The sequence below is a fragment of the Poseidonocella sp. HB161398 genome (genome assembly GCF_005870025.1).
Lineage (GTDB): Bacteria > Pseudomonadota > Alphaproteobacteria > Rhodobacterales > Rhodobacteraceae > Mangrovicoccus.
On the sequence record NZ_VATA01000026.1, the window covers coordinates 1 to 90,588 of the forward strand.

The 90,588-nt window shown below is 70.9% G+C and carries 77 protein-coding genes, 1 rRNA gene and 1 pseudogene; 36 read left to right on the forward strand and 43 right to left on the reverse strand.

Annotated features, from left to right (window positions below):
• From FGX59_RS19550 to FGX59_RS19565, 4 genes are all read right to left on the reverse strand, one after another.
• Window positions 1-66, reverse strand: a 16S ribosomal RNA gene (locus FGX59_RS19550); the annotation flags it as partial.
• Window positions 67-1,416: 1,350 nt separating this feature from the next.
• Window positions 1,417-2,373: a polysaccharide deacetylase family protein gene (locus tag FGX59_RS19555; RefSeq protein WP_240722587.1), complete on the reverse strand. Its 957-nt coding sequence runs from the start codon at window positions 2,371-2,373 to the stop codon at window positions 1,417-1,419.
• Window positions 2,370-3,503 (reverse strand): FAD-dependent monooxygenase, encoded by a 1,134-nt coding sequence (locus FGX59_RS19560; protein WP_138468815.1) that lies wholly within the window; start codon window positions 3,501-3,503, stop codon window positions 2,370-2,372. Before FGX59_RS19560 ends, FGX59_RS19555 begins: the two co-directional genes overlap by 4 nt.
• Before the next feature lie 96 nt (window positions 3,504-3,599).
• On the reverse strand, window positions 3,600-4,181 hold the full coding sequence (locus FGX59_RS19565; protein WP_138468816.1) for a MarR family winged helix-turn-helix transcriptional regulator: 582 nt from the start codon (window positions 4,179-4,181) through the stop codon (window positions 3,600-3,602).
• 289 nt (window positions 4,182-4,470) lie between these two features.
• Between FGX59_RS19565 and FGX59_RS19570 the strand changes: the two genes are divergently transcribed.
• The 3 genes from FGX59_RS19570 to FGX59_RS19580 are packed head-to-tail and all read left to right on the forward strand — an operon-like array spanning window position 4,471 to window position 6,992.
• A complete protein-coding gene (locus FGX59_RS19570) occupies window positions 4,471-5,436 on the forward strand; it encodes an ABC transporter substrate-binding protein (protein WP_206078391.1) in 966 nt (321 codons plus the stop codon).
• Between the two features lie 11 nt (window positions 5,437-5,447).
• Window positions 5,448-6,230 carry an ABC transporter ATP-binding protein gene (locus tag FGX59_RS19575; RefSeq protein WP_206078392.1) on the forward strand — a complete coding sequence of 261 codons (783 nt, stop codon included), beginning with the start codon at window positions 5,448-5,450 and terminating at the stop codon, window positions 6,228-6,230.
• Between the two features lie 3 nt (window positions 6,231-6,233).
• Window positions 6,234-6,992, forward strand: coding sequence for an ABC transporter permease (locus tag FGX59_RS19580; protein ID WP_138468817.1), 759 nt, complete (start codon window positions 6,234-6,236; stop codon window positions 6,990-6,992).
• 13 nt (window positions 6,993-7,005) lie between these two features.
• Here FGX59_RS19580 and FGX59_RS19585 read toward each other — a convergent pair whose 3' ends face one another.
• The 11 genes from FGX59_RS19585 to FGX59_RS19635 all read right to left on the reverse strand — a co-directional run bounded on the left by FGX59_RS19585 (window position 7,006) and on the right by FGX59_RS19635 (window position 20,114).
• Window positions 7,006-8,022 (reverse strand): Gfo/Idh/MocA family protein, encoded by a 1,017-nt coding sequence (locus FGX59_RS19585; RefSeq protein WP_138468818.1) that lies wholly within the window; start codon window positions 8,020-8,022, stop codon window positions 7,006-7,008.
• Between the two features lie 111 nt (window positions 8,023-8,133).
• Window positions 8,134-9,069: a helix-turn-helix domain-containing protein gene (locus FGX59_RS19590; RefSeq protein WP_138468819.1), complete on the reverse strand. Its 936-nt coding sequence runs from the start codon at window positions 9,067-9,069 to the stop codon at window positions 8,134-8,136.
• A gap of 186 nt (window positions 9,070-9,255) precedes the next feature.
• Complete coding sequence (locus FGX59_RS19595) at window positions 9,256-10,218, reverse strand: D-2-hydroxyacid dehydrogenase family protein (RefSeq protein ID WP_138468820.1); 963 nt, start codon at window positions 10,216-10,218, stop codon at window positions 9,256-9,258.
• A 7-nt stretch (window positions 10,219-10,225) separates the two neighbouring features.
• Window positions 10,226-11,272: a branched-chain amino acid ABC transporter permease gene (locus FGX59_RS19600; protein WP_138468821.1), complete on the reverse strand. Its 1,047-nt coding sequence runs from the start codon at window positions 11,270-11,272 to the stop codon at window positions 10,226-10,228.
• A 2-nt stretch (window positions 11,273-11,274) separates the two neighbouring features.
• Window positions 11,275-12,195 carry a branched-chain amino acid ABC transporter permease gene (locus FGX59_RS19605; protein ID WP_138468822.1) on the reverse strand — a complete coding sequence of 307 codons (921 nt, stop codon included), beginning with the start codon at window positions 12,193-12,195 and terminating at the stop codon, window positions 11,275-11,277.
• A gap of 1 nt (window position 12,196) precedes the next feature.
• Window positions 12,197-12,931: an ABC transporter ATP-binding protein gene (locus FGX59_RS19610; RefSeq protein WP_138468823.1), complete on the reverse strand. Its 735-nt coding sequence runs from the start codon at window positions 12,929-12,931 to the stop codon at window positions 12,197-12,199.
• The gene (locus tag FGX59_RS19615) at window positions 12,928-13,692 is read right to left on the reverse strand and encodes an ABC transporter ATP-binding protein (RefSeq protein ID WP_138468824.1); all 765 of its coding nucleotides are present in this window, start codon (window positions 13,690-13,692) and stop codon (window positions 12,928-12,930) included. The genes FGX59_RS19610 and FGX59_RS19615 overlap by 4 nt, the downstream gene beginning before the upstream one ends.
• A gap of 72 nt (window positions 13,693-13,764) precedes the next feature.
• Complete coding sequence (locus FGX59_RS19620; RefSeq protein WP_171060734.1) at window positions 13,765-14,961, reverse strand: ABC transporter substrate-binding protein; 1,197 nt, start codon at window positions 14,959-14,961, stop codon at window positions 13,765-13,767.
• A gap of 142 nt (window positions 14,962-15,103) precedes the next feature.
• Window positions 15,104-16,882 (reverse strand): hydantoinase B/oxoprolinase family protein, encoded by a 1,779-nt coding sequence (locus tag FGX59_RS19625; protein ID WP_138468826.1) that lies wholly within the window; start codon window positions 16,880-16,882, stop codon window positions 15,104-15,106.
• Entirely contained in the window at window positions 16,875-18,953 is a 2,079-nt protein-coding gene (locus FGX59_RS19630; RefSeq protein ID WP_138468827.1) for a hydantoinase/oxoprolinase family protein, read from the reverse strand. The genes FGX59_RS19625 and FGX59_RS19630 overlap by 8 nt, the downstream gene beginning before the upstream one ends.
• Window positions 18,954-19,070: 117 nt before the next feature.
• The gene (locus FGX59_RS19635; RefSeq protein ID WP_138468828.1) at window positions 19,071-20,114 is read right to left on the reverse strand and encodes a hypothetical protein; all 1,044 of its coding nucleotides are present in this window, start codon (window positions 20,112-20,114) and stop codon (window positions 19,071-19,073) included.
• Window positions 20,115-20,400: 286 nt separating this feature from the next.
• On the opposite strand from FGX59_RS19635, the gene FGX59_RS19640 reads away from it, so the two are divergent.
• Window positions 20,401-21,696, forward strand: a complete 1,296-nt coding sequence (locus FGX59_RS19640) for an MFS transporter (protein ID WP_138468829.1) — start codon at window positions 20,401-20,403, stop codon at window positions 21,694-21,696.
• A gap of 83 nt (window positions 21,697-21,779) precedes the next feature.
• Window positions 21,780-22,322 (forward strand): RNA polymerase sigma factor, encoded by a 543-nt coding sequence (locus FGX59_RS19645; protein WP_138468830.1) that lies wholly within the window; start codon window positions 21,780-21,782, stop codon window positions 22,320-22,322.
• Window positions 22,323-22,325: 3 nt separating this feature from the next.
• On the opposite strand, the gene FGX59_RS19650 is transcribed toward FGX59_RS19645, so the two are convergent.
• Window positions 22,326-22,901 carry a hypothetical protein gene (locus FGX59_RS19650; RefSeq protein WP_138468831.1) on the reverse strand — a complete coding sequence of 192 codons (576 nt, stop codon included), beginning with the start codon at window positions 22,899-22,901 and terminating at the stop codon, window positions 22,326-22,328.
• A 220-nt stretch (window positions 22,902-23,121) separates the two neighbouring features.
• Between FGX59_RS19650 and FGX59_RS19655 the strand changes: the two genes are divergently transcribed.
• Complete coding sequence (locus FGX59_RS19655) at window positions 23,122-24,306, forward strand: S8 family serine peptidase (RefSeq protein ID WP_240722589.1); 1,185 nt, start codon at window positions 23,122-23,124, stop codon at window positions 24,304-24,306.
• Here FGX59_RS19655 and FGX59_RS19660 read toward each other — a convergent pair.
• The 5 genes from FGX59_RS19660 to FGX59_RS19680 form a co-directional block, all read right to left on the reverse strand.
• Complete coding sequence (locus FGX59_RS19660) at window positions 24,303-27,365, reverse strand: molybdopterin dinucleotide binding domain-containing protein (RefSeq protein ID WP_138468832.1); 3,063 nt, start codon at window positions 27,363-27,365, stop codon at window positions 24,303-24,305. The two genes, FGX59_RS19655 and FGX59_RS19660, sit on opposite strands and share 4 nt — an antisense overlap.
• A gap of 12 nt (window positions 27,366-27,377) precedes the next feature.
• On the reverse strand, window positions 27,378-28,481 hold the full coding sequence (nrfD, locus tag FGX59_RS19665) for an NrfD/PsrC family molybdoenzyme membrane anchor subunit (protein ID WP_138468833.1): 1,104 nt from the start codon (window positions 28,479-28,481) through the stop codon (window positions 27,378-27,380).
• A gap of 1 nt (window position 28,482) precedes the next feature.
• Entirely contained in the window at window positions 28,483-29,217 is a 735-nt protein-coding gene (gene dsrO, locus FGX59_RS19670) for a sulfate reduction electron transfer complex DsrMKJOP subunit DsrO (protein WP_138468834.1), read from the reverse strand.
• A gap of 99 nt (window positions 29,218-29,316) precedes the next feature.
• Window positions 29,317-29,949 (reverse strand): response regulator transcription factor, encoded by a 633-nt coding sequence (locus FGX59_RS19675; protein ID WP_138468835.1) that lies wholly within the window; start codon window positions 29,947-29,949, stop codon window positions 29,317-29,319.
• A complete protein-coding gene (locus FGX59_RS19680) occupies window positions 29,939-31,741 on the reverse strand; it encodes a PhnD/SsuA/transferrin family substrate-binding protein (protein ID WP_171060735.1) in 1,803 nt (600 codons plus the stop codon). The genes FGX59_RS19675 and FGX59_RS19680 overlap by 11 nt, the downstream gene beginning before the upstream one ends.
• A gap of 265 nt (window positions 31,742-32,006) precedes the next feature.
• On the opposite strand from FGX59_RS19680, the gene FGX59_RS19685 reads away from it, so the two are divergent.
• Both FGX59_RS19685 and FGX59_RS19690 read left to right on the forward strand, forming a co-directional pair.
• Entirely contained in the window at window positions 32,007-33,209 is a 1,203-nt protein-coding gene (locus FGX59_RS19685; protein ID WP_138468837.1) for an aminopeptidase P family protein, read from the forward strand.
• Window positions 33,210-33,309: 100 nt separating this feature from the next.
• Window positions 33,310-34,194, forward strand: a complete 885-nt coding sequence (locus tag FGX59_RS19690; RefSeq protein WP_138468838.1) for an alpha/beta fold hydrolase — start codon at window positions 33,310-33,312, stop codon at window positions 34,192-34,194.
• Here FGX59_RS19690 and FGX59_RS19695 read toward each other — a convergent pair.
• From FGX59_RS19695 to FGX59_RS19725, 7 genes are all read right to left on the reverse strand, one after another.
• Window positions 34,179-34,874 carry an ATP-binding cassette domain-containing protein gene (locus FGX59_RS19695; protein ID WP_138468839.1) on the reverse strand — a complete coding sequence of 232 codons (696 nt, stop codon included), beginning with the start codon at window positions 34,872-34,874 and terminating at the stop codon, window positions 34,179-34,181. The two genes, FGX59_RS19690 and FGX59_RS19695, sit on opposite strands and share 16 nt — an antisense overlap.
• The gene (gene urtD / locus FGX59_RS19700) at window positions 34,874-35,620 is read right to left on the reverse strand and encodes an urea ABC transporter ATP-binding protein UrtD (RefSeq protein WP_138468840.1); all 747 of its coding nucleotides are present in this window, start codon (window positions 35,618-35,620) and stop codon (window positions 34,874-34,876) included. Before urtD ends, FGX59_RS19695 begins: the two co-directional genes overlap by 1 nt.
• Window positions 35,617-36,744, reverse strand: coding sequence for an urea ABC transporter permease subunit UrtC (gene urtC, locus FGX59_RS19705; protein WP_138468841.1), 1,128 nt, complete (start codon window positions 36,742-36,744; stop codon window positions 35,617-35,619). Before urtC ends, urtD begins: the two co-directional genes overlap by 4 nt.
• Window position 36,745: 1 nt before the next feature.
• Window positions 36,746-37,639, reverse strand: coding sequence for an urea ABC transporter permease subunit UrtB (urtB, locus tag FGX59_RS19710; RefSeq protein ID WP_138468842.1), 894 nt, complete (start codon window positions 37,637-37,639; stop codon window positions 36,746-36,748).
• A 63-nt stretch (window positions 37,640-37,702) separates the two neighbouring features.
• On the reverse strand, window positions 37,703-38,950 hold the full coding sequence (locus FGX59_RS19715) for a transporter substrate-binding domain-containing protein (RefSeq protein WP_138468843.1): 1,248 nt from the start codon (window positions 38,948-38,950) through the stop codon (window positions 37,703-37,705).
• A gap of 275 nt (window positions 38,951-39,225) precedes the next feature.
• Window positions 39,226-39,843 carry an ANTAR domain-containing response regulator gene (locus FGX59_RS19720; protein WP_138468844.1) on the reverse strand — a complete coding sequence of 206 codons (618 nt, stop codon included), beginning with the start codon at window positions 39,841-39,843 and terminating at the stop codon, window positions 39,226-39,228.
• A gap of 13 nt (window positions 39,844-39,856) precedes the next feature.
• Window positions 39,857-41,011, reverse strand: coding sequence for a transporter substrate-binding domain-containing protein (locus FGX59_RS19725; RefSeq protein WP_138468845.1), 1,155 nt, complete (start codon window positions 41,009-41,011; stop codon window positions 39,857-39,859).
• A 446-nt stretch (window positions 41,012-41,457) separates the two neighbouring features.
• On the opposite strand from FGX59_RS19725, the gene FGX59_RS19730 reads away from it, so the two are divergent.
• On the forward strand, window positions 41,458-43,008 hold the full coding sequence (locus tag FGX59_RS19730) for an amidase (protein ID WP_138468846.1): 1,551 nt from the start codon (window positions 41,458-41,460) through the stop codon (window positions 43,006-43,008).
• Window positions 43,009-43,051: 43 nt separating this feature from the next.
• Here FGX59_RS19730 and FGX59_RS19735 read toward each other — a convergent pair whose 3' ends face one another.
• Window positions 43,052-43,258 (reverse strand): hypothetical protein, encoded by a 207-nt coding sequence (locus FGX59_RS19735; protein WP_138468847.1) that lies wholly within the window; start codon window positions 43,256-43,258, stop codon window positions 43,052-43,054.
• Window positions 43,259-43,552: 294 nt separating this feature from the next.
• Here FGX59_RS19735 and FGX59_RS19740 point away from each other — a divergent pair, with 294 nt between their 5' ends.
• Window positions 43,553-46,285 carry a cation-translocating P-type ATPase gene (locus FGX59_RS19740; protein ID WP_138468848.1) on the forward strand — a complete coding sequence of 911 codons (2,733 nt, stop codon included), beginning with the start codon at window positions 43,553-43,555 and terminating at the stop codon, window positions 46,283-46,285.
• Between the two features lie 88 nt (window positions 46,286-46,373).
• Here FGX59_RS19740 and FGX59_RS19745 read toward each other — a convergent pair whose 3' ends face one another.
• Both FGX59_RS19745 and FGX59_RS19750 read right to left on the reverse strand, forming a co-directional pair.
• A complete protein-coding gene (locus tag FGX59_RS19745; protein WP_138468849.1) occupies window positions 46,374-47,786 on the reverse strand; it encodes a nucleobase:cation symporter-2 family protein in 1,413 nt (470 codons plus the stop codon).
• Between the two features lie 122 nt (window positions 47,787-47,908).
• Window positions 47,909-48,817, reverse strand: coding sequence for a LysR family transcriptional regulator (locus tag FGX59_RS19750; RefSeq protein ID WP_138468850.1), 909 nt, complete (start codon window positions 48,815-48,817; stop codon window positions 47,909-47,911).
• Window positions 48,818-48,991: 174 nt separating this feature from the next.
• On the opposite strand from FGX59_RS19750, the gene atzF reads away from it, so the two are divergent.
• Window positions 48,992-50,386 carry an allophanate hydrolase gene (atzF, locus tag FGX59_RS19755; protein ID WP_138468851.1) on the forward strand — a complete coding sequence of 465 codons (1,395 nt, stop codon included), beginning with the start codon at window positions 48,992-48,994 and terminating at the stop codon, window positions 50,384-50,386.
• A gap of 9 nt (window positions 50,387-50,395) precedes the next feature.
• Here atzF and FGX59_RS19760 read toward each other — a convergent pair whose 3' ends face one another.
• Both FGX59_RS19760 and FGX59_RS19765 read right to left on the reverse strand, forming a co-directional pair.
• Entirely contained in the window at window positions 50,396-51,235 is an 840-nt protein-coding gene (locus FGX59_RS19760) for an EamA family transporter (RefSeq protein WP_138468852.1), read from the reverse strand.
• Between the two features lie 3 nt (window positions 51,236-51,238).
• Window positions 51,239-51,433, reverse strand: a complete 195-nt coding sequence (locus FGX59_RS19765; RefSeq protein WP_138468853.1) for a DUF1127 domain-containing protein — start codon at window positions 51,431-51,433, stop codon at window positions 51,239-51,241.
• A gap of 71 nt (window positions 51,434-51,504) precedes the next feature.
• On the opposite strand from FGX59_RS19765, the gene FGX59_RS19770 reads away from it, so the two are divergent.
• The 8 genes from FGX59_RS19770 (at window position 51,505) to FGX59_RS19805 (ending at window position 58,067) form a co-directional block, all read left to right on the forward strand.
• Window positions 51,505-52,404 carry a LysR substrate-binding domain-containing protein gene (locus tag FGX59_RS19770; RefSeq protein ID WP_138468854.1) on the forward strand — a complete coding sequence of 300 codons (900 nt, stop codon included), beginning with the start codon at window positions 51,505-51,507 and terminating at the stop codon, window positions 52,402-52,404.
• A 68-nt stretch (window positions 52,405-52,472) separates the two neighbouring features.
• Window positions 52,473-52,919 (forward strand): GNAT family N-acetyltransferase, encoded by a 447-nt coding sequence (locus FGX59_RS19775; RefSeq protein WP_171060736.1) that lies wholly within the window; start codon window positions 52,473-52,475, stop codon window positions 52,917-52,919.
• A 91-nt stretch (window positions 52,920-53,010) separates the two neighbouring features.
• Window positions 53,011-53,643, forward strand: coding sequence for an alpha/beta family hydrolase (locus FGX59_RS19780; protein ID WP_138468856.1), 633 nt, complete (start codon window positions 53,011-53,013; stop codon window positions 53,641-53,643).
• 84 nt (window positions 53,644-53,727) lie between these two features.
• Window positions 53,728-55,101, forward strand: a complete 1,374-nt coding sequence (locus tag FGX59_RS19785) for a hypothetical protein (protein ID WP_240722591.1) — start codon at window positions 53,728-53,730, stop codon at window positions 55,099-55,101.
• Window positions 55,098-55,886 carry a hypothetical protein gene (locus tag FGX59_RS19790; RefSeq protein ID WP_138468857.1) on the forward strand — a complete coding sequence of 263 codons (789 nt, stop codon included), beginning with the start codon at window positions 55,098-55,100 and terminating at the stop codon, window positions 55,884-55,886. Before FGX59_RS19785 ends, FGX59_RS19790 begins: the two co-directional genes overlap by 4 nt.
• A 42-nt stretch (window positions 55,887-55,928) precedes the next feature.
• Window positions 55,929-56,129 carry a hypothetical protein gene (locus FGX59_RS19795; protein WP_138468858.1) on the forward strand — a complete coding sequence of 67 codons (201 nt, stop codon included), beginning with the start codon at window positions 55,929-55,931 and terminating at the stop codon, window positions 56,127-56,129.
• Window positions 56,130-56,404: 275 nt separating this feature from the next.
• Window positions 56,405-57,136: an HAD family hydrolase gene (locus FGX59_RS19800; protein WP_138468859.1), complete on the forward strand. Its 732-nt coding sequence runs from the start codon at window positions 56,405-56,407 to the stop codon at window positions 57,134-57,136.
• A gap of 4 nt (window positions 57,137-57,140) precedes the next feature.
• Window positions 57,141-58,067 (forward strand): aminotransferase class IV, encoded by a 927-nt coding sequence (locus FGX59_RS19805; protein ID WP_138468860.1) that lies wholly within the window; start codon window positions 57,141-57,143, stop codon window positions 58,065-58,067.
• 40 nt (window positions 58,068-58,107) lie between these two features.
• Here the strand turns inward: FGX59_RS19805 and FGX59_RS39335 are convergent, their stop codons facing one another.
• The 3 genes from FGX59_RS39335 to FGX59_RS19820 form a co-directional block, all read right to left on the reverse strand.
• On the reverse strand, window positions 58,108-58,911 hold the full coding sequence (locus FGX59_RS39335) for an autotransporter domain-containing protein (protein ID WP_255471611.1): 804 nt from the start codon (window positions 58,909-58,911) through the stop codon (window positions 58,108-58,110).
• Complete coding sequence (locus FGX59_RS37655) at window positions 58,808-65,902, reverse strand: hypothetical protein (protein ID WP_171060737.1); 7,095 nt, start codon at window positions 65,900-65,902, stop codon at window positions 58,808-58,810. The genes FGX59_RS39335 and FGX59_RS37655 overlap by 104 nt, the downstream gene beginning before the upstream one ends.
• A gap of 199 nt (window positions 65,903-66,101) precedes the next feature.
• Window positions 66,102-66,902: a helix-turn-helix transcriptional regulator gene (locus tag FGX59_RS19820; RefSeq protein ID WP_240722593.1), complete on the reverse strand. Its 801-nt coding sequence runs from the start codon at window positions 66,900-66,902 to the stop codon at window positions 66,102-66,104.
• A gap of 167 nt (window positions 66,903-67,069) precedes the next feature.
• On the opposite strand from FGX59_RS19820, the gene FGX59_RS19825 reads away from it, so the two are divergent.
• Genes FGX59_RS19825 through FGX59_RS19845 form a run of 5 tightly spaced genes read left to right on the forward strand, consistent with a single transcriptional unit; the run spans window position 67,070 to window position 71,819 of the window.
• A complete protein-coding gene (locus FGX59_RS19825) occupies window positions 67,070-68,182 on the forward strand; it encodes an ABC transporter ATP-binding protein (RefSeq protein WP_138468888.1) in 1,113 nt (370 codons plus the stop codon).
• 34 nt (window positions 68,183-68,216) lie between these two features.
• A complete protein-coding gene (locus FGX59_RS19830; protein WP_138468862.1) occupies window positions 68,217-69,359 on the forward strand; it encodes a PotD/PotF family extracellular solute-binding protein in 1,143 nt (380 codons plus the stop codon).
• Window positions 69,360-69,378: 19 nt separating this feature from the next.
• Window positions 69,379-70,230, forward strand: coding sequence for an ABC transporter permease (locus FGX59_RS19835; protein WP_240722595.1), 852 nt, complete (start codon window positions 69,379-69,381; stop codon window positions 70,228-70,230).
• Between the two features lie 7 nt (window positions 70,231-70,237).
• A complete protein-coding gene (locus FGX59_RS19840; RefSeq protein WP_138468864.1) occupies window positions 70,238-71,044 on the forward strand; it encodes an ABC transporter permease in 807 nt (268 codons plus the stop codon).
• Window positions 71,045-71,066: 22 nt separating this feature from the next.
• Window positions 71,067-71,819 carry an SDR family NAD(P)-dependent oxidoreductase gene (locus FGX59_RS19845; RefSeq protein ID WP_138468865.1) on the forward strand — a complete coding sequence of 251 codons (753 nt, stop codon included), beginning with the start codon at window positions 71,067-71,069 and terminating at the stop codon, window positions 71,817-71,819.
• On the opposite strand, the gene FGX59_RS19850 is transcribed toward FGX59_RS19845, so the two are convergent.
• The 5 genes from FGX59_RS19850 to FGX59_RS19890 all read right to left on the reverse strand — a co-directional run bounded on the left by FGX59_RS19850 (window position 71,820) and on the right by FGX59_RS19890 (window position 76,726).
• A complete protein-coding gene (locus tag FGX59_RS19850; protein ID WP_171060738.1) occupies window positions 71,820-72,827 on the reverse strand; it encodes an alginate lyase family protein in 1,008 nt (335 codons plus the stop codon). It lies immediately after the preceding gene.
• Window positions 72,811-74,574 (reverse strand): caspase family protein, encoded by a 1,764-nt coding sequence (locus FGX59_RS37660; RefSeq protein ID WP_171060739.1) that lies wholly within the window; start codon window positions 74,572-74,574, stop codon window positions 72,811-72,813. Before FGX59_RS37660 ends, FGX59_RS19850 begins: the two co-directional genes overlap by 17 nt.
• A gap of 523 nt (window positions 74,575-75,097) precedes the next feature.
• The gene (locus FGX59_RS19880; protein WP_206078394.1) at window positions 75,098-76,054 is read right to left on the reverse strand and encodes a radical SAM protein; all 957 of its coding nucleotides are present in this window, start codon (window positions 76,052-76,054) and stop codon (window positions 75,098-75,100) included.
• 28 nt (window positions 76,055-76,082) lie between these two features.
• On the reverse strand, window positions 76,083-76,265 hold the full coding sequence (locus FGX59_RS19885) for a hypothetical protein (protein ID WP_138468868.1): 183 nt from the start codon (window positions 76,263-76,265) through the stop codon (window positions 76,083-76,085).
• Window positions 76,262-76,726 carry a hypothetical protein gene (locus tag FGX59_RS19890; RefSeq protein WP_138468869.1) on the reverse strand — a complete coding sequence of 155 codons (465 nt, stop codon included), beginning with the start codon at window positions 76,724-76,726 and terminating at the stop codon, window positions 76,262-76,264. The genes FGX59_RS19885 and FGX59_RS19890 overlap by 4 nt, the downstream gene beginning before the upstream one ends.
• Window positions 76,727-76,785: 59 nt before the next feature.
• Between FGX59_RS19890 and FGX59_RS19895 the strand changes: the two genes are divergently transcribed.
• From FGX59_RS19895 to FGX59_RS19905, 3 genes are all read left to right on the forward strand, one after another.
• Complete coding sequence (locus FGX59_RS19895) at window positions 76,786-78,981, forward strand: glycosyltransferase (RefSeq protein WP_138468870.1); 2,196 nt, start codon at window positions 76,786-76,788, stop codon at window positions 78,979-78,981.
• 66 nt (window positions 78,982-79,047) lie between these two features.
• Window positions 79,048-79,845 (forward strand): hypothetical protein, encoded by a 798-nt coding sequence (locus FGX59_RS19900; protein ID WP_138468871.1) that lies wholly within the window; start codon window positions 79,048-79,050, stop codon window positions 79,843-79,845.
• A complete protein-coding gene (locus FGX59_RS19905) occupies window positions 79,845-80,027 on the forward strand; it encodes a hypothetical protein (RefSeq protein WP_138468872.1) in 183 nt (60 codons plus the stop codon). Before FGX59_RS19900 ends, FGX59_RS19905 begins: the two co-directional genes overlap by 1 nt.
• Window positions 80,028-80,099: 72 nt before the next feature.
• On the opposite strand, the gene FGX59_RS19910 is transcribed toward FGX59_RS19905, so the two are convergent.
• Window positions 80,100-80,771: a hypothetical protein gene (locus FGX59_RS19910; protein ID WP_138468873.1), complete on the reverse strand. Its 672-nt coding sequence runs from the start codon at window positions 80,769-80,771 to the stop codon at window positions 80,100-80,102.
• A gap of 292 nt (window positions 80,772-81,063) precedes the next feature.
• On the opposite strand from FGX59_RS19910, the gene FGX59_RS19915 reads away from it, so the two are divergent.
• The 9 genes from FGX59_RS19915 (at window position 81,064) to FGX59_RS19955 (ending at window position 89,720) form a co-directional block, all read left to right on the forward strand.
• Window positions 81,064-81,984 carry a hypothetical protein gene (locus FGX59_RS19915; RefSeq protein ID WP_138468874.1) on the forward strand — a complete coding sequence of 307 codons (921 nt, stop codon included), beginning with the start codon at window positions 81,064-81,066 and terminating at the stop codon, window positions 81,982-81,984.
• A gap of 93 nt (window positions 81,985-82,077) precedes the next feature.
• On the forward strand, window positions 82,078-83,517 hold the full coding sequence (locus FGX59_RS19920; RefSeq protein WP_206078395.1) for a hypothetical protein: 1,440 nt from the start codon (window positions 82,078-82,080) through the stop codon (window positions 83,515-83,517).
• A 9-nt stretch (window positions 83,518-83,526) separates the two neighbouring features.
• Window positions 83,527-85,413, forward strand: coding sequence for a hypothetical protein (locus tag FGX59_RS19925; protein ID WP_138468875.1), 1,887 nt, complete (start codon window positions 83,527-83,529; stop codon window positions 85,411-85,413).
• 3 nt (window positions 85,414-85,416) lie between these two features.
• Window positions 85,417-86,091: a hypothetical protein gene (locus tag FGX59_RS19930; RefSeq protein WP_138468876.1), complete on the forward strand. Its 675-nt coding sequence runs from the start codon at window positions 85,417-85,419 to the stop codon at window positions 86,089-86,091.
• A 46-nt stretch (window positions 86,092-86,137) separates the two neighbouring features.
• Window positions 86,138-87,235 (forward strand): hypothetical protein, encoded by a 1,098-nt coding sequence (locus FGX59_RS19935; protein WP_138468877.1) that lies wholly within the window; start codon window positions 86,138-86,140, stop codon window positions 87,233-87,235.
• A gap of 30 nt (window positions 87,236-87,265) precedes the next feature.
• Window positions 87,266-88,054, forward strand: coding sequence for a hypothetical protein (locus tag FGX59_RS19940; protein ID WP_138468878.1), 789 nt, complete (start codon window positions 87,266-87,268; stop codon window positions 88,052-88,054).
• Window positions 88,055-88,191: 137 nt separating this feature from the next.
• Window positions 88,192-88,425, forward strand: coding sequence for a hypothetical protein (locus FGX59_RS19945; protein WP_138468879.1), 234 nt, complete (start codon window positions 88,192-88,194; stop codon window positions 88,423-88,425).
• Window positions 88,422-89,273, forward strand: coding sequence for a serine protease (locus FGX59_RS19950; protein WP_138468880.1), 852 nt, complete (start codon window positions 88,422-88,424; stop codon window positions 89,271-89,273). Before FGX59_RS19945 ends, FGX59_RS19950 begins: the two co-directional genes overlap by 4 nt.
• Before the next feature lie 15 nt (window positions 89,274-89,288).
• Window positions 89,289-89,720 (forward strand): response regulator transcription factor, encoded by a 432-nt coding sequence (locus tag FGX59_RS19955; protein ID WP_138468881.1) that lies wholly within the window; start codon window positions 89,289-89,291, stop codon window positions 89,718-89,720.
• A 43-nt stretch (window positions 89,721-89,763) separates the two neighbouring features.
• On the opposite strand, the pseudogene FGX59_RS38800 reads toward FGX59_RS19955, so the two are convergent.
• Window positions 89,764-90,588: pseudogene (locus FGX59_RS38800) on the reverse strand (hypothetical protein); the annotation flags it as partial.

The window sequence follows — 90,588 nt, forward strand, 5'->3', positions numbered from 1 at the left end:
CTCGACTTGCATGTGTTAGGCCTGCCGCCAGCGTTCGTTCTGAGCCAGGATCAAACTCTCAAGTTGAAACGCATTGCTGCGTATCCTTGACGTTAGAACCTCTGCACATCATCTCTTCCCGCCCGGCTAAGGACCGGGAAAAGATGCATTCTCTGTTTCGTGCTTCAGGTACCCGAAGGTACGAGAAACCGCAAAACAGTGAAGCTGACACTCATATCATCGGCCGAAGCCTAATGAGCCGATATGCATCGGTCCGTCGGTCGAATGACCGGAACCGCCCGCATATCTCTTCAGATACTCGATTGTCAAAAAGCGCGGGCCGAAACCCGGGGCCGAAACCCCATTTACCAAGACACCGGAGGCAAAAACCGGCAGGAGGCGTCAATCTTCCGACGCGACCCGCTCGCCAATCACCCTGATCTCTCCGCCGTCCGGCCCGCCTCAGCGGCCCGTCCAGCGCCCCGGAGCGTCGCCGCCCCGTCGGTGAAGGGCCTTCTAGAGAAACCTCCCGACACCCGCAACTCGATTCTCGCTCGAAACCCGAAAAAATTGCCCTGACCAAACGGAAAGTCCAGAAATCGGGCAGAGCAGTCAGAGAACCACTACATGTAGAGACACCCCAACTCCGGCACCGACAGGACCAGATCCACCACCGCGCCGAGGCGCCGGATCCCAGCCCGTCACCCCCCGTCCCCGCCGCGCTCCCCGCGCCCAGCCCGCCAAACCCAGCCCGCGCACCCGGAAGGCTGCAGAAGCTCACGCCGTTCAGCAGCAGGTTCCGGAACCTTGCGTCGGAACGCTCGCAGCAGTCCTGCCTCGGGACAACCGCCCGCGTTCCGTCATCCCGAGGCAGCTCTAAGCGCCCCCCATCTCGATATCGGCGGTCGGAGCGCCGACGGCGGCGATCCGCTGCCTGGCAGATGTGGCTGCGATTCCCGGACCGTCGCCCATCGGGCTCGGACCGTTGGCGCCGCAATGGCTCCATCGCGCTCAAGCGCCTTCAGCCGCTTGGCCCCTCGCCGGAGTTCAGGACGCCACTCGACCCTTGCCCTCGGATCAATGGCGGACATTGCTTCGCTCCCTGCACCGCCGGCGCGACGTGAATTGCCCGAGGGGATCGTCGCGAACCGCATCCGCTACAGACCGGCAGCGCGATACCTTCACATCCACTTGCCGGAGCCTCGCGACGATCCCCTCGGGCTAGCGCCCTCCGCCGGGAGAGTGATCCCCCCGGATCACCCGCTCGTCCGGCGCCGATCTGCGCCGCATTCTGTCCTCCGCCTGGCCCGAGAGCCTCCTTCAGGCTGGACCACTTTTCAGGGAGCGATCCTACCGGACCGCAGCCATGGCTTTCCGCCAGAACCTCGCCAAGCCGGGCCGGACCCGGTGCCGCGACCGGGTTGGACCCCGCTCGCGTCAGGCGGCAGGATCCGGCGGGAAGGTGGCCGCCCAATGGCGATGGATGTCCGCTCCGGTGCAGAACCAGACATCGCCGAAGGACGCCATATGGGCGATCAGCCGCTTCAGCCCGGCCGCCCGGCCCGGCCGCCCGATCAGCCGGTCATGCAGACCGATCGACAGCAGCTTCGGATGCCCGGCCAGACCTTCCTCCCGCATCAGGTCGAACGCGTCGCGGTGGTACTCGAAATACTGGCCCGCCGTGGCAAAGCCGTTATTCGCGTCGAAGCGGTTGTCATTCGCCTCGAAGGAATACGGGATCACCAGATGCGGCCGGCCCGTCCCGGGGTCGACCCACCACGGCAGCTCGTCCGCCAGCGAGTCGCGGTCATAGAGCAGCCCCTCCGCCTCGCAGACCAGTCGCCGCGTGTTCTGCCCCGGCCGCCCGGTCATCCAGCCCGACGGCGCCCGCCCGGTGGCCGCGGCAATGGCGGAGATGGCGGCGGCGACATGGGCGCGCTCCTCCGCTTCGGGCAGATGCGCGTAGTCGATCCAGCGGTAATGGTGGCTGACGATCTCGTGCCCCTCGGCGGCGAAACGCCGGAAGAGGTCGGGATAGAGCTCGGCCGCACGGCCCACCGCCAGCACCGAGATCGGGATCCCGGCCGCGCGGAACAGCTCCAGGAGGCGCCAGGCGCCGCGGCGCGGGCCGTATTCGAAGACCGACTCGACCAGCGGCGCGCGCACCCCCGGCCGCGCGGCCTCGCCGATATCGTTCAGCATCGGCTCGGAGCCCGCATCGCCATTGGCCAGGCTGTTCTCTGCCCCGCCCTCGACATTGAGGTTGAAATTCACCGCGATCCGCGCCCCGCCGGGCCAGAGCGGATCGGGCGTCTCGGGCCCGTAGCCGAGGAAGTCGCGGGCCGTCATCGGCTCGGGGCGGATGCTGCGGGGCGTGGCGTAGCGCGCGCTCATGCCGCCACTCCCAGCTCCGCGCTGCCCGCGTCATAGCCGAAGAACCAGTCGGTCTCGGTCGGGCCGCACATCCAGCTGTTCTCGACCGAGACCCGCTGCACCTCGGCGACCCGCGGGATCCGCTCGGCCATGTAGAGCGCGAAGCCCGCCGCGTGATCGCCCTCGCAGGCGGCCAGCGCCCGGTCGAGGATCACCGCATCCTCGATCGCCATCGCGCCGCCCGCCGCCATGAAGGGGCGCACCGGATGGCAGGCATCGCCGATCAGGCAGATCCGCCCCTCCGCCCAGCGGTCGTCGCGCGGCCGGTCGCAGATCGGCCAGACCGTCGCCTCGCGCGCGGCATCAAGCACGCGCATCAGGTCGGGATGGCCGCCCTCGAAGGCGGCGCGCATCTCGGCGGCGTCGAGCGGGCGGGACGTTTCCTCGTAGCCCCAGCCCTCGCCCGGCACGGCGGACATGGTATAGACCTCGTCGCGGCGGCCGGTCATGTAATAGGCGAGGATATGGCGGTCGGGCGCCCACCATTTGGTGCAGTCGCGCACCGGCCCGCCGGGAATGTCCGCGGTTTTCAGGATGGTCCGATGCGCCATCTTGCCGGTGAAGCGCGGTTCGGCCGCGCCCTGCAGGATCTCGCGCAGCTTCGAATTGATGCCGTCGGCGCCGATCACGATATCGGCCCGCGCCCGCCCGCCATCGCCGAAGCGCAGCGTCACGCCATGGGCGTCCTCCTCGACCCCGTCGAGCCTGCGCCCGAGCTGCAGCCGACCCGCCGACAGGGCCGAGAGCAGGATGTCATGCAGGTCGGCGCGGTGGATGTTCACGTAGGGCGCGCCATGGAGCGCCGGGGTCCCGGCGCCGAAGGGCATCTCGACCATGGTCTCGCCGCTCTGCCAGTCGCGGCTGAGGAAGGCGTCGGGCTCGATCCCGCGGGCGCAGAGCGGCGCGGCGAGGCCGAGCCGGCCCAGAAGCCGGGTGACATTTGGGCTCAGGATGATGCCCGCGCCGAGGCGGGCGAAGGCCGGGGCCTGTTCATAGAGGGTGACCTCGTGGCCGGAACGGGAGAGGGCGGCGGCGGCGGTCAGTCCGCCCAGACCCGCCCCCACGACCGCGACCTGCAGGGGCTGTGCCATGCGCTGCGCCTCGCTGGAGCTTTCATTGCAAAGGGAACCGGCGCCAGGCGCCAATTGTTCGATATCGAATGAAATGACCGCGGCGGCGCCTGCTTGTCAACCGGAGCCCTCGGCACCCGCTGCCTCGGCGGCTTCCGCCTCGATCTCCGCCAGCCGGCCGGAGACCTGGCGCAGCGCCTCGACCAGCGCCCGGGTTTCGGCCTCGCCGAGGCCTTCCAGGCTCTGGCGCTGCACCTCGAAGACCAGCGGGATGGCGCGGTCGACCACGCTCAACCCCTCCAGCGTGAGCTGCACCGCATGGGTGCGCCGGTCCGAAGGCTCGGGCATGCGCGCAACTAGGCGCTTTTCCTCCAATGTGTTGATACGGCTTGTCAAACCGCTTCCGCTCAGCAGCAGGGAGCGGGCGATCTGCTTGGGCGTCAGCGCATAGGGCGGCCCGGCGCGGCGCAGCGCGGTCAGCACGTCGTAGGAGGGCCGGGTCAGCCCCAGCGGCGCCAGCGCGCGGTTGATGAGCTGCGTCCCTTCCAGCTGCACCCGACCGAGCAGCCCGTAGACCCAGACCGGGCCGGGATCGATATCCGGCCGCTCCTGCTGCCACTGGGCGTGAATGGCGGCCACGGCCTCGGCGCTGGTGGGGCGCGACTCGCGCCGGGTTTTGCGCTTATCCGAAGAAGACATGGGGTTTTCCTGCAATTTCCCGGCTGTTTTCCCCGGGCTCTTCCCCTCCGGTAGACCAGAAGCCCGCGGGTATTTCGAGCGAAAATGTTCATTTCCAGCACATGTTCCGGCAAGTTGCCCCGATTTCTGCGGAAATTTTCAGCGACGGCACCAGGCATCGGCGCGACCGTCCCGGAACACGGCTTGTCCTGCCATTTTATTCGATATCGAACGATCAGGCCGGGCCGAGACCCGCCAGCCATGTCAATCCGGCCCCGTCCCGCGGGCGGGCCGCGCAGAGGGAAGACCCATGCTCAAGACCGCGATGCGTTCCGTGGCAGCTGCCGCGATGCTTCTGGCGGGCGGGATCGCCGCCGAGGCGAAGAACGTCACCTTCACCACCGATTTCGGCTTCAACGGCCGCCACGCCTTCTTCTATGTCGCGCTCGACAAGGGCTACTACGCCGAGGAAGGGCTCGATGTCGAAATCCTCCGCGGCCAGGGCTCGGCCGACGCGATCCGCAAGGTCGCGGCGGGCACGGCGCAGATCGGCTTCGCCGATGCCGGCGCGCTGGTCCTGGCGCGGGGCAATGACGGGCTGCCGGTCAAGCTCGTCTCGATCGTCTATGCCAGCTCGCCGCATGCGATCTACGCGATCGAGGGCAGCGGCATCGACAGCGCCGCCGATCTGGAGGGCCGCAAGGTCGCCGACACCGCCTTCTCGGCCATCCCGCTGCTCTTTCCGGCCTATGCCAAGGCCGCCGGGATCGACCCGGAGGCGGTGGAATGGATCACCGCCGAGGGCGCCGCGCTGCCCTCGCTTCTGGCCCAGGGCCGGGTCGACGCGGTCGGGCAGTTCACCGTCGGCGCGCCGCTCCTCGCCAAGGCCGTGGCGCCGAAGGCACTGGTGGAGCTGGGCTATGCCGATGCCGGGCTCGACTACTACGGCAACGGGCTGATCGCCACGGAAGAGACGATCGGCAGCGATCCCGAGCTGGTGAAGGCCTTCGTGCGCGCCACCTATCGCGGCCTGGCCGATGCCATCGCCGATCCGCAGGAGGCCGGAGAGATCATCCACAAGTACCAGAAGCAGATCGATCCCGAAATCGGCGCCGCCGAGACGGAGAAGGTCGGCGCGCTGGTCGCAGAAGGCGCAGCGCCGGGCCGGATCGATCCGGACATGATCGCGGGCACCATCGCCGTCGTCGAGGGCGCCTACGAGCTGAAGGCCCCGGTCGCGCCCCAGGACCTCTACGCGCCGGGCTTCGCCGAGTGATCGGGAAGGGCGTGCAGACGGACGGGGCATCTCCGGTCCTGTCGATGGCCGGGCTGGGCAAGACCTACGGCCAGGGCCGGGGCGCGGTCGAGGCGCTCGGCGCCATCGACCTGGAGATCCGCCGGGGCGAGTTCGTCTCGGTGGTCGGCCCCTCGGGCTGCGGCAAGTCCACCCTGCTGAAGCTGGCCGGCGGGCTCGAGGCGCCGAGCCGCGGCACCATCGCGCGCGAGGGACGGCCGCTTGACGGGCCCACCCGCCAAACCGGGATCATCTTCCAGGAACATGTGCTCTTCCCCTGGCTGAGCATCCTCGAGAATGTCACCATGCCCGCCGAGGTGGCCGGGCATCCCGCGGGCCCGGCCCGCGCCCGCGCGCTGGAGCTTCTCGCCATGGCCGGGCTCGCCGATTTCGCCGGGCACCGGCCCGCGCAGCTCTCGGGGGGCATGAAGCAGCGGGCCGCCTTCTGCCGTGCGCTGATCGCCGATCCGGGCCTCCTGCTGATGGACGAGCCCTTCGGCGCGCTCGACGCGCTGACCCGCGAGGAGCTGTCTCTGGACCTGTCGCGGATGTGGCAGGATCTGGGGCGCACGGCGCTTCTGATCACCCATGACATCGAGGAGGCGATCCTGCTCGGCGACCGCGTGCTGGTGATGTCGCCGCGCCCGGGCCGCATCCTCGCCGACATCCCCGTCCCGCTGCCGCGCCCGCGCAGCGTCGAGACCGCCGCCCTGCCGGAATTCCACGCGCTCAAGCAGCAGATCCGGTCCATCATCTTCAGCCAGCGGAGCATCTGAGCCATGACCGACACCCCGGCGCGCTGGCGCGCGCGGCTGGAGCCGCTGGCGATCTTCGCCGCGCTCTTCCTGCTGTGGGAACTGGCGGTGCGCTGGTTCGCCCTGCCCTCCTGGCTGCTGCCCGCCCCCTCCGAGATCCTCGCCACCGCCCGCGACTGGGCGCCCGAGCTGGCCGCCAACGCGCTGGTGACGCTGCGCGAGACGGTGACGGGCTTCGCCCTGGCGGTGGCGATCTCGGTGCCGCTTGCCGTGCTGATCGCCTTCACCCGGGTGCTGCGGCGCGTGCTCTACCCGATCCTGCTGGGGCTGCAATCGGTGCCCAAGGTCGCGCTGGCGCCACTGGTGACGCTCTGGCTCGGCGTCGGCGAGGCGCCCAAGGTGGTGATCGTGGTGCTGGTCTGCTTCTTCCCGGTGCTCGTCAACATGATCGCCGGGCTCGAGGCGGCGCCGCGCAACATGGTCGATCTGATGCGCTCGGTCGAGGCCTCGCGCTGGCAGGTCTTCCGCCGCCTCCGCCTGCCCTTCGCGCTGCCGCATATCTTCACTGGCTGCAAGGTGGCGGTGACCTTCGCGGTGATCGGCTCGGTCATCGCCGAATTCGTCGCCGCGCAGTCGGGGCTGGGCTACCTGATCCTGATGTCGACCTCGCAGTCGCTGACGCCGCTGGCCTTCGCCGCGATCCTGCTGCTGACGCTGATGAGCGTGCTGCTCTTCTACCTGATCGAATGGGCCGAGCGCCGGGCGGTCACCTGGCACATGTGACCGCCCGCGCGGATTATCCGACGGCGGCGCGGCAGCCGCTTGCCGCAGCGGCGAAGATCGCGTCGGTCACCGCGAGCGTGGCAATGGCGTCCTCCGGCGGATAGGGCATCTCCGTCCCGCTCCGCAGCGCCTCCGCGAAGGCCTGCACCATCAGCCGGTACTGGCTCGGCGCGTCCACCCGGATCTCCCGCCGCGCGGTCGTGCAGCCGTCGGTCAGGATGATCAGCGGCTCGTCCAGGACGTCGCCCCAGCCCGGCAGGAAGCCGCGGGGCACCTCGATTGTCCCTGAGCTGCCGACCAGCCGGTAGGAGCTGATCCCCCCGGCCCGGTGCGAAGCGCTGACCATGCCCAGGCGCCCGTCGCCGAAGTCGAGGATCGCTGCCGTCGTCACGTCGGTCCCGTGGACCGGGTCGATCTCCTGGCTGGCCAGGACCGAGACCGGCTCGCTGCCGAACATCATCCGGCAGAGATTGACCGGATAGCAGCCGGCGTCGAGCAGCACCCCGCCGCCGAGGCTCTTCTGCTGCGCGATATGGGTCTGGCCGGTGCGGTCGGTGGAGATATGCGCCTCTACGAGCCGCAGCGCGCCGATCGCGCCCCCGGCCACGAGCTCCCGCACCCGCGCATGGAGCGGGTGGAAGCGGTACATGAAGGCCTCCATCAGCGGCACGCCGCGGCTGCGGAACCCCTCGACGATCCGCCGCGCCGAGGCGGCACCGGTCGAGAGCGGCTTCTCGCAGAGGACCGGGATGCCGCGCGCCGCAGCCTTCAGCGCCCAGTCCTCGTGGAGCGCGTTGGGCAGCGGAATGTAGAGCGCGTCGATCTCGCCGCTCGCCACCAGCGCCGCGTAATCCGGGAAGACCCTGCCGATGCCATGGGCCGCGGCCACCTCCCGTCCGCGGGCGGGGTCGCGCGAGGCCAGGGCCGTCACCCGGCAGCCCGGGGTCGCGTTGATTGCCGGGATCACCTGGGCGCGGGCGATGCCCGAGCTGCCCAGCACGCCCCATCTCAGTCCGGTTTGCGGTTCCATGACCTGCCTCCTGCCGCTGTCCCCGACAGGGAGACGGCAGGCGGCGGCGCGGTCAACGGCGCGGGCGGGACCTGGCGCGCAGGGTCATCGGATCGGGCGCTCCGGAGCGGATCAGCGCAGCAGCAGGCGGCTCGGCGGGATGCCGTATTCCTTCTTGAAGGCGCGGGTGAAATGCGAGCTGTCCTTGAAGCCGAACATGAAGGCGGCCTCCGTCACCTGGCGCACGCTGCCCTCGGACATGGCGCGGTAGGCGGCGGCCAGGCGCTGCTGCCAGACCCAGCGCATCGCGGTGGTGCCCTCGGCGGCGAAGAGCCGGTTGAGCGTGCGCGGCGAGATGCCCTCTGCGCGGGCGATGCTCTCGACGCTCAGCGAACAGTCCTCGAGCTGGCCCTTCAGCCTGCGCTTGATCCGGCCCAGCAGCTGCTCCTGCCCCGGGCTGGCGCGCATGTCCTCGCCGAAGACGTCCTTCACGGCGAGGCAGAGCACGTCGAGGATCGGCGCCTCGGCCTCGCGGCAGCGCTGCGGATCGGGCAGCGTCTCGAGGCTGGAGGCGCTTTTCAGCAGGCTCGCGGCTAGCTGCGCCAGCGGGCGGCGGCCGTCGAGATGCAGCGCGAACTGCCGGTCGGCGCGCGGCAGCCGGGCGATGACCTGCGGCCGCGGGATGCGCAGCGACACGGTATGGGACCGGCGCGGGAAGCGGATCGCATAGGGCTGGCCGGTATCGTAGACCACCATGTCCCCGGCGGCGAAGCCGAAGCTGCCGCCATTGTGCTCGAAGACGCCGCCCTCGCCCAGGTTCAGCACGCAGAGGAAGTCGTCGCGGCCGCAGCTCTTCATCTCGCGCGGGCCGCGGCGGTAGGCGACCGGCGAGAAGGCGGTGTCCGAAAGCTGAAGCCCGCCCCAGTCGTCGATCTTCATCCGCCCCTCGAAATCCGGCGCGACCGCGCCCTCGGGGGAGACGGCGACATGGTGGCGGCTGACCATCGCCTGCCAGTAGTCGAGCCGCTCGGCCGTGGCGAGATCCCGGGTCTGGAAAACGATGCTCATCTGCGGTCCCCTTCGGACTGGTCTTGGGCGCTGCACCTTGCAGGGCCGGAGCGCGGGGGCCGGGACCGGGCGGGCCGCAAACGCGAAGGACGCCGCCAGCGGGCGACGTCCGGACCCGGCAATCCGCCGGGCCGCGCCCCTGCAGGAGCGCAGTATCGGGCCATCCGCTGTCCCTGCGGAAGCCGATCAGGCCGCGGGCGCGGGCAAAACCGTCCGGATCGGCACACCGTCCAGCCAGGCGGCAATGCTTTCGGCCATCTGCCCGTAAAATAGCCGGTACGTGTCTTCGGTGACGAAGCCGATATGCGGCGTCGCGACCACGTTCGGCAGCGTGCGGAACGGGTGGTCCGCCGCCAGCGGCTCGGCGTCGAACGTGTCGAGCGCCGCCCCCGCGATCTGCCCCGCCCGCAGCGCCGCGACCAGCGCCGCCTCGTCGATCAGCGGCCCGCGCGAGGCGTTGACGATCCAGGCCGAGGGCTTCATCAGGCCGAGCTCCGCGGCGCCGATCATTCCCCAGCTTCTCGGCGAGAGCTTCATGTGGACGCTGATGATGTCGGAGGTGGCGAACAGCTCCTCCTTCGGCACCGCCGCCACGCCGTGCTCCGCCGCATGGGCGGGGTCGAGATTGGCGCTCCAGGCGGCAACCTCCATGCCGAAGGCCTGGCCGACCCGGGCAACGGCCTTGCCGAAATTGCCCAGGCCCACGATGCCCAGCCGGCGGCCGTGGATGTCCTGGCCGACATGGCCCTGCCAGCCGCCCGCCCGGAAGGAGGCCATCTCCTGCGGCAGCCGGCGGATCGCCGCGAGGATCAGCCCCCAGGTCAGCTCGGTCGTGCCGTAGAGCAGGTAGTCGGTATGCGACACCGCGATGCCCAGCTCGGCCGCGGCCTCCATGTCGATCGCGGCATTCGCCGCCGAGTTCGACGCGATCATCTTCAGCTTGGGCAGGCGCTGCATCAGATCGCGGGTAATCGCCGTGCGCTCGCGCATCGGGCAGAGGATGCCGGTATCCTTCAGCCGGTCCGCCAAGATCTCCGGGTCGGGCTGATGGTCGGTCCAGACCTCGATCTCGCAGCGGCCCCGCAGCCGGTCCCAGTCGGCCATGGCAAGCGCGACGTTCTGGTAGTCGTCGAGAATGGAAATCTTCATGCGGGTGTCACCTTGCATCTGCGGCAGACTTGAGGAAGCCCGGCAGCGGCAGTTCGCGCCCCCGGGTGATGCCGTCGGAGCGGTAGACCAGCACCAGCACCATGAAGATGCCCAGGCTGATCTCCTGCAGCCCCAGCGGCAGGGCGAAGGTGGCGCCGCCGATCTCCACCCCCTGCTCGGCCATCCGCAGGAGCTGCGCGACGGTCGAGACGGCGACGACGCCCGCGACCACGCCGGTCAGGCTCTCGGCGCCGCCCACGACCAGCATGACCAGCATCAGGAAGGTCAGGCCCATGTAGAACACGTCGACGGTCAGGATGCCGAGGAAGTAGGTGTAGACCGCCCCGCCCGCGCCCATCACCGCCGCCGAGAGCACGAAGGCGGCAAGCCGCATGCGGTAGACCGAAATGCCCGTGGCCAGCGCCGCCACGTCGTCGTCGCGGCTGGCCCTCAGCATCAGGCCCCAGCGCGAGCGCTGGAAGAGATACGCCACGCAAAGCGCCGCCGCGGCAAAGAAAAAGGTCGGCCAGATCGAGCCGAATTGCGGGATGTTGGTCAAGGGCGCGACGCCGCCGGTCACCGAGTCCCAGTTCGAGTAGATGCGGTTCACCACAACGAGGAAGGCGAAAGTCGCGATCGAGGCGGCGATGTCCGAGAGCCGCACGATCGCCGCGCCGACGACAAGCGCGACGAGCGCGGCCATCGCCGCCGCGGCCGCCACCCCGGCCCAGGGCGAAAGCTGCATCGCCTGCACCGGGCCCGGCAGGCCGGTCAGCATGATCTGCTTGAACATCGGGTTCATCGACAGCCAGGCCGCCGCATAGCCGCCGATGCAGGCGAAGGCGACATGGCCGAAGGCGAAGACGCCGGAATTGCCGATGAAGATGTAGAAGCCGGTGACCAGGACGATCCGCACGAGGATCTCGGACCAGAAGGTCTCGACCGTGGGCGAGGCGAAGAGCCAGACCGGCAGCGTGACGAGGCCGAGCCCGGCGGTCAGCACAGCCGGCAGCAGCGCCTCGCGGGCCGCGCCCTTGAGAGGGGAAAGCGCCATAGTCAGACCCTTTTCATGACATGCTTGGTGGGGAAGAGCCCGTTCGGCCGGACCACGAGGACGACGATCACCAGCGCGAAGGCGAAGGCGTCGCGGAAGGGCTTCAGCTCGGGCGGCAGGTAGACCTGCAGCATGGTGATGGCGATGCCGATCGAGAAGCCGCCCAGCACCGCGCCAGGCAGCGAGCCCATGCCGCCGACCACCACCGCGACGAAGCCGTAGAGCGCCAAGGGCGAGCCCCAGGCATAGTTGATCGTCCCGCTCTGCGGCAGGTAGAGGAGCGCCACCGCCGCCGCCAGCAGCCCCGAGATCGCGAAGGCGATGCCGATCACCCGGTTGGCCCTGACCCCCAGATAGCGCGCCATGCGGAAATCCTCGGCCGCGGCGCGGACCTCGATGCCGAAGCGGCTGTATTTCAGGAAGAGCGACAGCGACACCATCAGCACCGCCGTCACCGCGATCGTGACGATCTGGATCAGCGGGATGCGCAGGCCTTCCCACTGGATCTGCCGGGTCAGCCCGTACCACAGGTTCACCCCGCGCGCCTGGCTGCCATAGACCATCAGGATGGTGTTCTGCAGGATGTAGCTGACCGTGAAGGAGGCCATCATCAGCACCGGCGCCGAGGCCGAGCGCAAGGGCCGGAAGACGAAGCGCTCGGTCGCCAGCGCCAGCACGATGACGATGGCGCAGACCGTCGGGATCACCAGCGCCCAGTGCCACTTGCCGATGAAGAGCTCGGAGGCCGCCGCGACCGAGGTGAAGGGCACGATCAGCGAATAGGCGGCGGTCGAGATGAATTCGCCATGGGCGACATTGGCGAGCCGCAGGATGCCGAAGAGCAGCCCGATGCCGAGCGCCGAGAGCGCGAAGATCGATCCCAGGCTGGCCGCGTCGAGGCAGGTTTGCAGGAATTGCGTCATGTCAGGCCCCTTCCCTGTCGAAGCCGAAATAGGCGCGCTTGATCGCCTCGCCGTCGGCAAGCTCCTCCGCCCGGCCCTCGAGCTGGATCCGGCCGCCGCGCAGCACGTAGATGCGATCGGCATGCTTCAGAATGCGGGTGGAGCTCTGCTCGTTGATCAGCAGCGTCACGCCGCGCCGCGCCTTGATCTCGGCGAGAATGGCATAGACCTGGTCGACGATCTTCGGCGCGAGGCCGAGCGAGGGCTCGTCGATCAGGATCAGCTCGGGCCCGGTCATGATCGCCCGCGCGATGGCCAGCATCTGCTGCTCGCCGCCCGAGAGCCGCCCGGCCGGATAGCCCGCCCGCGCCTTCAGCGAGGGGAAGACGTCCATCAGGTCGTTCAGCAGCCAGCGCGCCGTGCCCGGGTTCGAATGCAGGAAGCCGCCGAGCCTGAGGTTCTCGGTCACGGTGAGGGTGGAGAAGATCTGCCGCCCCTCGGGCACCAGCGAGACGCCCTTGCGGGCGATCGCCTCGGGGGCCAGTCCCGTCACCGGGCTGCCGCCGAGCAGAACCGCCCCCTGCCCCGCCGCCACGCCGCCCGCGATGGCAGCCAGCAGGGTCGATTTCCCCGCGCCGTTCGGCCCGACGATGCAGACCGTCTCGCCGCGCTCGACGCGCAGGCTGACGCCGCGCAGCGCCGCGATCTGGCCGTAGCTGACATGGAGGTCCGTCACCTCCAGATGGGGCGTCCTCATTCCGCGACCTCCGCGCCGAGATAGGCGCTCAGGAACGCCTGGTTGGCCTGCACCTCGGCGGGGGTGCCGGTGACGATGGTGCGCCCGCCGTCAAGCACGTGCAGCCGGTCCGAAAGCGACATGACGACATGCATGTTGTGCTCGATCAGCAGCACCGCGCAGCCGAAGCGGTCCGGCAGGCCGCGGATGATCCGCATCAGATCCTCGCATTCAGCATCCGACATGCCGGCCGCGGGCTCGTCGAGCAGCACGTATTTCGGCCCCGAGGCCAGCGCCCGGGCGATGTCGAGCCGCCGCTGGTCGGTATAGGGCAGGCTGCCCGCCAGCTGGCCGAGCTGGCCGCCGAGCCCCACCTGTTCCAGGATCCCGGCGGCGCGCGCCCGCGCCGCGCGCTGCGACATCCCCGCGGCGATGGCGGCGACCTGGGCGTTCTCCAGCACCGTGAGCTTGCCGAAGAGCCGCCCCGCCTGGAAGCTGCGCGCCACGCCCGCGCGGCGCACCTTCGCGGGCGACCAGCCGAGCGCATCCTGCCCGTCGATCTCCAGCCGGCCCTCGCTGGGCCGCTGGAACCCGGTCAGGACATTGACCAGCGTGGTCTTGCCCGCGCCGTTCGGGCCGATCAGCCCGACGATCTCGCGCGGCGCAAGGCTCAGCGTCACGCCGCTGATCGCGGCGAGCCCGTCGAAGCGCACCGTGACGCCGGCGACCGAGAGCGCCTCCGCCGCCCGGGCCGCGCCGGCCTCTGCTATCTTGGCATCCATTCGCACTCTGCGGTTCCTCTGGATGGGAGAAGGGAAAGGCCGGGCACGCGCGGCGCCCGGCCGGGTCGCGGCTCAGCCGCCGATGCGGTAGAGCACCTGCTGCGGGATCGGCGCGTCGATCTTCCATTCCTCGACCAGCACCTGGCGGCCATCGGTGAATTCCGAGATCTGCATCGGCATCGAGGTCTGGATGTGCAGCTCGGGCGAGAAGCTGCGCGGACCCAGCGTGGTCGGCTCGTCGGCATAGGTGTTCATCTCGGCGACGACCTTGGCGCTGTCGGTCGTGCCGACGGCCTCGACCGCCTTCGCCCACAGCTCCAGCCAGGCATAGATCGGATAGGCGAACATCGAGGAGGGCTTGTCGCCGTATTTCGCCGCGAAGGCATCGGTCAGCGCCTGCACCTCCGGGCGCGCGTCGCCCTCGATCACCACCGCGGTCGGGATGTAGAACTCCGTCAGCCCCGGCACCGCCGAGGTCCAGGCGACACCGTCGAACATCGACGGGCCCAGCAGCGGCACGTCGATCCCCGCCGCGCGGATCTGGCGGACCGCGCCGCCCGCGCCCAGATGCGAGCACAGCATGACGGTCTGGGCGCCCTCATTGGCGATGGCATTCGAGATCTCGCTGACCTGGCTGGCGATCGAGGCGTCGTCGAAGCGGAACTGCTCCCAGCCGACGATCTCGCCGCCCTCGCGCTCGTAATTCCACTTGAAGCCCGCGCAGGCGGATTTCTGCGCCTCGCCCGCGACATCCTCCAGCACGAAGGCCTTCTTCAGGTCCTTCCGCTCCAGCGCCCAGTCGGCGATCACCGCGCCGTCGAGCTGCGAGGCGATGCCCGCGGAGAAGGCGTAGGGACCGACGCCGACCACGCCCGCCTTGGGATCGACCGCGCATTGGAACACCGAGATCTTGCCAGCCTTCTGCACCTGCACGGCGGCGGGCGCGCCGAAATCGTAGTCGCAGCTGACCGCGACCAGATCGGGGTCCTCGCGCAGCACCTGCTGGCCGGCCTTCACCGACTCGGCGAGGTCGGTCTTGTTGTCGGCGGTGAAGAACTCGATCTGCCGGCCCAGAAGGCCGCCGGCCGCGTTCTGCTTCTCGATCCACATCTGGGCGATGCGGTAGCCATCGGTATCAGTCACCGACTGCCGCCCCGAGAGCGAGATCGCGAAGCCGATCTTGATCGGGTCTGCTGCAACCGCGCCGGTGGCCGCCGCGGCCGCGAGCGCGCCGGCAAGAAGCCCGGAGGCAAGGGTCCTGTTCGTCATGTTCCACTCCTGTTGGTCATTGTCGTTGCAAGGCGCGGCGGCCCGGCCGCCCCGCCCCGATCTTGCCGCGGCCCCGCCCCCGCCGCCGGGACCAGAGCGCCGGAACGCCTGATCCTGGCGGCCAGGACGGGCCCGCCGCGGATCAGGCCCCGCGCAGCCGCGCGGTCTCCGCCGCGTCGACTCCGGTGGCAAATCCCTCCGCATCGGTGAGGATCGCGACGCGGTAGATCTCGCGGGCGCGCCCGGCGGTCTCGTAGCCCTCCGCCACATCCGCCAGCACGCGGGCCGGATCGCGCACGGCCGGATCGCCGTAGCCGCCGCCGCCCGAATCAATGCCCACGATGGTCTCGCCGGGTTTCAGGACCGTGTGCAGGTAGCCGGGCAGCACCTCCTCCGTGCCGTCGGCGTGGACCTTGATATTGGCGCCGGGAAAGGCATCGTGCCCGCCCTGCACGCCGCGCGGGCCCGTGGCGACGCCGTTCGTCACCTGCATGACCACCATCTCGCTGCCGCGCGGGCCGAATTCGGTGCGCGTCGCGACCCCGCCGCGCTGCCGCCCCGCCCCGGCGGTTCCGGGCACCAGCTTCATGGATTTCACCAGCATCGGCAAGCGCTGCTCGGTGATCTCGATGCTGTCGCGGTAGCACAGCCCCGCACCCGCGATCACCGTGAACGTGTCGAGCCCGTCCGCCTCCGGCGAGGCCGGGCCGCCGCCGCCCATCAGGAAGAGCTGGTTCACATAGTCGCCGCCGCCGCGCTCGTCATGGCCCGAGATCACCCCGGTGGAGACCCCGAGGAACATGTTCGATTCCGACAGGCCGAACCCGTCGCCGATCTCGGAAATCGCGCTCTGCGCGGTGTTGCAGATCACGTCGGCAAGCAGCGTCGTCGCGGTCGAGGCGCTGTGCGGGAATTTCGGGATGCCGACCACGCAGTTCTCGCGCAGGAGCACCTCGATCCGCCGGAAAGTGCCGGAATTCAGCGGCAGGTCGTGCTCCAGGCAGTTGGCGATGCCGGTGATCGCCATGCCGGTCGCGGTCGCCTGGCACAGGTTCACCCCGGCATCGACGCAGTCGATATTGTCGCGCAGGTCGACGACCGCCTTCCGGTTCTCCGGATCGATGGTGATCCGCACGAAGATCTCGACGCCCTCGGGCAGGAACTCGCCGAGCGCGTCGAGCCGGCCGTGGCGTTCCAGCGTGGCGGCGGGCATGCGGCCGATGGCGGCGGCCGCGCGGCGCTCGGAATAGTCGAGCCAGGCGGTGACGAAGGCCTTCACCCGCTCGGCGCCGTATTTCTCCGCGAAGCGGATCAGCGCGCGCTCGCCGGTGCGGGCCGCCGCCAGTGCCGATTGCAGGTCGCCGTACCACTGGTCGGGCACGCGGATCCGCGCCCGGCACATCCGCACGATGTCCTCGTTGTCGGTGTAGTCCGACTGGATCTGCACCATCGGGAAGACCAGCGCGCCCTCGTTGTAGACATCCGTCGCGGCGGCAAAATAGGTCGTCGGCACCGAGTTGCCGCAATCCGCCTGGTGGCATTTCACCACCGAGGTGAAGAGATGCGCGCCCTCGAAGAAGACCGGGACCAGGATCGTGTGGTCGGCGGCATGGGTGTTGCCGTTATAGGGGTCGTTGTTGAGGAAGGCGTCGCCCTCGCGGAAGCCGGGATGGAATTCCGCCATCGCCTGTCCCTGCAGGTTCGAGCCGAAGGCGTGGACGGGCAGCGCCTCGGCCACGCCGATGATGTCGTGATCGGCCGAGAGGATGGAGCAGGAGAAGTCCCGCGCCATGCCGATCACGCTGGAATTCGCGGTCAGGATCACCGTCGAGGTCATCTCGCGCACGATCGCGTCCAGCCGGTTGCCCATGATGGCAAGCTCGACCGGATCGAAGCCGGTCATCGGGGAGCCGTCAGCCATGATTGCCTCCAAATTCGAAGATGTAGTTGCCGCTATGCGAGAGCCGCCCGGTCATGCCGGGATCGACGACGATGGTGGTGGTCGGCTCCTCGATGATCGCGGGCCCGGCGATCTCGCAGCCGAGCGGAAGCGTGGTGCCGTCGAGGACGCGGGTGGCGATATGGCCCGCCCCGTCGAAATAGGCGCGGTTCTCGCGCTCGCCCGGGACGGTCTCCGACGGGCCCTCCCAGCTGACCTGGGGCGAGGGCAGGATGGCGGCGACGCGCAGGCGCCAGTTGATCGCCTCGACCACCGTGCCCTTGCGGTTTACGTGGTAGAGCCGCTGGTACTGCTGGGCGAAGAGCGTCTCGAGCAGCTCGACATCCGCCGCCTCCTGCGCCCAGTCCACGGGCAGCTCGACCTCCAGCTCCCATTGCTGGCGGGCATAGCGCGCCTCGACGAAAAGCTGGCGGCGGAAGGTATCGACGCCCTTGGCGCGCAGCGCGGCCTCGAATTCGGCGCTCTGGGCGGCGAGCCCGCCGAGCGCCTCGCGGACGGCCGCGGAATCGAAGGCGTCCGAGGCACCGTAGCAGGAGGCCGAGAAGTCGATGGCGATGTCCGAGAACTGCCCGCCGGCCGCCGAGATCGCCCCGGCGGTCTTCGGGATCACCACGTTCTTCGCCTTCATCGCCCGCGCGATCGACAGCACGTTCAGCCCGGCTGCGCCGCCGCCGGCGACGATGGTGCTGTCCGAGGGGCTGACCCCGTCATTCGTCGTGATGTCCTCGATCGCCTTGATCATCGTCTCCGACGAGATGCGCAGGATCGCCGAGGCGGTCTCCCAGATCGTCTTGCCGAGCTGCACCGCCACGCCCTGCATCGCGGTTTCCGCCGCGGCGCGGTCAAGCTTCATCCGGCCGCCGAGGAAGCGGTCGGGATCGATATAGCCCAGCACCACCGCCGCGTCGGTGACGGTCGGGCGCAGCCCGCCCTTGCCGTAGCAGGCCGGACCCGGCACCGAGCCCGCGCTGTGCGGACCGACGCGCAGCATGCCGCCGTCATCGACCCAGGCGATGGAGCCGCCGCCCGCGCCGACCGAGCGGATGTCGACCGTCGCCATCCCGAGCATGGTCGAGGCCATCGGCGTGCCGAGCCAGGTCTCGCGGGTGTACTTGATCGCGCCGTCGCGGATCAGCGAGACATCGAAGGTCGTGCCGCCGGTATCGACGATGATGACGTCATTGCCGAATTCCTCGGCGCGGGTATAGGCGATGCCCGCCAGCGGCGCCATCGCGGGGCCGGATTTCGCCATGTAGACCGGCTTCTGCACCACGTCGTCGATATGCATCACCCCGCCCGAGGAGGCCGAGATCAAGAGCTCGCCGCCGAAGCCCGCCGCCGCGAGATCGGCCTTCAGGTCGCGCAGATGGGTCTGCATCAGCGGCTTCAGCGAGGCGTCGATCGCCGCCGAGGAGCTGCGCGGGTATTCCCGGATCGTCGGGTTCAGCGCCGAGGACAGCGTGTAGGGCACGCCCGGCAGGATCTCCTCGATCAGCTGGCCCAGGCGGCGCTCATGCGCGGAATTGGCGATCGACCACAGCAGGCTCACCGCCACCGCCTCGATGCCGATCCGGCCGAGCTTCTCCAGCACGGCGCGCGCCGCCGCCTCGTCGAGCGCCGTCTCCACGCCGCCTTCGGCATTCATCCGCTCGGGGATCTCGAAGGTCAGCGCGCGCGGGATGTAGGGCGGCTCGACCGGCGCGTTGATCTCCAGCGCGTTGAGCTTGCCGCCCTTGCGGAAGACCAGCACGTCGGGGAAGCCCTCGGTCACCAGCAGCGCCGTCTTCGCGGTCTTCCGCTCGACGATCGCATTGGTCGCCCGCGTCGTGCCGTAGACCATCACCCGGGTCTCGGCCAGCAGCTGCCCCAGCGGGATGCCGATCTGCTCCGCCGCATTGGCGATCGAGTCCGACAGCCCGGTGAAGCTGCGCTCGGGCGTGGTCAGCGCCTTGCCGACGGTCAGCCGCCCCTGCCCGTCGGTCACCACGACATCGGTGAAGGTCCCGCCGGTATCTACCGAAATTCTGTACATTGCGCCTCCGCGTTCCGTTCCGGCCGGGGCGCGGGGCCCCGGACTGCCACCTCCGGTCCTACCCGCCTCCGGGCGCCGCCGCCTTGCCCGGAGCGCCAGGAGATCTGACCCGGACCGTCAGGCCGCATCGCCGGTCCGGTCGGCCATCATGGTGACGTTGATCCGCCGCCCCTCGAAGGCCTCCGAGAAGCGCGCCGCGTCGGTGCGGTGCAGGTAGCGCGACGGGAAGAGCACCGCGCGGTTGCCGCGATAGGGCACCTGGTGGGCGGCGGCGCCCGCGGCGGCGATCCGGCTGCGGTTCAGGTCGGGGCGGGCATTGTACTCGGCAAAGGGGATGTCCGCGCCGATCCGCAGGTCCCACAGCGTCATGCCCCCCTGCCCGCCCGGCTCCAGGAAGGCCTCGCTGACCGGCCAGAGATTGAGGTTCCAGTCGCCCTGGTCGGCATGGATGTCGATGCCGCGCGACTCGCGCAGGTAGCGGAAGGCCCAGAGCTGCGCCACCCGCACCGGCCCGGCCAGCCGCTCGGTCACGGCGTGCATCGCCCGGGCCAGCGCCAGCATGAAGGGCGTCGCCAGCCCGTCATGCAGATGCGCGCCCAGATAGTGCCGCTCGGCGCGGGCGTCGAACCAGAAGGTGGAGCCGAGGAGCTGCTCGGCGAGCCCGGCCAGCGCCCCGGGCGACAGCAGGTTGTCGATCACGTAGATCGCGTCGCCCGCCCCGCCCGAAAGCGCGATCCGCTGGACCGAGAGACGCTCCGAGAGCATCGTCTCAGGGATATCCGGCGCGGCGCGCAGAAGGCAGGTCTCCGCCAGCGCGGCCGGGCCGCCCGCGGGCTGCGCCGCGATCCGGCCGGTGCGCTCGAGCCAGCCGAGCTGCTCTTCGAGATGCTTGAGCTGCAGCGGATTGGCCGCTTCCCGCGGGGCGGACCGGCCCGGCCGCAGGCGCTTCAGCGCGAAGGCGCGGTCGAAATGGGCGAAAGCGGCGGCCAGATCGCCCTGGCGCTTCAGGCACTGGGCGGCATTCACGTGCATCGGCCAGGATTCCAGCCCCATGGCGAAGACCTGGCGGTAGCGCTCCAGCGCCGCGCCATGCGCCCCGGCCGCCAGCGCGCCATCCGCCGCCGCCAGGAGCCGCTCTGCCCGCAATTGCCTGTCCTGCATGATATCCGTCCGGTCCCGTCCGCTGCCCTGGGCCGCAGGATAGCCGCCGCTCCGCACGCCGGACCGGCCCTGCGCGCCAGAAGTCCTGACCCTGCGCGCCACGCCGCCAAGCCCTGCAGGCAGAGCATGGCCGCCTGCCGGATTCCGCCGTTGCGAAGGCAATGCCCGCGCCTGTACCCTTGCCCGACAGACCGGTTCGCGTTCCGCGGTCCCCCTTCCGCGGGGCGGCCGCCTGCCGCATGGCGCGGGAACCGCAAGGAACCCGACGCGCAGAAAGTTCTTCCGCATGTACCTCTCCGACCGGCTGCACGCCCTCGGCCTCTCCGGCGCCGCCGGCCCGTCCGTCCGGGCGCCCTTCGCCGGGTGGCTCGGCGAAGGCGACGGCTCGCATTTCATGGGCCGCGCCTCCTGCGCGCTGGCGATCTTCGCCGCGCTGCTGGCCAGCACCACGCCGAGCCCGCTCTACCAGGTCTATGTCGCCGAGTGGGACCTGCCCGCCAGCGCCGGGACGACGATCTTCTCGGTCTACGCGCTCGGCACGCTCCTCGCGCTGTTCCTCTCCGGGCGGATCGACCGGCGGATCTCGGACCGGCGGCAGGTGCTGCTGCCGGCGCTGGTCTGCACCGCGATCGGCGCGCTGGTCTTCGCCGCCGCCGACGGGGTGGGCATGCTGCTGGCCGGGCGGCTGCTCTCGGGGGTCAGCACCGGGCTGATCACCTCCGCCGCCTCCGCCGCGATCCTCGAGCTCGACCTGCCCGAGAGACGCGGCCGCGCCGCCACCGTCGCCACCGTGGCCTTCACCGGCGGGGCGGCCTTCGGCCCCTGCCTCTCCTCGGCGGCGCTCGCGGCCGGCCTGGCGCCGCTGGTCTCGCCCTTCCTGGCCATCGCCGTCATTGCCGCCATCGCCTTCCTCGGGCTTTCCGCCGCGCCCTGGCCGCCGCGCCGCCGCCAGGCCGGTCCGGCCGCCAAAGCCGCGCGCACGGTCCGGCCGCTGGCGGGCACCGAGCTGACCGGCGGGCTCTTCCGCCTGGCCTGCCTGGCGATCGCGGTGGCCTGGATGCTCGGCTCGATGCTGATGGCGATGGGCGTGACGCTGGCCACCGACCTCTTCGGGCTGACCTTCCACGCGCTGGCCGGGCTGATGCCCGCGCTCTTCCAGCTCTTCGCCGGGATCGGCCAGGTGCTCGCCGGACGGGTCCGCCCGATCCGGGCGATCCTCGCGGGCACCGCGCTGCTGGCGCTGCTGCCGCTGGCCACGCTCGTCGGCGCCGCGGCGGCGCTGCCGGCGGTCTTCGTGCTGGCGATGCCGCTCTGCGGGCTGGCCTATGGCGCAGCCTTCGCCGGCGGCGCCGCGCTGGTCAACGCGATCTCGGAGCCGACCGAGCTCGGCGCGCGGATCGCGCGGTTCTACGTGGTCGGCTATCTTGCCAACGCGATCCCGACCTTCGTCTTCGGCTACATGGTCGACGCCTTCGGCCTGTCTCCGGCCTATGCGGGCTTCACCCTCTGCCTGGCGCTGGCCGCCGCGGCCGGGGTCCTGCTGGCCCTGCGCAGCCAGCGCGCCCTCGCCCGCGGCGCCTGACCCCTGCGGCCGGAAGCCGATTGCCGCAGCGCCCGGGGTGGCCTACACCTCGCGGGGGAAAGCGCGGGACCGGACCGGGGGCGATGCAGGGACAAGAGGACGACCAGCTTCTGCTGCAGGCAGTCGCGCGCGGCGAGAAGGCCGCGATGCACGCGCTCTACCAGCGCCATCACGACGCGCTCTACGCCTTCCTGCGCGGCCGCTGCGAGGACGAGGCGACGGCGATGGACGCGCTGCAGGACGCGATGATGGAGGTCTGGCGCAATGCCGGGCGCTTCTCGGGGAAATCCTCGGTGCGGACCTGGATCTTCGCCATCGCCCGCAACCGCCTGGCCGACCGGCTGCGCCGCGGCGGGCGGCTGTCCTATGTCGACGAGGTGCCCGAGACCGCCGACACCGCGCCGGATGCCGCCGCGGTGATGGAGGCCTCGCAGGATGCGCTGCGGCTGCGCGCCTGCCTTGCCGGGCTGAAGGCGGCACAGCGCGCGGTGATCCGCCTCGCCTTCTACGAAGAGCTGCCCTATGGCGAGATCGCCGAGATCGAGGGCATCCCGGTCGGCACCGTCAAGACCCGGATCTTCCACGCGAAACAGGCGCTGATGCACTGCCTCGGGCGGCGGCGCTGAGGCTCAGGGACGGCTGATCGCGGCAACCAGCGGATCGGCGGCCAGCCGCGCTTCGGCGGCGTCGCGCGCGGCATCGTCGGCAAAGCCCAGCGTGTAGAGCCCCAGCGCGCCCGGCCCGTCGATCACCCGCGCCCCGGCCTCCTGCAGAAGTTGCGTGACCTCGCCCAGCGTCGCCCCGGGCACGAAGGCCGCGCGCAGCACCGGCCCCTCTGCCGTCTCGGTCGCGGTGATGAATCCGGGCTCCTGCTGCGGCAGCTGCGGGACCACGCCGAACTGCCAGACCGCCACGGTCGCCGCGACGATCCCCGCGACTTTCAGCGCCGCCAGCGCTCGGTTGCGGTTCGCCGGACGCGGCATCCGCTCGGCATCGATCGCCGCGGAGAGCCGTTCCCAGCCGGCCTCGCGCGAGCCCGCGGGCAGCTCGCTGCGGCCGAATTCCCGGACGGTGCCCTGCAGCATCGCGATCTCGGCCGCAAGCGCGGGACGGGCGGCCATCTCCGCCTCGAATTCCGCGCGCGCCGCCGGGTCGAGCCGGTCCTGCATGTAGGCGAGTATCCTGTCGTCCTGATCCTGATCCATGTCGCGTCCCGTCCTTCTCTGGCCGGAGTCTTCCAGACTTCGCCGCGGAACAGAAGCTCCGAAGCGCCGGGATCCGCGGCTCCGGGGCCGATCCCTGCGCTTTTGTCGCGCCAGCCGGGGCCGCGGTTCAAAAAACCGGGTTGATTGCGGCCCCGGACCGGGCCGAATGTCGCCCGGAGGTATATTTGAACCGGTCCGGTGCGGGGGACGACCAAGCGGCATGAGACAGACAGCAAGACACCGCCGGCTGACGGCGCTTTCCACCGCCCTGGGTCTTGGCCTGGCCCTCGGCCTGGCCGGCTGCGCGGACTACCGGCTCGACCCGCCCTCCGCCGAGGCGCTGCGCGCCGATGCCGGCAACGTGGTCGATCCGGGCGAAATCGTGGCGCTGGTGCCGCCGGGCGCAGCGGCCGCACGGCTGCGCGAGGGGGCCGTGGCCGAGGGCTTCGTGCTGCGCGAGGAAGTGCCGCTTGGCGGGCTGGGGCTCGCGATGCAGCGCTACGCCATTCCCGCGCCGCTCGACGGGGCGGGCGCCATCGCCGCGCTGGAGCGGATCGAGCCCGCCGCCACGGCCGGGGTCAACCATGCCTACCGCCCGGCCGCCCTGCCCGCCGCGCTCGACTATGCCGACCGGCTGATCGCCTGGCCCGACAGCCCCTGCCGCGCCGCCGGGCCGGTGGGCATGATCGATACCGGCATCGACAGCGCGCGCCCGGCCTTCGCGGGCACCCGGATCACGATGAAGTCCTTCCACCGCGGGGCGGCCGCGCCGATGCGGCACGGCACCGAAGTGGCGATGGTGCTCGCGGATCCCGGCCGGCTCTCGGGGGTGACGCTCTATGGCGCGGCGGTGATCGGCCACTCGGCCCGCGGCGCCGAGGAGGCCGGGGTGGACAGCCTGCTCGAGGCGCTCGACTGGATGGCGCAGAACGGCGTGCGGCTGGTCAATGTCAGCCTGGCGGGGCCCTACAACAAGCTCCTCGACCGCGGCATCGACCGCGCGGCCGCCCATGGCATGACCATCGTCGCGGCGGTCGGCAATGACGGGGCGGCGGCGCATCCGCGCTATCCGGCGGCGCTCGGCAATGTCATCGCGGTCACCGCGGTCGATGCCGCGCGGCAGATCTATCCGATGGCCGTGAACGGGCCCTTCGTCGATATCGCCGCCCCCGGGGTCGACGTGCTGCTGCCGGTCGAGGGCGAGACGCGCTTTGCCACCGGCACCTCGATCGCCGCGCCCTTCGTCACCGCCTGGCTGGCCGCCGATCCGGCGCTCTACGGCGCGCCGCCGGACCGTCAGCGCCGCGCGCTGGGGCAGAGCGCCGCCGATCTCGGCGCGCCGGGGCCCGACCCGGTTTTCGGGGCCGGGCTGATCGGCGCGCCCGCCTCCTGCCTGCCGGGCTAGCCCAGCCGCTCGATCCGCGCGGGCAGGCCCTGGCGTACCGCCGTGCCCGAGACCGGATCGACCCAGACCCCGGCATGGGCGCGGGTCGGATCGACAAGGCCCAGGTCGTTGAGCAGCACCCCGGCGCCGAGCCGCGGATCGCCCGGCCAGGTCTCGCCGTCGATGGTAATGTCGCCCGCGCCGAAGCCGCGATGGCCGAAGCCGTGCTCGATCGCCACGGTCCCGGGCGCCACCCCCTCGCGCACCAGCGCGGTGCTCTCGAGCGTGCCGCCGGGCGTGCTCAGCCGGATCCGGTCGCCGGTGGCGATGCCATGCTCGGCGGCCAGCGCGGTGCCGAGCGAAACCGGGTTCGAGGCGGTGATCCGCAGGAGCGTCGGCGCCCCCACCGAATAGGAGTTCTGCAGGGGCGACTTGTAGCTCACCACCTTCAGCGGCCAGTCCCTTTCCGGGTAGTGGTCCGCCACCTTCGAGCCGTCGGCGAATTCGGCCGCGCGCCAGGCGGCCGTGCCCGGCAGCCGCGTGCCGGTCGTCGCCCGGCGGTAGCTGCCCAGATCCTCGTTCCAGACCTGCATCGGCGCCGCGAAGGCATGGCGCGCCCGCTCGCCTTCGTAGCTGCGCCCGATCGGCTCGTAGCGGCCGCCCTTGGCAAAGACCGTCGCCGCGCGGCGCCATTCCGAGGGCTTCAGCACCGCCTGCAGATCCGCGGCGATGCGGGCGACATTCGACATCTCGATATCCTCGTCGGTCGCCTCCGCGACCGGCGCCTCCCCGGCGAGGGCCACATTCGCCGCGCCGCGCAGGTACCAGTCCTCGGCGCGCTCCAGCGGATGCAGCACCCCCGCGGCATCCGGGATCGCCTGCGGCCCGAAGCCCGGCAGGCCGAGCCGCAGCGCCAGGGCGATCAGGAAGGCCTCCATCCCGATCGGCGCGCCGGCGGGCGTCCGCTCCATCCGCGGCTCGATCACCGGCCAGCGCGCGCAGGTCGCCCTGGTCGCCACTCCGCCCCAGGGCTTGGTGAAGCCCCAGGTCTCGTACATCACCGAATCCGGGACGACGTAGTCGGCGATGGCCGAGCTCTCGTTGATGAACGGGTCGATCGAGACGATCAGCGGCACCACCGCCGGATCCTTCAGCCGCTCCGCCAGATGGGCGATCCCGGGCACGCCGTAGACCGGATTAGTGTTGCGCAGGATCAGCGCCTCGGCGCGGTAGGGATAGCCCTCGGCCAGCGAGGAAAGCCACTCGGTCGCCAGCCCCGGCGCGTTGGGATACCAGGGGCCATCCGCGGGATAGGGCCGACCCTCGGCCAGCTTCGCCTTGAATTCGCTGGTCTTCTCGTAGGGCCCGTTGCGGCCGAAGGGCAGCCCCCTGGCGGTGACAGCGCCGGGGAAGGACGCCAGGTCATAGGCCGGGCCCCTGGTGTCGGGGAACCAGCCCCCGGCGATCATCGTGCCGCCCTTCCAGTTCAGGTTGCCGATCAGCGTATTGATCATCATCAGCGCATAGGCGTTGTAGAAGCCCGAACCCGACATCATCCCGCCATGGCTGTTGACCGCGGCGCGGCGGCCATGGCGGCCGAGCTCGGAGGCGAGCCAGTCGATCGTGGCGACCGGGATGCCGCAGGCGGCCGAATAGGCCTCGACGCTCCCGGCCATGGCCTCCTCGCGCAGGAGCGTCAGCGCGGTCTTCACCCGCACCGGCCCCTCGATGGTCCCGGCCACGCCGTCATGGAAGAGCGGCGCCGCGCCGGTCCCGGCCGGGACCGGCCCTGCGGGCGCGGCGACCATGAAGGGATCGCCCTCCGCGCCGGGGGCGAGCCCCATATCCGAGCCGCGCAGCATCCGGCCGAAGCGGGGATGGGCCTCTTCGGCGATCACCAGATGGGTGGCATTGGTCCAGCTCGCCTCGCCCGCGGCGGCGGCCGCCCCGGCGCTTGGCTGGGCGAGGTAGCGGCTGTTGATCGTGCCCGCCTCGAACATCCGGCGGATGATCGCCATGGCCAGCGCGCCGTCGGTGCCCGGGGTGATCCGGATCCAGCGGGAGCGCGTGCCCGAGGGCCCGTTCTGGGCGTTGTTCAGCACCGGATCGACCACGGCATAGCTCAGCTCGCCCTCGCTCCGCGCCTTGGCGACCAGCGTTCCGACGCGCTTGAAGGGATTGCCCGCATTGGCCGGCGCCGTGCCCGCGAAGAGGATGAAACGGGCATTGGCGAAATCCGGCTTGGCATGGGGCATCTGCTTGAGATCGCCGAACATCGCCCCCGAGCCCGAGCGGTAGGCGCCGCCGCAGTAGCTGCCGTGGCGGGTGAAGTTGCTGGAGCCGAAGCCCTGCTTCAGCCAGCGCAGCACCAGCGCGTCGCGGCCGTCATCGACGCCGTTCATCCAGACCAGCCCGTTGGCGCGGGGGCCGAATTCGGGCGCACCGGGGCGGATCGGGGTCTCGAGGTCGCGGATCTCGCGCAGCCCGGCCACGCGGCCCTCGCCGAAGAGGTCGCCGCCCTCGGCGATCTCCTCGACCAGCTGCCCGAAGCTGATCCTCTGCCACTGGCCCGCGCCGCGCGGGCCGACCCGCTTCAGCGGCGCGAGCACGCGGCGCGGATTGGCGACCTGCTCCAGCACGGCATTGCCGCGGCCGCAGGCGGTGGAGCGATGCGCCATCCCCTGCCCCGCGCCGGTCTGCGCCATGGCGCGGAAGCTGTCGGCGACGGAGGTTGCGTAGTCGATGAAGGGATCGGTCGACATCGGCGAATAGGGATTGCCCGCGACCCGCAGCACCTTGTTGGCGGCCTTGTCGACCTTGACCCGCACGCCGCACATCGTCGTGCAGCCGATGCACATCGTGTAGCTCAGCGCGATCTCCGGATTGAGCGCCAGCTCGCCGGTGGCGGGGTCGATGCGGAATTCCGGCGGCGCGGAATTGCCGGTGACGGCATCGGCGGGCACCTCGCCCGACCAGTGCCCGCGGGCGAGCTTGCGCGCGGTGGCGGCATAGCCCGCGCCGAAGGTGGCGATCGCGCCGGTGGCGGCGGCGCCCTTGAGGATGTTGCGGCGTGTGGACATGGGTCGTGCTCCTCAGACGGGACGGGCGGCGCGGCGGACAGGGGCCGCCGGACGGGCCGCATCGGACCAGGGGATGAAACTCGTGTAGGCGATGGCCAGGAACAGCCAGAGCCCGAAGGTGCCGATCACCCCCGCCAGCTCGGCCGCGCCCGCGGGCACCAGCGCGTCATAGAGGCCGGAGCCGACCTTCGGCACCGCCTGCCCGCCCATGAAGACGCTCCAGCGGAACATCCAGGCGGCATGGATCGCGGTCAGCCCGGTGATCCAGCCGGTGCGGCGCGGCATCGCCAGCGCCAGCAGGAAGGGCAGCAGGATGGCGGCGGCGGCCCAGAGCGCGATGCGCTGCCAGACCGGGAAGCCCGCGACCGAGGCCAGCGCCTCGGCATGGCGCGGCGAGAGCCCGCTCAGCCCGGCGGCAAGCCACAGCGTGCCGAGCGCGCCGACGATCGCCAGCGCCAGGGCCAGGCGGCGGTTCAGCTGCGCCTCGAGCCCGCCGTCGCGGCAGAGCACGCGTTCGAGCACCAGCATCAGCCCCAGCGCGCCAACCGCGCCGGTGGCGGCGAATTGCAGCGGCAGGAGCGGCGTGTTCCAGAGCGGCCGCGCCCGCACCACCATCACCTCCATCCCGGTATAGGCCAGAACGCCCGCCGCCGCGGCCCCCGCCGCCAGCCCCAGCCAGGGGGCGAAGCCGTTGCCCGGCCCGCCGAGCGCCAGCAGCCGGTAGAGCGGCGCGAAGCGCCAGTCGCGCGCGCCCGCCGCATGGAATCCCGGCCGGTGCACCGCCCAGGCGAAGGCCAGCACCAGCGCCACGTAGGACGGCACGATCCAGGCGCCCCAGGCCATCCAGGAGGTGGGGTTCGTATAGACGAAGAATTCCCAGAACCGCCCCGGCTGGTGCAGGTCGGCCAGAAGCGCGATCGGCGCCGCCACCCCGGTGGTGACCGCCGCCATCAGCGCCAGCCGCGCCGCGCGGATCCCGCCCGGGCGGGCCGAGAGGAAGCCCGGCAGCGCCGTCAGCAGCGCCGTCGCCGAGACCGCGATCAGGAAGAAGTACTGCACCGCCCAGGGCAGCCAGGCTGCCTCGTGCACGGCGCCGACGAGTTCGTGGACCTGCATCTCACAGTCCCTCCCCGTGGCGGGCGGGCGCGGCATCGAAGGGCGGGCGGTAGGCGGCTTCGCCCGCCACGCGGCCATCGAGCACCTCATCGAGCCCAATATAGTAGACATTCGGATTGGTGTGCATCTCGGGGCGCAGCACCGAGACCTGATGCTCGCGCAGCATCCGCGCGACCTCGCACTCCGGGTCGTTCAGGTCGCCGAAATTGCGCGCGCCGCCGACGCAGGTCTCGACGCAGGCCGGCAGCAGCCCCGCCTGCGTGCGGTGGAAGCAGAAGGTGCACTTGTCGGCGGTCTGGGTGTCGTGGTTGATGAATCGCGCATCATAGGGGCAGGCCTGGACGCAATAGGCGCAGCCGACGCAGCGCGACGCATCGACCAGCACCTCTCCGCTTTCCGCCTTGAAGGTCGCCCCGACCGGACAGACCGGCACGCAGGGCGGGTCGTCGCAATGATTGCAGAGCCGCGGCAGCATGACCATCGCCGGATCCTGCCCCTCCGCCACCAGCTCGTAGACCGAGACATGGGTACGGAAGGCATCCTCGGGGACGGCGTTCTCCATGATGCAGGCGACGGTGCAGGCCTGGCAGCCGATGCATTTGCGCAGATCGACGACCATGCCCCAATGCGGCGCGCCGGTCTCTGCGGCGGCCGGGTCCGCCCCGGCGACAGAGGCGGCGGCGCCGATGCTGACCTGGCCGATGGCGCCCAGGAATCCGCGGCGGGTGGTGTCCATGGGTCAGATCCTTTCCTCGGTGGAACCCTGCCCCGAGGCTACGCCTGCCGACCGCCCGCTGGTATTCGGAGGAAACCCCCAGCCGCTAGGGGTTTCCCCCTAGCCCGCGGTCCAGCCGGCGGCGGCCAGCAGGCGCACCAGCTCCGCCGCATTCGAGGCGCCCATCTTCTCCATCGCGTTATGGCGGTGGATCTCCACGGTCTTGGGCGAGATCCCCAGATCTGCCGCGATCTGCTTGCCGAGCCGTCCGGCCAGCACCCCGGCGGCGACCTGCGCCTCGCGCGGGCTCAGGCTGGCGACCCGCGCCTGCAGGTCCCGCGCCGCCCGCGCGGCTGCCGCGCGCTCGCGGCTGAGCTTCAGCGCCTCGGTGATCCGCTCCACCAGCGCCAGGCCGTTCACCGGCTTCTCGAAGAAATCCATCGCGCCCGCGCGCATCGCCCGCACCGCCAGCGGCACGTCGCCATGGCCGGTGATCATGATGACCGGCAGCGGGCAGCCGCGGCGTCCGAGCTCGTCGAGCAGCTCCAGCCCGCTCATCCCCGGCATCCGCAGATCGGCGAGGATGCAGCCCTCCCCAGTGCCGTCCCCGGTGCCGTCCCCGAGCGCGGCCAGCAGGCCCGCCGCGCTGGCATGTTCCGCAATGGCGAGGCCCAGCGAGGATAGCAGGAAGCCCAGCCCCTCGCGCGCCGCCCGGTCGTCATCGACCACATGGATCACCGGTTCACCCGTCATGCATCCCCTCCGCCGGCAGCCAGACCAGCACCTCGAGCCCCGGCCCGTCCTGCGGGGGCGCTGCGCGCATCGCGCCGCCATGCGCCTCGACGATCGAGCGGCTGAGCGCGAGGCCCAGCCCGATCCCCTCCGCCTTGGTGGTATGGAACGGTTCGGCGAAATGCGCCAGCGCGGCGGCATCCATGCCGGTGCCGCGGTCGCGCACCGACAGGCAGACCCCCGGCCCGTCGCGCGGATCCGCCTGCGCCCGGGCGCGGATCGTCACCAGCCGCGCCGCGGGCGGCGTCCCGGCCATCGCGTCGAGCGCGTTCTGCACCAGGTTCAGCACCACCTGGGTCAGCTGCACGCGGTCGCCGCTGATCGCGGGCAGGCCGGGCGCGCAGTCGCGCTCCACCCGGATCCCGGCGCGGCGCGCGGGCGCGCCGTAGAGCGCCTCGCATTCCTCCAGTAGCCCCGGGATGGCGACCGGCGCGCGCTGGCTCTCGCGCTTGCGCACGAAGGCGCGGATGCGGCGGATCACCGTGGCGGCGCGCTCCGACTGGGCGGCGATCTCGGCGGAGGCGCGGGACATCTCCTCCGGGGCCAGGCTGCCCGCGCGCAGCCGCAGGAGGCAGCCCTGCGCGTAGTTTGAGATCGCCGCCAGCGGCTGGTTCAGCTCATGCGCCACCGCGGAGGCCATCTCGCCCAGGATCGACAGGCGCGCGACATGCTCCAGCTCGCGGCGGTGCTGGCGGTCGGCCTCCTCGGCGCGCTGCCGCTCGGCCATCTCGTGGAGGAGCCGGGCATTGGCGCTGTCGAGCGCCCGGGTGCGGCGCCGCACCAGCGTCTCGATCCGCACCGAATAGACCGCCCAGAAGGCCAGCGCGACGAGCGCGGCGATCAGCCAGTCGCGGTAGTCGGCCAGCACCTCGCGCAGCGGCACCGGACCCTCGCGGCGATAGGGGCCGATCTGCAGCTCGCGCATCAGGGCATGCACCCCCTGGTAGTCATGCGGCACCGTCCAGAGATTGCCCGCCCCGATCTGCATCAGCGCGACCGCCACCTCCTTGGCCAGGGCGGGCGGCGTCGTGCGGGTGCGGGCGAAGGCCCAGCCGGGATAGACCGCGCTCGAGACCGCGCAGCCCGCCGCCTCCGGCGAGGGGCGCAGCGCAAAGGCATGGAGCGCGCCATAGCGCGCCGGGTCCTGCCGCTGCAGCGCCTCGAGCATGCAGGCGCGCAGCACCGCCGCCTCCGCCCGCCCGTCAAGCACCGCCGCCGCGGCCGCCTGCATCGGATAGCCGGTGACGACAAGCTCCACCCGGCCCTTCAGCCCGGGCTCGGCCCGGGCCATTTCCGCCCAGATCAGCTCGAACCCGCCAAACGCCTCCGGCGAGACGATCGCCAGCCGCCGCCCTGCGAGATCGCCGAGCCCGGCGAGCGGCGCCGCCGCGACCAGGGTCGAGGCCACCGGCAGGTCGCCCTCGGCCGTGGCGATGCGGCTGACATGGTGGCGGTATTCCAGCTCGGCGTAGTTGCCCGGATTGGTGATCACGAAATCCAGCCGGTCCTCTGCCAGCGCCGCATCGAGCGCGGCGAGCCCGAGCGCCTGCAGCTCGACGCCATGCCCGGGCAGCGCCCGGCGCAGCGCCTGCAGGGTCGGCTCCCAATGGGTCCGGGAATGCCCGGAACCCAGATAGTCGAGCACGCCGATCTTGAGCGTCTCCGCCCCTGCCCCGCAAGGCAGCGCCAGCGCGAGGAGCAGCGCAGCGGCGCGCCCTGCCCGGCGATTTCCCCCGGCTGTCTGCCTGGTCATGACACCCTCCCGGGCGCCCGGCCCGATCCCGGGCAGTTTGCAGATCGCGCCAGGGCGGTCAAACCGGCCGCCTGTCGCGGGGGGCGGCGGAAATCCCCTTGCCCGGGGGCGCGGCTTCGGCCAGTCTCGGCTCCGGGGCAGGCGATGGCGTCGCCGCCGCATCCTGCGGGCCCCTTCCCCCATCCTGAACGCCGGGATCCCGCTTTGCCGTTGCCGCGGCGAGGGAGATCCCCGCGCGGCTTCGTCCAGACAGAGGATGATGCGAATGGACCGTCCCGATTTCTACCGCCTGCACCAGGGCAGCCGCAGCCTGCCCTTCGACCCGGCCGAATACGACGCGCGGCTTGCGCGCCTTCGCGCCGCCATGGCCCGCGACGGGCTCGAGGCCTGCCTTTTCACCTCGATGCACAATATCGCCTACTTTTCGGGCTTCCTCTATTGCAGCTTCGGCCGCCCCTACGGGCTGGTCGTCACGCAACAGGACAGCGTCACGGTCAGCGCGGGCATCGATGCCGGCCAGCCCTGGCGGCGCAGCCATGGCGACAACCTGACCTATACCGACTGGCAGCGGGACAACTACTGGCGGGCGATCCGCTCGGTCACCGGCACGGGGCGGCGCCTCGGCTACGAGGCCGACCACATGACGCTGGCGCAGAAGGCGCTGTTCGACAGCTTTCTCGCCCCGTCGGAATGCGCCGACATCGCCCCGGCCGCGATGTCCCAGCGGATGCGCAAATCCCCGGCCGAGCTGGCGCTGATCCGCCAGGGCGCGGCGGTGGCCGATGCCGGGGGCTATGCGATCCGCGACGCGGTCCGGCCCGGCGCGCGGGAAATCGACGTGGCGATGGCCGGGCGCGACGCGATGGAGCTGGAGATCGCCCGGCGCTTTCCGGAGGCCGAGTACCGCGACACCTGGGTCTGGTTCCAGTCGGGGATCAATACCGACGGCGCCCATAACCCGGTGACCGCGCGGCAGATCGCGCCCGGGGACATCCTGTCGCTGAACGCCTTCCCGATGATCTCGGGCTACTACACCGCGCTGGAGCGGACGATGTTCGCAGGCGCGCCCGATGCCGCCTCGCTGGCAATCTGGGAGGCCAATGTCGCCGCGCATGAATTCGGCATGTCGCTGCTGAAGCCCGGGGCGAGCTGCGACGGGGTGACGGCGGCGATCAACGGCTTCCTCGAGGAACGCGGGCTGCTGCAGTACCGCAGCTTCGGCTACGGCCATTCCTTCGGGGTGCTCTCCCACTATTACGGGCGCGAGGCCGGGCTCGAGCTGCGCGAGGATATCGGCACCGTGCTGGAGCCCGGGATGGTGATCTCGATGGAGCCGATGCTGACCATCCCCGAGGGACAGCCCGGCGCGGGCGGCTACCGCGAGCATGACATCCTGATCCTGACGGAGGACGGCGCCGAGAACATCACCGGCTATCCCTACGGGCCGGGCTTCAACATCCTCGGCTGAGCCCGGGCGGCGGCGCCCCGCCTGCGCCGCCATGCCGGTCTTCCCCGCCGGCCGGTTCCGTGGCTTCCTGCGGTGCAGGGACCGGCAGGAGGAGGGCGCCATGTTCGAGGGCTTCGAGGAGACCGCGGTCGAGCTTCCCGGCGCGCGGATCCGCGTGCGCACGGGCGGCAGCGGCGATCCGCTGCTGCTGCTTCACGGCTATCCGCAGACCCAGGCGATGTGGGCGCCGCTCGCGCCCGTGCTGGCGCAGAGCCACCGCGTGGTGCTGGCCGATCTGCGCGGCTATGGCGGCTCGCTCTGCCATGACGGCGATTTCAGCTTCCGCGCCATGGCGGCGGACCAGGTCGCGCTGATGCGGCATCTGGGGCATGACCGCTTCGACCTCGTCGCCCATGACCGCGGCGCGCGCACCGCGCATCGCATGGCCCTCGACCATCCCGCGGCGCTGCGCTCGGTCGCGCTGCTCGACATCCTGCCGACGCTCGATGTCTGGCGGGTGATGGATGACTGGCTGGCGATCCGCTACTATCACTGGACATTTCTCGCCCAGCCGGGCGGATTGCCCGAAAAACTGGTCAATGCCGCGCCGGTGGCGTTCCTGCATGCCGTCCTGGCGGGGCTGTCGGGCCCGGTGGAGACCTTCGCGCCGGAAGCGATGGCGGAGTACGAACGCGCGGCGGCGACGCCCTCGGTGGTGGCGGCCTGGTGCGGCGACTACCGTGCGGCGGCGGGCGTGGATCTGGAACATGACCGCGCCGATCTGGGCCGCCAGGTCGACATTCCCTGCCTGGTGCTCTGGGGCAGCCGCAGCGTGGTCGCGCATCATCTCGATCCGGTGGCGACCTGGCGCGCCTGGTTCCCGCAGGCGGAAGGCCAGGCGGTCGAGGCGGGGCATTTCCTGGCCGAGGAACGCCCCGCCGAAGTTCTGGCGGCGGTGGCGCGGCATCTGGGCCGCGCCGCCCGCGGGGATCAGATCGTCATATAGGTTTCGACGACCGTGTCGGTCAGCTCGGCGATCGGACCCGAGCAGGCGATCCGGCCCTTCTCCAGCATGGCGAAGCGGCTGGCCGCGCGGCGCAGGAAGCCGATATTCTGCTCCACCAGGATCACCGTCAGGCCGAGCTGGTCGCGCATCCGCAGGATCACCGCCTCGATCTCCTCGACGATCGAGGGCTGGATGCCCTCGTTCGGCTCGTCGAGCAGCACGATGTCGGGCTCCGCCGCCAGGGCCCGCGCGATGGCCAGCTGCTGCTGCTGCCCGCCCGAGAGCACGCCGCCGGGGCGGTGCATGTTCTCGGCCAGGTAGGGGAAGAGCTCGGGCACGATGCCGGGGACCTCGCGCCGCCCGGCGCGGTTGGCGAAACCGCCCATCACGATATTCTCGCGGACGGTGAATTCCGGGATGATCCCCCGGCCCTGCGGCACATAGGCGATGCCCGCGCGGGCCCGCTCATGCGTCGGGCGCCTTGCGTAATCCGCGCCGCCGATCAGGATCTGCCCCGATTTCGCCTCGGTCAGCCCCATGATCGTCTTCAGGAGCGTCGTCTTGCCGGTGCCGTTGCGGCCCGCAATGCCGGTGATCTCGCCCTTGGGGATCGACAGGTCGATGCCCTCCAGCGCGCGGGAGCGCCCGTAATATCCGTCCAGATTGACCAGTTCCAGCATCAGGCGATCCCCTGCTTGCCCAGATAGGCGGCCTTCACCTCCGGGTGGTTCTCGATGAAGGCGACATTGCCCTCGGCCAGCACGCGGCCCAGATGCAGCACCGTGATCCGCTCGGCGATGTCGCGCACGAAGGCCATGTCGTGCTCGACCACCAGGAGCGTGTGCCGCCCCTTCAGCCGGTTGATGATCTCCGCCGTCTTGGCGGTCTCGCCCTGGGTCATCCCCGCGGTCGGCTCGTCGAGCAGGATCACCGAGGCGTCCTGGATCATCAGCATCCCCAGCTCCAGCCATTGCGTCTGGCCGTGGCTGAGAAGCCCCGCCTCGCGCTCCGCCTCGGCCTCGAGCCCGATCAGCTCCAGCACCTCGCCGAGCCGCGCCTTCTCGGACATGCCGAGGGCAAAGCGCAGGTTCGACCAGACCGAGGGGCGCTTCGACTGCGCGACCTCGAGATTCTGGCGCACGGTGAGGCCGGAGAAGACCGAGGGGATCTGGAACTTCCGCCCCACGCCGGCGCGGGCGATGCGGTGCTCGCGCAGGCCGGTCACGTCGCGCCCCTGGACCAGCACCTTGCCCTCGGTCGCCCGGGTCTTGCCCGAGATCAGGTCCATCAGCGTCGTCTTGCCCGCGCCATTGGCGCCCAGGAGCACGCGCAGCTCGCCCTGCTCCACCGCCATGGACACGCCGTCCACCGCGCGGAAGCCCGAGAAATCGACGGCCAGCCCGTCAAGCATCAAGGCAGCGGTCATTGCCCGGCCTCCTCTTTCAGCTGCAGCGCCGCGCGCGGCCCGGCGAGGCGGGCGATCCGCTCATGCGCGAAGCCCGCGAGCCCCTTGGGCAGGTAGATGACGGTCACGACGAACAAGAGGCCGATGATCGCCTTCCAGGCCTCGACCAGCGACTCGGTCTCGGAGACATGCGCCTCGATCATGTTGATCAGGATCGCGCCCACGGCCGCACCGAGGATCGAGCCGCGCCCGCCCACGGCCGCCCAGACCACCATGGTGATCGAGAAGGACAGCTCCAGGAAGGACGGCGAGGCGAATTCCGAGACGATCACATAGAGCATGCCCGCGAGCCCCGCGATCGCCGCCGAGACGGCGAAGAAGAACGTCTGGTAGGCCGGCACGTCATAGCCGAGATAGAGCGCGCGGGTGTCGCTGTCGCGCGTCGCCTGCAGGATCGTCCCCGCCCGCGTCGCCACCAGCAGCCGCGACAGGCCGAGCACCAGGATCAGCGCTACTGCCACGAGGTAGTAGGTGCCTTTCGCATAGGGGTCGAACTCATGGCCGAAGACGGTGAGCCAGCCCAGGTCGGTCAGCCCGTTGAAGCCGTTGGTCAGCGGCTGGGCATCGGTCACGACGAGCCGCACCAGCAGGACCAGCGCCAGGGTGATGATCGACACGAAGACGCCCGAGATGCGCTGGCCGAAGATGATCCGCCCCATGATCCCGGCGAGGATCGCGGGCAGGACGACGGCGACGATGACGCCGGTCCACTGCCACTGGAAGGGCAGCCACATCCAGGATCCGGGCGTGATGCAGCACAGCTCCGTCGGCGCGCCCGGCTGGGCGTTCCACAGCATGAAATCCGGCACCGGCTGGTCCGAGCCCTGCTGCAGCGAGGTGTAGCTTTTCAGCTTCAGCGCCATCGCCATCGCATAGGCGCCGATGCCGAAGAACAGGCCCTGCCCCAGGTTCAGCACGCCTGCATAGCCCCAGGTCAGCGCCACGGCGGCGCCGAGCATGCCGTAGCAGAGGTACTTGGCCACGCGGTTCAGCCAGAATTCGTCGCCGACGAGCGGCAGGGCCAGAAGCAGGATCGCGAAACCGGCATAGGCCCAGAAGCGGTAGTTGGTCAGAGGTCCGGCCATGTCAGCGCCCCTTGAAGGTGAAGAGCCCGGCGGGCTTGAGAAGGATGACGCCGATCACCACGGCGAAGACCGCGGCGCGGCCGATGATGTCGTTCGAGACCATGGCGACGAGCGCGTTGAACTCGCCCAGGAGGCCCGAGGCCGCGACGGTGCCCAGAAGGCTGCCGACGCCGCCGGTGACCACCACCATGAAGCCGTCGACGACCAGCGTGGCGCCCATGTCGGGAGCGACGGTCTTGAACCCCGCCATCAGCACGCCCGCGACGCCCGCGAGCCCCGAGCCGAGCGCGAAGGTCAGCGCGTTGGTGCGCTTGACGTCGATGCCGCAGGCGGCGGCCATCTCGGGATTGCGGATGATCGCGCGGACCTTCATGCCGAGCGCCGTGCGGTACATCACCACCCAGGTCGCCAGCGCCAGGGCCGCGGTCATCGCCACGATGAAGATGCGGTAGGCGTTGAAGTCATGGCCGAAGAGCCGCAGCGTGCCCTGCAGCGCGGCGGGCACCGGCACGTTCTGCAGCCCCGAGCCCAGCCCCTCGACATGGATGCCGAAGAAGCTCAGCCCGAATTCCAGCCGGATCGCCTGCTGCAGCAGGATGGCGATGCCCCAGGTGGCCAGCAGCGTGTCGAGCAGGCGGCCATAGAGGCGGCGCACCACCAGCCGCTCGATCGCGAGCCCCGCCAGGGCGGTGACGATGAAGGCCAGCGGGATCGCGGCGATCAGCCCGAGCCCGAGCCAGATCTTGGCCATCACGGCGGTATAGGCGCCGATCATGACCATCTCGCCATGGGCCATGTTGATGATGCCCATGGCGCCGTAGGTCACGGCCAGGCCGAGCGCCACCAAGAGCAGGATCGAGCTGAGCGAGAGCCCGATGAACAGGATGTCGACCACGTCAACTGTCTCCTTGTCGTGAAGGGGCCCGCACCCCGCCGGGGATGCGGGCGGAGGCGCGGTTCAGAGCTTGGAGCTGTCGAGCCCTTCGCGGGTGCAGAAGAGGTTGTCCGCGGTCTCGCCATAGGCCGCATAGGGCAGCGGCTTGATCGGCTCGGGGTATTCGTCGACGACCTTCGACTGGCCGTCCGCCTGCCACTGGCCGATCCGCGGGGTCAGCCAGCAGTGCAGGTTGTCCTCGTCAATCTTCACGTTGCCGCCCGGCGCCGCGTATTCCTGGCCGCGCACGCCCTCGCGGATCGCCTCCGCGGTGATGTCGCCCGAGGCCTCGACCGCCTGCTTCCACAGGAAGACCTGGAAATAGGCCGCTTCGAGCGAGTGGTAGGTCGTGGCCTTGGGATCGCCGACGAAGGCGCGGTAGCGCTCGATGAAGCTCTTGTTCGCCGGGGTGTCGAGCGACATGAAATAGGGGAAGGAGGTGTAGCTGCCGGCCGCGTATTCCGGCCCCATCGCGGCGATCTCGATCTCCGAGGTCACGGTGGCGCAGATCGGGATCTCCTCATGGCTGAGGCCCTGGTTGATGAACTCGCGGTAGAAGGAGATGATCGAGTCGCCGACCACGTTCGACAGCACCACGTCGGCGCCCGATTCCTTGATCTTGTTGACCATCACCGCCCATTCGGAATGGCCGAGCTCGAGGTACTCGTCGGCCACCCATTCGGCGCCGCCGGCCTCGATCAGGCCTTTCGAGACCTTCGCCATCTCGCGCGGATAGACGTAGTTCGAGCCGACGATGAAGACCTTCTTCTTGCCCAGCGTCTCGAGAATCCAGGGGATGTAGTTGCCCAGCTGCTGGTTCGGCACGGCGCCCGAATAGACCACGTTCGGCGAGCATTCGAAGCCCTCGTAATGGGTCTGGTAGAACAGCATGGCGTTGCGGCGCTCGAAGATCGGCAGCACGGCCTTGCGCGAGGCCGAGGTGTGGCAGCCGAAGACGGTGGAGACGCGGTCGCGGATCACCAGCTTCTGCGCCTTCTCGGCATAGGTCTTGGGATCGGAGGCGCCGTCCTCGACCACCACCTCGATCGGCCGGCCCATCACGCCGCCCTGGGCGTTGATCTCCTCGGCGGCCATGCGGACGCCCGCGGCCAGCATCTTCTCGACAACGGAAAGCCCGCCGGTCTGCGAATAGAGCGCGCCGACCTTGATCGGATCTCCGGCGGCCATCGCCTGGCGCAGATAGCCCGGCGCGGCGAGCGCGGCAGAGGCGGTGGCAGTGGTGGCCAGGAACTTGCGGCGGTTCAGTTTCATGTCTGTTTCCCTGTTGAAGGCGCACGGGAACCGGCCCCGCGGAACAGCGGGGGCACGGGCGCTCGGGCGCGGAAAGAGCGGTTCTGGAGGCCGACAGCATTGTCGAACGCAAAACGCCCGCATGGCCCCTGCCGGGACCGATGCGGGCGTCTTTGCCTATGCAGGGCGCCTTGCGGCGCCGTCCGGGCTGATGGCCAAAACTGGGGACCAGCCCGGGATGGAGGAAGGCTAGCGCAACGGGTCCCCGAAGGACAAGGCCCATTGCCGGCCCGGCTTCAAGTTTTTGCGCCGGCCCCCGATCCGGGCATGGCGGCGTCATGCGCCTCGACCATTTCGCGGGCCATGATCTCGATGGCGATGCGCCGCTTCATGGCGCGGGCGCGCAGCTCGCGATGGGCCTCGTCCTCGCTCAGCCCCTCCCCGGCCATCAGGATCGTCTTGGCGCGCAGCACCATCTGGTCGCCCATCACCTTGCGCTTGTAGCGCCGCGCGTCGCGGGCGAGCTGCTGGTTCTGCTTCCAGACATTGCGGGTGATCGCCAGGTTGGTGAGCAGCCCGAAGGGCTTGATCGGCCGGCTCAGCACCGCCATCGCGCCACTTTCCAGCACCAGCTGCAGCGTCGCGGGGTTCTCGTAGCTGACGATCGCCAGGATGGTGGGCGCCGGGTTCGGGATGGTGCGCAGGAAGCGGCGCAGATCCTCGCGGGCATGGTCCTCGATGGCGAGGATCAGGATGTCGGTGCGCGCGGGCAGCCGCTCGGGCACCGGCCAGACCAGCTGGGGCGAGCAGCCGATCCGCCGCAGGTGGTCGGTCAGCGCGATCCCCTCCTCGTCCATGGGATGCAGCACCACGACGGACAGGTTGCGCAGTTCCTTCAGGAAGGCGGAGGACATCCGGCGCGCCTCCTCAGTTTCCGGCGGCCGCGAGCGGATCCGCGGCCTCCTCGTCGCCGACGATCTCGATCAGGTAGGGATCGGGCGGCACGCGCCGCTTCGGCGCGCTGACGATCTCGTAGGGGGCGCCCTCGCGGATCCGCGCCACGCGCGGCCACAGATGGGTGTGGTTGGTCAGCCGGTCGACCCGCACCGGGCCCTGCGGCGCCTCGTATTCCACCTCGTAGAGCGCCGGCAGCAGCCGGTCGATCCCGTCCTCGCCCGCCAGCGCCAGCGCCCGGGCATAGAGATGGACCGAGAAATAGGCGGCCTCGGCCGGGGCGGTGACCGGCAGCGCGCCGCCGGTTGCCGCGTGGAAGGCGCGGGTGAATTCCGCCGCCGCGGGCGTGTCGAGCGAATCGAAGAACGGCGCGGCGATGACATGGCCCTCCGCCGTGCCGGGCGCCATCCGCAGCACGTCCACCTCCGAGGTCGACTGGCTGGCGATCGGCAGGGTCTCGGGATCGAAGCCCGCCGCGCGGTAGGCCTCGTAGAAGCGCACGATCCCGTCGCCGACCAGGGTCGAGTAGATCATGTCGGGCTGCGTCTCGCGCACCAGGTCGAGAAGCCGCGCCACATGCTCGCCGCGCAGGTCGAGCGGCACGTAGGTCTCGCCCAGGATCTCGCCGCCCTTGGAGCGGAAGAGATCGCCGACGATCCGGTTCGACTCGTAGGGATAGACATAGTCCGATCCGATCAGCAGCAGCCGCCGCCCGAAGGTGCCGAAGAGGTAGTCGACCAGCGGCACGGAATTCTGGTTCGGCGCCGCGCCGGTATAGATGCAGTGGCGCGAGTATTCGAACCCCTCGTAGAGGGTCGGGTAGAAAAGCAGCGCGTTCTGCGCCTCGACCATCGGCAGCATCGCCTTGCGCGTGCTCGACATGTGGCCGCCGAAGATCACCCGGACCCCGTGGTCGCGGCAGAGTTCCAGCGTCAGGTCGCGGTAGCGCGCGGGCGTCGAGGCCGGGTCGCGGAACAGCGGCACCACCGGCCGCCCGCGCACGCCCCCCGCGGCATTGATTTCGGCCACGGCCAGCTTCACGGCCGCGACCTGCGTCCTCTCGACCATTCCGGTCACGCCGGTCTCGGACATCACGACGCCGATCGGCCAGGTTTCCTCGGAGGTCACTTCGTCATCCCATCATCTGCAAAAAAGCAAAGGGCGGCCCCGTCCGGACATGGATGTCCGGAAGAGAGCCGCCCTGCTCAAGGTTTCGCGCCGAGAAAAGGGCAAGCCGCGGGCTTTGTCAAACGGCTTGGCGCCGCGGCGCGGCACGCTGCGGCATTTTCATTTTCGATCTTGACCGTCCCGGGGTCCCGGCGCAGGATCGCCGCGTTCCGGTCCCCTGGGCGACGATCCCGGGCCACCGGAGGCCTGCATCCGAGGATGCGCACCAAGGGCCGCCCGGCCCCCTGACAGCGCTGTCAGCCCCCTTCCATATGCCGCAGCCCGCGCCCGCCGGATCTCTCCGCGCAGGTCCTGTCCGCTTGCGGCTGCCAGTCTCCACCAGATGCCCCGGAGCCTCTCCGGCGGCCAGGACGGCGCCGTGCCCGGCGCCGGGAAAGGACCCACCGATGAGCGAGACGCTCGATCCGACCGCCGCAATCGCGCCCGAGATGCTGGGCGGGCTGACCATCACCGCGATCCGCGAGGGGCTGGCCTCGGGCCGCTTCACCGCCGAGGCGCTGGCCGAGGCCGCGCTGGCGCAGGTGGCGGCCGTCAACGGCCGGTACAACGCCATCATCTTCGAGAACCCCGAGGCGCTGGAGACCGCGCGCGAGATCGACCGCCGCCGCGCCGCGGGCGAGGCGCTCGGCCCGCTGGCCGGCGTGCCGGTCGTGGTCAAGGATCCGATGGACATGAAGGGCTTTCCCTCCACCGCGGGCTGGCGGCTGCTGCATGCCGCCTCGGGCGGGGTCGACCTGATGCCCGAGCGCGACAGCCCGGTCGTGGCGCGGATGCGCGCCGCCGATGCGGTGATCCTCGGCAAGACCAACGTCCCGATCCTCAGCTGGACCGGCACCCACGCCAATGACAGCTGGGCCGGCCCGACGATCAACCCCGCGATCGAGAGCCGGGCGCCCGGCGGTTCGAGCGCGGGCACCGCGGCGGCGGTCGCGGCGCATATGTGCGTCGTCGGCCTCGCCGAGGAGACCGGCGGCTCGATCCAGAACCCGGCCTCGGCGCAGGGGCTCGTCGGCATCAAGCCGACCATCGGGCTGGTCCCGAATGCCGGGGTGGTGCCGCTGTCGGGCAACCGCGACGTGGTCGGGCCGATCGCGCGCAACGTGGAAGATGCCGCGCTCTGCCTCGACGTGCTGGCGGGCTTCACCACCGAGGATCCGAAGACCCTGGCCTCGGTCGGGCGGATCCCGGCGGGCGGCTATGCGGCGGGGCTGTCGCGCGACGGGCTGAAGGGCAAGCGGATCGGCCTCTACGGTCCCGGCTGGCGCCCGGATGCGCTGTCGGAAGAGGCCGCGGCGCTCTACGAGCGGGCCAAGACCGAGCTGGTCGCGGCCGGTGCGGTGCTGGTCGAGGATCCCTTCGCCGGGACGGATTTCGCCAGCCTGCGCGAAGTGACCCCGGGCACGCCGTTCTTCGACGGGCGGGGGCTGGAATCCATCGCCTGGGACATGACCTGCTACCTGCGCCGCCTCGGGCCGGATGCCGCGCTGAAGACCTGGGACGAGTTCGTCGCCGCCACCAGCGCGGAGGATCCCTTCGCCAAGGGCGCGATCCTGGGCTATCTCAACGAGCTGCCGGATTTCGTCGAAGCGATGAAATCGCCCGGGACACCGCCGGCGATGCCGGCCTTCACCGCGCTCAAGGCCCGCTACCTGGCGCTGCTCGACGAGGTCTTCGCCCGCCACGAGCTCGACGCGCTGGCCTATCCGCAGATGCTGCGCGAGCTGCCGGAGCTGCATTCGGGCGACGCGATCCTGGAAACCACGGTGGGCGAGCTGAACATCGCGGGCATCCCGGGCATCACCGTGCCCGCGGGCTACTATGCCTCGGGCGCGCCCTTCGAGCTGATCTTCCTCGGCCGCCAGTGGAGCGAAGCGGAGCTGATCCGCTGCGCCCATGCCTACGAGCAGGCCACCGGGCACCGCCGCCCGGCCGTCTAGCAGGCAGGCGGCAGGCCGGGAGGACCGGCCTGCCGCACCGGGATCAGTTGTTCGGGCAGGTGCCCAGGCTGCGGCAGGTCGCGCCCGCGGCACCGCCGAGCAGCGCGCCGGTTGCCGCGTCGCCGGCGATGACCTGCCCGGCTGCCGCCCCCATCACCGCGCCGGTCAGCGCGCGTTCGCCATCGGACTGGCCGCATGCCGAGAGTGCCGTGAGGGCACAGGCCGCAGCGATCCAAGAAACCCTAGCCATTTGTCTTCCTTTCAAGCCGAGAATCCAGCGCGATCCGGTCATGCTGCAGTCGCCTTTCATGCGGCAACGCTGCCGGGGTCCGCTACCTGCAGTAGATCCCTGCCCCGCCGTCCGACGCAAGCCCGGTTTTGAATATCGGCGCCGGGCGCGCGGGAGGGCGCGCATGGACCTAGCGTCAGGCCGCGGGGGAAACCCCGCCGCCGGGACGATTCGCCCCTTTCCGCGACTCGCCGGGGGCTCGTTAGCATCCGGCAGACCGCATCGGTTCCGCAGCGCGGATAAGGGAGACCTGCCATGGAGGATATCGAGCTTGCCGAAAGCGGGGCCGGCGCCGCGCCGCCCTGGACCGTCCCCGCCGCCGCGCTGCTGGCCGCGGCCGGAAGCGATGCAGGAACCGGGCTGGCAGAGGCGGAGGCCGCGCGGCGGCTGGACCTGCATGGCGAGAACCGGCTGGCCGAGACCGCCGCCGAGCCGCCCTGGAAGCTTTTCCTGCGCCAGTTCCTCAATCCGCTGCTGATCATCCTGCTCTGCGGCGCCGCGATCTCGGCGGTCACCGGTCATCTGATCGACACCGTCGCCATCGCCGTCATCGTCTTCCTCAATGCCGCGATCTCCTTCTGGCAGGAATACTCCGCCGAGCGCTCGCTGGCGGCGCTGCGCGAGATGGCCGCCCCCGGCGCGCTGGTGCTGCGCCGCGGCAGCTGGCAGGAGATCCCGGCCGCCGCCATCGTCCCGGGCGACATCGTCCGGCTGAAGGCGGGCGACATCGTCCCGGCCGACCTGCGCTTTCTCGAGGCGCACCGGCTGCAGATCGACGAGGCCGCGCTAACCGGAGAATCCGAGCCGGTCGACAAGCATGACGGCGTGCTTGATGAGGCCGGTGCGGTGCTGGCCGACCGGCTGAACATGGGCTTCATGTCGACCATCGTCACCAATGGCAGCGGCATCGGCCTGGCCACCGGCACCGGCATGGACACCGAGGTCGGCCATATCGCCGGGCTGATGGCGGCGGCGAAGGAGCCGAAGACGCCCCTGCAGCAGAAGGTCGACGCGCTGTCGCATGTGCTGATCGTGATGGCGCTGGTGACGGTGGCGATGGTGATCGGCATCGGCGTCATCAAGGGCATGCCGCTGACCGACATGCTGGGCACGGCGATCTCGCTCTCGGTCGCGGCGATCCCCGAGGGGCTGCCGACCGTGGTGACGATCCTGCTGACGCTCGGCTCGCAGAAGATGGTGCGCTCGAACGCGCTGGCGCGGCGGCTCTCCTCGGTGGAGACGCTGGGCTCGGTCTCCGTCATCTGCTCGGACAAGACCGGCACGCTGACCCAGAACCAGATGCAGGTGATGCAGCTCTGGGCCGGCGGGCGGCACTGGAGCGTCACCGGCCAGGGATTTGCGCCCGAGGGCGCCTTCCTTGCCGAGGACGGCACGGAGGCGGAGATCGCCGCCGAGAAGGACCTGCGCCACATGCTGATGAACTCGGCGCTGTGCAATGACGCGGTGCTGACCGAGGCCGAGGGCCGCCCGGCGATCCAGGGCAATCCGACCGACGGCGCGCTGGTCGTGGCCGCCGCCAAGGTCGGCATCACCCGCGACGGCATGATGGCGGGCGGGGTCGAGAAGCTCTCGGCCTTTCCCTTCGACAGCACCCGCAAGATGATGAGCCTGCATATCCGCGTGCCGGGCGGGGACGAGTTCCTCTCGGCCAAGGGCGCACCCGACGTGATCCTGCGCCGCGCCACCCATCTGCGGCTCGCGGGCGAAGAGGTGCCGCTCGATCCCGCGCGGCGCGCCGAGGTGGAGGAGGTGATCGCGGGCTTCGGCCGCGACGCGCTCCGGACGCTGGCCATCGCCTATCGCCGGATCGTCCCGGGCGAGCTGGACCATGCCGATCCCGAGCAGCAGATCGTGCTTCTGGGGATCCACGGGATCATGGACCCGCCGCGGCCCGAGGTGAGGACCGCGGTGGCCGAGGCCCACGCGGCGGGCGTGCGCACGGTGATGATCACCGGCGACCATGCCGTCACCGCCAGCGCCATCGCCGAGGCGATCGGCATCCGCACCGAGCTGTCGCAGACCGTCCATACCGGCGCCGAGCTCGACCAGATGGACGATGCCGCGCTCGAGGCCGCGGTGCCGAAGGCCGCGGTCTTCGCCCGCGTCACCCCCGAGCACAAGCTGAGGATCGTGCGCGCGCTGCAGCAGACCGGCGAGGTCGCCTCGATGACCGGGGACGGGGTGAATGACGCGCCCGCGCTGAGGACCGCGGATATCGGCGTCGCCATGGGGATCACCGGCACCTCGGTCGCCAAGGACAGCTCGGCGCTGATCCTGCTGGACGACAACTTCTCCACCATCGTCGGCGCGGTGCGCGAGGGGCGGCGGATCTACGACAACCTCCTGAAATTCGTCCGCCAGGCGCTGACCGCCAACGTGGCCGAGGTCTCGGTCATCCTGCTGGCCTTCCTGCTGATGGGCGAGCATCCGGTGATGCCGATCACGCCGCTGATGATCCTCTGGGTGAACCTCGTCTCCGACGGGATGCCCGCGCTGACGCTCGGCTTCGAGGCGGAGGAGGAGAACGTCATGGCCCGCCCGCCGCGGCCGCGCGACCATTCGATGTTCGGCGAGGGCATGAAGGAGCGCATCCTGATCCGCGGCCTGGCGATCGGCGCGACCTCCTTCTGGGTCTTCTCCACCAGCCTCGGGGCAGGCGCGGCAGAGGCCTATGCCCAGACGCTGGCCTTCGTCACGCTGATCTCGGGGCAGATCTGGCACATCTTCGACGCGCGCACGACCTCGACCCTCTTCCGCCGCTCGCCCTTCGGCAACCGGCAGCTCCTGATGGCGGTCGCGGGCTCGGTCCTGCTGTCGCTCGGGGCGATCTACACCGGCTTCGGACATCTCGTGCTGGGCACTGCGCCGGTCGACCTGCCGCATCTTCTGGGCGCCGCCGCCGTGGCCGCGCTGCCGGTCTTCGCGCTTTCGGGGATCAAGGAGCTCTTCGGGCTGAAATGGCTCTGAAACGGGAGGCGCGGCGGGGCCGCTGAGCCCGCCGCGCCTCCCGGGACCTGCCGCGCGCACCCGGCAAGTCCCTGCGTCCTCCGGCCGGTCAGGCCTCCTCGTAGGCCAGCTTGGCCGCCTCGCGGGGGGTGCGCATCTCCGGCAGGAGCGCACCGCAGAGCACCGCGGTCAGCCCGCCGGTGGTGATGCCCGAGCTGAAGATCTGGCGCCAGAGCGGCGGCAGGAAGCTCAGCACCTCGGGCAGCAGCTGCACGCCGAGGCCCACGCCCACCGACAGCGCGACGGTGATCGTCTCCTTCTTGCCCAGATGCTGGCTGCCGATGATCCGGATGCCCGAGACCACGATCAGGCTGAACATCACGAAGGTCGACCCGCCCAGCACCGGGCGCGGGATCTGCTGCAGCACGGCGCCCAGCACCGGGAAGAGCCCGAGGATCACCAGGATCACCGCGATGTAGCGGCCGACATGGCGGCTGGCGACGCCGGTCAGCTGCACCACGCCGGTATTCTGGCTGAAGGTGGTGTTGGGGAAGGTGGCGAAGGCCGCGGCCAGCACCGAGTTGACGCCGTCGGCCAGCACGCCGCCCCTGACGCGCTCCTCGAAGACCGGGCCCTCGGTCGGCTCGCCCGAGACCCGCGAGGTGCCGGTGATGTCGCCCATCGTCTCCAGCGAGGTGATGATGAACATGAAGGCCACCGGGATGAAGGACACCCAGTCGAAGCTGATGCCGAAGCGGAACGGGACCGGCACAGAGATCAGCGGCACGCCCGAGAAGTCCGGCGCCGCGACATTGCCGGTCAGCAGCGCCAGCAGGCAGCCCGCGGCCAGGCCGATCACGATCGAGCTGACGCGGATCATGCTGTTCGCCGAGAACTGGCAGGCCAGGATGATGGCGATCACGAAGGCGGCGAGGCCGACATTGGTGCCGTTGCCGAAATTCTCGGCCCCCGCGCCGCCGCCGATGTCGCGGATCGAGACCAGGATCAGGCTCATGCCGATCAGCACGACGACGCTGCCCGAGACGACCGGGGTGATCATCCGGCGCAGCCAGGGCAGCGCGAAGGCGATGCCGATCTCGATGAAGGAGGCGACGAAGGCCACGCCGAAGATGGTCGCCAGGACCTCCTCGGAGCTCGCCCCGCCCTGCTGGGCGATCTTGCCCGAGGTGATGAGCGCGGCGACGAAGGCGAAGCTGGTGCCCTGCAGGCTGAGGAGCCCCGAGCCGACCGGCCCGACGCGCTGCGACTGGATCCAGGTGGCGATGCCCGACACGAAGAGCGAGGTCGCCACCAGATAGGGCACGTAGGGACCGAGCCCCAGCGCCGCGCCGATGACGATGGCCGGGGCGACGATATTGACGAAGGCCGCCAGCAGGTGCTGAACCGCGGCCAGCAGCGCCGGGGCGAAGGCCGGCTTGTCATCGACCCGGTAGATGACGTCGGCATGCGGATCTGTCCCCGCGGCGCCGGAGGCGGACGGGGAAGAGGTAGTCTCTGTCATGGTCGTCTCTCCTGTTTCTGAAGGCGTGGCTCCAGCGTGCCAGAGGGAGAGCGGACGAAGAATTGCCAAGATTTCCGCAAGGCGGTGCGTTTCGGGCAACGCCTCCGGATCCGGGGGCGGGCTCAGCCGGTCTCGCCGGCCAGCGCGGCCAGGCGGGCGGCCACCTGCTCGGAGAAGCGCGCCGAGGCGACCGGCAGGCTGCGGCCGCGCATCTGGCCCAGGATCAGGCTGCCCGCGGGCACGTCGCGCTCGGCGACCGGGCGGAACACGACCGAGCCGTCCGCGGGCGGGCGCAGGCCGATCGGGATCTGGAAGCCGATGGCGCGCTCGTGGCGGACATAGTGGCGGATCAGGTCGAAGCTCTCGGTCTCCACCACCGGGTTCAGCCGCCGCTCGATCCGCCTGGCGCCGAAATCCAGCAGATGGCGCACGCCGTAGCTGCTGGAGGGCGCGACATGGACATGCTCTAGGCAGTCCCTCAGCCGCAGCTCGGGCTTCGCCGCCAGCGGGTGATCGGCCGCCAGGATGGCGGTGACGGGCTGCGGAAGGATGCGGATCACCTGGAAATCCACGAGGTAGATCGGCTCGAAGACCAGCGCCAGGTCGCTCTGGTAGGTGGCCAGCTCCTGCTCCACCTGGGCGCGGTCGCGCACATTGACCGAGAAGGTCACGCCGGGATGCCCGGCGCGGTAGCGCGCCATCTCCTCGGGCAGGAAATAGGGCAGCAGCGCCTGCGAGCAGGCGATCGAGACATGGCCCCGCCGCTCTCCGGCCAGGTCGGCGACCTGGCTCTGCACCCGGACCAGCTCGGAGCGCGAAGCGCGGTAGTAGTGCATCACGAGCTCGCCCGCCGGGTTCAGCCGCACCCCGTTCGGCAGGCGCTCGAAGAGCGGCGAGCCGAATTCGGCCTCGAAGCCGCGGATCCGCCGGTTCAGCGCCGAGGCGGTGATGTTCATGTCCTCGGCCGCCTTGCGCATCGACCCGGCCCGCGCGACCGCCTCGATCAGCTGGAAGGTGTAGAGATGTCTCATGCCGGCTCCTTGCCCGGGGCGGTGTCCGTTTTGCACCGCCACGATGACAAACCGGCAATTCCTGTAAACACCCCGGACAGGCATTTTCGCATCCGAACGGCCGGACGGCCCCGCATATGCGGGCCGGCCGGGCACCCTGCCCGCTTTCCGGGAGAACCGAAAAAGAGGTCCAAGATGCTGTCATCCCTGCCCTTCACCCTGCCCGCCCTGCGCACCGCCTATGCCGCGGGCGCCCGGCCCGCCGAAATCGTCGAGGAGGTCTTCGCCCGGCTGGAGGCCGCCGCCGATCCGGGCATCTTCCTTCATGCCGACCGGGCGGCCGCGCTGGCCGGGGCGCGCGCGCTCGGCGCCCCCCTTGGCCGCCCGCTCTGGGGCATGCCCTTCGCGGTGAAGGACAATATCGACGTGGCAGGGCAGCCGACCACCGCCGCCTGTCCGGCAAGCGCCCATGTCGCGACCGAGGATGCGGCGGTCGTGGCGCGGCTGCGCGCGGCCGGGGCGATCGTCATCGGCAAGACCAATCTCGACCAGTTCGCCACCGGGCTCGTCGGCACGCGCACGCCCTATCCGGTGCCGCGCAACGCGCTCGATCCCGCCATCGTGCCGGGCGGCTCCTCCTCCGGTTCGGCGCTGGCCGTCGCCCGCGGGATCGTGCCCTTCGCGCTCGGCACCGACACGGCCGGCTCGGGCCGGGTGCCCGCGGCGCACAACGGCATCGCCGGGCTGAAGCCCAGCCTCGGCGCCTGGTCCACCCGCGGCCTCGTCCCGGCCTGCCGCACGCTCGACACGCTCTCGGTCTTCGCCCAGAGCACCGCCGACGCCTGGGAGATCCATTGCGCCGCCGCGGGTTACGACCCGGCCGACAGCTTCTCCCGCCGCTTCCCCGTCCCGCCCGCAGAGCCCGGAGCGCTGCGCCCCGGCCTGTGCATCGCCCTGCCCGACGCGGACAGCCTCGCGGCGCATTGCGAGCCGCGGCAGATCCGCATGCTGGAGGAGACGGCCGGGCGGCTCCGCGCCCTTGGCGCAAGGATCGTCCGGATCGGCTTCGGCCCGTTCCACGAGGTGGCGCGGCTGCCCTACGAGCGGTCCTGGGTGGCCGAGCGCGCCGCCGCCATCGGCGACCGGCTGGCAGAGGCGCCGGAGACGCTGCTGCCGGTGATCCGCCGGATTGCCGGTGGCGCGGCGCAGTTCAGCGCGGTCGACGCCTTCCGCGACCGCTACCGCCTGGCGGAGCTGCGCCGCGCCTGCGAGACCGCGATGGCGGGCTGCGACCTGATCTGCGTGCCCTCGATCCCCGCCTTCGTCACCCTGGCCGAGGACGCCGCCGACCCGGTCGGTCCCAATGCCCGGCTGGGCAGCTACACGAATTTCGTCAACCTGCTCGATCTCTGCGGCATCGCCGTGCCCGTCGGTCCCCGCGGCGACGGGCGTCCGGGCGGGGTGACGCTGCTGGCGCCTGCGGGGCGGGACGCACTGGCGGCTTCGGCCGCGGCGGCCATCGAGGCCGGGCCGCTCGGCGCCACCGGCTGGCCGCGGCCCGCGGCGGCGGCGCTCCGGGCAGCGGAGTGAGCCCGGCGCTCAACCCTTCATCAGCGCCACGCCGCAGGCGATCGCCCCCGCCGAGGCCCATCGCCAGCGTCCCACCGGCTCGCGCAGCACCAGCCCGGCGATCACCACGGCGAAGAGGATGCTCGATTCCCGCAAGGCGGCGACCATGGCGATCGGCGCCCGGGTGAAGGCCCAGACCGCAATGCCGTAGGAGCCGAGCGACATCGCCCCGGCCGCCAGCCCGCTGCGCCAGGCCGGGCGCAGCACCGCGAAGGCCGCGCGGCCGCGCCGCGCCCCCGCCCAGGCCGCCATCAGCACGGCATCGCCGAGCGCCATCCACAGCACGAAGGCCGGGGCGCTGCCCGCGATCCGTGCGCCGATCCCGTCCGCCAGCGTGTAGGCTGCGGTGAAGCAGGCCGTCGCCCCGGCATAGGCCAGCGCACGGCCCTCCATCCGCCCGGCGGGCCCGCCGCGCGCCGCCATGACGAGGATGCCGAGCGAGATCGCCGCAATCGCCGCCAGCACCCGCGGCCCCGGCGTCTCGCCGAGCGCGAGCACCGCCGCCGCCGTCACGATCAGCGGCGCGCAGCCCCGCGCCAGCGGATAGGCCTGGCTGAGATCGGCGGCGTCATAGGCGCGGGCCAGCATCATCTTGTAGCCCGCATGCAGCCCCGCCCCGGCGGCGATCCAGGGCCAGGCCGCCGCAGCGGGCAAGGGCATGAAGGGCAGCAGCGGCAGCGCGATCGCCGCCTGGACCAGGGCCAGCAGCAGCACGCCGGAGGCACGGTCGAGCCCGGTCTTCAGCAGCGCGTTCCACCCGGCATGGAGAAGCGCCGCCAGCAGCACAGCGGCGAAGACATGCGGCTCCATCGGCTATCCCCAGAACGGCCTTGCGGCCTCGGCGGCGGCGGCCGCGGGGCAGAGCCCGGGATCGCCGAGCCGCTCCGGCGGCAGGCGGCGCAGCGCGCGGCGCGTGCGCAGGTTGCGCGACCAGCGCAGGAGAACGGCGCGCGCCGCCCGCAAGGGACCGCGCCGCACCGCAATGCGGATTGAATTTTCATGTGCCATGCGCTCTTCTGGCAGAGCTTCCAGAATTGGAAAAACGATAGTTTCTCGCCTGTCTTGTGAGATTTTCGCACATGAAGCGCGGCACGCTCCCGCTCACTGCCCTGCGCGCCCTCGAGGCGACGCTGCGCCATGGCCAGATGACCCTGGCCGCCGAGGAGCTGGGCGTCACCTATGGTGCCGTCAGCCGCCAGGTGCGCGGGCTGGAGGCGCTTCTGGGCGTCGCGCTCTTCGACGGGCCGCGCAACCGGCTGGTGCCCTCGCAGGCCGCGCTCGACATGCAGCCGGCCCTGCAGGCGGCTTTCGACGGGATCGAGGAGGCGGTCGCCCGGGCGATGCAGCGCGAGCGCCGCCTGCTCGATGTCTCCTGCCTCGGGACCTTCACGATGCGCTGGCTGATCCCGCGGCTCTTCGGCTTCCAGAAACGCCATCCGGCAATCGAGGTCCGGCTGACTGCCGATGACGGGCCGGTGGATTTCGCCCGCCAGCGCCTCGATGCGGCCATCCGCGTCGGCACCGGCAGATGGGGCGCGGCGGAGGTGACGCGGCTTTTCGCCGACGAGGTCGGCCCGGTGCTCAGCCCCGCGCTCCTGCCCGGTGGCGCCCCGGCGGGCTGGGAGGCGCTCTCGGCCCTGCCGGTCCTCCATACCGCGACCCGCCGGGACGCCTGGACCGGCTGGGCACGTCAGGCGGGGGTGCCCGCGCCCGCGGGCGGCCAGGAATTCGAGCATTTCTACTTCCTGCTCGAGGCCGCCGTGGCCGGGCTCGGCATGGCGATCGCGCCGCTCGTGCTGGTCCGCGACGACCTCGCCGCCGGACGGCTCGTGGCGCCGATGGGCTTTTGCCCCTCCGGCCAGGACTATGTCGCGCTCACCCCGCCCCGGCCCGGCCGCGAGGCGGCGCTCTTCGTCCGCTGGCTGCAGGACCAGAGCGGCGCGGACGCCCTTGCGGGCGGCAGGTCTCCGCCGGTCTAGGCGCCGGGCGGCTTGCGGCGCGGCGGCGCGCGGCTATGGTCCGCGCGCGGCAGCGAGAGGGGAGCGCCATGACAATCACGATCCGCCACGGCACCATTGCCGACGGCCCGGCGGCGGTGCGGCTGCTGCGCGGCTCGATCACCGAGCTCTGCGCCGCCGATCACGGCCATGACGCGGAGCGGCTGGCGGGCTGGCTCGGCAACAAGACGGTCGCGGTCTGGGCCGGCTGGCTGGCGCGCCCGGATGCGGCCGTTCTGGTGGCCGAGACCGGCGGCCGGATGGCCGGGATCGGCATGGTGGAGGCGACGGGCGCGGTGCTGCTGAACTATGTCGGGCCCGACGCGCGGTTCCAGGGCGTCAGCACGGCGCTGCTTGCGGCGATGGAGGCGATCGCGCGGGACGGGGGCGCCCGGGCCTGCCGCCTCGAAAGCACGGCCACCGCGCGGCGCTTCTACGAAAGCCGCGGCTATGCCCCGCAGGCCCCCGGCGGCGTCCTGCTCTCGAAGCCGCTCTGACCGGCCGGGTCCGCGCCGAACTGCCCGCTTGCCCCTGCCCCGCCCGGCCGCGAGACTGCGCGCGACAGACCAGAAGGCCCGGAGGCCGCGCATGGAATTCCTTTTCGACGGAGACGGTCCGGACCGGCCGACGGTGCTGCTGGCCCATGGCGCGGGCGCGCCGATGGACAGCAGCTTCATGACCGACATGGCCGCGGCGCTGGCCGGGCACGGCCTGCGGGTGGCGCGGTTCGAATTTGCCTACATGGCCCAGCGGCGCAGCGGCGGCGGCAAGCGCCCCCCGCCCAAGGTCGAGGCGCTGGAGCAGGAATTCCGCGCCGCCATCGCCGCGCTGGCCTGTCCCGGGCCGCTCTTCATCGGCGGCAAGTCGATGGGCGGCCGGGTGGCGAGCCTCGCCGCGGACCGGCTGCATGCGGAGGGCGCGATCGCCGGGCTGCTCTGCCTCGGCTATCCCTTCCACCCGGCGGGCAAGCCCGAGCGGCTGCGCACCGCCCATCTGGAAAGCCTGTCCGCCCCGGCGCTGATCTGCCAGGGCAGCCGCGACGCCTTCGGCAGCCGCGAGGAGGTCGCCGCCTATGCGCTGTCGCCGCAGATCAGCGTGGCGTGGCTCGAGGACGGCAATCACGACTTCGCCCCGCGCAAGCGGGTGACCGGGCGGAGCCAGGCCGAGCTGATCGCGGAGGCCGCCGCCGCCGCCGCGGCCTGGATCGCAAGCGTGACCTGACCCCCGCTGGACAGAGCGGATTTCCTGCATATCTAGATCCGGGGTTCCAACCCGATCCCCGGAGCCGACAGGAAGGATCTGCCGATGACCGCATCCGAGGACCGGGCGGAGACCGCCCCGGACGAGCGCCGCGACCTGCGCGAGGCGCGCGAGCTGGAGGCGCATCTGCGCTGGCTCGACAGCTTCACCCCCGCCGCGCTCGGCATCCTGGCGCTGGCCTCGGGGATCTACACCTATCTCGGGGTGACCCAGCTTCTCGACGGCAGCGACGCGCTCAGCGTGCTGGCGGCGCTGGCCTATTCGATCGCCGTCTCGGTCGGCATCTTCGTCTTCTGGTCCTACCTGATGCGGCTCCTGCCGGCGATGCGCTCGGGGCAGAGCGTGCTGGGGCTCCTGGTCGCCGGTGCGCTCGGCTGCATGGCGATCGTGGCGATGTCCTCCTGGCTGAACGCCGCCGCCCTCGCCGGCAGCGCCGCGGTCGAGCAGCATCTGGCGCGCACCGTGCAGGACTACCAGTCCTCGCTGGAGCGCGCGCATGAAAACGCCGTGCTGGCCCAGGGGCTCGGCCGCGATGTCGCCCGCGCGCGGCAGCTCTTCGAGGATCTGGGCGCGCAGGAGCAGGCCGGGAACCTCTCGGGCACGGCCGGGCGCGGCGCGGTCTTCCGGCTGCTGACCCAGAAATCGGCCGAACTCGCCGCGCTGGAGGACCAGATCGCCGCCCAGGAGGCGCCCATCGCCGCCGCGTTCGAAGAGGGCAACGCGATCCTCGGGCGGATGCGGTCGCTCCTGGTGGAACAGGGCTCGGTGCAGGCGCGCTCGGTGACGTTTTCCGAGGAATCCGTGCGGCTTGCCGGCGTGATCACATCGCTGCGCCAGCTCTCGGTCGCGCCGCTGGTGGAGCGCGCGGCGCAGGATCTCTCGGCCTCGGTGGTGCTGCCCGAGCTCGACGGCCGGACCGAGGACATCCGCGCGGGCCAGCAGAGCACGCTGGGCCAGATCCTCGGCGCGCTCGATGCCCGCGCGCAGTCGCTGGAGGCCGCCGCGGCCGAGGTGCTGGCCCTGCCCGAGCCGGTCGAGACCACCTACACGCCGATCAGCGCCGCCGATGCGGTGATCCGCTATGCCGGGAATTTCGCGCCCTCCTGGGCTGGGGCGATCGCCATCGACCTGCTGCCCGCGGTGCTGGTCTTCGTCCTCGCCGTGACCCAGGCGGCGATCCGGCGCGGGCGCGACGGCTCGGGGCTGGAGGCATCGATGACGATCGGCGATCTGCGCGCGGCGATGCGGGCGCTCGAGGACATCGAGACCTCGCGCGGCCGCGCCAACCGCGCCGCGGAACCGCCCGCGGAGGCGCCGGAGCCGGCCCCGGCAGCCGAAGAGGCGCCCGCCGGGCCTGATCGGGAAGAGGACGCGCCGCCGCGCTTCGTCCCGGTCGCAGCCGGACCGCGGGCCGAATGAGCGGGGCCGCCCCGGCCCGCCGCCGTCCCGGCATCCGCGCGGTCATGGCCTTCTGCCTCGCCGCGCAGGCGCTGATCGGCGTGGCGGTGGTCATCGAGGCCTCGGGCCTCCTTGAGCCCGGCCGCTGGACCCGGCGGGCGATGCCGGGCTTCGACCCGGCCCAGCCGGTGGTGCCCGACGACCAGACACGGCGCTTCCGCCCGGCCGAGCTGCCCGCCGCGCCCGGCACGATGCGCCCCGGCGGCCCCGGCGGCGGGCCGCTGCCCGACAGCCTGCAGATCGAGACGGTGGCGCGCGACGGCGCGACGCTGCTGAGCCTGACCGGCACGATCGACGAGGGCGCCGCCGCCCGGCTGGTCCGGCGGCTCGACGCGATGGAGCCGCCCGATGCGGTGCTGCTGCACAGTCCCGGCGGCCTCGTGGCCGAAGCGCTGGAGATCGGCCGCGAGCTCCGCCGGCGCGGGCTCGGGACCCGGCTGGTCGCGGGCGCGGTCTGCTTCTCGGCCTGCCCCTACATGCTGGCCGGCGGCACCGCGCGCGAGGTCTCGGCCGAGGCGCGGGTCGGCGTGCACCAGTCCTATTACGACAGCTCGGCGCTGCTGCCGCTTTTCGTCGGCGTCGCGGCGGTGCAGGAGCGCGAGGCCGAGGCGATGCGCTACCTGCAGGAGATGGGGGTCGACCCGCTCCTGCGGATCCCGGCGCTGGAGACCCCCGCCGACGGGATCTACATCCTCACCGCGGAGGAGCTCGAGGCCTACCGCCTGGCCACCGGGATCACCGGCTGAGATTCACCCGGTCTCAACCCCGTCCGGGGCAGGATCGGCGGCATGGGACGGATGCTCCTCCTCTGCCGCCGCGCGGTCCTGGCCGTGACGATCGCCGCCCTCGCCGCGCTGGGGCTGGCCCTGGCTCTGGCCATGGGCGCGATCGGGCCGGACCTGGCGTGCTGGGGGCTGCTGGCGGCGCTGCCTTCGGCCTTCGCGCTCTGCCTGCGCCTGCCCGTCCCGCTTCCGCGCCCCCCGCCCTGATCCCCGGGCCCTGACAGGGCTGCCGGAAAAGCATGCTCGGCCTCGGAGCTTGGCGGCAAAACTGGGAAAATGACCCCAAAGCTGGCCGGAATTTCCAAGTTCCGGAGGCAGTCTTGGCAATATCCGGAACGATTTCCTCCAGATCGCCGCCCTGACATCCCTTTTCAGCATCCTGCGAAGCCCTGCGACAAAGCGCGGGTCCCGCGCCGTCGGCCCTTTCTCCTCGGGCTTTGCGTGGCCTAGAGTGCCGCGGAATGCCCGAGACGGAGTCCGCGATGACCGCCCCCCTCAATATTGCCGCCTGGTCCGGTCCGAGAAACCTCTCGACCGCGATGATGTACGCCTTCGGCGCGCGCGGCGACGCCGCGGTCTGGGACGAGCCCTTCTATGCCGCCTATCTGGAGATGACCGGGCTGACGCATCCGATGGGCGCCGAGATCATCGCCGCCGGTCCGCGCGACCCCCGGGAGGTCGCGGCGCGCTGCGCGGCGCCGCATCCCTCGGGGCGGCCGGTCTTCTACCAGAAGCACATGACCCACCACATGATCGAGGGCGTGCCGCGCGACTGGTTCTCCTCGGTCACGCATCTCTTCCTGATCCGCCATCCGGCGCGGGTGCTGGCAAGCTATGCCAAGAAGCGCGAGAACCCGGTGCTCGACGATATCGGCTTCCGCCAGCAGGCGGAGATCTTCGAGGAGATCCGCGCCTCGGGACAGACCCCGGTGGTCATCGACTCCCATGACATCCGCGCCGATCCGGCCGGGATGATGGCCGCGCTCTGCGACGCGCTCGGCATCCCGCGCGATCCCGGCATGATCCGCTGGCCCGCGGGCGGGCATGCCGATGACGGGGTCTGGGCGGCGCACTGGTACGACGCGGTCCACCGCTCCACCGGCTTCGCCGGCGCCGAGGGGCCGCTTCCCGCGCTGCCCGCCGATCTGCAGGCGGTCTGCGACGCCGCCCTGCCCTATTACGACGCGCTGAAACCCCTTGCGCTGAAGGCCTGAGACCATGGACACCACGACCCACGATTCCGAACACGACGCCCGCAACGACGCGCTGAAGATCTATGTCGACGGCAGGATCGTCCCGAAGGACCAGGCGGTGGTCTCGGTCTACGACTCGGGCTTCATGCTGGGCGACGGCATGTGGGAGGGGATGCGGCTCTATGACGGCGAATGGGCCTTCTTCGACGCGCACATGGACCGGCTCTACGACAGCTGCAAGGCGGTGAAGCTGGAGATCGGCAAGACCCGCGAGGAGATCCGCGCGCTTCTCGACGAGACCGCGGCGGCCAACGGCATGACCGGCGACGCGCATTGCCGGCTGATGGTCACGCGCGGCCGCAAGGCCAAGCCGTTCCAGCATCCGAGCCTGTCGAAATGGGGCCCGACCATCGTCGCCATCATCGAGCATTCGGTGCCCGCCGCCGCGCTGTCGCAGGGGCTGCGCCTGGCCTCGGTGCCACAGGTCCGCGGCCTGCCGCACAGCCAGGACCCGAAATTCAACAGCCATTCCAAGCTGAACTGCATCATCGCCTGCCTGCAGGCCGAGGAGGCCGGGGCCGACGAGGGGCTGATGCTCGACCCGCATGGCTTCGTGAACACCACCAATGCCTGCAACTTCTTCATCGTGCGCAAGGGCGAGGTCTGGACCTCGACCGGCGACTACTGCATGAACGGCGTCACCCGCGCCAATGTCGTCCGGCTCTGCCGCGAGGCCGGGATCCCGGTCTTCGAGAAGAACTTCTCGCTCTACGAGGCCTATTCGGCGGACGAGGCCTTCCTGACCGGCACCTTCGGCGCCCAGACCCCGGTGGCGGAGATCGACGGGCGGGCGATCGGCGACGGCGCGCGCCCCGTGACCCAGCGGATCCGCGATCTCTACAAGGAACTCGTCGCCCGCACGGTGGCCGAGCAGAAGGCCGCGCGCCGCTGAGACCGCCGCCCGGGCCCGCAGGCCCGGGCCCTGCCCGCCGTCAGAACGGGATCGAGATGCGCAGCCCGGCGCCGTACTGCTCGGTCGTGTCCGAGAAGCTGCCGAAGGCCTCGGCGCTGAGCACCATGTTCTCGGTCGAGAGCACTTCGAGCCCCAGCCCGACATCGAGATAGAGCCTGTCGAACTGGCTCGTCGCCTCGAATTCCGGCGCGCCTGCCGGCGAGCCGTCGAAGAGCGAGCTGACGCCCGGCGCGGCATCGCTGAGGAACTGCGTCACCCCGAGCGTCAGGCTCGGCCGGTAGAGCGTGCCGTCGCGCCCGGCCCATTCGCCGCCGACCTCCACCGCGGGCTGGATGTTGACATAGGTCTCCGTCGAGCCCGAGATCTGGTGGTTGAACCCCGCCGCCCCGGTCTCGCGGACATTGCCCGCCCTGACCGCATCGACGCCCAGATCGAGCCGCGGCTTGGCGAACCAGCTGCCGAGATCGAGCTGGTACTCGCCGCGGATCTGCCCCGAGACGGTCCAGATCTCCTGGCTGCCGCGGGCGATGTCGCCCAGGAAGAGCTGGCGCTCGACATCGAACGTGCCGTAGCCCGCCGAGAGCGAGGCGGCCAGCAGCGCCGGGCCGAATTCGCGCTTGGCGACCGCGCCCAGATGGAAGACGTCGCCGTCGCTGTCCATCATGCCCGCCTTGTCCAGGCTGCGGCTCTCGTAGGAATAGGCGGCGCCGACGTGCCAGTCATTGCCCAGGTCGACCTGAACGCCCCCCGCCAGGGCGAAGGTGGTCTCCTCGAAGCCCAGGGTCTTCGAGCTGCCATGCTGGGTGAACCGCGAATGCCCCACCCGGATCCAGCTGCACTGGTCCTGGCTGACGAAGCGGTAGCCGCCGGCGCGGTCCGAACAGCTCATCATCGCGTCGGAGAAGCGCAGGCTCGACTGCAGCGAGCTGAACTGGTTGTCGGAATAGACCTCGCCGCTGAGCGAGGCGATGGCGTCGCCATAGACGCCCGGGTCGGTGATATTGACCAGCGCATTGGCCTGCGCGCGGCTCAGCGAGCCGGTGTCGTACATCGCCTGCAGATGGGCGGTCAGCGGCGCGTGGCTGGCCAGCGTCGCCGAGAGCGCGGCGGCGGAGCTGAAATCCAGCTCGTAATCCAGCGCGACCGCATTGGCGGTGTCCCAGTTCAGGCTGTACTGGCCGACCACCGTGGACTCCACCGTCAGGCCGCGATCGGCCAGGCTGCCGCCGGCCGTCAGGAAGGCGCCGGTGGTCTGCTTGCCGCCCGCCGCATTCTCGCCGACATCCATGTTGATTTTCACCGTGCCGTCGAGATCGGCCGTGCCCGTGACCGCGAGCTGGTCGGTCTCGGCCCCCGCGCCGCCGGCCTGGCGCGCCACCACGTCGATCCCCAGCGTGCCGCCGGCGCCCTGGGAGAAATCGCCGGCGAAGGCGGTCCGCGAGACGGTGCCGATGCTGCCCGGGGTGACGAAGCCGGAGTTCGACAGGCTGCCCGCCTCGCCCAGCACCATCTTGGAGCCCAGCAGGAAGACCGCGCCCGCCATGTTGTCGATGGTCACCCCCGCGCCGGTCGTGCCGTCCGAAAGCTGGCTCTGCACCGAGCCCGCGATGGTCCCCAGATTCTGCACCGAAAGCGCGGCGACCCCGTCGGTGCGGATCGCGAAGCCATTGGCGGTGCCGTCGCCATTGGCGATCGTGCCGCCATTGAAGATCAGGTTGTCGAGGCCGTTGCGGATGCCGATCGTCTCGGAGCCCTTCGCCGTGGTGGCGACGGTGGCGCCTTCGGCGACATTGATCCGCACCTTGCCATTGGCGGCGTCCCCGGCACTGGCGCTCTGGGCCAGTGCCGGGGACGCCCGTGCCCGTGGCGATCACGTCGGCATTGGCCGTCACCGTGACATCGCCGCTGGCGTCCTCCTCCCGGCCACCCGAGCCGGACTGGGCGAAGATGGCGTGCGACCGCTCGCCGGTGACGAGGATCGACCCGTTGGCGGTCACCGTCACCGCGCCGGAATCCCCCGCCGCGCCATTGCTGCCGGCGAAGGAGAAGAGGTAGTCGCTCAGCGCGCCGCTGATCCCCGCCACGCCGCCGGCCCCGCCGATCGACTGGGCCATGATGCCATGCGCCCGGTCGCCGGTCGTGTAGATCGTGCCGCTGGTGACGGTGACATCGCCGCCGTTGCCGCCGTCGCCCGCATCGAGCTGCAGCCCGACGCCCACGCCGATATTCAGGTCGAGCCAGTCATAGGTGATGCCGCGCTCGGCATCCCCGGCCGTGCCGCCGCCGCCGCCGACCGACTGGGCGAAGATGCCGATCGCGCCCTCGCCCGAGGTGAAGATCGCGCCGCCGCCGTCGATGGCGACATCGCCGCCATTGCCGCCGCCGCTGCCGCTATTGCCCAGCGAGAGCGCGGAGAAGAGCCCGCCCGTCCCGGCGCCGCCATTGCCGCCGCCGCCGCCCACCGACTGGGCATGGATGCCGAAGGAATGGTCTCCGCCGGTCGCCAGCACGCCGCCATTGGTGACCTGGACCGAGCCGCCATCCGCCGCCGCGCCGCCGGCGCCGCCGATGGCGATGGCGATGCTGGTCGGGCTGGGGATCTGGGTTCCGATCGAGACCAGGCTGGCAATCGTCTTCACCGTGCTGTCGGTGGTCCAGGCCGAAAGGCCCAGGGCGCCGTCGCCGCCCGTGCCGCCGCTGCCGCCGACCGACTGGGCGACGATGGCATGGGCGACATCGCCCTCGGTGACGATCGCGCCGGTATTGCCGATGCCCACCGCGCCGCCGTCGCTGCCCGCGCCGGCCTGGCCGCCGATGTCGAGATTGAGCGTGACGCTGACCTTGGTGTCGCTGCCGTCGGGATTGGAGCAGTTGTAGGCGCCGGTCTTGCCCGCCAGAGCGCAGGCGCCGCTGAGCCCCAGCGAGGTGCTCGAGGTGCTGCCGCCATCGCCGCCGCCGCCGCCGACCGACTGGGCGACGATGCCCTTGGAGCTGCTGCCCGAAGTGAAGATCGAGCCGCTATTGGTCACGCTGACCGCGCCGCCCTGGCCGCCCACGCCGCCCTGGCCGCCGACATTGATGTTCGAGGTCAGGGTCACGCTGGAATTCTGCGTGGCGCCGGTGGCGTTGAGGACGAAATTCGCGGCGCTTCCGGCTGCGCCGCCGCCGCCGCCGATCGACTGGGCGTGGATGCCATTCGATCCGCCCTTCTCGGTCACGATCTGGCCCTGGTTGGCGACCGTCACCGTCTCCGCATCCTGGCCGGTGCCGCCATTGCCGCCGAGATCGACCGTGACCGTGCCCGTGCTGCCGGCAGATTCGGTGAGGGCGCCGGTATAGACCGAGCCGCCGATCCCGCCATTTCCGCCGATCGACTGCGCCAGGATCGCGGCGGCGTTGTAGCCCTTGGTCAGGAGCGACCCGCTATTGGCGACATCGACCGTGCTGCCAGTCGCCCCGGAGCCGCCTGCGCCGCCGATATTGACATGGATATTGGCCGCGCCCTCGCTGCTGAAGGAGGCGCTGACGGAATAGACGTCGCCGCCCGCGCCGCCATTGCCGCCGACCGACTGCGCCAGGATCGCGTGCGAGCCGTAATCCGAGGTCGAGATCGATCCCCCGGCCCCGACCGTGACCGTCCCGGCGGAGCCGCCATCGCCGCCTTCGCCGCCGACCGTCGCCGTCAGGTCGGCGGTCATCTCGCCCGCGGTCAGGCTGCCCTCGATCGACAGGCCGCCGCTGCCGCCCGCGCCGCCGGTGCTCTGCGCGACGATGCCGTGGGAATGCACGCCGGCGGTCGAGAGGGCGGCGCTGGAGGTGACATCGACATTGCCCGCCGTGCCGCCGCTGCCGCCTGCGCCGCCGACGGTCGTGTTGATGTCGCCGATCGCCACGGAGCCGGTGACGCTGCCCTTGGCCGAGCCGCCGCCGCCGCCGACGCTGCGCGCCGCGATCGCCTCGGCATAGCTGCCGGAGGTGGAGATCGCGCCGGCATTGGCGACCGTGACATCCCCCGCGGTGCCGCCGTCGCCGCCCGCGCCGCCGACCGTCGTGTTGACGCCCGCCGCCGATATCGAGCCGCTGACGACGAAGCCCGAGCTGCCGCCGCCGCGCGCCACGCTCTGCGCGACGATGCCGCTGCTATGCGCGCCCGAGGTGGTGATCGCGGCCGAGGAGGCGATATCGACCGTGCCGCCGTCGCCGCTGCTGCCGGCATTGCCGCCGACCGTGGTCTGCACGGTGAAGGACGCGCCCGTCCCGGTATAGGTGGCGCCGCTGTCGCCGCCCGAGCCGCCGATGCTCTTGGCCGAGATGCCCTCGGAATTGTGGCCGGTCGTGGTGATGCTGCCCGAAGCCGCGACCGCCACCGCGCCGCCGTCCCCGCCAATGCCGCCGCCGCCGCCGACCGTGGTGGCGACCGAGCCGGTGCCCGCCACGGCATTGATATTGCCGGTCACGCTCGACGCGCCGCCGCCGCCGCCGATCGACTGGGCGAAGATCCCGCGCGAGGCGTTGCCGGCCGTCGTGACGGCGCCATGCGAGGCGGCAAGGACCGCGCCGCCATTGCCGCCCGCCCCGCCGCTCTGGCCGATCGTGGTCGAGACATTGCCGACCGTCAGCCCGGTGATGTTCAGCGTCTGGCCGGACTGGCCGCCGCCGCCGCCGATGCTCATGGCCGTGACCGCATTGGAATTGTTCCCGGTCGTGCTGGTCAGGGCGCCGAAGGTCTCGGCGCGGACATCGCCGCCCGAGCCGCCCTTGCCGCCGGTGCTGCCGAGATCGACGCTGACCGTCGCGGGCCCGTTCGAGACCGAGATGACCTGGCCGCCGCTGCCGCCGCCGCCGCCGACCGACTTGGCGATGATCGCGCCGGAATTCCGGCCCTCCGTGGTGACGGACGCGCCGGTCACGACCGTGACCTCGCCGCCGTCGCCGCCATCGCCGCCCGCACCGCCAAGCGCGATGCTGACATCGCCGACCGAGATCGCCTGGCCGCCATCGCCGCCGCCCCCGCCGACCGAGAGCGCGAAGATGCCGCGCGCCAGGTCGCCGGTCGTCGACAGCGTGTAGCCCGCGCCGCCCGCGCCCTGGGTCGCGATGTCGAAGGGGCCGAGATCGTAGTAGCTGACATCGCCGCCATCGCCGCCGCCGCCGCCGGTGCCCCCGGCCGAGATCGAGACCACCCCGTCCGGCGCCGTCGCCCAGGCGCCGTCGCCGCCGCCCCCGCCGGTGCTGTGCAGGAAGATCGCGTCGGCATGGTCGCCGGATGTCGCGATATCGCCGCTGGAGAGCGCCGTGACATCGCCCCCGTCGCCGCCATCGCCGCCATTGCCGCCGATCGCCACCGCGCCGCCCGTGCCATTGGCCGTGCCGCCGCCGCCGCCGACGCTCTGGACATGCAGCCCGTCGGCATAGTCGCCCGCAGTGGTGATGGCCAGGGCGCTTTCGACGGTGGCCGCGCCGCCGTCGCCGCCGCTGCCCGATGTGCCGCCGATGCCGACGATCCCGCCCGCGCCGCCGCCATCGCCGCCGCCGCCGCCGACCGATTTCGCGGTGATCCCGCGGCTGGCCGCGCCCTGCGTGGTGATGCTGCCGGTGCCTGCCACCACCGTGACTGCGCCGCCATTGCCGCCGGCCGAGCCCTCGCCGCCAAGCGTACCGATGCCGCCCGTGCCCGATCCCTGGCCGCCGCCGCCGCCGATCGACTGGGCGATGACCCCGCTCGCATGGTCGCCCGCGGTCTTCAGCGACACGTCCTCATCGAGCGCCACCGTCACCGCGCCGCCGTCGCCCGCGCTCTGCGCGCCCGCGCCATAGGCCAGGAAGCCGTCCGCCGTGCCCGCATTGCCGCTGAAGCCGCCGATGCTCTGGGCGATGATCGCATTGGCCGCGGTCCCCGCAGTCGTGATCGTGCCGCCGAAATCGATGCCGATCGTGCCGCCCGGGCTGCCGCCCCCGGCCGCGCCGCCCTTGCCGTCGCCGATCACGCCGGTGCCCTGGCCGCCATTGCCGCCCGCGCCGCCATAGCTGCGCGCCAGGATGCCCTGCGCATGGTCGCCGGCTGTCGACAGATCGGCCTCGACATCGATCGCCACCGTGCCGCCATTGGCGCCGCCCTGGCCGCCGTCGCCGCCGGTGCCCGTGCCCGCCGTGGTGGAGCCGGCCCCGCCATTGCCGCCCTGCCCGGCCAGCGCCTCGGCGCGGATCGCATGCTGGGCGCCGGTGCCGGTGGTGGTGATCGCGGTCCGCGCCGTGGTGGCGACCGTCACCGATCCGGCCGCGCCGCCGGTGCCGCCGGTCCCGGCCGTGACATTGCCCGCTCCGGTCCCGGCCGTGCCGCCGCTGCCGCCCTTGCCGCCCAGGCTCTGGGCCAGCACGGCCGCGGCCGAGGCGCCGCCCTGGGTGATCGTGCCGCCGCCGAGCGTCACCGTCGCGTCGCCGCCCGCCCCGCCGGTGCCGCCATTGCCGCCATGCGCGGCCGCCGCGCCGGCCTTGCCCGCGCCGCCCGCCCCTGCATCGCCGCCCGCCGAGCTGGCCCGGATGGCCGTCGCGCCGCCGCCGGAGACGTCGAGCACGGCGCCGCCGAGCAGTGCCGAGACCGTGCCCCCCGCGCCGCCATCGCCGCCGCGGCCGCCATTGCCGGCGCCATTGGCGTTGATGTCGTCCTGGCCGTCGCCGCCCGATCCGCCCTGGCCGCCCGTGCTTTCCGCCAGCATCGCGACCGAATGGCTGCCCGAGACGGTGACCGTGCCGCTATCCACCCGGACCGACGCGCCGTCGCCCGCGCCGCCCGCGCCCCCGGCCCCGCCGGTGACCGACCGGTCGCCCGAGACCGCCATGGCGCCGTTGCCGCCATTGCCGCCGGCCGAGGTGGCGAAGACCCCGCGCCCGTAGCTGCTGGTGACGGTGACCGTGCCGGCCTGCATCCGCGCCGAGCTGCTGCCGCCGCCGCCGCCATCGCCGCCATGCCCGGCCGTCGCCTCGGCCAGGTCGCTGCGCGCGACGCCGCCATTGCCGCCCTGCCCGCCGAGCGAGGCCGCGCCAAGCGCCCAGCCGCTGCTGCCCTCGATGGTGACCGAGCCGTCGAGCATCGTCGCGTCGGCCGCTTCGCCTTCGCCGCCGCGGCCGCCATTGCCGGCGGAGGCATTGTCGGTGAAGGCATGCGCGCTGCCGCCATTGCCGCCGCGGCTGCCGGTCGAGGAGGCGAGGATGCCGGCGCCGAGATCGCCGGTGTTCTTGACGAGCCCCTGGTCGAAGGTGACGCTGGCATGGCCTCCGCCGCCGCCGTCCCCGCCCGCTGCGGCCGTCCCTGCCGCATCCCCGGCATCGCCGCCGCCCCCGCCGACCGAACTGGCAAGGACCGCCGTCGAGTTCTGGCTTACCATCGACACGTAGCCGGAGGAGAAATGCACGGTCGCCGAGCCCGCCTCGTTGCCCGCGCCGCCGCCCGAGCCGTTCCGGGCGGAGGACACGGCTGCGGCGCCGTCCATGAAATGCCCTGCCGCGCCGTTGATGCCATAGCTGCCGCCGTCGAAATTCATCGTCACGCCGAACTGGAAGTCCGACCACAGGACAAGCGCGCCGACCTGGTTCTGCGGCGTCTCGATATCGCCGGAGAGGTTCTCGACATTGACGGTCAGCAGCGGGTCGCCAAAGACAATCGCGTTCTGGTATTCGACGCCCTTGCCCCCCCAGAGGTCGCCTGTGCAGGTCGCGACCCCGTCCGAAACGGAGCAGTCGGCCAGTGCCGGCGTCTGCATCAAGGTCCCGGTCGACGCCATCGCCGCGGAAATGAAAAATCTGTATCGCAGCATGAAACCGGTCCGCCCTGAGAAATTTTGTCGTAGGACGAACCAAGAAAACCCAATTGGATCAATGGCCGATGGGTATAATTTCGGTATAAGGTCCCGCTGCGGAAATTATACTTTCCGCAAGGATAAGAGAAACATTTAATTAATTCATTGTCTTGCCGGGAGAGCCATTCCGGCCGCGGCAAAACGGCCGGAGCGCGCGCTAGAGATCGTCGAGCGAGGCGATGAAGCTGGAGAAGAGCTCGCCCTGCGAGCTGACGCCGAGCTTGCCGTAGATGTTGCGGCGGTGGATCCGCACCGTGCCGGGCGCGATCCCCAGCGCGCGGCCGGTCGCCTCGGCGGAATGGCCCTTCAGCGTGTATTCGACGATCTCCGCCTCGCGCGGGGTCAGAAGGTTGCGCCCGAATCTCTGGAACGCGTCCTCGATCAGCCGCGGCAGGCGCGGCCCGTCCAGCGGCGCCCGGTCGGAGAAGTCCGCCGCCAGCCCGGTCCAGTGACGGCGCGAGGCCGCCGCGACGAAGGGAAAGATCGCCTGCAGATCGCGGAATTCGCGCGCCGAAAAGGCCCGGTGCTCGCGCATGGCCGATATCACGACGCTCACTTCTTCACCGACATCGACGATAAAGCCTATTTCTTCGGCAAGCCCGGTCTGGATATAGTAGTTCCTGAAATATTCAGCCTGGTAGAACCGGTCGGGCGCAAGCTCGCGCAGGCGCACCAGGCGCGACGTCGTGGGGGCGGCGGAATGCAGATAGAACGGGTCCAGGAGATACGGCCCCTCCTGGTAGTCATCGACCATCACCCGCCGCTTTGCCGCGGGGAAATCGTCATAGATATCAAGGGGCCGGCTGTCCCTGAAATAGCCGAACACCACCGTGAACTCGAACGGCACGACGCAGCGCATCGCGTCGGTCAGCGCGCGGGGAAAGGCCTGGGTGCCAAGCGCGTCGACCACCGCCGCGCTGCCCGCCACCCAGTCTTCCATCAGAGGTTTAACCGCCATCTATGCCCTTTGTGATATATACAGCCAGAGGCTCATTACGTACCAATTCTGGAAATTACGGCATATGCGTCCCCGGGCAAGGCAAATCCGGAGAGAGGCTGCCGGAAGGGTAAGCCGGACCAGGGAACAGGATGATTCAGGAACCGATCATGGAGCGCGCCGCCAGCATGCAAGTCCGCCCCGAGGAGACCGTGGCAGAGTTCGTCGGCGCGTCGAAGCGCTATGGCGAGGTGCTGGCCGCCGACCGCATCGACCTGCGCATCCGCCGCGGCGAGTTCCTGTCCTTCCTCGGCCCCTCGGGCTGCGGCAAGACCACGGCGCTGCGGATGCTGGCGGGGTTCGAGAGCCCGACCGGCGGCGCTGTGCTGATCGACGGGCGCGATGTCGGCGCGATCCCCGCCTATCGCCGCCCGGTGAACATGGTCTTCCAGCATTATGCGCTCTTCCCGCACATGACGGTGGCCGAGAATGTCGGCTACGGGCTGCGCCAGCGCCGCCCGCGCATGGCGCGCCGCGAGATCGCGGAAAAGGTGGAAAAGGCGCTGGCGACGGTGCGGCTCGACGCCTTCGGCCCGCGCCGCATCTGGGAGATGTCCGGCGGCCAGCAGCAGCGCGTCGCGCTCGCGCGCGCCATCGTCAACGAGCCGAAGATCCTGCTTCTGGACGAGCCGATGGCCGCGCTCGACGCCAAGCTGCGCGGCGAGATGCAGCGCGAGCTGCTGGATCTGCAGCGGAGCCTGGGCATCACCTTCGTCCTCGTCACCCATGACCAGGAAGAGGCGCTGGCGATGTCGGACCGCATCTGCATCATGGGCAAGGGCCGGATCGCCCAGATCGGCAGCCCGCAGGAGCTCTATGACCGGCCCGCGAACCGCTATGTCGCGGATTTCGTCGGCAAGGCGAATATCCTTTCCGCGCAGATCGCCTCCCGCGAGGGCGGACTGGCGCAGGCGGTGCTGGGCAATGGCGCCGCCGTGACCGTGGCCGACGCGCCCGGGGCCGCCGCCACGGAGGCCGAGATCGCCGTGCGCCCCGAGGCGCTGAGCCTCGCCGCGGCCGGTGCGCCGCTGCCCGAGGGGATGACGGCGCTCCCGGCGAGGGTCACGCACCGCACCTTCCTCGGCGATCACACCGAATACCTGCTGGAGGCCCCTCGCGTGGGCGCCCTGCAGGTCAATGTCCCGCGACAGGCCGAAAGAGCCGCGGGCGGGCACGGCATGGGCGCAGAGGTCCATGTCCTCTGGCCGGCGGGGGCGGGGCTGGTCCTCGCCGCCGGCTGACCGAGCCAACCAGGTCCAACAAGGGAAATCCGAGATGAAAGACGATCACAAGCCGATCTCGCGAAAGGCATTCATGGACGAGCTGGCCCGCTACCGGAAAGGGTCGGTGACGCGCCGCCACTTCCTCGGCGTGACGGGCCTGGGCACCGCGATGGCGGTGATGGGCGGGACGCTGCCGCGCATGGCGCGCGCCCAGGACATCGGCAACCGCGTGGTGCTGGCCACCTGGCCGAACTACCATGACCCGGCCGATTTCGACGCCTTCACCGACGCCACCGGCGCCTACACCCAGGTCAATGTCTTCGGCTCCAACGAGGAGATGCTGGCCAAGATCCAGGCCGGCGGTTCGGGCTGGGACGTCTTCGTGCCCACGAACTACGCGATCCCGACCTATGTCGAGGCCGGGCTGATCGAGCCCCTCGACCTGTCGAAGATCCCGAATTACGACCCCGCCTCCTACGATCCGCGCTTTGCCGAGGCCGGGACGATCGACGGCACCGTCTACGGCGTGCCGAAGAACTGGGGCACCACCGGCATCGCCTTCAATTCCGACAAGACCGGCGGCGTCGTGGACAGCTGGAAGACCTTCTTCGACGGCGCCCGCGACCAGTTCGACGGCCGCGTGATGGTGCATGACTACCAGCTGACGACCATCGGCAACGCGCTGGTCTATCACGGCTTCAGCTTCAACTCGGTCGATCCGGCCGAGCTCGCCAAGGCAGAGGAGCTGCTGATCGACGTCAAGCCGCATCTCTACGCCATCTCCTCGGACTACCAGCCCGCGATGAGGAACGGCGATGCCTGGCTGACCATGTGCTGGACCGGCGACGGCAAGCAGATGAACACAGACATGCCCGAGATCGGCTTCGCCCTCGGCAAGGAAGGCGGCGAGATCTGGTCGGACTACTACGCCATCCCGAAGGACGCGCCGCACAAGGAGGCGGCCTATGCGCTGATCAACTTCCTGCTCGATCCGGAAGTGAACGCGCGCGAGGCGCTGGCCCATGGCTATCCGGTGGCCGACAGCCGCACCAACGCGCTGCTGCCGCAGGAGCTTCTGGACGATCCGATCATCTATCCGGCCGCCGAGGCGCTGAGCCCGCTGGAATTCGGCGCCGCCGTCACGCTGACCGATCCGAACCGGGCCGAGCTGATGGCGCGGTTCAAGTCCGCCTGAGGGGAGAGGGACGATGGCCATGACGCGATCCCGCGCGCGGGCGCTCCTGCTGACGCCGGCGGGGCTGTGGTATGCGGCGATGCTGCTGATGCCGCTGGCCGTCGTCCTGATCTTCTCCTTCGGGGAGCGCAGCCAGATCGGCGGCTACGCCCCCGGCTTCACGCTGGAGCAGTATGCCAACCTGCCGGCCCGCTTCGCCGCCTTCCGCAACACGCTGACGCTGGCGCCCTTGGGCACGCTGGCCTCGCTGCTGATCGCCTATCCGCTGGCCTACTACCTCGCCGTGAAGGTCAGCCCGAAATGGAAGACGATGCTGCTGGTCCTGGTGATCGTGCCCTTCTGGACCTCGATCCTGATCCGCTCCTACGCCTGGATCTTCCTTCTGGGCGGCAAGGGCATCCCGGCGCTTCTCGCCATGGCCGGGCTCGAGGACGTACGGCTCCTGAATACGCCCTTCGCGGTGCTCGTCGGCATCGTCTACGGCTACCTGCCGCTGATGGTCTTCCCGATCTACGTGGCACTCGAGAAGCTCGACAAGCGCCTGCTGGAAGCCGCGGCCGATCTGGGCACGCCGCCCTGGCGCGCCTTCGTGCAGATCACCCTGCCCCTGTCCATGCCGGGCGTGCTGACCGGATCGATGCTGGTCTTCATCCTCCTGATGGGCGAGTTCCTGATCCCCTCGATCCTCGGTGGCGGCAAGGTGTTCTTCGTCGGCAACGCCCTCGTCGACCTCTTCCTGCAGTCGCGCAACTGGCCCTTCGGCTCGGCTGTCGCGGTGGGGCTGGTCGTGGTGATGCTGGTGGTGGTCGGGCTCTATACCCGCGCGGCCAAACGCTTCGGCGTCGGCCGCGACGATGCCGCGCTGATGTGAGGTCGTCATGAGACTCTACGCAATGGCGGTCTACGCCTTCCTCTACCTGCCGATCGCGATCATCGCGCTCTTCTCCTTCTCGGCGGGGCGCTCCGCCTCCTCGATGCAGGGCTTTTCGCTGACTTGGTACGGCCGGGCGCTGAACAACCCCTTCGTGATGGAGGCGCTCTGGACCTCGGTGAAGGTCGCGTTCCTCTCGGCCTGCCTCGCCACCGTCGTGGGCACCATGGCGGCGCTGGCGCTCACCGGCATGAAGGGGCGCGTGCGCAGGGTCTTCGATCTGGCCGTGCAGATCGCGGTGATGATCCCCGGCATCGTCATCGGCATCGCCACGCTGATCGCGCTGGTCACGGTCTTCGACCTGGTGAACCCGTGGTTCGAGCCGCTGACCGGCATGAAGCTGTCGCTCGGCACCGGCTCGCTGATCGGGGCGCACGGGCTCTTCACCATGTCGCTGGTCGTACTGCTGGTGCGCGGGCGGATGGAGACGCTGGACCCCGCGCTGGTGGAGGCCTCGAACGATCTCGGCGCCACGCCCTTCGGCACTTTCCGGCAGGTGACCTTTCCGCAGATCCTGCCCGCGATCATGGCCGGGTTCCTGCTGGCCTTCACCTTCAGCTTCGACGATTTCATCATCGCCTTCTTCGTCGCGGGCGCCGAGACGACGCTGCCGATCTACGTGTTCTCCTCGATCCGGCGCGGCGTCACCCCAGAAATCAACGCGATCGGCACCATGGTGATGGCCGCCTCGCTTCTCGTCCTGATCGGCGCGCAGCTCATGCTGCGCCGGTCGCAGGCGCAGCCGCGCCGCTGATCCATCCCGGGAGACTGACAAGATGAAAGACCGTGTCGCACTCGTGACCGCGGCCGGATCCGGCATCGGCCGCGCCGGCGCGATCGCCATGGCAGGCGAAGGCGCCACCGTGATCGCCACCGATCTGGACGGCGCGCTCGCCGCCGAGACCCTGGCGCTGATCGAGGCCGCGGGCGGGCGCGGCGAGGCCCGCGCGCTCGATGTCCGCGACGATGCCGCGGTGGAGGCGGAGATCGCCCGCGCCGCGCGGGATCACGGGCGGCTCGACGTGCTCCACAGCCATGCCGGCATCCAGATCGCCGGAAAGGCCGAGGAGGTCACCCCCGCGCAGATGGATGCCGCCTGGGCGCTGAACGTGCGGGCGCATTTCGTCGCCTGCCGCGCGGCGATCCCGGTGATGCGGGCGCAGGGCGGCGGCTCGGTGATCGTCACGGCGTCGAATTCCGGCTGCCAGTTCGACCGCGGCATGGTCTCCTACGCGACCACGAAACACGCCGCGGTGGCGATGGTGAAGCAGATGGCGGCGGATTACGCGCGCGAGAACATCCGCTTCAACGCGCTCTGCCCGGGCTTTGTCGACACGCCGTTCAATGCCGGGTTCGAACGCCAGATGGGCGGGCGCGCCGAGCTGGAAAGCTACGTCGCGGACACGATCCCGATGGGCCGCTGGGCCGGGGTGGAGGAGATCGCCGAGGGCATCCTCTATCTCGCCTCGGACCGCTCGCGCTTCGTCACCGGGCTGGCGCTGGTGATCGACGGCGGCGAGATCCTGTAGTCAGCCGGGCGGCGGGGCGCACATCAGATCGGCGAAGCCGCCGATGAACTCGCTGCCCTTCGGGAAGTGGTCCGAGCTGCCGCGCGCCGCCGCGGCGATCGCGGCGGGCAGCGCCTCCGCCCCCTGCAGCGCCTCGAAGAGCGGCACCCAGGCCAGGTAGTGGCGCGAGCGGTGATAGCCGCGCAGGAAGCCCGTATCGATCGCGAAAGGGTCGGTCCCGTGCGCCGGATGCGGGTACATGTTGCGCCGCGACCAGGGATGCAGCAGCTCGGGCTGCCCGGCGATCCGGCCGAGCGCCCCGACCGCCAGGGCAAGCCGCGCGGCCTCGGCCTCCGGCAGGCTGCCCTCGTGGCGCAGCGCCATCGACTGGAAGCGGACGATCAGCATCACCGCGAGGTTGCAGTACCAGCCCGCACTGGCGCCGCGGACGGCCTCGTGCACCGGAATGCCCTCGGGCGAGAGGCTGCCGAGATAGCGCGCATAGCCCGCCCGCGCCTCCGCCCAGGCCGCCGGTTCCTCCGCCAGGATGCCGTAGAGCCCCAGCGCCGCCGCCTTCATCAGCACGTGGTTGTTGCGGGTGCTGAGCTTCAGCGGGTCGCCGCCATCGGGCGCCGCCCTGGCGAAGCGGCCCACCAGGCCGGCAGAGCGCGGCGCGATGCCCGGCAGCCCGGCCAGATCGGCGCTGGCCAGCACGGCGAAAAGCGTCCGGGCGCCGAGGAACTCCGCCTCGGCGCCGGTCTCCGGCGCGACATGCGCCTCGAGCGCGGACAGGATCGCCTCGGCCCGTGCCGCCAGGGGCGCGGGGTCGCCCGGCGCCGCGCAATGGTCATGGACCGCCGCCATCAGCCCGAAGACCGCCTGCCCGAACCAGGCCTCCCGCCCGGCGGCGCCCGGCAGCATCGGACCCGGCGCGGCCGTCGCGCCGATCCGCGCCGACAGCGGCAGGGGCAGCGGCCCGGCGCGCAGGACCGATCCGCCCGCCCGCACCCGCTCAGCCGAAATCGGCATGGATCCACTGCTGGATGCGCTCGTTGATCGCTTCGCGCTTCGCCTCGTCGAACCCCGCCAGCGCCGCGTTGAACTGCTCCAGCGAATAGGCATGGCCCTGGAAGGCGGCGAGCCCGTACCAGAAGGCCGCCTCCTCCATGTCCGTCTCGCGGCCCTGGCCCCGGCGGTACATGTCGCCGAGATTGGTATAGGCCGAGCGCCGCCGCAGCTGGGCGGCCCGGCGGAACAGGTCATAGGCATGGGCATAGTCGGTCTCGACCCCTTGCCCCTTGAGATAGGCCGTGCCGAGATTGACCATCGCCGAGGCATCGCCCAACTGCGCGCCCTCCTCGAAATTCTCGTTCGCCCTGGCCGGATCCGCAGGGACGCCCAGACCGTCGCGGTAGAGGATGCCGAGCCGGTCGAAGGCCGAAGGGTAGTCCTGCGCCGCCGAGCGCTCCAGCCAGAGCCGCGCCCGCTCCAGATCGGGCGGCATCGTGTCCGTGCCCGTCAGGTAGATCACCCCGGCATTGTAGGCATCCTCGGGATGGCCGCGCTCGGCCGCCTTCAGGAACCATTCCAGCGCGGTGTCCATGTTGCGCTCGACGCCGCTGCCCTGCTTGTAGTGGTTGCCGATATTGTGGAAAGCGCCGGTATAGCCGGTCTCGGCCGCGCGATGGTTCAGCGCCAGCGCCTCCTCGTACTGCCCGGCCTTCAGGAGCGCCCGCGCCAGCAGCGTCATCAGCCGCGCATTCTCCGGATCCCGGTTCAGCGAGGCGCGGCAGGCGGGGATCGCGATCGCCGGGCGCAGGAGCGCGTAGTCGATGCCCGGCGTCACCCGGTCGGGATCCGAGGGGTGGCCCGCGGCGATGTCGCATTCGGTCGGCCGCAGCGCCTCGGGCGTCTCAGCCTCCGGCAGCAGGAAGATGTCGCGCGTCAGCGAGGAGTTCTCCCACGGGATCTGCGCATGCCCGGTCGCGCCGATCACCAGCGAGCGGGTCAGCTTGAAGACCGACTCGATGCCGAGCCCGGGCCGCGCAAGCGCCTGCGACAGCGCCCAGGCATAGGGGCTGTGCTCGCCCGGCCTGCCGTCGCTCGAGACCTCGCCCGGCGCGGTGGAATAGGCGACGAGATTGCCGGTGAAGCGGATCCGGGTCGGCGCGAGGCCGCGGATCTCGGTCTGCCCGCCAAAGGTGCGGTTGGCGGCCTTGGCGAAGGGATTGTTGCGGCAGGCGTCGAAGATGAAGATATTGGCCAGGCTGTCGCGCTCGGCCAGCAGTGTCAGCAGGTTCGAGGCGGAGAGCGAGATCAGCCGCAGATCCGAGAGCTCCTCGGGATCGGCATCGACCGGGATGAAGTAGTTCTCGCCCTGCCACTGCACCCCGTGCCCGGCGAAGAAGACCAGCACGATGCCGCCCTTGGGCAGGCCGCGGGCAAAGCCCAGCAGCGCCTGCGAAAGCTCGATCTGCGTCGCGTTCTCGACCCGGGTCACGACGAAGCCCAGCCCTTCGAGCGTGTCGCCGATCAGCGCCGCATCGCCCGCCGCATTGGCCAGGTCGCGGGTGTCGCCCTGGTAGTCCTGGTTGCCGATCACCAGCGCATGGCGCGGCACGTCGCCGGCCAGCACCTCGATCTCCTGCGCCGCCGCCCGGAACCCGCCCGGCGCGGGCAGAGCCGCCACCAGGACGGCGCAGGCCAGCCGGAACAGCAGGGAGGCCAGCCGCCGCGCGGGCCGGATCCGGGTCGCCCTGGCAATGGATAGGTTCATCGATGGCCTCCTGATCCCTGCTTCGGCCCCCGCCCGCCCTGTCCTCCGGCGGCCCGCGCGACGGCATCCCGCGATCGCGCCGCCCGGCCCGAGAGTAGCATGGACAGCGGCAGGGACCGCGCGGGATCTGGCCCGGATCCGCGCCGCGCCACGGGGACCGGTCCAACAAGATCCCACAGCCCCGCGAGTCCTGTCCCGCCCGTCCCGGCGCGGATGTCATGCGCCGCGGCGGCCCCGTCCGGGATCCTGGGCAACCGCCGATGCGACCCGGACCTGTCCCGCAACCGGGCCTCTGCACGTGCCCGGCCGCCTCCGCCCGCCTTCGGCCTCTCTTCGAGCCACCCGCGCAGATCTTCCGGCGTCCCGGCCAGCTGGACAGCTTGCAGGCGCGTCGCGGCAAAGCGCGCATCCGCGGCCGGCCCGGCCCCGCGGCCAGGGACAATCGCCTCCGGATGCTGATCGCCATCGCCGCCCGCCCCAGCCCGCGGAACCGCTTGCACGCGCAAGGCCGGGCGCGCCCCGCTCATGACGCCCGCCGCTTGCTGATGAGGATGTCGGCGACGCAGGCGCAGCTGTCGCGGCTGCAGCGGATCGAGGCGATCGGCAGCGTCAGCGGCCCGCCCATCCGGCCGATCACCCCGCCGGTGCCGCAGACCGCACGCAGGATCTCGCCCGAGGCCTTCACCCGCAGCGATTCCACCCCCGCCTCGCAGCGCCAGCCCTTCCAGCGGTTCTGCCCCGCGACCAAGAGGTCATTGGCGCGCCAGCGCTCCGCCGTGCCGTCCTCGGCGACAAGCTCCATGACGCTGCGCGGCAGCGTGGCGCGCGGGTCGGGCGCCCGCGACACCCGCTCGGAGAGCTGCGCGAGCTGCGCCGGGGAATAGTCGTAGAGCGCCGTGCCGAAGCCCTTGCGCAGGGGCTTCAGCGTGATCGAGGCGCCCGGCGCCGCTTCGGCGATCTCTCCGGCGCGCGCGCGGATCGCGTCGAAGCGCGCGGGATGCATGGTGACATTGACATGCAGGGGCAGCCTGTCCGAGAGCAGCCGGCAGACCTCGAGAAAGGCCGCGTGATCGGCGAATTCATCGTGGTAGGTCAGGATCGCGCTGTCGAGCAGGCCCGCCGCCTTCTTCCAGAAGCGCAAGGTGCGCGAGCCGTTGCTGACGACGCTCTGGAGGAAGCCGCGGGCGCGGGATTCGGCCATGATCTCGGAGAAGCCCGGATAGCTCGTCGGCTCGCCGCCGGTGAATTGCAGCCAGACCGAGCGGCCGAGCCCCTCGGCGTAATGCGCGGCCAGCCGGTCCATCAGCGCGATCACGTCCTCGCGCCGCTGCCAGGGGACGGAGCCGTCATGCAGCGCCGCCGGGCAGTAGCTGCAGGCATGGTTGCAGGCATTGCCGAGCATCCAGTCGACCAGCACGACACCGGCATGGGCAGGCTCGGCATGGCGCAGGGCGGCGGCCGGCCGGGGGGTCTGGCGCATCATCGGCAGCTCCTCGCGCGGCACCGCGTCAGTACATGGTCGCGGCGCCCGCGGACGGGGCTTCGGACCCGCATAGGTTGAATATCGAGCGGTCCTCGTCCGAGACGCCGCGCACGGTCGGGCATTCGTCCTGGACCGTGCAGCTTGCCGCGATGCCCGAGGCCGAGAGCAGCCCCGCGAGGGTCAGCAGCCTGCGCCGGAGCCGGCTCATGGCAGCTCCGCCGCCTGCGGGCGGTCCTCCAGCAGGCTGCGCGCCCGCTCCAGATAGGCGGGCCAGTCGATCCCGTAGGCCAGCTGCCAGCGGGGCTGCCATTTCGCCAGCAGGATCTTGCGACGCCGTGCCAGATAGGACAGCCAGGGCCCCCGGACGGGGCTTGCGGCAATGTCCTCGAAAGAGGGGAAAAGCTCGGCCGTCAGCCCGCGGTCGTGGAACGGCCTGAGGTCGCTGTCGGTGGTGACGAAGACCATGCGGCGGAAGCGCCGGAAGGGCCGGGCCGAGGCGTCGAGGAACCGGTCGAGCCCGGCGCGGTCGCGCTCGAGCAGCAAGACCAGCGCGGTGCCCTGTCCGGTGGTGCCGGGAAACTGGAAGAGCGACGGTCCCGCGGGCGGCGGCACCGCGCCTGCCGCCGGTGCGAATATCCTGGAAAACAATGACGGCAGAGACTGTTGCATGAGAGCCCCGGAATGCGCGAGTATCGCATAGGTTGTAACACAATTTTAACGAAATGGGTATGGCAGAGTTCTTCGATGTCGTCTTCGTCGCCGATCCGCGCTTCTCCGGCGGGACCTCGACGGCATTGGCCGCCGAGATCCGGGCGGCGCGGCAGGCAGGGCTTTCGGCAGGGCTCCTGCCGGTCATGGGGCCGGTCCTGCGCAAGGCCTGGCCGGTCCATCCCGCCATCGCCGCGGCCATCGCCGACGGGGACGTCGCCGTCATCGCCCGCGGCCGGACCGTCCGGACGACCTTCGCGATCCTCCACCATCCCGGGCTCTTCACCCTGCCGCCCGCTGCGCCGCTGGGGCTCTTGGCCGAGACCGCGGTCCTGGTGCTGCACCATCCGCCCCGGGACGGCGCGGGGGCCGGGCAATACGACCTGGCGGCGGTTCTGGGCAATATCCGCGCGGCGCTCGGTCTCGATCCCGTGGTCGCGCCGGTCGGGCCGCTCGTGCGCCGCCAGCTCGACGCCATGGGCGGCACCGGCATGGCTCTGCTGGCGGAGGACTGGACGAACCTGATCGATGTCGCCGACTGGCCCGACCGCGCCGGCCGACCGGTCGGCAGCCCGGTCCGCATCGGCCGCCATTCCCGCCCGCTGCCGCAGAAATGGCCCGCCACCCGCGCCCTCGCCCTGGCCGCCTATCCCGACCGGGAGGGGATCGAGGTCTCCATGCTCGGCGCCGATCCCGAGCGGCTCGGCCGCGTCTACGGCACGCTGCCCGGGCACTGGCGCCTCCTGCCCTTCGGCACCATGGAGGTGGCCGAGTACCTCGACGGGCTCGATCTCTACGTCTATTTCCACGCCCCCGAATGGGTCGAGGCCTTCGGCCGGTCGATCCTCGAGGCCGCGGCCTGCGGGCTGGTGATCCTGCTGCCGGCCCATTTCGAGCCGGTCTTCGGCCCCGCGGCGATCTACTGCAAGGAGGAGGAGGTCGCCGATCTGGTCGCGGAATTCGCCGCCGACCCGAAGCGCCACGCGCTGCAATCCGCGCGGGCCCGCGCGCATGTCGCCCGGAATTTCGGCCTGGACCAGTTCCGCGCCCGGCTGGCGCGGCTGCGCCCGGACTGGGCCGCGCTGAAGGGGGCCCGGCCGCAGAACACGCCGCGGCCCGGACGCAAGACCCGGCAGGTGGCGCTGCTGATGACCTCGAACGGGGTCGGGCTCGGCCATCTGACGCGGATGCTCGCCCTGGCCGACGAGATGCCGCCCGAGCTGGAGCCGGTCTTCTTCACCCTCTCCCAGGCCGCGGATCTGGCGCGGCAGGCGGGCTATGCGGTCGAGTTCCGGCCCTTCCACCGCGCCACCGGCGCCGATATCGCCGCCTGGAACCGGGCGCTGGCCGAGGAGCTGTCGGATGCCATCGCCTTCCACGGCCCGGCGATCCTCGTCTTCGACGGCAACACGCCCTACCAGGGGCTCTGCGACGCGCTGGCCGCCGCGCCGGATCTGGTCTCGGTCTGGATGCGCCGCGCCTTCTGGACCGCGGGCCATGCCCGGGCGCTGGAGCGGACCGGCAGCTTCGACGCGGTGATCGAGCCTGCGGATCTGGCGGAAATCCTCGACCATGGCCCGACCGTCGCGCGGCGGGACGATGTCCATCGCGTGCCGCCGGTCCTGCGCGGCGATCCCGGCGCCCTGCATGCGCGCGGGCCCGCGCGGCGGATCCTCGGCCTGCCCGCGGAGGGGACGCTGGCGCTGGTCTCGCTCGGCGGGCAGGCGAATTACGACCTCTCGCCGGTGCTGGCCGAGCTGCGCGCCTGGGCGGACGGCCGGCCTGACGTCACGCTGGTGCATCTGGTCCCCTGGATCGGCGCCCGTCCAGAGGCGCGGCCGGGCGAGATCCTGCTGGAGCGCTACCCGGTCTTCCCGCTGATGCGCGCCTTCGACTTCCAGATCTCGACCTGCGGCTACAATGCCTTCCACGAGGCGATGCTGGGCGCCATCCCGACGGTCTTCGTGCCGAACGAGGCCGCGGAGATGGACCTGCAGATCGAGCGCGCGCGGTTCGGCGCGCTGGCCGGGGCCAGCCTGACGCTGCGCCGGGCGCAGCCGCTTGCCGCCGCGCGGGTGCTGGACAGGATCGCCGATCCGCAGGTGCGGCTGCTGATGCAGGAGGCCGCGCGCCGCCTGCCACGCGAGACCGGCGCCGCCGCGGCCGCGCGCTTCGTCTGCGACTATGCGCAGCTGCGCAAGACGGCGCCGCGCTGAATGGCGGCGCGGCTTCCAAAACCGCCGGATTTCCGGCATGATGGCCGAAAGAGCGAGGGCTTCGCGATGCCGCTTCGGGTCTTTTTCCTCCTGCTTTGCGCCCTTCTGGCCATGCCGCCGGACGCCTCCGCCCAGGAGCCGCCGAAGGACCGCTGCCGCCTGACGGAAACCGGCGGCTTCGAATGCGACCCGGAAGACCGCGAAAAGCTCGGACCGGACGCGCAGGACCGCGATTTCTTCTCCGGCGCCCAGCCGGGCGGCGCGCTGCGCCCGGCACGGCTCTTTGCCGGGCCCGGCATGTATCCGCCGGAGAACTACCGCGGCTACGGCATCCTCGCCTTCCCGAGCCGCGCCACCTCCTATGACCGCGAGCGCCACGAGATGATCTGCGCCGCCTATATCGCCTCGCTGCCCGAAAGCTCGACGCTGGAGACCCCGACGGAGGACCAGTTCGTGACCATCTGGCCGGTGAAGAGCGATGCAGAGGCCCGCGCCGTCACCAGCCTGCCGCTGGACGAGGCCTGCCCGGCGGCAATCGACGCCTATAGCCAGGAGGCCGCGCTGCGCGCGATCGCGGCGGCCACGGAGGCAGGGTTCCGCGATGACGGGCTCGGCCCGTACCTTCTGGCCTGGTCGCCGCCCTCGGGGATCGGCCGGAGCGATGTCTTCGTGCTGGCGCTCGATCTGTCGAATGTGCGCAGCTACCAGCAGGCGCTGGCGCTGATGACCGAGTGGAACCGCGATATCGAGACGGATTTCGACATCCTCGCCAACGGCTTCACGCTGGAGCGGCTGCGGGTCAAGATCCGCCGCTGGGCGGATAGCTACGGCGACGGTTTCCTCAAGCTGCTGGAGGCGGGCTGATGGGACTGATGCTGAAGCTCGGGCTGGGCGGCGTTCTGGGGCTGCTGCTGGGGCTCGTCCTGGTGGCCTGGGTGCGCCCGGCCACCGATGGCGGGATGGCGATCCTCGTGCTCATTCCGGTCGCGGTCTGCTCCGCGCTCGGCCCCGCGGTCGCGGCCCTCTTCCAGCGCAAAGGCGAATAGGCCCCCCGGAAGGGGCCGTCGCGCGACGGGCGGCGCCTGCCGGACGGGGGCGCCCGGCAGGGCTCCTGCCCGTCAGCGGTAGGGGACGTTGTGGCAGCGGCAGACCCGGCGCATCCGCGGGCGCGGCACCGGATAGGGGCGCGGATAGCCGGGACGATGGGCATAGCGCCGGGCCAGGGCGCGGCGCCGGGCGATGGCGGCATTGCGGCGGTAGATCGCCTGGCGGCGGCGGCGGTCGCGCAGGATGTTCGCGGTATGGTGCGCCGCCGAGCGCAGCGCGCTGGTCGGCGTCACCGGCCGGCCGCGGGAATAGCGCCGGAGCTGGCTTGCCGCGGTCCGCCGCATGATCGTCGGCACGGCCCGCATGGCGCTGCGCGCGGCGGGCGAGCGGCCGATCCGCCGCACGATCGCGCGGCCGGCCCGCAGGAGCTGCGGCGCGGCCCGTGCCGCGGCGGGAAGCGCGCGGGAGGCCAGCGACGCGAGCGCGCCGATGAAGGCATCCTCGTCCTCCTCGCTTTCCAGCCCCTTGGCCGCCAGGGCCCCGAGCTTCTCCATCGCCTCGACATCCATGGGATCGAAATACTCCAGGTCGGATTCGAGATCGTCTTCCTCGAAGTAGTCGTCCTCGGCGAAGTCGTCCTCCTCGCCGAAGGCATCTCCGAAATCGGCGAAATCGTCGTCTTCCATGTCGAAGTCGTCCTCCTCGCCGAAGAGCTCAAAATCGTCTTCGAGTCCGTCGTACATCTTGGCACCTCGCCTGTAGCTGTTCCTGGCATGAAGCGAGAGCTCGGGAGCGTCCCTGACACGGCCTTGCGCTTTCGCCGGTCCAGTATCGCGCCGCCCCGCGGCCCGGCAAAGTCGCCCGAATGAGGGAATGCGAACAGGGCACGGCCGGGCGCGGCGGGGCCGGTCCAGTCCCCCATCCGGGCTACAGCATTTGCGCGGCTGTCCCTAGGGAAGGCGAATTGCTCTCATGGACGGGCAACTGACGCCGCGTCGGCACCGCCGGACGATGGCTTCTCCAGGGAGAACACTCATGGATAGAGACTTTGATCTGGCCTACGACGATCCCGAAGGCGACAGCATGCTCGAAGACGACTTCGGCATGGAAGACGAAGACGGCTACGAGGCGTTCGGAAGCTTCGACGGGTTCGGCGAGTATGACGGGTTCGGCGAGTTCGAGGATGCCGACGCGTTCGGCGAGGACGAGGATGACTGGGCCGAGGGCGGCTTCGACGATTTCGGCGAGGACAGCTTCGGCATGGAGTTCTTCGGCGAGGACGAAGACGACTATGCCGACAGCGCCTTCGACAGCGTGGTTGCAAGCGCCCTGGCCTCGGAGGACGAGGACGAGTTCTTCAAGAAGCTCTGGAGCGGGATCAAGAAGGTCGGCCGCACCGTCGGCCGCGTGGTCAAGAAGGCCGCGCCCTTCATCTCCAAGATCGCCCCGCTGATCCCGATCCCGGGCATGAGCCTCGTGGGAACGGCGGCGAACATGATCTCGGGGCTGCGCGCCGAGGCCGAGGACGAGACCGACGCGATGGAGATGGCGGCCGAGGCGGCCAAGAAGCTGCCCGGCGCGACGCCGGTGGCCATTGCGCTGACCGCCAAGAAGCTGACCGGCGACCGCGGCAAGACGATGTCGAAGACCGCGCGCAAGAAGGTCGCCAAGGCGGCGCGCGAGGCGGTCACCGATCTCAACCGCAAGATCGGCCCGAGCGGCGCCCAGGTGGCGGCGCAGATCGCCAAGAAGATCGACCGCAAGATGCCGACCGCTCCGGCCACGAAGAAGGCCGAAGTGCTCAAGAAGGTCGCCCGCAGCGTGGCGCGCAAGCCCGCGGCCGCCGCGGCGCTGTCCCGCTCGGCCTCGTGGAAGTCCAAGTCCAAGGCCCGCAAGCGCGTCGTGCCGCGCGTCCTGGCCAAGGCCAAGTTCGGCCCGGCCAGCAGGGCGGGCTGAGCCGCCCTGCCCTCCCCCCGTCCCGCGCCGCCGCGCGCGGGACGGCGCCCCTCCCCTTCCCCGCGACATCCCCCAGACCGAGGATCCGACGCTATGTTCACGGCCCCAGTTTCCCCTCCGGCCCGGCGCACCGGCCCCGTCCCCGGGGACCGCGCGGCCAACGAGGCGCCCGCCCCCGGGGCGGCCGGCCGGGACCAGGCGGTCCGCGCCTTTCTCGACACCAAGGCAAGGAGCCTGAAGGCGCGGGCCCGCCGCCTGGGGCAGCTCAGCCCCGCCCGGGTCGGGCTGCGCGCCGCCGACCGCCCCTATTCGCCCGCCAACAGCTATTTCCACGCCGCCAACAAGCGGCTCGGCAAGATCGACCGCAGCATCCGCCGCCGCCTGGCCGAGCTCGAGCGGATGCAGGGCGCGCCGGTCCCGCGGCAGCTCCTGCAGATGGCGCTGGTCGAACGCGAGGTCGACCGCTCGCGCCGCGCCTTCGGCATGTTCTTCGAGGTCTTCGCGCAGCGCGGCACCGGCTTCTCGGCCTCGCTCGCCGCCCATGACGCCATCGCCCGCGACTGCTACCGCGCGGCGCTCGCCGGGCAGGCAGAAGTGCTGAAGAAGCCGCTGCTGATGCCGATCACCTATCTCGAGCACGGCTATTCCCCCGCCACGATGCGCCGCGGCGTGACGCTGAAGCGGCTCCTGGGCGAGCCGAACCCCTTTCCGCTGATCCGCATCCCCTGGGACCGCGACGTGCCCTGGCAGGCCACCTTCCTGCACGAGGTGGCGCATAACCTGCAGGCCGATCTGGGCATCTGGGACGAGACCCGCGAGGCGGTCGCCCGGCGGCTGGCGGAAAGCGGGACCAGCTCCCGCATCGCCGCGATCTGGTCGAACTGGCCGAAGGAGATCTTCGCCGATCTGGCCGCGCTCCTGCTGGGGGGGCCCGCCGCCGCCTTCGGCCTGGCCGAGTTCCTGGCCCATCCGGGCTCGAAAGTCGCGAATTTCCGCTCCGGCGGCGTGCATCCGACCGGCTATATCCGGGTGCTGATCCTCGCCGAGATGGTCCGCCGGATGGGCTTCGCCCACGAGGCGGAGCAGCTGGGGCGGATCTGGACGAAACTCTACCGCGCCGAGGCCGAGCGGCGCCTGCCGCAGGATCTGATGACCAGCGCGCCGCGCATCCTGCGGCTGATGGTGGACGAGATCGCCTTCCAGCCGCGGCGGATGCTCGCCGAGCGCAGCCTCGCCGACATCCTGCCCTTCCGCAAGGCCGATCAGGCGCGGATCGTCCGCGGCGCGCGGCAGTTCCGCAAGGGCCGCGTCCCCGATCTGCCGCCCCGCTGGCTGGTCAGCGCGGCGCGGCTGGCAATCTCCTCGGGCGCCGATGCCGGCCGGGTCGGCCGCGCCCTGACCCGCCGTCTGGCCGCCGACAGCGCCGCCGCGCGGCGGCAGCCGCAGACGATCGCGCCGGCCCCCGCCGACCGCGACCTGGCAGGACTTTTCCCCGGGCTCATGACCGAGCCGAAACTCACTTGGGCAGCATAGGTGACGCGCATGGCAGACCTCGTATCGCATTCGAACGTTTCGACCCGGCTCGACAACCTCATGCGCCAGACGCTGATGCTGTCGGACCCCAACGATCCCGGCGAAGTCGCCCGCGCGCTGGCGCGCCGCTTCCGCGGCGGGGCGGCCCGGCTGGAAAGCGACCGCACCGGGCTTCCCGCCCAGGTCATCAGCCTGGCCGCGGCGCCCGCGGAATTCGCCTCGCCGAGCACGGCCGAGCTGATCCAGGCGCGCGACGACCTGGAGCGCGACCTCGCCTCGCTGGTCTCCGCGCCGCAGCTCAAGGACATCCGTCCCGAGCTGCAGGGCTGGCAGCGCGCGCTGCCCGAGATCCTCGAGCGCGGCGCCAATTCCGCCCGACAGTCGATCCACGAGGGCCATCGCGCCACGGCGATGGCGGTCCGGCAGGAGCTGGGCGACTATGCCCGGCTGGCGCGGCTCCTCGGCGCGACGACGCCGGAATTCAACGGCGCCTACCGCTCGCTGGCGAAAAGCCTCGACGAGGGCGCGGCGATGATGGTGGTGCTGGCCGGCGAGGCAATCGCCGGTCGCGGCTTCGGCGGCATCGCCGCGCTGCCCTCGCCAGTCGCGGATCTGTCGATGCGCCGCGACGCCGTGCTCGAGGCGCTGCGCGACCTCCTGCATCCCGGGACGGGCGACAATGACGACAACCGCTGGCCGCGCGGGCTGCACGCGCTGAACCGGATCGAGGACTGGCTGCAGCAGAGCGGCCAGGGACATCTGCGGGCCCTGCTGGACGAGAACTATCTCGCCCCGCTGCTGGACAAGCTGGTGGAAAGCGCCGGCCACAGCGATGCGGCGCTGCTGCGCGGACTGGGCGCGACGGCGACGGTGACGCTCGCGCAGATCAACCGGCTGGTCGACATGCTCGGCCGCGCGGTCAACCCGACCTCGCCGCCGCTGGCCCGATTCCGCCAGGCGCTGTCCCTCTTTGCGCGGTCCTTCCGCGCCGACCGCGGGCGGCGGCTCATACTCGCCGCCCGGCCGCCCCTGCTGTCCTATGGTCTCTACGGGCTTTCCAACGATCCCGGGGACAAGCGCCTGACAGAGATCATGGTGCGGCGCGGAGAGATCGCGGCCATGCTCGACTGCTTTCTCGGCTGCGGCTGCAGCGCCGACAAGGTCGCCTGCCAGGTGCTGCTCGACAAGCTGCTCTACGACATCGACCGGGCCATCGACCGCTATCTGCAGGATCCCACTGCCATAAACAGCGAGGCCGAGCGCCGCGCGGCGGCCTTCGGCCTGCTGATCCGGGTCGTCATCGACGCGAAGGCAGTGGCCAGCGAATTGGACAAAGGTTCGGCCTATTTCGTCAATCCTGCGAATTCGTCCGTGGAAAAGGCCGCACCCCATATCCGGCGCCTCAAAGGCTGCTTTCCCTCCGGCAGCTCGAGCTCGGATAAATTCCAGCGGGAAACGGCCGCCACGCAGGAAGAAGGGTCGGACCCCCTCATCGAGCGGCTCGAGACAGCGCTGGACAGCGTCTACCGGAAGCTGGTCGAGCCGCTCGGGGGGGGCGACCGGGACACGCTGTCCGCCGCCGCCAAGTCGGACATGCGGGCCGAGCTCTGCGCACAGGAGCGCGATGAAGCCCGATGGTTCGAGTTTGCACGAGCGATGACGCCGGGATGCGTCGAGCTGGACCGGCTGCAGGCGATTGTCAGCGCAGTGATTGCCGGCGGTCTCTATCTGTCCGGCAGCGCCCCGCAGCGGCGCGACGACGATCTCCAAGTCTACGGCTGCACCGCTGACGTCGACAACCTGCCGGCGACCATCGCCACCAGCCTGGATTCCTTCGCCTACCGCTTTCTGACCCGCGACGGCCAGATCGACCCGACCTTCGATCCCGAGGAGTGACTCATGGCATACAGAAGCAAACCGGTAATCGCCATACCGAAGAAAATCGTCATTTCGTGCGCTGAGCCGGACGCCGCTGCCGATACGCCGACCAGGGCCCTGCAGGCCGCAGCCGACATTCTTGCCTCGCAGCAAGCGGCGCATGAGGCGGAAATCCAGACCATAAAGGGAAAGCTCGACGAATTCGGTGCCAAGCACGAAGCATTGGCTTCCCGCCTGCCTCCGGTTGAAACCGGGATCAGCGAAGTCTGGAGAACAGCTGCCGCCAATATCGCGACGATGGAAACGCACTTCAGACGATGGGAAAAGAGCGCGCGTTCCGAACTCGACACGCAGGCGGCCGCCCTGAGAGCTGCGCAGGAAGAGGCCATTGCGGCGGGCGCAGCGATCACGGCGAAGGCGGAAGAGATAATCGAGGCGAAGGCCCGGGATGCCGTCGAGGGGGCGCTTGGCCAGCGCATCGAGGGTTTCGTCGAAACCGGCCTCTGGCTGCAGGAACACCGTCCCTACCTGTCACAGGCCGGAATCGAGTCCCTCCAGGACGTCCGCGTCAAGCTCGCGACAGCGGCAAAACGCAGGGATTTCCTGAAAAAGCTGAAGAACATCGAAGGCTTCGCAGACCAGGTCTCGTATGAAGACCTGACCAAGCACGCCATGAACCTGGAGCCGAGCAGATAGTCCTTGCCACAGCCCCAACGCACTGACTTGTCAACGGAGCAAGACCATGAGCCCTTCGGATAGCGAATACATTCAAGCTCTCTTTCAGCAGTTTGCTCACGAAGAGCTCGACAAGCTGCCGCAGGACGAAAGGGACCGCCTGGCGCGCGCCTTCGAGGACAGGTTCGGGCAGCTGGTGCGCGACGCGGCCGGCGGCGGCGTCTCCTTCCCCGACATCATCGGCTTCGGGCCGGACGGCGCCTTGAACCTCGCCACCGTGCCCGCCGCCTACCTGAAGGCCGATTTCGACGAGGCGGTGACGCCGAGCCAGCTCCAGGCGGTGTCGGATCTCTACTTCATCATGCAGCATGACCGCATGGGCGTGTTCCGCGCCGTCGACATCCTGCGCCGCATGTTCCGCGACGGCACCATCCGGCTGCAGCACGGGCCGGGCGCCAATGCGCTCTACCTGCTGGAGAAATGGCGGCCGCTGCGCTACGGGCCGCGCGACCGGGCGATCGCCTATGCGCGGGTCTTCAACTACGGCCGCGGCCCGAAGCCGGCCGGGGCGATCATCAACCGCAATTTCCACTACCAGTTCGTCGCGCTGGTCAGTTCGCTGGCGCAGTATTTCCGCGACCTGACGATCAGCGAGGTGGTGCGCGGCGGCCAGGCGCTGGACAGCCGGCCCTATGGCTCCATCGCCACGGTGCAGCGGCTGGCAATCGACCTGCGCTATGCGCTCGACCGTTCGAGCTACGGCAATATCGTGCGGCTGACCCATGAGAGCGGGCATTTCCTCAAGGAGGCGCTCGAGATCCTCGACACCGCCGACATCAAGCGCTCCTTCGACGCCTCGAACCGCTGGCAGGCGCTGGAGCAGATCCTCAACCGCCATATGGGCGGTGCCAAGGACCTGTCGCAGCGCGCCAAGATGGCCGAGGCCGGACGGCGGATCCTCGGCTGGGTCGCGGGCTCCACCTTCGACAGCGATGTCGATGCCGACAGCTTCCGCGTCCAGGCGCGCACCGCCGGCAGCCATGCCGAGGCCTGGATCGCCGCCTATCGCCTGACCCCCGACGGCCGCCGCTTCCCCGGCGTGGCGCCGAACCTGAAATGGTCGCTGGGCCTGCCGCGCCACCAGGCCGAGGCGGAGCTCGAGTGACGTGGCCGCAACCCGCCGAGGATGACGCCGATGCAGTGGCTCCCCCGCCTGACCATGGCCGCCCAGGATGCCGGCGCGCCGACGCTGATCGTCGACCGCGCGCTGGCGCTGCATCCGTTCGGCCCGCTCCTGACACTGCGCCTGGCCGCGGAATGCGAGACCTGGGTGCCCTGGAGCCTCTGGCGCACGCTGGACGACCTGATGCTCGCCGGGCCGCCGCAGGGGCTCCCCGCGGAGACCGAGCGGACCTGCCTCTCCTGGGAGAAGGCGCGGCTCATGCTGGGCGAGCGCAAGCTCTGCTGGCTGGCCGAGGCGCGCGAGGATGCGCGGCTGCCCGACTGGCTGCCGCTGGAAAGCTTCGTGCGCTTCGAGGTGCTGCAGGCCGCCCTGTCGGCCCGCGGCCATCAGGGCGGCCGGGTCCGCGGGCGCAATGTCGATGACGGCGGGCTCGACAGCGTGATTCTCTGCGCCGCGCTGCAGGAGCGCCCGGCGATGATCCTGGCGCTGGCGCCCGAGGCCGCCCCCGAAGACGCCGAGCCCGAGCTGGTGGCGCTGTCCTCCGCCTGCGGGCTTGCCGCCGCGCGGCTGCCGCGGCCGGTGGAGCGGGCGATCCGCAGCCACTGGCTCGACCCGCTGCTCCTGCGCGCGGGCCTGCTGGACCTGGTGGCGACCGGCGGGATTCCCCTTGCTTTTGCGAGGGTTCACGCACCGGATCTGCTGTTTTTCGACACCCCCTCCTTCGAGTCCGATCTCCGGGAGAGGAGCGATGCCGAGAGCTGGCCGCGCGATGCGCGGATGACATGGGGAGCCTTCCGATGACCGAAGAGAATTCAGCGCAGACCCCGCCCCGCGAGGAGGGCCCGCCCGCGGATCCAGGGCATGGATATCCGCATCCCCCGGAGCCGCAGAGTTATGGTAAAATGCGAGTCATCGGGGGGCAAGGGGAGACGTGGAGCATGGAGCGCGCGTCCGCATTCGTCGACTATTGCATAAACGGCGCCTTGCAGGAGCTCGGCCGGGACGAGGACCCGCCTGCGCCTGCGCCCCGCCCTCCGGAAGAGACCCGCGCGCTCGTGGCCTTCCTGCGATCCTACCTGAAGGACCGGCCCGACCGGCAGGCCGTGCTGGCCGCGCTCGGCGGCACGCCCGCGCCCGCAGTGGCAGAGGCCCGGACGGGAGAGCGGACATGATGGAGCTTCTGCCAGACGGCTTTGCCGGGGAGTTCGCCGACGCCATGGACGAGGGCTATGCCGACGCGCTGCTCGACCCGGCGGTGATCGGCCCGAGCGACGACCGCCGCCGCGTGATCCGTCCCGATCGGATGCCCTACGCCGCCGTGTGCTATCTCGAACGCAGCTTCGGCAGCCGAAATTTCGGCTGCACCGGCACGCTGATCGCGCCGGATCTGGTGCTGACGGCCGGCCATTGCCTGATCCGCCGCGGCGGCCAGGTGCCCGACCGGATCCGGGTCCAGCCCGGACGCAACGGTCCGCGGATCCGCGAGAGCCTGCCGGTGCGCGCCACCTATGTGCCGCGGCGCTATGCCGAGCGGCGCGATCCGCTCTACGATTTCGGGCTGATCCGGCTGGCGGCGCGGCCGCGCACGGTCCCCGGCCCGGTCTTTCCCCATGCCGCCAGCGACGCCCAGCTGCGCGCCTTCCTGCGCGGGCGCCAGGTGCAGATCGCGGGCTATCCCTCCGACAAGCCGCGCGGGACGATGTGGACCCATGGCGAAGTGCTGCGCCGCTTCGACCGGCGGCAGCTGCTGCATGTGGTCGATACCTGCCCGGGCCATAGCGGCAGCGCCGTTCTGGCGCGGATCGGCCGCTGCCAGCGGGTGATCGGCATCCATGTCGCCGGCGTCTCCGACCCGCGGACCGGGCGCAGCTATGGCTGCCATCCGGGGTCGCGCGCTGCGCCCGAGGCCGGCGGCGTCAACCGCGCCATCCGGATCACGCCGGTGATCCTGGCGGCACTGGCCGGACGGCCGGTTCCCGGAGGCTACGCGATGACGCGCGTCTGGCCGCCCGCGGCATGATCGGGGAGAGGGGAGATGGCGGATCACCAGGAGCTGCTGCCGGAGGAGGCGACGCCGATCCTCGCCTGGGCGCATCCCGATGTCGATCTCGGCAGCATCGTCATCCAGATCCTCCCCGGAGATCCCGGCACCGCGGAAGAGGACGCGCAGCTGATCGGGCGGATCAGCATCGACGGGCGCTGCTACACGCTTCTGGGACTGGAGCGGCGCGACCTGCGCGACGGCTCCGGCTTCTGCCGGCTCAGCCCCCGGGAGCTGCAGATCGCCGCGCTTCTGCGGGAGGGCGTCTGCAGCAACAAGGAGATCGCGCGGCGCCTGCGGCTGAGCCCCTACACGGTGGCAACCTACCTGAAGCGCATCTCCGACAAGCTCGACTGCCGGTCCCGCACCCAGATCGCGCTGCGGTTCTCGGAAGTCGCGGAGGGCGGTCCGGCCTCGGCCGGGTAGGACTGCCCGGCCGGCCTCCGGTAGCCGATCCCGAACAACGCGGTCATGCGGCTTCAGAGGTCTGCTCGGGGTCTTGGTATCCGGTCATGAACACCGCGGTGGCGACGATGAGCCAGGCCCAAGCGACCCGCAGGCAGGCTAGGATCTTGCGGATCTTGTGGCCGCAGCCGCAGAGCACCGCGAAGAGCGCGTCGCCGTCGGTCCCTTTCCGCGGAGATCGCGACAGCCATCCGTCGTTCGGCCCGCTCACCTGGACCGGTGGCGTTAGGGGCCTCACTGTGGCCGATCTCGGGCGCGGTGGAACTCCGGCGCCGCAAATCGGCGGCCAGGGTGGGCGTCACGCCGCGGCGCTGGCCGCTGATCAGCACCTTTGTGGCGGTAATCTTGTGTCCGCGATAGCCGCGGTCGACCACGGCGAGGCCGGTTTTCGTTCCGGTGGCACCCCGACCAGTTCCAGCGCAGCGCCGCGCGTGTGGCCGTCATGCGGATTGCCCGGGAAACTGCGCGCGCCGACCACGAAGCCTTCGTCCAGCGTCGTCGACAGGCTGACCTTGCAGCCGAATTCGCAGTGGATACGGGCCTTGCCCTTGAAGATGCTGCCGACCGCGGGCCCATGCAGCACATAGACCTTGCCCGGCCTTTCGGCGTCTGCCGGAGCAGCCGCAGCGCCAGCACAATCTTCGCCACCACCCGGTCGCGCAAGCCGCCCTCGGGGATGCCGCCTAGATGGCGGTGCAGGTCCCGCAGGACCCTGCCGGTGTATCCTCTGAGCTTGTCAGGGCCTTGCGCATGCGCCTGAACTGCCGGGCATGGGCGTCGCGGCCGACTTGGCGCACCCGGCGCGGCGCGAGCCGGGCATAGGACTGGC

Excerpts from the sequence above, each read along its gene's own strand:
- FGX59_RS19555 (WP_240722587.1), bottom strand. The coding sequence starts at position 2,373 with ATGAGCGCGCGCTACGCCACGCCCCGCAGCATCCGCCCCGAGCCGATG.
- FGX59_RS19560 (WP_138468815.1), bottom strand. The coding sequence starts at position 3,503 with ATGGCACAGCCCCTGCAGGTCGCGGTCGTGGGGGCGGGTCTGGGCGGA.
- FGX59_RS19565 (WP_138468816.1), bottom strand. The coding sequence starts at position 4,181 with ATGTCTTCTTCGGATAAGCGCAAAACCCGGCGCGAGTCGCGCCCCACC.
- FGX59_RS19570 (WP_206078391.1), top strand. The coding sequence starts at position 4,471 with ATGCTCAAGACCGCGATGCGTTCCGTGGCAGCTGCCGCGATGCTTCTG.
- FGX59_RS19580 (WP_138468817.1), top strand. The coding sequence starts at position 6,234 with ATGACCGACACCCCGGCGCGCTGGCGCGCGCGGCTGGAGCCGCTGGCG.
- FGX59_RS19585 (WP_138468818.1), bottom strand. The coding sequence starts at position 8,022 with ATGGAACCGCAAACCGGACTGAGATGGGGCGTGCTGGGCAGCTCGGGC.
- FGX59_RS19590 (WP_138468819.1), bottom strand. The coding sequence starts at position 9,069 with ATGAGCATCGTTTTCCAGACCCGGGATCTCGCCACGGCCGAGCGGCTC.
- FGX59_RS19595 (WP_138468820.1), bottom strand. The coding sequence starts at position 10,218 with ATGAAGATTTCCATTCTCGACGACTACCAGAACGTCGCGCTTGCCATG.
- FGX59_RS19600 (WP_138468821.1), bottom strand. The coding sequence starts at position 11,272 with ATGGCGCTTTCCCCTCTCAAGGGCGCGGCCCGCGAGGCGCTGCTGCCG.
- FGX59_RS19605 (WP_138468822.1), bottom strand. The coding sequence starts at position 12,195 with ATGACGCAATTCCTGCAAACCTGCCTCGACGCGGCCAGCCTGGGATCG.
- FGX59_RS19610 (WP_138468823.1), bottom strand. The coding sequence starts at position 12,931 with ATGAGGACGCCCCATCTGGAGGTGACGGACCTCCATGTCAGCTACGGC.
- FGX59_RS19615 (WP_138468824.1), bottom strand. The coding sequence starts at position 13,692 with ATGGATGCCAAGATAGCAGAGGCCGGCGCGGCCCGGGCGGCGGAGGCG.
- FGX59_RS19620 (WP_171060734.1), bottom strand. The coding sequence starts at position 14,961 with ATGACGAACAGGACCCTTGCCTCCGGGCTTCTTGCCGGCGCGCTCGCG.
- FGX59_RS19625 (WP_138468826.1), bottom strand. The coding sequence starts at position 16,882 with ATGGCTGACGGCTCCCCGATGACCGGCTTCGATCCGGTCGAGCTTGCC.
- FGX59_RS19630 (WP_138468827.1), bottom strand. The coding sequence starts at position 18,953 with ATGTACAGAATTTCGGTAGATACCGGCGGGACCTTCACCGATGTCGTG.
- FGX59_RS19635 (WP_138468828.1), bottom strand. The coding sequence starts at position 20,114 with ATGCAGGACAGGCAATTGCGGGCAGAGCGGCTCCTGGCGGCGGCGGAT.
- FGX59_RS19640 (WP_138468829.1), top strand. The coding sequence starts at position 20,401 with ATGTACCTCTCCGACCGGCTGCACGCCCTCGGCCTCTCCGGCGCCGCC.
- FGX59_RS19645 (WP_138468830.1), top strand. The coding sequence starts at position 21,780 with ATGCAGGGACAAGAGGACGACCAGCTTCTGCTGCAGGCAGTCGCGCGC.
- FGX59_RS19650 (WP_138468831.1), bottom strand. The coding sequence starts at position 22,901 with ATGGATCAGGATCAGGACGACAGGATACTCGCCTACATGCAGGACCGG.
- FGX59_RS19655 (WP_240722589.1), top strand. The coding sequence starts at position 23,122 with ATGAGACAGACAGCAAGACACCGCCGGCTGACGGCGCTTTCCACCGCC.
- FGX59_RS19660 (WP_138468832.1), bottom strand. The coding sequence starts at position 27,365 with ATGTCCACACGCCGCAACATCCTCAAGGGCGCCGCCGCCACCGGCGCG.
- nrfD (WP_138468833.1), bottom strand. The coding sequence starts at position 28,481 with ATGCAGGTCCACGAACTCGTCGGCGCCGTGCACGAGGCAGCCTGGCTG.
- dsrO (WP_138468834.1), bottom strand. The coding sequence starts at position 29,217 with ATGGACACCACCCGCCGCGGATTCCTGGGCGCCATCGGCCAGGTCAGC.
- FGX59_RS19675 (WP_138468835.1), bottom strand. The coding sequence starts at position 29,949 with ATGACGGGTGAACCGGTGATCCATGTGGTCGATGACGACCGGGCGGCG.
- FGX59_RS19680 (WP_171060735.1), bottom strand. The coding sequence starts at position 31,741 with ATGACCAGGCAGACAGCCGGGGGAAATCGCCGGGCAGGGCGCGCCGCT.
- FGX59_RS19685 (WP_138468837.1), top strand. The coding sequence starts at position 32,007 with ATGGACCGTCCCGATTTCTACCGCCTGCACCAGGGCAGCCGCAGCCTG.
- FGX59_RS19690 (WP_138468838.1), top strand. The coding sequence starts at position 33,310 with ATGTTCGAGGGCTTCGAGGAGACCGCGGTCGAGCTTCCCGGCGCGCGG.
- FGX59_RS19695 (WP_138468839.1), bottom strand. The coding sequence starts at position 34,874 with ATGCTGGAACTGGTCAATCTGGACGGATATTACGGGCGCTCCCGCGCG.
- urtD (WP_138468840.1), bottom strand. The coding sequence starts at position 35,620 with ATGACCGCTGCCTTGATGCTTGACGGGCTGGCCGTCGATTTCTCGGGC.
- urtC (WP_138468841.1), bottom strand. The coding sequence starts at position 36,744 with ATGGCCGGACCTCTGACCAACTACCGCTTCTGGGCCTATGCCGGTTTC.
- FGX59_RS19715 (WP_138468843.1), bottom strand. The coding sequence starts at position 38,950 with ATGAAACTGAACCGCCGCAAGTTCCTGGCCACCACTGCCACCGCCTCT.
- FGX59_RS19720 (WP_138468844.1), bottom strand. The coding sequence starts at position 39,843 with ATGTCCTCCGCCTTCCTGAAGGAACTGCGCAACCTGTCCGTCGTGGTG.
- FGX59_RS19730 (WP_138468846.1), top strand. The coding sequence starts at position 41,458 with ATGAGCGAGACGCTCGATCCGACCGCCGCAATCGCGCCCGAGATGCTG.
- FGX59_RS19735 (WP_138468847.1), bottom strand. The coding sequence starts at position 43,258 with ATGGCTAGGGTTTCTTGGATCGCTGCGGCCTGTGCCCTCACGGCACTC.
- FGX59_RS19740 (WP_138468848.1), top strand. The coding sequence starts at position 43,553 with ATGGAGGATATCGAGCTTGCCGAAAGCGGGGCCGGCGCCGCGCCGCCC.
- FGX59_RS19745 (WP_138468849.1), bottom strand. The coding sequence starts at position 47,786 with ATGACAGAGACTACCTCTTCCCCGTCCGCCTCCGGCGCCGCGGGGACA.
- FGX59_RS19750 (WP_138468850.1), bottom strand. The coding sequence starts at position 48,817 with ATGAGACATCTCTACACCTTCCAGCTGATCGAGGCGGTCGCGCGGGCC.
- atzF (WP_138468851.1), top strand. The coding sequence starts at position 48,992 with ATGCTGTCATCCCTGCCCTTCACCCTGCCCGCCCTGCGCACCGCCTAT.
- FGX59_RS19760 (WP_138468852.1), bottom strand. The coding sequence starts at position 51,235 with ATGGAGCCGCATGTCTTCGCCGCTGTGCTGCTGGCGGCGCTTCTCCAT.
- FGX59_RS19765 (WP_138468853.1), bottom strand. The coding sequence starts at position 51,433 with ATGGCACATGAAAATTCAATCCGCATTGCGGTGCGGCGCGGTCCCTTG.
- FGX59_RS19770 (WP_138468854.1), top strand. The coding sequence starts at position 51,505 with ATGAAGCGCGGCACGCTCCCGCTCACTGCCCTGCGCGCCCTCGAGGCG.
- FGX59_RS19775 (WP_171060736.1), top strand. The coding sequence starts at position 52,473 with ATGACAATCACGATCCGCCACGGCACCATTGCCGACGGCCCGGCGGCG.
- FGX59_RS19780 (WP_138468856.1), top strand. The coding sequence starts at position 53,011 with ATGGAATTCCTTTTCGACGGAGACGGTCCGGACCGGCCGACGGTGCTG.
- FGX59_RS19785 (WP_240722591.1), top strand. The coding sequence starts at position 53,728 with ATGACCGCATCCGAGGACCGGGCGGAGACCGCCCCGGACGAGCGCCGC.
- FGX59_RS19790 (WP_138468857.1), top strand. The coding sequence starts at position 55,098 with ATGAGCGGGGCCGCCCCGGCCCGCCGCCGTCCCGGCATCCGCGCGGTC.
- FGX59_RS19795 (WP_138468858.1), top strand. The coding sequence starts at position 55,929 with ATGGGACGGATGCTCCTCCTCTGCCGCCGCGCGGTCCTGGCCGTGACG.
- FGX59_RS19800 (WP_138468859.1), top strand. The coding sequence starts at position 56,405 with ATGACCGCCCCCCTCAATATTGCCGCCTGGTCCGGTCCGAGAAACCTC.
- FGX59_RS19805 (WP_138468860.1), top strand. The coding sequence starts at position 57,141 with ATGGACACCACGACCCACGATTCCGAACACGACGCCCGCAACGACGCG.
- FGX59_RS37655 (WP_171060737.1), bottom strand. The coding sequence starts at position 65,902 with ATGCTGCGATACAGATTTTTCATTTCCGCGGCGATGGCGTCGACCGGG.
- FGX59_RS19820 (WP_240722593.1), bottom strand. The coding sequence starts at position 66,902 with ATGGCGGTTAAACCTCTGATGGAAGACTGGGTGGCGGGCAGCGCGGCG.
- FGX59_RS19825 (WP_138468888.1), top strand. The coding sequence starts at position 67,070 with ATGCAAGTCCGCCCCGAGGAGACCGTGGCAGAGTTCGTCGGCGCGTCG.
- FGX59_RS19830 (WP_138468862.1), top strand. The coding sequence starts at position 68,217 with ATGAAAGACGATCACAAGCCGATCTCGCGAAAGGCATTCATGGACGAG.
- FGX59_RS19835 (WP_240722595.1), top strand. The coding sequence starts at position 69,379 with ATGACGCGATCCCGCGCGCGGGCGCTCCTGCTGACGCCGGCGGGGCTG.
- FGX59_RS19840 (WP_138468864.1), top strand. The coding sequence starts at position 70,238 with ATGAGACTCTACGCAATGGCGGTCTACGCCTTCCTCTACCTGCCGATC.
- FGX59_RS19845 (WP_138468865.1), top strand. The coding sequence starts at position 71,067 with ATGAAAGACCGTGTCGCACTCGTGACCGCGGCCGGATCCGGCATCGGC.
- FGX59_RS19850 (WP_171060738.1), bottom strand. The coding sequence starts at position 72,827 with ATGCCGATTTCGGCTGAGCGGGTGCGGGCGGGCGGATCGGTCCTGCGC.
- FGX59_RS37660 (WP_171060739.1), bottom strand. The coding sequence starts at position 74,574 with ATGAACCTATCCATTGCCAGGGCGACCCGGATCCGGCCCGCGCGGCGG.
- FGX59_RS19880 (WP_206078394.1), bottom strand. The coding sequence starts at position 76,054 with ATGCGCCAGACCCCCCGGCCGGCCGCCGCCCTGCGCCATGCCGAGCCT.
- FGX59_RS19885 (WP_138468868.1), bottom strand. The coding sequence starts at position 76,265 with ATGAGCCGGCTCCGGCGCAGGCTGCTGACCCTCGCGGGGCTGCTCTCG.
- FGX59_RS19890 (WP_138468869.1), bottom strand. The coding sequence starts at position 76,726 with ATGCAACAGTCTCTGCCGTCATTGTTTTCCAGGATATTCGCACCGGCG.
- FGX59_RS19895 (WP_138468870.1), top strand. The coding sequence starts at position 76,786 with ATGGCAGAGTTCTTCGATGTCGTCTTCGTCGCCGATCCGCGCTTCTCC.
- FGX59_RS19900 (WP_138468871.1), top strand. The coding sequence starts at position 79,048 with ATGCCGCTTCGGGTCTTTTTCCTCCTGCTTTGCGCCCTTCTGGCCATG.
- FGX59_RS19905 (WP_138468872.1), top strand. The coding sequence starts at position 79,845 with ATGGGACTGATGCTGAAGCTCGGGCTGGGCGGCGTTCTGGGGCTGCTG.
- FGX59_RS19910 (WP_138468873.1), bottom strand. The coding sequence starts at position 80,771 with ATGTACGACGGACTCGAAGACGATTTTGAGCTCTTCGGCGAGGAGGAC.
- FGX59_RS19915 (WP_138468874.1), top strand. The coding sequence starts at position 81,064 with ATGGATAGAGACTTTGATCTGGCCTACGACGATCCCGAAGGCGACAGC.
- FGX59_RS19920 (WP_206078395.1), top strand. The coding sequence starts at position 82,078 with ATGTTCACGGCCCCAGTTTCCCCTCCGGCCCGGCGCACCGGCCCCGTC.
- FGX59_RS19925 (WP_138468875.1), top strand. The coding sequence starts at position 83,527 with ATGGCAGACCTCGTATCGCATTCGAACGTTTCGACCCGGCTCGACAAC.
- FGX59_RS19930 (WP_138468876.1), top strand. The coding sequence starts at position 85,417 with ATGGCATACAGAAGCAAACCGGTAATCGCCATACCGAAGAAAATCGTC.
- FGX59_RS19935 (WP_138468877.1), top strand. The coding sequence starts at position 86,138 with ATGAGCCCTTCGGATAGCGAATACATTCAAGCTCTCTTTCAGCAGTTT.
- FGX59_RS19940 (WP_138468878.1), top strand. The coding sequence starts at position 87,266 with ATGCAGTGGCTCCCCCGCCTGACCATGGCCGCCCAGGATGCCGGCGCG.
- FGX59_RS19945 (WP_138468879.1), top strand. The coding sequence starts at position 88,192 with ATGGAGCGCGCGTCCGCATTCGTCGACTATTGCATAAACGGCGCCTTG.
- FGX59_RS19950 (WP_138468880.1), top strand. The coding sequence starts at position 88,422 with ATGATGGAGCTTCTGCCAGACGGCTTTGCCGGGGAGTTCGCCGACGCC.
- FGX59_RS19955 (WP_138468881.1), top strand. The coding sequence starts at position 89,289 with ATGGCGGATCACCAGGAGCTGCTGCCGGAGGAGGCGACGCCGATCCTC.